A 113,519-nucleotide genomic window follows, 5' to 3' on the forward strand; every position below is an offset into this window, starting at 1 on the left:
GATCTGCGTGGCCCTCATTCCCGGCCTCGCCGCGCGCGAGGTGGCGGTGGGCGCGCTGGCCACGGTCTATTCGCTCGGCTCAGGGACCGATACCGACCAGGCGGCCCTCCAGCTTGGCGGCATGCTGCCCACGCACTGGAGCCTGCCCACGGCGCTGTCGCTGCTGGCATGGTATGTCTATGCGCCGCAATGCGTGGCAACGCTTGCCGTCATCCGGCGCGAGACCGGCTCATGGCGCGTGGTGGCGCTGACGGCGGGCTACCTGTTCGGCCTGGCCTACGCGGCGGCCTTCCTCACCTATCACATCGCGCGGATGCTCTGATGCACGCGCCGCAGTGGCTTCAGGTAGTGGTGGCGGCAACGCTGGTCGCGGCCTGCGCCGCCTACTGGCTGGGGCGGCTCTTCCCCCGGCTGGGACAGAAGGGCTGGCTGGCTACAGCCGGGCTCCTGCGCCGCCTGCATGCGCCCGAGGCGTTGGTAAACCATGCGCAGGCAAAAAGCCGCCCGCGCCCCAAGGGCGGATGTGGCGGCTGTTCGGGCTGCGCGGGCAAGGATTGCGGCCCCAAAACCTGACATATGTGGAATATGGCAATTTTGCGTGCGGGATGTGATGGATCAACCGCGCTGCGAATGCTATATGGACGCATCCATTCCAGACGGAAATTATTAAAGACGACCTTAATTCATATCAATGTGGTATAATGATTATCTTGAATAATATGTAATATGCTTATCATCATCCTATGATATTCCTGCGGCCGCCATGCACTGTCCCCGCCCGGGTGATGGCGCGCCCTGCATTTCCGGTCGCCTTATATACCCCTGCTGCAGCCGCCTGCCGGTGGCTGCCCCTTGTCCCTTTTGCGAGGTAACTCAATGTCAAAGCCTAACCTGAGCGCTGAAGTCCTGATTTCGGCACTGGAGCAGGCCATAGACGCAACCGTGATTATTGATGACAAGAACGAAGTCATCTTCTTCAATCAGGCGGCATCGAACCTGTGGGGCCTCGACAAGAAAGATGTGCTGGGCAAGAACGTGAACGTGCTGGTGCCCACGCTGCATCAGGCCGGGCACGACGCCTTTGTCGAGCGCAGCCGGGGCAGCTCGCATAACCGCATTGTCGGCACCTCGCGCGAGGTGGAGTTCACCCGCTCGGATGGGGAATATATCTGCGGCGAGCTGTCGCTGTCCAAGGTCGTGACCGATGACAAGCGCATCTTTTTCATGGGCGTGATGAAGAATGTCACCAACGAAAGCCAGCAGCGCAAGATCCTGATCCTGCAGAACGACGTGCTGCAGGCACTCGCCAGCGACATGATGATCCAGGACGTGGCCGACCTTCTGTGCCGCCGGGTGGAAAGCTTCGTGCCCGGCACGGTGGCCGTGCTCATGCTGATTACGCCAGACGGGCAGTTGCGCGTTCTGTCCAGCCCCACACTGCCCAAGCGCTACCGCGCCTCGCTCGAGAGCCTGTATGTCTCGTCATCCGAACTCGAGAAGCTGCGCGTCGATCCCAAGCACGCCACCCGCATGGTGTGGGACAGCTACCGCTCGCTCGGCATCTCGCTTGGCCTGCAGCAGTGCTTCTGCACGCCCGTCAGCACGCGTTCAGGGCAGGTGAAGGGCATTTTCGCCCTCTATTCGCGTGAAGACCAGGGCCGCAACACGTGGCCGCAGCGCATTGTTGATTCGTGCATTCCCTTCTGCGCGCTGGCCTTTGAACAGAATGCAACGCAGGAGCATATCTCCCACCTTGCCAATTTTGACAGCCTGACCGGGCTGCTCAACCGCTCCTCGGTGCACAAGGTGATCGAGGGCATGATCAGCAAGCAGGATGGCAACCGGCAGTTTGCCATCTTCATGCTCGATATCGACCGTTTCCGCGATATCAACGATGCGCTCGGCCATGTCTATGCCGACCAGTTCCTTATCGAGATCGCAGCCCGCATCCGTTCCATCGCCAAGGAGGATTACGTGCTCAGCCGCTCCGGCGGCGACGAATTCGTGGTGGTGGTGCCCGACTGCCCGCACAAGGAAGCCACAGACTTTGCCGAGCATCTGCTCGCTTCCATGACCATGCCCATGCAGATTGGCCAGAACACGCTGACCATTTCATGCTCCATTGGCATCAGCACCTACCCCGATAACGGGCCGGACAGCGAATCCCTGCTCAGCACCGCCGATGTGGCGCTGCGCCAGGCCAAGGAAGACGGGCGCGGCGTCTTCCGCTTCGCCAATCTCGAGAAAAACCAGGTGGCGCAAGACCGGCTGGTGCTCGGCTCGGCGCTGCGTGATTCGCTGGCCAAGGGCATGCTCAACCTGCACTACCAGCCGCAGGTGCGCACCCACACGCTCGAACTCAGCGGCGTCGAGGCGCTGTCGCGCTGGCATCATCCGCATCTTGGCAACATCTTCCCCTCGCGCTTCATCGCCGTGGCGGAAGAGACCGGCCAGATCGAGGCCATTGGCCGCTGGTCGCTGCTCGAGGCCTGCCGCCAGATCGTGAAGTGGGACCGCGACGGCATCCATGTGCCCACCGTGGCCGTGAACCTGTCTGCCGTGCATTTCCGCAACCGCGCGCTGCCCGAGCACATCGCGGCGCTGCTCAAGGACCATAACCTCAAGCCTTCGCGCCTGACGGTGGAAATTACCGAGAGCGTGATGATGGATAACAGCCGCGACACCGAGGAAGTGCTCCAGTCGATCCGCAATATCGGCTGTGGCCTGTCGATGGATGATTTCGGCACCGGGTATTCATCGCTCTCGCGGCTCACGCGCCTGCCGCTGACCGAGATCAAGATCGACCGCAGCTTCATCAACGATTTCGAGCATGACACCAATGCCCAGGCCGTGACCATGGCGGTGATCGGCATCGGCTCGCGGCTGGGCATGACGGTGGTGACCGAAGGCGTGGAAACCGAGCAGCAGCGCGACCTGCTGGAAAAACTCAACTGCGACGTGATGCAGGGCTACCTGTTCGCCAAGCCGCTCGCACCCGATGATTTCGAGAAGTGGATGCGCCACCACCAGACGATCCGGCAAATGCTGCCTGCCGCGCCGGCTGCCAAAAATGTTTCGTCAAAAAAGAAAACATCCTAAATTACCAATAGGTCAATTAAGGTTTTTCGATCCGTATCCGAGGTAACAGAATGTCCGCACCGCATGATAACAGGCTCCGCGCCCTTACACATGAAGATGCCGACTTCTGGGCGGACGTGGTGGATAATGTCCTTATTGTTGCGGTCACCGACCGCAAGGGCATCATTACCTACGTCAATGATAAATTCTGCGAGATCAGCCAGTATTCCCGTGAGGAACTGCTGGGCCATACCCATCGCATCCTGAACTCGGGCGAGCACGGGAAGGCCTTCTTCCGCGAGATGTACCAGACCCTGTTCTCGGGCCGCACCTGGTATGGCAATTTGTGCAACCGCGCCAAGGATGGCAGCCACTACTGGGTGGCCACCACCATCATGCCGCACCGCAATGCCAAGGGCGAGATTACCGGTTTCGTGGCCAGCCGGTTTGAAATCACGGAACTGATGAACACCAAGGTCCGGCTCAAGAAACAGGCCGCGACCGACGTGCTGACCGGGCTGCTCAACCGTGGCGGCTTCAATGCCAGCCTTGTCACCGCACTCGAGAACGCCAAGCGACCGCACCCCGAGCCGCAGGCGCTGGTCATGTTCGACCTTGACGGGTTCAAGCCGGTTAATGACATCCATGGCCACCATGCGGGCGATGAGGTGCTCAAGGTAATCGGGCAGCGCCTGATCGAGCTGATCGGCCCCGATGATGCGATCAGTCGGCTGGGTGGCGATGAGTTCGCCATCATCCTGCGCCGCAGCCTCAAGCTCATGCCGCTCGAGACCATCCTGACCAAGGTGCAGAACCTGCTTGAAGAGCCGATCATGCTGGACAGTGCCACGGTGCGCATATCGGGCAGCATCGGGGCCACGCCGATCACGGCGGCCGACACGCTTGAGGGCCTGCAGAAAAACGCGGATGTGGCGGTCTACGCCGCCAAGCAGTCGGGCGGCAAACAGGCGCGCATGTTCACGCCGAGCCTGCACAAGACCACGATGGAGCGGGCCAAGATCCTGACCGAGGCCCGCAAGGGCGTGGAGCTCAGGCAGTTCGAGGTTTACTACCAGCCCATACTCAACGCGCGCACGGGCCGCATCGAGCAGGCGGAAGCGCTGATGCGCTGGCACCACCCCGATCGGGGCCTGCTCTCCGCTGGCGCATTTACCGATGTCTTTGCCGACTCGGCTCTGGCCCAGATCATGGAGACGCATCTTGTGCAGTCCTTCCATGACGATATCCAGAAATGGAAGGAAGCGGGCCTGCCGAGCCTGCGGCTGGCGGTCAACCTGTCGCATCTGGACCTGCTAAACCTTGAGCAGCAGATCGACCTGTTCAGCGAGATCCGTGAACTCAACCTTGAACCCTCTACTTTCATGCTGGAAGTAACCGAGCAGATGCTGCAGGGGCGGCGGGCGGAAAAAAGCCGCCTGCGCCTGCGTGCGCTTGCGGAAGACGGGTTTGGCCTGGCCATGGACAATTTTGGTTACGGCACAGTGCGCCTGTCCACCCTGCGCGAACTGCCGCTCCAGTCGCTCAAGCTTGACCGCTGCCTCGTGCGCGACATCGCCACCAACGCGGAAGCCCGCAACCTGCTCGCCGCCCTCATCAAGCTCGGCCACGGCTATAACCTAGCAGTCACGGTTGAAGGCGTGGAAACGCAGGAGGAATTCGACACCGTGCGCGCGCTGGGCGTGGATTACGTGCAGGGCTTCTTCATCTCACGCGCGGTTTCCGCCACGGAACTGATCCGCATCACCCAGCGCGATGCGTGGAACCCGGCGAAAACGACAACGGCCTGAGAAATATCCCCTGCCCTGCCGTTTTTTAAGAGCCAGAAATCATAAGGACGTTTTTGGTGAAGCTTTTTTCAAAAAGCTTCGGAGTACGCCGCCTTCTTGAAAAAAGGCGGCACCCAAAAACTTCTTTTTGGCATTCATAAAAAAACCCACCCGGTAATCCTGTTACCGGGTGGTTTTTTTGTTGCGGCGGCCGGTCAGATATGGATGGCGCGCTTGTCCACATCGAGGGCTGCTTCCTTCACCGCCTCGCTCAGCGTGGGGTGGGCGTGGCAGGTGCGGGCAATATCTTCGGACGAGGCGCCGAACTCGATCGCCATGGTGCATTCGGCAATCAGTTCGCCCGCCATCGGGCCGATGATATGCACGCCAAGCACCTGGTCAGTGGTGGCCTCGGCCAGAACCTTCACGAACCCGCCGTCATGCCGATGGCGCGCGCGGCCATTGGCGGTGAAGGGGAATTTGCCAACCTTGTAGGCAACGCCCTCTTCCTTCAGGGTCTCCTCGGTCTTGCCCACGGTCGCCACTTCCGGCCACGTATAGACCACGGCGGGGATCGCGCCGTAATTCACATGGCCTGCCTGCCCTGCCAGCAACTCGGCTATGGCAACGCCTTCTTCCTCGGCCTTGTGGGCCAGCATGGGGCCTGCAATCACGTCGCCAATGGCGTAGATGCCGGGCACGCTGGTGGCGTAATGCGCATCGGTCACGATGCGGCCGCGCTTGTCCAGTTCAATGCCCGCTTCCTCCAGCCCGAAGCCCTTGCTCGCCGCCGTGCGGCCAATGGCCAGCAGCACCACGTCGGCTTCCAGCGTCTCGGCCGCGCCACCCTTGGCGGGTTCCACGGTAAGGGTCACGCCCTTGGGGCCTTTCTCGGCCTTGGTCACCTTGTGACCCAGCTTCATCTTCAGGCCCTGCTTGGTCAGGATGCGCTGGAAGGTCTTGGCCACCTCGTTATCGGTGCCGGGCACCAGACGGTCGAGATATTCGATCACGGTCACATCCGCGCCAAGGCGGTGCCACACGCTGCCCAGTTCAAGGCCGATCACGCCGCCGCCAATCACCACCATCTTCCTGGGCACGGCGGAAAGCTCAAGTGCGCCGGTGGAGGTGACGATCTGCTTTTCATCCACATCCACGCCCGGCAGGCCCGCGCTGTCGCTGCCGCTGGCAATGACAATGTGCTTGGCCGTAACCGGCTTGCCATCCACCGTGATGCGGCCCGTGCCCTCGATCTTGCCGGTGCCCTTGAGCCAGGTGACCTTGTTCTTCTTGAACAGGAACTCCACGCCCTTCACGTTGGCATCGACCACGGACTGCTTGCGCGCCATCATCTTCGCCAGATCCAGCTTCACGCTGTCGATGATGATGCCCATCTCGCCATATTCATCCTTGGCGGCATGGAAGTTCTCGGACTGCTGCAACAGCGCCTTGGACGGGATACAGCCCACATTGAGGCAGGTGCCGCCAAGGGTGGCGCGCTTTTCCACGCAGGCCACCTTGAAGCCAAGCTGGGCTGCGCGAATGGCGCACACATACCCGCCGGGGCCTGCGCCGATCACGATCACGTCGTAATCTGTCTCGGATGGTGCCTCGGCCGCAGGCTTGGGTGCAGGCGCCGCCGCGGCGGGGGCAGCAGCCTGCGCGGGCTTGGCGGGAGCAGGGGCCGGAGCCGCCTTGGCACCGCCTGCGCCCGGCGCAAGGGTGGTCAGCACGGTGCCGACCTCGACCTCATCGCCTTCCTTTACGGCATGCGCGCCGAGCACGCCCGCCTGCGGGGCGGGTACTTCCACGCTGACCTTGTCGGTTTCGAGTTCGGCGATCGGGTCATCGGCATTGACCGCATCACCGGGCTGCTTGAGCCATTTGGCGACCGTAGCCGTGGTCACGCTCTCGCCCAGCGTGGGCACCTTGATATCGATTGTCATGTCTTGTCAGTCCTGCTTGCTATGCGGTTGCGCGTAGGGGCCGCGACACAGGCGCGGCCCCGGCAGGCATCAGACCTGCAGCAGCAGACGGCGCGGATCTTCCACGTTCTGCTTGACGCGCACAAGGAAGCTGACCGCCTCCTTGCCATCCACAATCCGGTGGTCGTAGGTCAGCGCGATATACATCATCGGGCGGATCACCACCTGCCCGTTCACCGCCATCGGGCGCTCCTGGATGGCATGCATGCCAAGGATGGCCGACTGCGGCGCGTTGATGATGGGCGTGGACATGAGCGAGCCATAGATGCCGCCATTGGTAATCGAGAACGTGCCACCTGACAGTTCATCAATCTTGAGCGTGCCTTCGCGTGCCTTCTTGCCAAAGCCTGCAATCGCGCTTTCGATCTGGGCAAAGCCCATCTTGTCGGCATCACGGATCACGGGCACGACCAGCCCGTTGGGGCCGCCCACGGCAATGCCGAGGTTGACGAATTCGCGGTAGATCACGTCATCGCCGTCGATCTCGGCATTGATGGCCGGGAATTCCTGCAACGCCGCAATGACCGCGCGGCTGAAGATGGACATGAAGCCCAGCTTCACGCCGTTATGCTTCTTGATGAACAGGTCCTTGTATTCGGCGCGCATCTGCATCACTGCCGACATGTCCACCTCGTTGAAGGTGGTCAGCAGGGCGGCGGTGTTCTGCGCATCCTTGAGGCGGCGGGCGATGGTGCGGCGCAGGCGCGTCATCTTCACGCGCTCTTCACGCGGGTCATCCTGGCGCGGCGGACGCGGGGCAGCAGCGGGGGCTGCCGCGCGCGGCTGGGCGAGGAAGCTCTGCACGTCACCCTTGGTGATGCGCCCGTCCTTGCCCGTGCCGGTGCCGACCTGGGCGGGCGTTACGCCCTGCTCGGCCATGACCTTGCGCGCGGCGGGGAAGGCCACGCTGGCCGCGCCCTGCGCTGCCACATCAGACGGCGGGGTAGCGGGACGCGCCACCGGGCCGGGGGTTGCGGGCTGGGCCTGCACGCCAGCGGGGGCGGCTTCCTTCTTCGGCGCGGGAGCGGCGGCAGCCTTGGGGGCTGCGCCACTGCCGGCCTCGATGGTGGAAAGCACGGTGCCCACTTCCACTTCGGCCACTTCGGGCACCAGCAGCGGGCCAAGCACGCCAGCCTGCGGGGCAGGCACTTCCACGCTGACCTTGTCGGTTTCGAGTTCCACCAACGGGTCATCTTCGTTCACGGCATCCCCCGGCTGCTTGAGCCACTTGGCGATGGTTGCCGTGGTTACGCTTTCACCCAGTGTCGGTACCTTGATCTCGGCGGACATTTCCTGTTTCCCAATCCCTTGGCCGCCCCGGTCCCAACCGGGTTGCGGGGCGGCCCCATTCGTTACCTGGGGGTACGACCGGCAGGCCGCCCCCCTGTTATCGTTTCAGTCGATCCGTATCAGGCGCTGACGCCCAGCGCCTTGTTCACCAGCGCCGCCTGCTCGGCCACATGCACCTTGGCCAGGCCCGTGGCCGGGCTTGCCGCCGCAACCCGCCCCACAAAGGTCGGGCGCGTGCTCTTGTGGCCAATATCGGTCAGCACGCCCTCGATCAGGCGATCGACAAAGGTCCAGCCGCCCATGTTCTCGGGTTCTTCCTGGCACCAGATCACCTTGGCCTGCCTGTAGCGGGCCAGTTCCTCGCCCAGCATCTTGGCCGGGAAGGGATAGAACTGCTCAAGGCGCAGGATGGCAACGTTGTCCAGCTTGCGCTCGCGGCGCTCGGCCAGCAGGTCGTAATAGACCTTGCCCGAGCAGATCACCACGCGGTCCACCTTGTCAGGCGCTGCAATCGGGTCGATCTCGCCAATCACCGGCAAGAAGCGCGTGCCCGGCCCGAAATCCTTGAGGTCCGACACCGCCAGCTTGTGGCGCAGCAGGGACTTGGGCGTCATGATGATCAGCGGCTTGCGGTAGTCGAGGAAGAGCTGGCGGCGCAGCGCATGGAAGTAGTTGGCCGGCGTGGTGATGTTGCACACCCGCATGTTGTTCTCGGCGCAGAGCTGCAGGTAGCGCTCGAGGCGGGCGGAGGAATGCTCCGGCCCCTGCCCTTCATAGCCATGGGGCAGCAGCATCACGAGGCCCGACATGCGCAGCCACTTGGTCTCGCCCGAGGCGATGAACTGGTCGATGATGACCTGCGCGCCATTGGCGAAGTCACCGAACTGCGCCTCCCACAGCACCAGCGCGTTGGGGTCGGCCAGCGAGTAGCCGTATTCAAAGCCCAGCACGCCGAATTCGGACAGCAGCGAGTTGTAGATCTCGATGGCTGCCTGGTCCTTGGCAATGTTGTTGAGCGGCACGTAGGTGTTCTGGTTCACCTGGTCGATCAGCACCGCATGGCGCTGGCTGAAGGTGCCGCGCTGGCAGTCCTCGCCCGAGAGGCGGACATGGTGTTTGTCGAGCAGCAGCGTGCCGAAGCCCAGCGCCTCGCCCGTGGCCCAGTCGATGCCTGTGCCGGTCTCGAACATCTTCGCCTTGGCCTTGAGCTGGCGGATGATCTTGGGGTTGGCGTTGAAATCATCGGGCACATGGGCCAGCGACGCGCCCACTTCCTTCAGCCGGTCGATGGCGACACCGGTTTCAGGCGCAGGCAGGGTGGTGTCGACCGGCGGCGGCTTGAGGCCCTTCCACGCGCCTTCCAGCCAGTCGGCCTTGTTGGGCTTGTAGCCCTGGGCGGCCTGATAGGCTTCTTCCAGCTTGTTGTGGAAGCCATCCCACTCGGCGGTCACTTCGGCTTCGGTCAGCACGCCTTCGCGCACCAGGCGGTCGGAATACAGCGTGCGGATGGTCGGGCGCGCCGCGATGGCCTTGTACATGGTGGGCTGCGTGAATGACGGCTCATCAGACTCGTTATGGCCGTGACGGCGGTAGCCCACGATGTCGAGCACCACGTCGGATGCGAATTTCTGCCGGAACTCGGCGGCAAGGCGCGAACAGTAGATCACCGCCTCCGGCTCGTCGCCATTGACGTGCAGGATCGGCGCCTGCACCGCCTTGGCCACGTCCGTGCAGTACAGGCCCGAAAACGAATGGACCGAAACGGTGGTGAACCCGATCTGGTTGTTGACCACAACATGGATCGTGCCGCCGGTGCGGTAGCCGATCAACTGCGACATGGCCAGCGTTTCATACACGATGCCCTGGCCCGCAAACGCCGCGTCACCATGCAGCAGCACGCCCATGTGGCGGCCGCGCTGGTGGGGGTCGTCATCATCCTGTGTTGCACGCACCTTGCCGATCACGACCGGATCAACCGCCTCGAGATGCGAGGGGTTGGGCTGGAGCGAGATGTGCACGGGCGTGCCGCCAATCTCGACATCGGTGGAGGTGCCGAGATGGTATTTCACATCGCCCGAGCCCTGCACGTCGTCAGGCTTGAAGGATACGCCCGCGAACTCGCTGAAGATGGCGGTGTAGGGCTTGCGCACGATGTTGACGAGCGTGTTCAGGCGCCCGCGATGCGGCATGCCGATGGCCACCGAGCGCACGCCGCCCGAGGCCGCCTGGTCGATGATGGCGTGCAGTGCGGGGATGGTCACGTCCTCGCCCTCAAGGCCGAAGCGCTTGGTGCCGACATAGCGCTTCTGGCAGAAGGACTCGAAGCCCTCCGCCTCGGTCAACTGCTGCAGGATAACCTTTTTCTGCTCGGGTGTCGCGCCCTTGCGCCAGTTATCGCCCTCGAGCCGCGCCTGCACCCACATGCGCTGCTCGGGGTCCTGGATGTGCATGAACTCGGCGCCGATCGGCCCGCAATAGACCGCGCGCAGGGCATCGAGCACCTGGTTGATGGTGGCGGTGTCCGAGCCGATCAGGCTGGCGACGATATGGCCAAGATAGATCGGGCGGTCGAGATCCTTGGGGCCGAAGCCGTAGGTGGCGGGGTCAAGGTCCGCATGGGGCTTGGGCACCTGCAAGCCGAGCGGGTCGAGCCGCGCCTCGAGGTGGCCGCGCACGCGGAAAGCGCGGATGAGCTGCGTTGCGCGCAGGCTGTCATCGGCTGCCGCCTTCAGGCTTTCCGCCGTAACGCCCGCCGCCTTGCCATTTGGCAGGGGGGCCGGCTCATCGCCGGTGATGATATGCGGGCGCGGCGCCCAGGAGGCCCCTTCCGCATCATGAACAATTTCGGAGCCTTCCTCATGCAGCTCCTGGAACAGGGAGGCAAAGGAAGGATCAACGCTGTTGGGATCGGCCACCCAGCGCGCATACAACTCGGCCAGATAGGCCGTATTGGCGCCGCTGAATGCGGTCGAAAGAATATCTACGCCCGCCATATTGAAGACATCTCCTCGCTGGCGGCCTTTGTGGCCGCGCTATTTCCGGATCCGGCCTGAAACGGCAGCCGGTCCGATTTGTATCGCTACCCTAGCCGCACCCTTGCCGGGATGCCGCCATCATTCATCAGGATCAGGTCTGCTTGCCGCGCATACTGACATTTTCGTGCCTGACCCCACGGTGGCGGGGCGTGGCGCTGCAAAACATCGCTTTTCGCGGCACGGCTCCCGGCTGATGCGAACTTGCCCATACCCAAGCAAAGACCGCACGGCTTGCCTACCGCTCCGGCAGTCACACCACCGCCATAACCGTCACGATGGCGTGACCCTTCCGCCGTTTTCGCCCATCATGCGTTGAGGTGCGGCAACTGCATGTAGGCCGCACTCTGCATTTCCTCGAGCCGCGAGGCCGTGCGCTCGAACGCGGTCGCCCCCTGCCCCTTGGCATAGATGGCGTCGGGCCGGTCCTCGGCTGAGGCAAACAGCTTGACGTTCTGTTCGTACAGCGTGTCGATCAGCACGATGAAGCGCCGCGCCTCGTCAAAATTGTCCGGCCCCATGCGCGGCACGCCATCAAGCACGAGGTTGGGGAAGCACGTGGCCAGTGCCAGGTAGTCACCCGCGCCAAGCGGCGTGCCGCACAGTTCGGCAAAGCTGAACCGCGCCACGGGGCCTGCCGCGCGCGTAACCCTGAGCGGGCGGCCCATGATGTCGAGGGTAACGGGCACCACTGGCGCGCCATCGGCCAGGCGGTCAAAAATCGAGTCGAGTTCCTTCGTCGCCGCCGCATCGACGGGGATGATCCATGTCTGCATGCCCGGTGCGTTGCCCCTGCGGTAATCACGCGGGGAATCGAGGATGACGGTATCGACCTCCTTGAGGATCGCGGCGATGAACGGCTTGAACGCATCGGCGCCGGGGCGGTCTTGAAACAGGTCCTCGGGCTTCGTGTTGGATGTGGCGACCACCACCACGCCATCGGCGAACAGGCGGCCAAGGATCATGGCGTCCGCTATGTCATTGACCTGGAATTCATCAAAGCACAGCAGCCACGCTTCCTGCGCGATCTGGCGGGCAAGCGGCGGGATGGGATCGGACAGGTCGGGATCGGCTTCCTTCATGTCATGCAGGCGCTGGTGCACATCTTGCATGAAGCGGTGGAAATGCACCCGGCGCTTGTGCTCGACCGGGGCAAGGCTGAAGAACAGGTCCATCAGCATGGTCTTTCCACGCCCCACCTGCCCCACCATGTACACCCCGCGCGGCCGGGCCTGCTCATGGGGCGGGTGGCCCGCAAGGCCGAGCCGCGCCTTGAGTCCGCCCAGCCAGCCACCTGCGGGCGGGGCGGACTGGACCACCGGGTGGTAGTCGCGCAGTTCGCGCCAGAGCTGGTCGAGCCTGCGGGCGGCTTTTTCCTGCTCGGGGTCACGGTCAAGACGGCCTGAAGCCACACGGGCCTCATAGGCGGCGAAGGGGCCTGTGCCTGCGGGCGACGCCGCAGCGGACAGGCGGGCGGGGGCTAGATCCGTATTCATGATAATTTGGCGATAGTCCGTTAAAAAAGGCCCAGCAAGGCCCCGATCTCGCCAAACTGTGTCATGACAGGGGTTCTCTCCATCTGGTGAACTCAAACCCCATCAAATGGAGGTTTTGTGATGACTGACTGGAACGCCTACCGGGCCCATCTGGGCGAGTCCATCGGCGCGTTTGCCACCCTCTCGCCCGGCACGCTCAAGGGACTCCAGACCCTCGACCGCGCCGCCGCCGAAACCGGCCACCTCGATGCCAAGACCCGTGAACTCATCGCGCTGGCCGTGGCCGTGACCACCCGGTGCGACGGGTGCATTTCCGTCCATTCCACCGCGGCGGTAAAGGCCGGAGCCACAAAGGCGGAAATTGCCGAGGCGCTGGGCGTTGCCGTGGCGCTGAACGCGGGGGCCGCCGTGGTCTATTCCAGCCGCGTGCTCGATGCGGTGGATACGCTCAAGCCCTGATCAGCGCGATCACTTGCGGGTGAAGGCAACTGGCCCTAATCTGACGCGTATTGGCCTGCAGGCCCCGGTTGCCGGGGCCACTTTTACCCGCGTGCTTGCAGAGATGGCATGATCCGACCCGTCACCCCCGACTATGCCGCCCTTGAGGCGACGCCGGTTGCAAAAGCACCCTTCGCCCATGTGGTGGTGCCGCATTTCATTACGCCGCCCGATCTGAAGGCGCTGGCCACGAGCCTGCCCGCCATCCGCTCGGGCGGGTCGTTCCCGCCTGCGGCACTCAGCCTCTCGCCACTCATGGCGGGGCTGGTGGCGGAGCTTGAGGGGCCGCGCCTGCGCGCGCTCATCGCCGCCAAATTCAACCTCGACCTTGATGCCGCCCCCACCATGCTCACCCTGCGCGGGCGCACGCGGGCCAAGGACGGGCGCATCCACCGTGATTCCGACAGCAAGCGCGTAACCGTGCTGCTCTACCTCAACCCTGCCGATGAGGCCGCCTGGGCCCGGCATGAAGGCTGCCTGCGCCTTTTGCGCAACGGGCACGACCTTGAGGATTTCGCCGCCGAGATTCCGCCGGTCAATGGCACGCTGCTCGTCTTTCCCAACGGGCCGGACACATGGCACGGGCACCGGCAGTATGTCGGCCCGCGCCATACCATCCAGCTCAATTACATGACCAACGACACCCGCGCACGCAACGAACTGCGCCGCCACCGGTTATCCGCCCTGACCAAGCGGCTGCCCTGGGTGGCCTGAACACGGCCCGGGCCATTGTTTCGCCACGCAGGGCGCCTATCCTGCTCCTGTTTTTCGCCTTCACGTCATGTCGAGGTACTCAAAGCCCATGAAGCTGCGTAAACTCACTGCTTCCCTCCTGTCCGCCAGCTTCGCCCTTGGCCTGCTGGCCACCGCCATGCCTGCGGCCCATGCCCAGCCCTGGCACGGCGGCCCGCGCGGCCCCGGCCCCGGCTGGCATGGCGGCCCGCCCCGTGGCGGCTGGCATGGTGGTGGTGGCTACCGCCGTGGTGGCGGTGGCGCGGGGCTTGCCGTAGGCAGCGGCATTGCCGGCCTTGCAGTTGGCGCCATGCTGGGCAGCGCAATGGCCGAACGGGGCGCCGCCCCGCCGCCGCCCGCCTATTATCCGGCCCCCCCGCCGCCGCCCCCGCCACCAGCCTACTACCCGTATGGCGGCGGTTACTGACAGCCTGACATCCCACGCACCCGATCTCTCCCGCGAAGGAAAATACACAAAATGATGTTCCGCCGGTTCCTCCCCGCTGCCGCCCTCATGATGCTGCCCGCCATGGCGATGGCCGCCGACCCGCAGGCTGCAACCCCCGCCACGCAGGGCACGCCCACCACGACCGCATCGCTCGCCCACACGCCCCACGACCCCGCGCCCGATGAAGTCGAGACCCACATCAAGGCCCTGCATGACGAGCTGGGCATCACCAAAAAGCAGGAAGCGCTCTGGACGCCGTTCGCGCAGGACATGATGGACAATGCCCAGCGCCTGCATGACGCCATCGAGGCGCGCCGCGACAAGCTGCCCAAGATGAACGCGGTGGAAAACATGCAGTCCTATGCCGACCTCGTGGCCGAGCGCGCGCATGACATGCAGACGCTGAACACCGCGTTTGCACCGCTTTACGACAGCTTCTCCAAAAAGCAGCGCAAGCATGCCGATACCCTGTTCGTGCAGGGCGACAGCGAGCACGCCGAGAAGCAGCAGGAACGGGCCGCCGCAGCACAGGGCGCAACAGCCGCCCCCGCCGCGCAGTAAGATCGCCTGCACGCCCGCAAAAAGCCCGCGCCATGATGGTGCGGGCTTTTTTGTTCAGTGAAAAAGTTCCTGGTGAAGCTGTTTTCAAAAAGCTTCGAAAGAACGCCGCCTTTTTGAAAAAAGGCGGCACCCGGAAACTTCTGTTTTTTCAGGCTTTGTCCAGCGGGTACCACGCCCGCCCATCACGTGCCAGCAGCGCATCAGCGCCCTTGGGGCCGGTGGTGCCTGCCTCATACAGTTCGGGGCCGGTACTGTCCTGCGCCCAGGCCTGCAGGACCGGATCAACCGCCTTCCACGCCGCCTCGATATTGTCGGCGCGCTGGAACAGGGTCTCATCCCCCATCAGGCAGTCATAGAGCAGGGTCTCGTAACCCACATTGGGTGACTTGGTGAACACGTCCTCATAACGGAAGCGGGCCTGCACGTCGGTCAGGTCCATTTCCGGCCCCGGCTTCTTGGCGCCAAGCTCCACCGTCAGCCCCTGCGCGGGCTGGATATTGAGGATGATGCGGTTGGGCGGCAGGTTCTCGGTCTCGGTATTGCGGAACATCAGCATCGGCGGCTTGCGGAACTGCACCACAACCTCCGTGCGTCGCCCCCCCAGCCCCTTGCCGGTGCGCAGGTAGAACGGCACGCCCGCCCAGCGCCAGTTCTCGACATGCAGCTTGAGCGCCACATAGGTCTCGGTATTGCTATGGGGGGCCACGCCGGGGCTTTCGCGGTAGCCCACCATCGGTTTGCCCTCCACGGTGCCGGCTGCGTACTGGCCGCGCACGGCATCCTTCGGGTCGATGGGGGTTACGGCCTCGAACAGCTGCTCCTTGGCGTTGCGCACGCTCTCGGCATCAAAGGTGTTGGGCGGCTCCATCGCCACCATGGCGAAAAGCTGGAACAGGTGGTTGGGCACCATGTCGCGCAGCGCGCCGGTGGGCTCATAAAACGCGCCACGCTGTTCCACGCCAATGGTCTCGGCGGCGGTGATCTCGATATGATCGACATATTCGTTGCGCCATAGCGGTTCGAAAATCAGGTTGCCGAATCGCATGGCGAGAATGTTCTGCACCGTCTCCTTGCCAAGGAAATGGTCGATGCGGAACACCTGCGACTCGTCAAGCACCGACAGCACGCGGCGGTTGAGGGCCTGGGCGGAGGCAAGGTCCGAGCCAAACGGCTTTTCAATCACCACCCGGCGGAAGGCGCCGTCCTTCTGCGCCACGACTCCGGCAGCACCCAGCGTTTCCACCACGGTGGCGAAAAAGCGCGAGGGGATGGCCAGATAGAAGATGGCATTGGCGGGCAGTTTTTCACCAAGCGCGCGGATGGCCGCCACATCGCTGAAATCCGCCTTCACGTAGTCCATACGCTGAGCCAGCCAGTCCCACTGCGCGGCATTGATGCTGGCGGGGTGGAACTCGGCATTGGGGTCGTGGGTAAAGGACTGCATCATTGCATTCAGCCCGTCGCGCCATGCCGCCGTTGTGCTGTCCACCCGGTCCACCCCGATCACCCGGAAATCCGGGTGCAGCAGGCCGCTGCCCACCAGGTTGTACAGCGCGGGCACCAGCAGCCGCTTGGTCAGGTCGCCATGCGCGCCGAATATGACCAGCGTGCATGGCGGCGCGCGGCGCGCGCCTGCGGGAGTGACCGGGCGCGCCGCTGCGGGCGTTGCGGGAATATCAGTTGATGGGGCCATGATCTCTTTAACCGTCCTTGCCTGCGCGGCCGCAGTAGAGGCCACAGATGGCCCCACGCACGGGCGCGATGGGTCAAGCGTGCATCGGGCACGCGGTGCGCCACAAGACCTATCACCGCATGCAGGCCACCACCTTGACCTGCCCCCGATTCGATTCCCCTCCGTTTGCGGCGGCACAGGTTGCTTGCACGTTGGCGGCGCAGGCTCTAGGTGTCCCTACAGTGACGGAAAACGGCCCGTTCCGTGCGAATGGACCGGCATGACAGGACAGGAAAGACGATTATGGGTTACCGCGTTGCGGTGGTGGGCGCCACCGGTGCTGTGGGGCGCGAAATCCTCAAGACTCTGGCCGAGCGCCAGTTCCCTGTGGATGAGATCGTGGCCCTCGCTTCCGCCCGCTCGGCGGGCAAGGAAGTCTCGTTTGGCGATAAAAAGGTGCTCAAGGTGCAGAACCTCGAGACCTTCGACTTCACCGGCTGGGATGTGGCCCTCTTCTCGCCCGGCGGCGCGGTCTCGGCCGTGCATGCGCCGCGCGCGGCCAAGGCGGGCTGCATCGTGATCGACAACACATCCCACTTCCGCATGGAACCCGATGTGCCGCTCGTGGTGCCCGAGGTCAATCCCAACGATGTGAAGAAGGCAAAGCGCGGCATCATTGCCAACCCGAACTGCTCGACCATCCAGATGGTGGTGGCGCTCAAACCGCTGCACGACCTGTTCACAATCAGGCGCGTGGTGGTGGCCACCTACCAGGCGGTTGCGGGGGCTGGCAAGAGCGGCATGGACGAGCTGTTCAACCAGGCGCGTGGCAGCCTTGTGGGCGACCCGCTCAAGGCCGAGCAGTTCACCAAGCAGATCGCGTTCAACTGCATTCCCCACATCGACCGTTTCATGGATGACGGCGCGACGAAGGAAGAGTGGAAGATGACGGTCGAGACCCGCAAGATCCTCGACCCCGACATCGCGGTTTTCGCCACCTGCGTGCGGGTGCCGGTATTCATTGGCCATGCCGAGGCCATTACCGTGGAATTCGAGGAACCCGTTGATCTTGCACGCGCCCGCGAGGCCCTGCGCGAGGCGCCGGGCGTGGTGCTGCACGACAAGCGCGAGGATGGCGGCTACGCCACCCCGCTCGAGATCGTGGGCGAGGATGCGACCTATGTCTCGCGCCTGCGCATCGACCCCACCGTGCCCAACGGACTCGGCTTCTGGTGTGTTGCCGACAACCTGCGCAAGGGCGCTGCCCTGAACGCGGTACAGATTGCCGAGACCATGGTCGCCCTCGACCTGCTCGGGCACTGAAGAACGGGCCTGTGGTGGCGGTGCAGCGCGGCTGTACCGCCACCACAGCCGGGGCCGGGTCTCTCAACCTCGTGTTCCCCGCCTGCGTTGACCCCGCCCGCCGCGCGGCGTAGGACCGAATTCAGACAAGGCGACGGAACAAACCGAAGCCATAACAGGGAAATTGACGAGACGACCATGCAGGATGTCCGTGATGCGCTCTATGTAGGGCAGCGAAGCGACGGAACTCTGACCAGGCGGCCTATGTCCCCACACCTCCAGGTCTACCGCTTCCGTCTTTCCATGTTCCTTTCAATCGCGAACCGCGCCGCCGGTGTCGCCGCCGCAGGCGGTTCGGCACTTGGCCTGTGCTGGATCAGCGCGGCGGCAAAGGGACCCAAATCTTTCAAAAAGGTCCAGAAAGTGACCGGCAACCCGCTTGGCCAGATGCTGATGGCAGGCTGGGCGCTGGCTCTGGTCTACCACTTCGTGGCGGGGCTGCGCCATCTGGCGTGGGATAGCGGGTATCGATTCTCCAAAAAGGAAATCAACGAGGATGGTCCGGTTGCCGTGGGTGTCACGGTCGGCACCACGCTCGCACTCGTCTCCGGTATCGTTGGCGTTGCGATCTGTCGCTCCCGCAAGAAGGCATCCTGACCATGAGCAATCCAAAGAAGCCACATGTCACGGTCATGCGCTCGCAGCTTTCACGCGCGCGCGGCCTGGGTTCGGGGCAGGCTGGCGTGGGCCACTGGTGGGCCGAGCGCGCCTCGGCGGTGGCCCTCGTGCCGCTGTCGGGCTGGTTCGTGATCCAGGTGTTCCGCCTTGCTGGCGCATCACAGCCGGAAGTGGCAAAGTGGGGGGCACGCCCCTTCAACACCACCATGATGCTGTCGCTGGTGATCCTGACCTTCTATCACACCCAGCTCGGGCTGCAGGTCATCATTGATGACTACGTGCATGGCAAGGCGCACCTGCCTGCCGGCCTGCTGATGAAGGGGATCGTCTTCCTTCTGGGTCTGTTCGGCGCCGTTTCGGTCCTGAAGCTGGCACTGGCCGGCAGCAGCCGGAGCACGATTGCCGCGGGCTGAAGCCCCGCGCCATCGCCTGAGCAGATCATGACATTCGCGGACCGGCGGGCCGCACTTCCGGCTGGCCGTCCGAACGAGCATCGGGACACGTCCAAGACATGAACGCGACCACTTCACCACTCACCGGCTCCTACAGGATCGTTGACCACGCATATGACGTGGTTGTCGTAGGCGCTGGTGGCTCCGGCCTGAGGGCCACGCTGGGCATGGGGGCCGCTGGCCTCAAGACCGCCTGCGTGACCAAGGTTTTCCCCACACGCAGCCACACTGTTGCAGCCCAGGGCGGCATTGGCGCCTCGCTTGGCAACATGGCAGAGGATAACTGGCGCTGGCACATGTACGACACCGTAAAGGGGTCGGACTGGCTGGGCGACCAGGACGCCATCGAATACATGTGCCGCGAGGCCGTGCCTGCCGTGCAGGAACTCGAGCACATGGGCGTGCCGTTTTCACGCACGGAAGATGGCAAGATCTACCAGCGCCCCTTCGGTGGGCACATGCGCAACTATGGCGAGGCCCCCGTGCCCCGCGCCTGCGCCGCCGCCGACCGCACGGGCCATGCCATCCTGCACACGCTGTACCAGCAGTGCCTGAAGCATAACGTCGAATTCTTTGTCGAATACTTCGCCATCGACCTGATCATGGATGAGGAGGGCGCCTGCCGTGGTGTGATGGCCTGGTGCCTTGAAGATGGCACGCTGCACCGCTTCCGCGCGCAGAAGGTAGTTCTGGCCACCGGCGGCTATGGCCGCGCCTACCACTCATGCACCTCGGCCCATACCTGCACCGGTGATGGTGGCGGCATGGCGATCCGTGCTGGCATTCCCATGCAGGACATGGAGTTCGTGCAGTTCCACCCCACCGGCATCTTCCCCGCAGGCTGCCTGCTGACGGAAGGCTGCCGTGGCGAAGGTGGCTACCTCACCAACTCCAAGGGCGAGCGCTTCATGGAGCGGTACGCACCCACCGCGAAGGACCTTGCCTCGCGTGATGTCGTCTCGCGCGCCATGACCATCGAGATCAACGAAGGGCGTGGCTGCGGGCCGGAGAAGAACTACATCATGCTCCATCTCGAGCATCTTGGCCCCGAGATCCTGCATGAGCGCCTGCCCGGCATTTCCGAGACCGCGCGCATCTTCGCGGGCATCGACGTGACCAAGGAGCCGGTGCCGGTCCTGCCCACGGTGCATTACAACATGGGTGGCATCCCCACCAACTACCATGGCGAGGTCATCCGCCCCACGGCTGACGATGTCGATGCGGTGGTGCCCGGCCTGATGGCCGTGGGTGAAGCGGCCTGCGTGTCGGTGCATGGCGCCAACCGCCTTGGCACCAACTCGCTGCTCGACCTTGTGGTGTTTGGCCGCGCCGCCGCCCAGCGCGCCGCCGCCACCATCAAGAGCGAGGAAGTGATCCGCCCGCTGCCCGAGGGTGCCGGTGATGCCGCGATCGCGCGCTTTGACAGGCTGCGCTACGCCAAGGGCAAGACCCATGTGGCCGACATGCGCTCCAAGCTGCAGCGCACCATGCAAAAGCACGCCGCCGTGTTCCGCAACACCGAGAGCCTGGCGCAGGGTGTGGAGAAGATAAAGGAAATCTGGTCGGAACTGCCCGACATCTCGATCAACGACCGTTCGCTGATCTGGAACAGTGACCTGATGGAAGCGCTCGAGTTCGAGAACCTGCTCGCCAACGCCACCGTGACCATGGCTGGCGCCGATGCCCGCCACGAAAGCCGCGGCGCGCAGGCGCATGACGATTACCCCGATCGTGATGACAAGAACTGGATGAAGCACACCGTCGCCCACATGACCGACGCGGGCGATGTCACGCTGAGCTACCGCCCCGTGCACATGAAAACGCTGACCGACGATGTGCAGGTCTTCCCCCCCAAGAAGCGCGTCTACTGACGTAACGGCGGAAAAGGAACGAGACGATGGTCGAATTCAGACTGCCAAAGAACAGCACGGTGGGCAAAGGCCGCATTTTCACGGCCGCTCCCGGTGCCTCCAATGTCAAGAACTTCCGGATCTATCGCTGGAGCCCGGATGATGACAGCAACCCCGTGGTCGATACCTACGAGATCGACCTCGACAAGATCGGCCCGATGGTGCTCGATGCGCTGATCCACATCAAGAACGATGTGGACTCCACGCTCACCTTCCGCCGCTCGTGCCGCGAGGGCATCTGCGGGTCGTGCGCGATGAACATCGCGGGCGAGAACACGCTGGCCTGCCTCAAGCCCATCCGCGACATCGAGGGTGATGTTGCGATCTACCCGCTGCCGCACATGCCGGTCATCAAGGATCTGGTGCCCGACCTTGATGGCGCCTATGCCCAGCTGCGCTCGATCGACCCGTGGCTGAAATCCGACACCGCGCCGCCGCCCGATTCCGAGCGCCGCCAGAGCATCGAGGAACGCGCCGAGCTTGATGGCATGTGGGAGTGCATCCTGTGCTTCTGCTGCTCCACCTCGTGCCCGTCCTACTGGTGGAATGGCGATCGCTACCTCGGCCCGGCAACGCTGCTGGCAGCCTATCGCTGGATTGCCGACAGCCGCGACGAGCATGCGGGCGACCGGCTTGATGCGCTGGAAGATCCGCTCAAGCTCTATGCCTGCCGCACGATCATGAACTGCACCCAGACCTGCCCCAAGGGCCTGAACCCCGCCAAGGCGATTGGCCGGATCAAGGAACTGCAGCTCGAACGCAAGGCGTAAGCGGCCTTCTGTTTCATTCGTGATTGACGCGGAAAGCGCTGGATGTGAAAAATCCAGCGCTTTTTTCGTCTCCACCCGTTTGAAAGGACTAAGGCCGGTGTTTGAGGGAAACCTGTCCACCCCCGCTGGCCGGAGCCGCGCATGGATCGACAGCCTGTTTGTTGACCATGCCATCCTGCGCCAGACCTGGACCAACTTCCGCACGGTCATTCCCGGCCGGGTCTATCGCTGCAACCACCCGACCCCGTGGCGCCTGCGCCTGGCCACGCGCAGGCTGGGCCTGAAAACGCTGGTCAACCTGCGCGGCCACCGCAAATGCGGCTCCGATGCGCTATCACGCGAGGCGGCGCATGCCCTTGGGCTGCGCCATATCGACATGGCGTTTGAAAGCCGCAACGCCCCCCACCGCGACCGCATCGAACGCTTCGAGCGCATCTACCGCGATGATATCCGCTTTCCCATGCTCATGCACTGCAAGTCAGGCGCTGACCGCACCGGACTTGCAGCCGGGCTGGTCATCCTGTTCGAAGGTGGCACGGCGCAGCAGGCGCTGCGCCAGCTTTCATGGAAGAACGGGCATTTCAATTCATCACGCACCGGCGTGCTCGACGCCTTCTTCCTGCGCTATCAGGCGGAAGCGGAAGGGCGCATGCCCTTCATGGACTGGGTGCGCACGGAATATGACGAAGACCGCCTGCGCCATGACTTCCGCGCAGGCAAAATCGCCTCCTTCATGACCGATCAGGTATTGCGGCGGGAATAGGTGGCCCTTACGCGCCCATGGAGCGCACAAGGTCGAGCACGCGGCGGCGCGTGCCGCTATCCTCGATGCCGTAATAGGCGCGCACCAGGTCGATCGTCTCGCGGCGCGACAGCAGGGCGAGATCATCGACGGGCGTCTCCGCCCTGCCCTCTTCCTTCACGCCAGCAATCGGGGCCACGCAGGCTGTGGACTCGGCCATGCCTGCGGCTTCACCCACCACATCCGCGTCCTGCTCCATGCCACGATCGGGCAGGCCATCAAAAAAGAAGGCCACCGGCACATCGAGCACGCAGGCAAGGTCATATAGTCGCGATGCGCCAACACGGTTGCGACCGCGCTCGTATTTCTGCACCTGCTGGAATGTGAGGCCAAGGGCATTGCCCAACCGCTCCTGTGACATGCCAAGCAGGGTACGGCGCAGGCGGATACGGTTGCCAACATGCACATCCACCGGGTTGGACGCAGCAGACATTTTCCCGATCACAGTAATAGCCTTACCTTTCCTGTCTCACACGGTGCAAACCGCTGGAACGTGCAGATACCCACCATAGGATGGTCGGGCATTAATCTTTTTTAAAGCAAGCCCGACTACAATACATACGCTATTTCCTGCGCTGTCTGCGCCCAAACAGGGCAGGCATGCATAAAACTTCCCCACCGCGACAGGCGGCGGAAAATTAGGAAAATATTCATGCATTTTGAATGCATAAATAAAGAATGGGTTTATCCTAAAGAGGTATTCCAGAACCTTCTTTAAACCCTGACCGCCGCCACAACAACCCGGCAAGCCCCGTTGCCCCAACCAGAAACAGGGGCACCAGGCGGCCATAATGACCAAAAAACGTGCCGGGCAGCGCATCAGGCAACGCATGGACCAGCACGCCCTGCCGGTCCCATCCCAGCCGGGCCAGTTCGTGGCCGCGCCCGTCAAAAATGGCTGAAATGCCGGTATTGGCAGCGCGCGCCACCGGCAGGCCCTCCTCCACCGCGCGGATGCGCACGGCGGCAAGGTGCTGGCGGGGGCCGGCGCTGTTGCCATACCAGGCGTCATTGGTGCTGTTGAGCAGCCAAGTAGGGCGGTCATGCGGGTCAACTACCTGCCCCGAAAAAATCACCTCGTAGCAGATCAGCGGCCCCACCGGGGCAACACCCGGCAGGTGCCAGGTCTGCACGCCGGGGCCGGGGGTCAGCCCATCTCCCGGCACGACATGAAAAGGCAGGAACGCGGGCTGGTATTCGCCAAACGGCACCAGATGCGCCTTGTCATAGGGGGGGGCGGGCTGGCCATCAGGCAGCAGGGCCACCATGCTGTTGCGCCAGTGCCTGTCCGCCTCCAGCCAGCGCAGCGTGCCGATTACACCCGCTGCCGCCCCCTGCCCCGCCCGCATGATCATGGGGCGCGCGATATCATCTTCCAAAAGCAGGCCGGGAAAGGCCGATTCCGGCCACGCAAACACCACCGGCCTGCCATCCGCCTCGCGCAGGCCCGCCTGCACGCCCGCATGCGTCAGCTCCAGATAGCGCCGGAACACCGCCACATCGGAGTCGCGTGATATTTTCTCGGTCTCGGGCACGTTGCCCTGCACCAGCACCACCTCGGGATTATGGCCATAGGTGTCATGGATGCTGGCAATGCGCAGCGCGCCACTAGCCACCCATGCCACCAGCACACCCGCGCAGGCCAGGCGCCCCGTGCGGCCATAAAGCGGCGCAAGCGCGAGCAGGCAGGTCAGCAGTGTCAGCCCGTCCACCCCGATCCATGCGGCGGGCTGGAGCATGATGTCCCCTGCAAGACCCGGAAACGCCCACACGCTGCCGGGCGGATTCCACGGGAAGCCACTGAACACGTAAACCCGCGCCATGTCCGTCAGCGTCCACAACGCCGCCAGCACCACCAGCCGCCCGGTGCCGCGCGGCACAAGGCGGCTCACCCCGGCCGAGAACGCGCTGAGCGGTGCCAGAATGACCGCGCAGCCCGGCGAGGCCAGTGGCACCAGCCACCAGAAATCATCTGCCCGGATCAGGATGGCATACATGAGCCAGTACAGGCCCACGGTGTACAGCCCCATGGCGAACATGAAGCCCCGCCGCGCGGCCTCTTTCCAGCCAGCCGCCTGATCAATGGCCAGCGCCAGCAGGCAGAAGGCCACCGGCAGCACCACGACCGCATGCACGGGCGGAAAGCCCAGCGCGTACAGCCCGCCCGCCAGCACCATGACAAGGTCCGCGCGCCATCCATGCTGGCGCGACAGCCTCATATACAGATCAAGAAGGAAGTTCATGCAGCGCCGCGACCCGCGCCGTGGGGGCGGACGCGCCTAGTCCAGCGCGTCACGCAGGCGGCGCTCGTAATGGCGGTAATACTTGTCAGCGAGCAGTTCGCTCTTGACGAGCACGGCCACATCAATGGTGTTGAACTGTTCATCAATCACCGCGCCATCACCCACATAGCCCCCAAGCCGCAGGTAACCCTTGATCAGGGGCGGCAGGCGCGCGAGCGAGCGGCGATGGTCGAGGGTCTGCGGGTCGGAGCGCAGCATTTCCACCCGGCGCTCCGGCACGGCGCTGATGCGCAGCGCGGGCGGGGCAAGGTGGTTGTGATACAGGTAGGTCAGTTCATCGGACAGCGCATCGGGGTTGGTGCCCGGCAGGCTCGCGCAGCCGAACAGCACGTCAATGCGATGCAGGAAAATGTAAGAGGCAATGCCGCGCCACAGCAGTTGCATGGCCGCGCGACCGCGATAGTTCTGGTCCACGCACGACCGCCCCACCTCAAGCAGCCGACCGGGAAACTCGGTCAGGCGCGAGATGTCGTATTCGCCCGATGTATAGAATTTGCCCAGCTTCTTCGCGGCATCGCCCTGCATGAGCCGATAGGTGCCCACAACGCCCTTCGCACCCGATGAGATGGCATGGTCGATCACCAGAAGGTGATCGGCATATTCATCGAATTCGTCCACGTCCCGCTTCAGCCGGGCGGTACGGGAATCGGGGCGAGCACCCATTTCCTCATAGAACACACGGTAGCGCAGCGCCTGGGCGGCATCGCGCTCTTCATCCGTCGCGGCGATCCTGACGCCAAGGTTTCCCCCCCGCAATTCGGGGAAACCGTTGCGCTCGAGGTCCAGAGTGGAAAGGGACTGTATGGTTTTCTCGATACTCAAGGCCGTGACCCGCCCTTCTGCTCCGTTTGCACCGTATGGTCCGTCTGTTCTTGTGCCACGTCGGGCAGCCTGCGCGCAAACAGTTCCAGCCGATGGGACACCAGCTCGAACCCGAGGGAAGCCGTGATCTGACGCAGCAGTTCGGCATGGGCGGCATGGGTGAACTCAACAACCTGCCCGCTTTCCACGTCGATCAGGTGGTAGTGGTCACCTTCCTCCGTGGCCTCGTAGCGCGCGCGGCCACCGCCAAAGTCACGGCGTTCGAGAATGCCGTTTTCTTCCAGCAGGCGAACGGTGCGGTACACCGTGGCAACCGATATGCGCCCGTCAAGTGCGGAGGCACGGCGGTAGAGTTCCTCCACATCCGGGTGGTCATGGGCCTCGGACAGCACGCGCGCGATGACACGGCGCTGGCCCGTCATCTTCAGGCCGCGCTCCATGCACATGCGCTCGATGCGCGTCAGTAATCCGTTACGATCTGTTGCCATACCTATGGACGTAGCCGATCAGGCCGATACCTGTCCATATGACCACCCGGCACGGAGTCAGTCCTCGCGTTTCGTGCCGAGCCCGATCTGGCGGGCCAGGGTGGAGCGGTGGCTGGCGTAGCTTGGCGCCACCATGGGGTAGTCATGCGGCAGGCCCCAGCGCTCGCGATATTCATCGGGCGTCATGTTATAGGCGGTCTTGAGGTGCCGCTTGAGCATCTTGAGCTTCTTCCCGTCCTCGAGGCAGACGATGTAGTCGGGGAAGACGGACTTCTTGAGCGGCACCGCGGGCACCGGCTTCTCGGGCACGGGCTCGGCACGCCCGAGGGAGGCAACAGCCTCATAGACCTGATGAATCAGACCGGGAAGGGTCTCCGCGTCGATTTCATTGCGCGAGACATATGCCGAAACGATTTCGGCAGCGAGTTCGCGCACTTCAACTTCTGCCGCTGCATCAGCCATTAATCTGATCCTGTCACTCTGGAATAATGATGCATCCTATATAAATAATTCCAGAAGGATCGCAACCGGTCACAACAGAGGTTTCATGGTAATATGTCTGATATAGAAATGGTCAAACTGGATATCACCCATGAAGTGTGCCCCATGACTTTCGTGCACACGCGTCTGGCCCTTGACAGACTTCCAGCCGGGGAAAAACTGCTTGTCCGCCTGCGTGGAGCGGGTCCGCTGGACAATGTTTCGCGCAGTCTGAAGCTGCTTGGTCATGTCGTGGAAGAAATACAGACAGAAACAGATGGCATAACCCACCGGCTGACCGTGCTCAAATCTCCCGCTTCATGACACACGCATCGGTGCCATCGGGGTAATAGCGCCGCCGCACCCCCACCACAGCGAATCCCGCCGCATGGTACAGCCCCAGTGCGGCCACGTTGTCATCCGCCACCTCCAGGAACATATGGGCCGCCCCAGCCCGCACGGCCTCTTTGACGCACCGCGCCAGCAGGTCGCGCCCGATGCCCTGCCCCTGCCAGGCAGGGTCCACGGCAAAGGTCAGGATCTCGGCTTCATCAAACAGGGCGCGCGCCATGATGAAACCAGCCGTGGGGGGAACATTTTTACCCTGCGCAAACAGCACGAACACACCGGGCATGGCCAGCAGGGCCGCCATGGCCTGCGCGTCCCACCGGTGCACGGGGGTGAAAGCGGCCGCGTGAATGCGGGCCAGCAGCGCGGCCTGCCCTGTCAGCGCGGCGGCGTCCGTCATGGGGTAACGGGGGCTGGCCGCAGGCCCGCAGCCGGCAGCCGGGCTTCCGGCGCATCGACATAAAGCGGCTGGGCCGCGCGGGGGGGCAGACGCCCATGCAGGCGCAGCAGGGCGGCAACCGCAATGGCCTGCGGGTCGGGTGGCGCATCGGGCAGCAGGTGCATGTCACCTCGCGGACCTGCAGCCTCCATGATGGCCTGCGCCCCGTTGCCTGCCAGCAGCAGGGGGCCTGGCGGCAGGTCGAGCGCATCAAGCATGCAGGCGCGGACCTGCCCAAGCGCTGACGGCGCGCCTGGCGTTTCAATAAATACGCGGCCCCGACGGGCCATGGTGCAATGCAGGGCCGTAGCCCCCAGCGCGTCGGCGGCGGCATGCAGGGCCGGGGCCATGACCTCGCCCCCGGTCACGCCCACCACCGTGCAACCCGCACCCGCCGCCAGCCCGTGCGCAAATGCAAGCGAGGCCCGCAGCCCCGTAAACGACCCCGGCCCCACCACCACGCCTGCAAGGTCAGGCATGGCATGGCTCCAGCCACACTGTGCGAACAGTTCGGTGGCCAGCAGCGGAAACTGCTCGGCAGCGCCACGCCCGGTGGCGATACGGGTGGCAAGAAGTGCGGGCAGGCCCGCCGCATCGGCGCTCAGGCAGGCAATCAGAGCCTGTGCCTGCGCCCCGGTCGCGGCACCATCCATGACCAGAATGCGCATGGGTCAGACAATCACGCAGGCATCATCAAAGCCCAGGCGCGGCGCGCGCGGCGTGGGCGGCGGCCCGTCGCTATAGCCAAGGCAGAGCAGGAAATTGGCCTGCCAGCCCTGATTGGCCAGGAAGGCGTCTTCCACCATGGCGGCATCGAAGCCTGAAAGCGGCAACGCCGACAGGCCCAGCGCGCGGGCGGCCATGATCATGTAGCCGCCTTCCAGCGTGCCGTTGCGCTGGGCGGTTTCCTCGGCCAGGCCCACATCGGCGGCGAACCACTGGCGCACATGGGCCTGCGGGTTCAGCGTATCCATGCGCTCGAAGAACAGCGGGTCATGCGCCACGATCACCGTGACCGGCGCGGTCATCATGCGCTGCACGTTGCCCGCCGAGAGTGCCGGGCGCAGGCTCTCGCGCGCGCCCTCCGTGGTCAGGAACACGAAGCGGGCAGGACAGCAGTTGCCCGATGTCGGCCCAAGGCGCACCAGATCATAAAGCTGGCGCAGCGTATCGGTGCCGACGGGCCGGTCATTCCACGCCACCGGCGTGCGTGCATTACGGAACAGAAGATCAAGCCCAGCGTCATCAAGCGCCATGAAACATTCCCAAGCTTACGCGCAAGACCTGCCGATCAGGCCTCTACCTGCTCCACCGATACCACTTCCGGCACGTAATGGCGCAGCATGTTCTCGACCCCGTGCTTGAGGGTGGCGCGTGATGACGGGCAGCCCGAGCACGCACCCTGCATGGTCAAGCGCACCACGCCATCGCGGTAGCCACGGAAGACGATGTCACCGCCATCACCCGCCACGGCGGGGCGCACGCGGGTGTCGAGCAGTTCCTTGATCTGCTGCACGATTTCCTCATCCCCCGGCGCGATCAGGTCTTCAACCACCACGGCCTCGCTTTCCACCACGGGCTGTTCGGTGGCAAGGTAATCGGCCAGCACCGAGAGCACCTGCGGGCGCAGGGCCTCCCACTCGGTGGCATCGGCGCGGGTCACGGCCACGAAGTCATTGCCAAAGAAGACGCGGGCCACGCCATCAAGGTCGAACAGCAGCTCGGCCAGGCGCGAGCGGCCCGCCACGGAATCGGGGCTGATGAAGTCAGCCGTCGCCCCGCTGGCCATGATCTCGCGCCCGGGCAGGAACTTCAGGGTGGCGGGATTGGGTGTGTCTTCCGTTTCGATGAACATTGCTCGGTCTTCCAGACATGACGGGAAAGGGGGGACAGGCAAAAGTACTTCCCGGGTCCTGTTATATGATCGACCCGCGCGCAAATCCAACCCCACGCACACGCACGGCGTGCATTTATGCCCAGTGGCCTATCACGGCATGCGTGGCAGGACAATTTCCGCGCACAACCCGCCCTCCAGCCGGTTGAACAACCTGAACCGCCCGCCGCCACGCGCCACCTCGCGGCTGACAATGGCCAGCCCCAGCCCCAGCCCGCCCGTGCTGCGCGAGCGCGAGCCCTCAACGCGGTAGAATGGCGTGGTCACCCGGTCGAGTTCGGCCTCGGGCAGGCCGGGGCCGTTATCCTCCACGCGGATGCACAAAGCATCCTCCATCAGCGTCAGGCTGACATGGGCGTTGCCGCCATAGTTCACGGCATTGTCAATCAGGTTGCCCACCACGCGCTTGAGCGCCAGCGGGCGGACCATGGCCTGCGCCTGGTCCGGGCCATCATAGGTCACGTTCCGGCCCTGATCGGCCTCGTCATCCACGCGCGTGGCCAGAATGGAGGCCACATTGACCGAACGCGCGGGCTCGGGGTCCTTCTCGCCCGAAAGATAGGCCAGCACGCCGGTAATCATGGCCTCCATCTCGGTCACGTCGGCCTCGATCTCCTTCTGCGCGTTCGTATCCTCCAGAAAACCCGCGCGCAGGCGCAGGCGGGCGAGCGGGGTGCGCAGGTCGTGCGATACGGCGGCCAGCGCCTCGGTGCGGTCGGCGATCAGGCGGTTGATGCGCTCCTGCATGGCGTTGATGGCGCGGGCGAGATAGCGCACCTCACGCGGGCCCTTGTCGGCCAGAGGCACCCACCGGCCAGACCCCACCGTATCGGCCACATCGGCCAGGGCGCGCAGCGGCATACTCAGCGCGCGCACCAGCATGCCGGTCGCCCCGATGACGGCACCCGCAAGGATGGCCGCCGAGACGAGGCCGCGGCGCATATGGTGCGGCTCAAGAATATCGGGGGCGAGGAAGCCCATGTAGCTGCCATCGGGCAGGCGCAGCGTGCCGCGCACATCCGCCGTGCCCATGATGGTGCCTGCAAGGTTGAGCGCATCGCCCTGCAGCACCGGCAGCGTGCCCGCCAGCCGGTCATGCAGCTTGCGCAGCGAGGGCGGCTCGACCTTGAGCGCGCCCTGCTGGCCCTGGGTGCGCCAGTCCACCGTAAGATCACTGGTGGAGAGCATGGCGGCGAGCACCATGCGCTGCGAGGTGGGCGTTGCCGCCAGCACGCGCGCGTCGATCACCAGCCGCTCGCCCACCTGTTCAAGCTGGGCGTCATCTATGGTGTAGGTCTCGGCCTCCTCATAGAAAACCGAGCTGCCCACGAACACGAGCGCCACCGCAACCAGCAGCACGAACATGACGCGCCCGACCAGCCCGCGCGGCCATAGCGTGATGCGCCGTGCAACCTGTGGCGCGCGCGCGGCCTGTGCGCTTCCCTGCCCTGCCACGGCGCGCGGCCTCAGACCCGCTCCACTTCGGCAGTGAAGATATAGCCCATGCCGCGCACGGTGCGGATCAGCCCATCCGAATCCGGCCCAAGCTTGCGCCGCAGGCGGCTGACCAGCACATCCACGCTGCGGTCGGACACATCGCCCAGCCGCGTGCGTGACAGCTCCAGCAGCCGGTCACGCCCGATCACGCGCTGCGGGTTGTCAAGGAAGCTGGTGAGCAGGTCATGCTCCGCCCCCGAAATCTCGACCGCCATGCCCGAGGGATCGGTCAGTTCACGCCGCCGCAGGTCGAGCATCCAGCCGCCGAAGCGCACGGTTTCCTTGCGCTGCCGCCCGGCACTTGGTGTGGTCACGCCACCCCCACGCCTGCGCAGCACCGCGCGCACCCGGGCGAGCAGTTCCTTCTGGCCAAAGGGCTTGGGCACGTAGTCATCCGCACCGAGTTCGAGGCCCTGCACGCGGTCAAGCTCCTCGCCACGGGCGGAAACGATGATGACCGGTACCTCCGTCAACGGAGCCTCGCCCGGCACCGAGGGATCAGCCTGCACGCGCAGGCTGCGGCACAGGTCCAGCCCGTTGGTGCCGGGCAGCATCACGTCAAGGATGATGAGGTCGGCTGCCTGCGCCTTGAGCGCATCCCACATTTCAGGCCCATCCTGCACGCCGCGCACGCGGTAGCCATCGCCCTGCAGGGCGCGGACGATCAGGGTGCGCATGCCGGGATCGTCTTCCACCACGAGGATGCGGGCGGGCAGATCGGCTGTGGCGGGTATCTGTGTCATTCTCTTGGCCATGTTCCGGTTCAGGGGCAAGGCGGAATGCCCTTACATGCAACATTACCCAGCATAACCAACGTGCGGCATGCGGATAAGGCCATCGATCATATCATAAAATGTCTGCCACACATGCAAACGGGGCGCCGGATGACCCGGCGCCCCGTCTGGCAGACAAGCTGCAAAAGATAAGAAGTTTCCGGGTGCCGCCTTTTTTTAAAAAGGCGGCATCTTTCAAAGCTTTTTGAAAAAAAGCTTCACCAGAAACTTCTGTTTGTTATCAGTGCGCGGCAGGTGCGGCATTCAGCTTGAGCACCCAGAACTGCGCGATGTCACGCGCGCCATTGGTGCCTTCCACGCTGTTGAACGTGGTAATGGCAGCCGCCTTCTGGCCCGCTGCCGCCTGCGCCAGACCATAATGCAGCCGACCGATATTGATGTCCGTCGGCCCCTTGGCCAGGCCCTGCTGCATCAGCGCCAGGCCTTTGTCAGCCTGGCCATTGAGCACGTAGTTGTAGCCTGCCGTGAGCATGGCATTGCCGGTTGCGGCCTGGCTGGCTGCCGTATCGAGGTTGGCCTTGGTGCTCTCGGCATTCTGGGCCACCATCGCCTTCAGCTTTTCGCTGCGGGGAGCCGAGGCGTCATGCCCCACCACGCCGCTGGCATAGCCCTGGTTGATGATGTCGAGCGCAAGCTGGGGCAGGCCCGCCTGCATGGCCAGTTCGGTAATGTCCATATACTCGGCCGAGGTCTTGACCAGACCGGACTCAAGGCGCACGCGGTCGATGTCAAGCCGCAGGCCCGGCGCCATGTTGGGGTTGCTCAGCACGGAATGGACCACCTGCGCCCAGTAATCGGGCTTGGGGTAGTAGGTGGCGAGCATGACGTAGGTCTTGGTCAGCGCCGCGTTGTCCTTGAGCTGCGCCTGGCAGGCGGCAAGGAGCTGGAGCTGGTTCTCGGTGGGCTTGCCGCCCGCCTTGATGGTGGCATCGATCTGGCCCTGCTGCACGCGCGCCGCGTTGGCGAAGTCATGCTGCAGGTAATAGGCCTGGATCAGGATGGTCAGCATCTGCGGGTTCTTGCCACCCGCCTTGATGTATTTCTCGCTCACCGCAACGGCGGTGGGGTAATCCTTGGCGGTGAAGGCCATGCTGCCTTCGGCAAGCGCCATCTGCTCCTTGGTGGCGGCAGGCGTGCGGGGCGAGGCGATGAGCTTGTCATAGGCCGAGATGGCGGCAGGCACGTTGCCCGACTGGGCAGCCACGGCGGCGCGCATCTGGGCAATGGTGTAGGATTCGTAATCGGACTTGCCGCTTACGGCGTCCGCTTCGTCCACATCGGCCATGGCCTGCGGGTATTTCTTGGCGGCCAGGTCGGTCTGGGCCTTCTGCAGCGCCGTGCCCACCTTCTGGCCAAGCTGGTCAGCCGCATGCGCGCCGTGCATGGGCAGGACGCCCGCCACCGGCAGCGCCATCATGACCCCGGCCAGCAGGCGGCCACGCAGCCGGAACAGCGATTTGGATGTGATGTTTTTCAACTGTGATGTCCTTCCATGAACGGGTCATGGCCCGAATGATCGGCCAGGGCATCACGATGGACCCGTGCGGCCCATCATTCAATCCGCCCCCGACCGCTGGCGCGGCGGCTCGATGGAGCCGCCGCGCCGTGACGTTGAAATCAGGTTACGCGCGGATGGCAGTCTTATTCCGCCGGATCGTGCGTTTCATGGCGGTAACCGCCGATCAGGATGGACTGCACGTCGGCCGCGAAGTTGCGCACCTCGTCCAGCGCGCCCTTGTTGCGGCGGACGAGCATGTTGTAGCCGAGCACGGCCGGCACGGCGGTGCCGAGGCCGATGGCGGTCATAATCAGCGATTCACCAACCGGGCCTGCAACCTTGTCGATCGAGGCCTGCCCCGCGATGCCGATGGCGGTCAGCGCGTGATAGATGCCCCAGACGGTGCCGAACAGACCCACGAACGGCGAGGTGGACCCCACCGTGCCGAGGAAGGCAAGGCCGCCCTGCAGGCGGTTCTGGATGAAGTCCACCGAGCGCTGGATGGACATGGTGGTCCAGGAATACAGGTCGATCGTCTCCTGCATCGTGCCTTCATGGTGCTCGGCAGCGGTGATGCCGGTATCGGCGATGTAGCGGAAGGGCGATGCGGTATCGAGCAGGGCAGCACCCTCCTTGATGTCATGCGCGGGCCAGAACTTGGCCTTCACTTCCTTCGCCGCCTTCAGCATGCGGGCCTGCTCGAGGAATTTGGTGATCATGATGTACCATGTCCCGACAGACATCACGACCATGATGATCAGCACGGTGCGGGCGATGAAGTCACCATTCGACCACAGCGCGCCCAGCCCGTAGGGATTATCGGCGGCGGCGGCGGGCGTGGCGTAGGCCAGTGCCGAAAAGGCGGTCAGCAGCGCGGCCGCCATGACTGGTTTACGATGCTGTCGGGTCATTTACCTCAAATCCTCTGACGAATAGGGCCATGCTTCTGGCCCGCAACACATTTGATGACTGTTATCTGACCAGTCCGGACGCTGAAAATCAATCCACATGTATCGTTTTCAGAACAATTCCGGCTGACGGACCCGGTTATCACGCCCGATGACCGGGGCGGGAATGACCGGAACCACCGGCGCGACCATGGCCGGGCGCACGGGCGGCGGCGCGGGGGGCACGGGTGGTGGCGGCTCGGGGATGATCCGGATCGCGAGCGGCGGCAGGGGGCGATAGGGCTCGGGAAACATGGGCTTGGCCTTGGGCCGCAGCCCATAGGCCAGCGCCGACACGACAACGACATGGACCAGCAAGATCACCCCCGCCACGCGCCAGTACGGCGTGCGCTGTCGCTGCCTGGCGGCATAATCCTTTCCCATGACTTCGTCAGACCACATGCCGCTCCTGTCCAGCCCCCTGCGCAGCACCCCGCGCGGGCCTGCCGTTCAAATTGCCCTGAGCGGAATTGGGCGTGCTCAGGGGCGCTGTGTCAAGCTTCATATGACACAGATTCGAAACAATTTTTTCTTGGCAGAACAATGCCCAACGCCCATGGCATGAAAAAACCCCGTGGCCTGGGCCACGGGGTTGCCTGCCTGCACGCCCCGGTTGTGGCGTTACTGCGCCTGGGCGCTGGCTTCCGAGCGGGTGGCCCCCACGCGGGCGGCAAGGGCTGCTGCCATGAAGTCATCGATATCGCCATCCAGAATCGCGTCCGGGTTGGTTTTCTCGACGTTGGTGCGCAGGTCCTTGACCAGCTGGTAGGGGGCCAGCACGTAGGAGCGGATCTGGTGCCCCCAGCCGATATCGGTCTTGCTGGCCTCGGTCTGGGCGGCGGCGGCCTCGCGGCGCTGGAGTTCCTGCTCGTACATCCGCGCCTTGAGCATGGTCATGGCGGTGGCGCGGTTGCGGTGCTGCGAGCGGTCGGTCTGGCACGCCACCACGATGCCGGTGGGGATGTGCGTGATGCGGATGGCCGATTCCGTCTTGTTGACGTGCTGCCCACCCGCACCCGAGGCGCGGAAGGTATCGACACGCAGGTCGGCCTCGTTGATCTCGATCTCGATCGAGTCATCAACCACCGGGTACACCCACACGGAGGCAAACGAGGTCTGCCGCCTTGCCGCGGCATCAAACGGTGAGATGCGGACCAGCCGGTGCACGCCCGCCTCGGTCTTGAGCCAGCCATAGGCGTTGGGGCCGGTGACCTGGATGGTGGCGGACTTGATGCCTGCCTGCTCGCCCTCCGAGCTTTCCATCATGGTCACCTTGTAGCCATGCTGTTCGGCCCAGCGGGTGTACATGCGCAGCAGCATCTCGGCCCAATCCTGCGCCTCGGTGCCGCCTGCGCCAGCATTGACCTCAAGGTAGCAGTCATTGCTGTCCGCCTCGCCCGAGAGCAGGCTCTCGGTCTCGCGGCGCTTGGCTTCCTCGGCCAGGGCGCGCAGGGTGCCCAGCGCCTCGGCCACCACGGCCTCGTCGCCTTCCATCTCGGCCAGTTCAACGAGTTCGATCGTGTCGTTCACATCGGCTTCAAGCCGCTGCACGCCCTCGATCTGGCTGGCCAGCATGGTGCGCTCGCGCATGAGTTTCTGCGCTGCGTCCGAATCGTTCCACAGGTCAGGGTCTTCGGCCCGGTTGTTCAGTTCCGCGAGGCGGTCAATTGCGACATCCCAGTCAAAGATGCCTCCTCAGCAGCGCCACCGACTGCTTGATCTGGTCGTTCAGGGCCTCTGTCTCGGCAGACATGGGCTTGCTCCTTGCTCAACGGTCAACAGTACGGGCATGCGCCATGGCACGCCCGGCCATAAACGGCGTCAATACAGCCCGCCCATGCCAATGTCACCCCCGGAAGGCTGCGGAACGGGTGCTGCCGCCGGTGCCGCAGGGTGGCCAGCCGATGTGCTGCCATCAGGCAGGGCGCTGGGGCTGGCCGGCATCGTGGCCATGTCGTTCTCGGAATCGGGCATGTTCTCCGCCCCCGTATCCGCCGCCGTCAGGGCCATGCCGGAGCCTGCGCCAAGATCCACGCTCTCACCGGGCACCTGGCCGGGCTTGAAGGCGTCGATTGCGATTCCCATGCCGGTATCGTAACGGGCAAGCTGCACGCCATCAGGCACGCGGAAGTCGAGGCGCGGGCGGGTGGCGAGCGCCGCCTTCATCACCTGGTTCCAGATCGGGCCTGCAATCACGCCGCCGGTCTCGTTCTTGCCCAGCGACTGCGGCGTGTCGAACCCGATCCACACCACCGTAACCAGATCGGGCGAGAAACCCGCGAACCACGCATCATTGAAGTCCTGGCTGGTGCCGGTCTTGCCCGCGATGGGCCGGTCGATGCCAGCGCCCGCGCGCACGCCCGTGCCCCGGCGCACCACGTCCTGCATCATGGCCACGATCTGGGCCGCGCTGGTGGCGGAGACGACCTGCGGGCGCGTATCGGCCACCTGCGGGCCATCGGCTGGCGTGCTGCCGGGCTGCCACGCAACCCCTTCGGACCGCCACACCACGTTGCCGTTGCGGTCCTTGATGTCATCGATCAGGGAAGGTGTTACCAGCCTGCCGCCATTGGCGATGGTGGCGTAGGCGCCTGCCTCCTTCATCACGGTGGTCTCCACCGCGCCGAGGGCCGCGGGCAGCACCAGCGGCATGGAATGCACGAGGCCAAGCCCCTGCGCGAGGCTGGCCACCGGCTTCATGCCGATCTGGGCGGCAAGGCGGATGGTGACGAGGTTGCGCGATTCGCGCAGCGCGTCATGCAGGGTCGTGGGCCCCCAGAAATCCTTCTCGTAGTTGTTGGGGTGCCACTCGCCGTAGCTGACCGGGGAATCATCGAATTTCTGCGAAGGCGAGATCCCCTGCTCCATCGCCGCCAGATAGACGAACGGCTTGAACGAGGACCCCGGCTGGCGCGCGGCCTGAATGGCGCGGTTGAACTGCGATTCGCGGAACGACCACCCCCCCACCATCGCCAGCACGCGCCCGGTGCGCACGTCGATGGTGGCAAGCGCCCCCTCCACGCGCGGCACCTGACGGATGGCGACGCCGCTGCCATCGGCCTGGGGCTCGACCAGCACCACATCGCCCGTCTGCACGCCCTTGCCGGTGCGCATCCACGCCATGTCACGCGCCAGCACCGCGCCGGTATGGGGCATGACGGGGTCGCGCCCCTCAAGCCAGCCCACCCGGCCCGTAGCGGCCGACAGCACCACGGCCACCCGCCACTGCTCCAGCATGGCGGCAGGCGCCGTAACATGCGCGAGCGCATTGGCCCAGTCGCCCTGCGCATCGGCAGCATCAACATGCGCGAACGCGCCCCGCCAGCCGCCATGGGCGCGGTCATAGCGCAGCAGCCCCTCACGCAATGCGCCGGTAGCCACCTGCTGCAGGTGCGAATCCAGCGAGGTATGGACCGAAAGCCCGCCCTCCATGGTGGTGCCGATGCCGTAGCGCTCGATCAGTTCGCGGCGCACTTCCTCGGCAAACCATTCCGAGCCGGGCACGGGGCCGGGGCGGGTGAAGTTGGCGGGCACGAGGGGTTCAAGCTGGGCCGCGCGTGCCTCCTCGGGCGTAATCACCTTGAGGTCGGCCATACGGTCGAGCACCCAGTTGCGCCGGTTGGTCGCCGCCTGCACGTAACGGTGCGGGTTGTAGTTGGTGGGCGATTTGGGCAGCGCGCCAAGGAAAGCGGCCTCGGCATTGTCAAGCTGGTCGAGCGGCTTGTTGAAATAGGTCTGGGCGGCGGCGCCGATGCCGTACGCGCCCTCGCCCAGATAGATCTCGTTGAGGTAGATCTCGAGGATCTGCTCCTTGCTCAGCGTCTGCTCGAGGCGCATGGCCAGCAGCGCTTCCTTGATCTTGCGGTCGATGGACACCGCATTCGACCCCAGCAGCATGATGCGCGCGACCTGCTGCGTGATGGTCGAGGCGCCGATGGGGCGGTGCTTGGTGCCATGCATCATCATGTCGGTGATGCCGGCACGCAGGATGGCCAGCGGGTCCACGCCGCCATGGGTGAAGAATTTCTGGTCCTCGGCGGCCAGGAAGGCGCTGCGCACGCGCTCGGGTATGGCGCTGTAGGGCACGAAGATGCGCCGCTCGGCGGCGAGCTCGGCCATCACCTGGTCATCACCGGAATACAGGCGGCTCATGACGGGAGGCTGGTAGGTGCGCAGGCCATCAACCGTGGGCAGACCCTCGCTCAGGCGCTCATATTCGTACCAGCCCACAATGCCCGCGCCGCCGCTGCCCAGCAGCAGCACCGCCAGCGTGGTGCCCGCCAGCCAGCGCACCATGCGGTAGCGCGGGCGGCGCGGGCCACCCCCACCGGGGCGGGAGGGTCCATCCATCCGGCCATCGCGGCCTGATCCGTCAGCAAGCGTCATCCGGTGTCCAATAAGGAAAGAAAAGGGCTGTTATGTGTCGCAAGGCCCCTGTCTAGCATTGTCCCGCGCTGCCGTCGCCCCCGATCCGCCCGGCCGGGTTCAGCCCGCGTTGCGGCTGGCCCATTCGGCCCGGCCATCATTGTCAAGCTGGCGGAATTCCTCATCGCTGAGCTCAATCGCGGCGGCGGCGGCATTATCGGCCACATGCTCGGGGCTGGACGTGCCGGGAATGGGCAGCATGACCGGCGCGCGGCGCAACAGCCACGCCAGCGCGATCTGGCCGGGCTGCACGCCTTTCTCGCCCGCAAGCCGCGTGAGCACGGTATCGCCCTTGGTCAACCCGCCCGCCGCAAGCGGCGCCCATGGAATGAAGCCGATATTCTCGCGCGTGCAGTAGTCCAGCACATCCTCCGAATAGCGGTTGACGAGGTTGAAGCGGTTCTGCACCGTCGCGACCGGGAAATACAGCCGCGCGCGCTCGATCATTTCCACCGTGACCTCCGACAGCCCCACATGGCGGATCAGCCCCTGCGCGCGCATGGCGGCAATGGCCTCGAACTGCCGCTCGGGCGTGCAGTCGGCCCCCACGCGGTGCAACTGCCACAGGTCAATACGCTCCACCCCCAGCCTGCGCAGGCTCATCAGCACGCACTGGCGCAGGTAATCGGGGTTGCCGACGGGCTTCCAGATATCCGGCCCGTGGCGCGTATGGCCGCCCTTGGTGGCAATCAGCATACCCTCATAGGGGTGCAGCGCCTCGCGGATGAGGTTTTCGCTCACCTCCGGGCCATAGGCATCGGCGGTATCGACAAGATTGATGCCGAGTTCGGGCAGGCGCTTCAGCGTGGCGAGCGCCTTCGCCCGGTCGGCAGGCTCCCCCCATATGCCCGGCCCGGTAATACGCATGGCCCCGAAGCCGAGCCGTGTGACCTCGATATCGCCCCCGATCATGAAGGACCCGGACTGGCGTGCATCAGGCGTGAACATGGCTTTCTCCCTGCGTGACGGGCACGCCCGCGCCTGTGCGGCGGGCATGCGGTTGCGGTCTGCCCACCATAAGGGCGCGGGGTGGGCACGGTTGCATGAAGATGCCGCAGTTCAGCCCAGCAGGCGGCCAATCACGCGCGCGGTGTAGTCCACCACCGGGATGATGCGGCCATAATTGATGCGGGTGGGGCCGATCACGCCAATCGCGCCCACGATGCGGTTGCTGTCGGTGCGCGCGGGGGCGACCACCACCGACATGCCCGCCATGCCGAACAGCCCGCTTTCGGCCCCGATGAAGATGCGCACCCCTTCCGATTCCCGCGCAAGGTCGAGCAGGCGCAGCATGGTCTCCTGCGTTTCCAGCCGCTCGAACAGCATCTGGATAGTGGTCAGGCGCTCGATCTCAGTCACATCGGCCAGAAGCCGGCCCTGCCCGCGAATGAACAGCGTGCCGCCGCGCTCCTCGGCATCGCTCCATGTGGCAAGGCCACTGGCCACCACGCCTGCCGTGAGGTGGTCGAGTTCGTTGCGGTTGGCGGTCATGTCGGTGCTGACCGTCTCGCGCAGGCGGTCGAGCGTCTGGCCCGACAGGTGGGCGTTGAGGTAATTGCCTGCCTCCACCAGCGCCGAGGGCGGCAGGCCCGGCGGCGTTTCGATCACGCGGTTTTCAACCTGCCCATCCGCGCTGACCAGAATGACCAGCGCGCGCCCCGGGCCAAGGGCCACGAACTCGATATGCTTGATGGTGGAGGAATCGCTCTTGGGCGCCATGACCAGCCCCGCCGCCGAGGACAGGCCCGAGAGCATGGACGAGGCCTGCGCCAGCATGTCCTCCAGCGAGCGGCCCTTCACATCGAGCGTGCCCGCGATGCTTTCACGCTCCTCCTCGCTCAGGCTGCCAAACTGCAGTAGGCCATCGACAAACAGCCGCACGCCCTTCTCGGTGGGCAGGCGGCCTGCCGAGGCATGGGGCGAGAACAGCAGCCCCGCATCGGTCAGGTCGGCCATGACGTTGCGAATCGTGGCGGGCGAGAGCGAGAGCGGCAGGCGCTGCGACAGGGTGCGCGAGCCCATCGGCTCGCCCGTTTCCACATACTGTTCCACGATCTCGCGCAGGATCGCGGCGGAACGCGCATCAAGCCCGGACAGCAGGGCCGGCTGCGATACCGGTGATCGGGTTTCCATCGCCATGCCTCCTTTGCACGCAGTCATCCGCAAGCCCCCATCATAACAGATACCGCACGCCTGTGCCCACGCAGGACTGGAAATAGGGGCGGATTGCGCGCTATGCCGCCCCCTCACCTTGCGGAGTTGCCCCATGCGCCCATCCGGCCGCGCCCCCGACGCGCTGCGTCCCGTCTTCATCCAGACCGGCTTTGCCCGCCATGCGGAAGGCTCTGCCCTGATCCGCATGGGCGGCACCGAGGTGCTGTGCGCCGCCAGTGTCGAGCCGCGCGTGCCCTCCTTCCTGCGTGGCAAGGGGCAGGGCTGGGTCACGGCGGAATACGGCATGCTGCCCCGCGCCACCCATAACCGTGGCCCGCGCGAGGCGGCGCGCGGCAAGCAGAGCGGCCGCACGCTCGAAATCCAGCGCCTGATCGCCCGCGCGCTGCGCGCCGTGGTGGACCTCAAGGCGCTGGGCGAGATCTCGATCACGGTGGATTGCGACGTACTGAACGCCGATGGGGGCACGCGGTGTGCGGCCATTACCGGCGCGTGGATCGCGCTGCGCCTCGCACTGGAAAAGCTGGTGCGTGAGGGCAGGCTGCCTGCCGTGCCGCTCAAGGGGCAGGTCGCGGCCATATCCTGCGGGCTGACCGAGGCTGGCGCCGTGCTCGACCTTGACTATGATGAAGACAGCAATGCCAGCGCCGACGCCAACTTTGTCCTGACCGCCGATGGCGGCATTGTTGAGATTCAGGGCACGGCGGAAAAAGATCCCTTTACCGAGGCACAGTTCAACACGCTCATGCGCCTGGCCCGCACCGGCACCGCCGAACTGTTCCATATCCAGACCGTAACCGTGAATGAGGCGCTTGCATCATGACCCTCCCCCACCTCAACCGTGGCGATACGCTGGTGCTTGCCACGCATAACAGGGGCAAGATTGCCGAATTCGCGGCCCTGCTGGGCGGCTATGGCATCCGCGTCATTTCCGCGGGCGACCTGTCGCTGCCCGAACCGGACGAGACGGCGGACAGCTTTGCGGGCAATGCCGCCATCAAGGCCATCGCTGCGGCAAAAGCGGCCAACCTGCCCGCGCTGGCCGATGATTCCGGCTTCTGTGTCGCGGCCCTCGGTGGCGCGCCGGGCATTTTCTCGGCCCGCTGGGCTGGTCCTTCCAAGGACTACCCCGACGCCATGCGCCGCATCCATGAGCAGATGGGCGACAACCCCGATCGCAGCGCGTGGTTCATTTCCGTGCTGTGCCTGGCCTGGCCTGATGGCCGCACCGAAACCTTCGAGGGTCGGATTGATGGCCACGTCATCTGGCCACCACATGGCACCAACGGGCATGGCTACGACCCGCTTTTCGCCCCCGGCACCGGCACGCGCAGCTTTGCCGACATGACGGACGCCGAAAAGAACGCCATCAGCCATCGCGGCCTGGCCTTCGCGCTGTTCAGCGAGGCCTGCCTGCCCAAGACAGAAGGATAAAAGTTTCCGGGTGCCGCCTTTTTTCAAAAAGGCGGCGTTCTTTTCGAAGCTTTTTGGAAAAAGCTTCACCAAAAACGTCTTCATTGAAAAAGGCCGGTCCCTTTCGGGCACCGGCCTTTTTTCGTGATCCGATCAGGCTCAGCGCCCGGTCATGATCCGCTCGAGCAGTTGCGCCACGGTGGGCACAAAGCCGTTGGCATAGAACGGGTCGGTGGCGAACCGCCACGCATTGGTGCCGCCAAACATGAGGTTGTGGTCGATCACCTCGGCCTGGTCCGGCCCATGGGCGTGGGCTGCATCCTGAAGGGTTTTCTGGATGCAGTAGGAACGCGGGTCCGCCTTGTGCCCGTTGGAATAGGCAGGCGGCTTCTGCGACCAGTTGGAAAAGCGGCACTCCGACAGGCAGCCCATGCAGGCCCCCTGATCGGTCAGGATTTCACGCGCGCGTTCGGGCGAGACGAACACCAGCGTGTTGTCCGGCGTGCGCATGGCCTCGGTGTGGCCTTCTTCCATCCACAGATGGGCACGCTGCCCGTCAGCGGGGGTAACGAACACCTGCCGCCCGCGCGCGCCAATGGCCAGCGCCATGGTGTGCTCGCCAAGGGCTTCGGGCGAGAACGGGATCTGGCGCTCCGAGCGCCCGCGCAGCTCGCGCAGGAAGCTGTTATTGACGGCGGAGGAATAGAAACCCGTAGGCGAGAAGCGGTTGAGGAACACATCCCCCTTCTTCAGCGTCAGCAGGCGGTCTTTCCATGCCTGCGGAATCGGGCTTTCCTGCGTGAGCAGCGGGCGGGTGCCAAACTGGAACACGATCGGCCCGAGTTCGGGGTTGTCGATCCAGTCCTGCCATTCCTCCAGCCACCACACGCCACCGGCCATGATGATGGGGGTCTCATCCAGCCCGAAGGCCCGCATCTGCTTGCGCAGCGCCAGCACGCGGGGGAACGGGTCTTCCGGCGCCAGCGGGTTCTCGGTGTTGGACAGGCCATTATGGCCGCCTGCCCGCCACGGGTCTTCATACACCACCGCGCCAAGCAGTTCGCCGGTCTTGTGATATGACCGCCGCCACAGGGCGTTGAAGGCGCGGGCGGAGGAGACGATGGGATAGTAATGAATGCCGAATTTCGCCGCGATGTCCGACAGGCGGTACGGCATGCCCGCGCCACAGGTCAGGCCCTGGATGAGGCCCGGCGCCCCTTCGAGCACGCCATTGATGACCCGCTCCGCCCCGCCCATTTCCCACAGGATATTGGCGTGGATGCGGCCCTTGCCACCGGCAATCTCGTGCGCGATCCGGGCCTGGGCGATGCCGCCACGAATGGCGTAGTCGACCAGTTCCTCATGCCGCTCGCGCCGGGTCTTGCCGTGATAGATCTGCGGCACGATGTTGCCGTCCGCATCATAGGAATCGGCGTTCACGATCGAGACCGTGCCCGCCCCCCCGGCTGCCGCCCAGTGCCCGGCGGAAACGCCGGTCGAGATCGAGACGCCCTTCCCCCCCTCGACCAGGGGCAGAATATCCGTCCCGCCCATACGGATCGCATTGATCGGCTTCATCACCATTCCATCGTCATGTGTCTACCCGGCCACGAGGGCGCCCGGCAGGCGCGCCTTGATGGCCGGGGTGTTATAGGCCGGAACCGCGCGCTTAGCGTGCGGCGGGAGCACGGCCGGGCTTGGCGCCCACGGTCTCGGTGATGTCGGCACCGGTCTCCTGATCAACCACGCGCATGGACAGCTTCACCTTGCCGCGGTCATCAAAGCCCAGAACCTTCACCTTCACCTCGTCGCCCTGCTTGACCACGTCCGTCGTCTTGGAGACGCGGCCCTGTGCCAGCTCGGAGATGTGCACCAGGCCATCACGCGGGCCGAGGAAGTTGACGAACGCCCCGAAATCGGCGGTCTTGACCACCTTGCCGTTGTAGATGTGGCCCACTTCGGGTTCAGCCACGATGCCACGGATCCGCTCGATGGCTTTTTCGGCCTGATCGTCGGAGGATGCGGCGATCATGATCGTGCCGTCATCGTTGATATCGATCTTCGCACCCGAATATTCAACGATCTCACGAATGACTTTACCGCCCTGGCCGATCACATCACGGATCTTTTCCTTCGGCACGGAGATCGTGGTGATCTTCGGCGCGGAGGAGGAAACATCCGTGCGGCCTTCGGTCAGCGCCTTGGCCATCTCGCCCAGGATGTGCATGCGGCCATTGCGGGCCTGGCCCAGCGCGATCTTCATGATCTCGGGCGTGATGGACGTGATCTTGATGTCCATCTGCAGCGCGGTCACGCCCTGCTCGGTGCCCGCCACCTTGAAGTCCATGTCGCCAAGGTGATCTTCATCGCCCAGGATGTCGGACAGAACCGCGAAGTCGTCCTCTTCCTTGATCAGGCCCATGGCGATACCGGCCACCGGACGCTTGAGCGGCACGCCCGCATCCATCAGCGCAAGCGAGGTGCCGCACACCGTCGCCATGGAGGAGGAGCCATTGCTTTCCGTGATCTCGGACACCACGCGCATGGTGTACGGGAAGGTGTCCTTGCCCGGCAGCAGCGGGTGGATGGCACGCCATGCCAGCTTGCCATGGCCGATTTCACGGCGGCCCGGCGAGCCCATGCGCCCGCACTCACCCACCGAGAACGGGGGGAAGTTGTAGTGCAGCATGAAGTTGTTGCGGTACTCGCCTTCCAGCGCGTCCACGATCTGCTCGTCCTGACCGGTGCCAAGGGTCGCGACCACAAGGGCCTGCGTCTCGCCACGGGTGAACAGGGCGGAGCCATGCGCGCGCGGCAGGATGCCAACCTCGGACACGATCGGGCGGATCGTCTCAAGGTCGCGGCCATCGATGCGGTAGCCGGTGTCGAGCACCTCGGTGCGCACCACGTCGGCCTCGAGGTCCTTGATCATCGGCTTGGCGGCGTCGGCCTCGGCCTCGCCGATCTTGGCGAGGATCGCCTCACGGGCGGCGGCGACCTTCTTGTAGCGCACCTGCTTGGCGCGTTCCTTGTAGGCCTCGGCGATCAGGGCGCGACCGACCTTGTCCACCTTCTTGCGCAGCTTGATTTCCTCTGCCGTCGGCTCGGCGAGGTCCCACGGGGCCTTGGCCGCATCTTCGGCGAGGTCGATGATCAGGTCGATCACCGGCTGGAAGGCTTCGTGGCCAAACGTCACGGCGCCGAGCATCACGTCCTCGGACAGTTCGACCGCCTCGGACTCGACCATCAGCACGCCTTCGGCGGTGCCGGCCACGACCAGGTCAAGCGCGCTGTCCTTGAGCTGCGAGATGGTCGGGTTCAGCACGTATTTGCCATCGGAATAGCCAACGCGGGCCGCACCCACCGGGCCGAAGAACGGGATACCGGACAGCGTGAGTGCCGCCGAGCAGCCGATCAGCGCCACGACGGCGGGATCATTTTCCATGTCGTGGCTGAGCACGGTGGCCACGACCTGAACTTCATTGCGGAAGTTCTCGGGGAAGAGCGGGCGCAGCGGGCGGTCGATCAGGCGCGAGTTCAGCACCTCGGCCTCGCTCGGGCGGCCTTCACGCTTGAAGAAGCCACCGGGGATCTTGCCCGCTGCGTAGGCCTTTTCCTGGTAGTTGACCGTAAGCGGGAAGAAGTCCTGCCCCGGCTTGACGCTTTTGGCGCCAACGGCCGTGCACAGCACCACCGTGTCGCCATAGGTTACGACCACCGCGCCATCGGCCTGACGGGCAACCTTGCCCGTTTCCAGCACCAGCGGGCGACCGCCCCATTCCATTTCCTTGCGAAAATAATTGAACATCCAGACAAACCCTGTCCGTTGACTGCCGCAATGCAGGCGGGCCGGACATTGGAACGTATGATGGCAGCGCCTCGGACGGCATGGAGCGATGGCGGCACATACCGCCAGAACACCATGTGGCCTGAAACGCTGCGATCCGGTCCGGACATCTCCGCCGTGGCGTCGGCAGCGTGTTGGCGGCGCCCGTCAGGGGCGCCTGAAAAAATGCGGCCCGGCGGAGCATGGCCATGCCTGTGCACGCACCATGCCCGCATGGGCCACGCGGGGGGCGGCCATTATGCCCGCCCGCCCGCGCGGTCGCAAATCAGCGACGCAGGCCGAGGCGCTTGATCAGCGTTTCGTAACGGGCCACGTCCTTGCGCTTGACATAGTCAAGCAGGCGGCGGCGGCGGCCGACCAGCATCAGCAGGCCACGGCGGGAATGGAAATCCTTCGCGTGGGTCTTGAGGTGGTCGGTCAGGTTCACGATACGCTCGGTCAGCAGGGCAACCTGCACTTCCGGCGAGCCGGTATCGGTCGCAGCGTTGCGGTATTCACCAATAAGCGCCGTGCGGCGTTCGGCAGTAATCGACATCATTCTCTCCATTGATCATTCGGTTCAGAGCATACGCACTGATCGCAGCACGCCGCCTTCGGGGCGGCACAGTCCGACCACGCGCGCCCCATCCATCGCACGCACGACCCCGCTGCGGGGGTCGGTGTGCGCGGGCATCCGGCCTGCCAGCTGCGCCAGGTCGATCACCTGGCCAAATGACAGGGCATCCGCTTCCTCACGGGTCAGGGCCAGCGCCGGGATGTCGGCCAGCGCGGTCGCGACCGGAAGCAGCAGATCCGGTGGGGCAGGCGCGTTGTCGGCGCTTGCGACAATTTTGTCCAGCGGAATCGCATGGGATTCATCAAATGGCCCCACGTTCAGCCGCCGCAGCGCCGCCACATGCCCCACCGTGCCGCAGGCCAGCGCAATGTCACGCGCGAGTGCCCGCATGTACACCCCCTTGCCCGATTCCACCTCGAACACCGCCGTATCGGCATCAGGCCGGGCAATCAGCTCGAAGCGGTCGATGCGAGCGGGCCTTGGCGCAAGTTCGGGGGCATTGCCCGCGCGCGCCATATCATAGGAGCGCTGGCCGCCCACCTTGAGTGCAGAGAACACCGGCGGCACCTGCATGATCTCGCCACGGAAGGCGGCAAGGGCGGCCTCGAACGCCGCGTTGTCGGGCCGCACGTCAGAGGTTGCGGTGACCGCCCCTTCGGCATCATCACTATCGCGCGCCTCGCCGATGCGCAGGGTGAAGTGGTAGCGTTTGGTGCCATCCATGATGTAGGGCACCGTCTTGGTCGCCTTGCCGAAGGCGATGGGCAGCAGGCCGGTGGCCAGCGGGTCGAGCGTGCCGCCATGGCCCGCCTTGGCGGCATCGAACAGGTAGCGCGCACGGCCCACCACCTGGGTGGAGGTCATGCCCAGGGGCTTGTCGATGATCAGCCAGCCGTCAAGCGGGCGGCCACGTCTGCGTCGCATTGCACGGCACCTTGCATGGAATTGGGGAGTGCCGTGCGTTTAGACGAGGCACGCATGCACTTCAATGCCCCATTGAGCCACGGGGGCTGGCCGCCTGCGCCACACATGTTAAAAGGACAGGCGGGCACATGCCTGCCATCCCTTCAGGCTGCTTGGCCATCGGGGCATGGAGTGCCATCTTGCAGCAAAACGGATGCATGGATAACCGTGTGCCACAGTATTTTTCATTCTGCGTCTAGGGAGACCTGAACACCATGGCTGAACGGCAGACCACGGTCGGTGCATTTGTGTTGGGTGGAGCCCTGCTTGGTGTGACGGCCATAGCGCTGTTCGGACAGTTTCATCCCTTCTCCCCCACCAACCGCGCCGTGGTGGTTTTTGACAGCCCGATCAACGGGCTGGGCGTGGGCGCGCCGGTCACGTTCGATGGCGTGCAGGTCGGCCATGTGGAGCACATCGCCGTTCAGTTCGACCCCCAGACCCATCAGGCCTATATCCCGGTTACGGTGGAGCTTGAGGCCAATGGCGCGCGCATGGCGGGCTCGCACGGTCGCGCGCTTGATGCCAACGAACTGCCAAAGCTGATTGAAAACGGACTGCGCGCGGAACTGCACATGCAGAGCTTCGTGACCGGGCAGGAAGAGATTGATCTGACCTTCGACCCCGGAATCCCTGCCCACCTGCATCCCGGCCTGAGCCCGCTGATCGAGATCCCGATCCGCGAATCGGAAATGCAGAAGCTGACCGATGCCCTGACGGCCCTGCCGCTCAAGAACATTGCCAACAATGCCGACGCCATGCTGGTGAGCATCCGCACCCTGGCCGACAAGCTGGACAAGGACCTGCCGCCGCTCGTCGATAGCGTGCGCGACACATCCGACCATACGCGCGTGACTGTTGATACCGCGACCGACACCATTCGCGACCTCGACAAGCACCTCGACACCACGCTGGCCTCCATCGACCATCTGGCCGATACCGGCACCGCCCAGCTTGATGCGCGTGGCGGCGAACTGCACACGCTGCTGGTCAACTCCAACGATACGGTGACCGAGGCACGCGGTGCGCTGGCCGGGCTGCATGACATTACCGCCCCGAGTTCGGCTGACCGCTCCAATATCGATTCGTCACTACGCGACTTGGCCGCCGCCGCCGCCGCCCTGCGCGGGTTCGCGACCGACGTGGAGCGCAACCCCCAGCTCCTGCTCATGGGACGGCGCAACTGACCGGGCGTTTCACCCGCCAACGACATGAAAAAGGCCGGTCGAGCAATGCTCCGACCGACATTTTTCCTAAAAATGCTTTACCAAAAACCCTTATCATTCGGTGGAAAGGGAAAACACATTATCCAGGTCACGAGCGCCTTTATAGAATTCAAGGATAAACCGGACCATTCCTGAAACGATCTGGATACTCTCTTCCTTGTTCCACCCCTCAAGACCGATCTCATACAGGACGTAACTGTCCTTGACCTGCCAGGTCACAAACAGATTATGTCCTGGCTCCCGCCAGAACTGGACATTTTTCAGGCATCCGTTTTCAATATCACGGTAAAAATTGTCTATGCTGCCCTTATTGAGGCAAGTCAGATGTCGTGGGCGTTCATCCGACATTTTATTTTCCGGAACATTCCACTGCGCGACATCATGATCACCATCAAAAACAAGCGAAATAATAATGCCGTTATGATCAAATAGGGAAAATCCTATATCCTTCATCAGATTAACTATGTGGCAGAATGCTTCTTTTTCGTTTCCGGTAATTTTTATTTCGCAATCAAATTTCATATCAATGACCCATGCCCTTTCCGATCGGATTTTACCCCGAAACGGCCATGTTCAGTTTACAAGAGCCCAAGAGGCTGTTTGAAAAACAACTCATTGATAAAAGTTTTCAGATGTCTTTTTTTTCAAAAAGGCGGCGTTCTTCGAAGCTTTTTGAAAAAAGCTTCGCCAAGAACTTTCTTATGACTACTGGATATTTTCTGAGCTGACTTTTCAAACAGTCTCTAAAAAACGGCTCCCTGAAACATCAGGGAGCCGTCGGCACTGACAGGACACAGAACACAGCATGGTTCGCCGTGGCGTTCAGTCTTCATCCTTAAGGTCGCGCTGCACTTCAGGCTGGCGCAGCATGGTATCGACTTCCATGGCGTAATCGAGCGCCGTGTCCGGCTGAAAGTGCAGGTCCGGCACGCCACGCAGCCTGAGCGCATGCGACAGGCGGGTGCGCAGGAACGGCGTCACGCGCTTGAGCGCGGGCAGCAGTTCCGCCACATCGCTCCGGCCCAGACGGGCTACGAAAACCGTGGCATGCTTGAGGTCGGGCGAGATGCGCACTTCGGTGACCGTAATGCGCACATCTGCCAGATCCGGGTCACGGAATTCGGTGCGGGCAAATATTTCCGCCAGCACGCGACGGACTTCTTCCGCCACGCGCAACTGGCGCTGCGAGGGACCAGACGCGGAATGGCCGGCAAGTTTCCCTGCCGGCCCACTCTCGCTCATCCCTTTTCTGGATGAATTGCGGCTCATGCCGGGACGAGTTCCATTTCATAGCACTCGACCACGTCACCCTCGCGCAGGTCGTTATACCCGGCAAAGGACAGGCCGCATTCATAACCGCGTGCCACTTCCTTGACGTCATCCTTGAAGCGCTTGAGCTGGCTCAGTTCACCTTCATGGATCACGACGTTGTCACGCAGCAGGCGCACGCCACAGCCACGCTTGACCACACCTTCGGTCACGTAGCAACCGGCAACCTTGCCCACCTTGGTAATTTCGAAAACCTTGCGGATTTCGGCGTAGCCAAGGAACTTCTCGCGATGCTTGGGCGCGATCTTGCCACGGACCAGCTGCTCCACATCATCCGCAACCTGGTAGATGATCGAGTAGTAGCGGATATCCACGCCTTCGCGCTGCGCAAGTTCGCGGGCCTGTGCGGTCGCGCGGACATTGAACGCGATGATGATCGCGCCCGATGCCTTGGCAAGCTGCACATCGCTTTCCGTAATCTGGCCCACGGTGGCGTTGAGCACGCGGATCTTGACTTCCTCATGCTCAAGCTTCTGCACGGTGGCTTCAAGCGCCTCCGCCGAACCCTGCACATCGGCCTTGATCAGAACCGCGACTTCCTTCTGCGCGCCTGCCTGAATGCGGGCGAGCATCTGGTCGAGCGTGCCGCGTGCGGCAGTCTGGCCGGCAGCCATACGCTCCTTGATCACGCGCTGGCGGAACTCGGAGATTTCGCGGGCGCGATTCTCGTTTTCCACCACCACGAACGGCTCGCCTGCGCCCGGAACCCCGGTAATGCCCAGGATTTCCACCGGCATGGACGGACCCGCCTCGCCAAGCTGGCGATTGCGGTCGTCGATCATGGCGCGCACGCGGCCCCATTCGGCCCCGGCCACCACGATGTCGGTGCGGCGCAGCGTGCCCTTCTGGACCAGCACGGTCGCAACCGGACCACGCCCACGGTCAAGGCGGCTTTCAATCACCGAACCTTCGGCCACCCGGTCTGGGTTGGCCTTGAGGTCAAGGATTTCGGCCTGCAGCAGGATCGCTTCCTCAAGCTTGTCGAGACCCGTGCGCTTGAGCGCCGAAACCTCGACATCCTGCGTGTCGCCACCCATGCTTTCCACCACGATCTCGTGGTTCAGCAGTTCCTGGCGCACGCGGTCGGGGTTCGCACCCGGTTTGTCGCACTTGTTGATGGCCACGATGATCGGGGCATCAGCCGCCTTGGCGTGCTTGATGGCCTCGATCGTCTGCGGCATCACGCCATCATCGGCGGCCACCACCAGAATAACCACATCGGTCACCGAGGCGCCACGGGCACGCATGGCGGTAAACGCCTCATGGCCCGGCGTATCGATGAAGGTGATCTTGGCGCCCGAGGCCAGCGTGACCTGATACGCGCCGATATGCTGCGTAATGCCACCGGCTTCGCCATTGGCGACATCGGTCGTGCGCAGCGCATCGAGCAGCGAGGTCTTGCCGTGATCGACATGACCCATCACGGTCACGACCGGCGGGCGGGGCTTGAGGTCTTCTTCGCTGTCCTCGATGCCCTCGATGCCGATCTCGACATCGCTATCGGAAACACGGCGCACACGATGGCCGAATTCCTGCACGATCAGTTCCGCCGTGTCCGCGTCGAGCGACTGAGTCACAGTGGCCATCACGCCCATCTTCATCAGCGCCTTGATGACCTCGCCCTGACGGGCGGCCATGCGGTTGGCAAGTTCCTGCACCGTAATGCTCTCGGGCAGGACAACATCGCGCACCACACGCACCTGGTCGGAACGCAGGCGTTCAAGTTCGGCCTGACGGCGCTCGCGCTCACGCTGGCGGCGGACCGAGGCGAGCGAACGGGTCTTGTCGTCATCCCCTTCGATCGCAGCCTGCACGTCAATGCGGCCAGCGCGACGGCTGTCGCTGTTCTTCTTGGCGCCGCCCGAGGGGCGGCGGTTCGGCACGGCGCTACCGGGGCGACGGCTGGGGCGACGCTCTTCCTCACCACCATCCGCACGGCCCGTGCGCAGGCGCAGCGTCTCGCCAGCGCCGCCTGCGGGGCGTGCCGTGGTTGCGGCACCACCGCCACCGGCAGGGCGCGACGGCCGCAGCGGCTGGGCGGGCATGATCGCACGCTCGGCCAGCGGGCGCAGGCGCTGCATGGGGGGAGCGAGCGTCACTTCACCCGGAATGGGCACGGACGACACGACCGGACCTGCCGGATCTGTCGAGTCGGGCGCTGCGGGGGCCGGCGCGTTGCTGGCCTCCTGCTTGCGGGCTTCCTCGGCTGCCGCTGCGGCATCTGCCTTGGCGCGTGCCTCTTCTTCGGCACGGCGGGCATTTTCCTCTTCAGCGCGGCGGGCTTCTTCCGCGGCGGAGAGAATGGTGATCTTCTCCTGTTCGCGGGCCTCTTTCTCGCGCTGGATTGCGGCACGACGCTGCTCGTCGAGCACGCGCTGGCGTGTTGCCAGTTCCGCTGCCGTCAGCGCGCGACCGCCCCGACCACCGGCGCGACCGCCAGCCGGCCCCGATCCGTTACCTGCGGCCCCGGCCCCGCGCTTCTTGCGCACCTCGACCTGAACCACCTTTGAACGACCATGGCTGAAGCTCTGTCGCACGGAACCGGCATCCACCGTCCGTCCGACCTCCCTGCGGCCCGCCGGCCGCAGAGACAAGCGTCCCTTACCCTGATCCTGATCGTTGCCTTCGCTCATGTACCCGCCTGTTCACACCGTCCGGCGGAACGATCCGCCGAATTCGGGCCAATCCTGCCGGACAGACCCGCAAAACGTTCACTCTCGATACGGAAACGGCGCGCCAGTTCACCATGCAGAATCGCTGCATGAACAACATGGTCGCGGCCAAATGCCGCACCCAGACCCGATGCCGTAGGAACAGCCACAACCGGCAGTTCCCGTGCACCAGACAAAACTCTCTTCCTCTCGTCGGGGCTGCCATCGGCGGCCTGTATGACCAGACCGGCACGACCGCCCACAACCCACTCACGCACCTTGGCGAAACCACAGACAATCTGCCCGGCCCGCCGTGCCAGCCCTGCGACATCCATCATGCGCCGCAGCAGCCCATCCTGCACAAGATGGGTCAGGTCAGGGGGAATAACAACCCTTCCCCTCGCCGCGCGGGCAAATACGCCGCGTGTGCGTGCTGTTTCTAACACATCCGCGCGTGCGCTCAACCAAATTCCCCGTCCGGGCAGCCGTGCGGAAAGATCAGGGATCACGACTCCATCGGGAGAAATGACAAACCTGATCATTTCCTCCTTGGGCAGCCGGAGCCGGGTCACGGCGCAACGGCGCAGCGGCCCGCGCTCTTCAGGCTCCATGCCTTCCGGATCTTCCGCGTTCAGGTCGGTTTGCTCAGACGTCGGACGTCTCCTCTTGCGCGGGCTTTTCCTCACCCTCGAACCAGTGGGCGCGTGCCGCCATGATGATCTCGTTGGCCGCATCCTCGTCAATGGCATCGCTGCCCAGGATCTCGACGAGTTCGTCACCCGCCAGGTCAGCCAGATCATCAAGCGTCTTCACGCCCTTTTCACCCAGCGTCACCAGCATCTGGTTGGTGAACACGCCCAGCACGGCGATGTCATCGCTCACGCCCAGCGTGCGGCGCTTGGTGTCAAGCTCCTCTTCCTGGCCCGCCAGGTAGCCTTCGGCGCGGCGGACCAGTTCGCTGGCCACGTCCTCGTCAAAGCCTTCGATGTTGGCCAGTTCCTCGGGGTCGGCAAAAGCCAGTTCCTCGATGGAATGGAAGCCCTCGGTCACCAGCAGGCCCGCAATGACATCATCCACGTCCAGCGCTTCAACAAACAGGTTGCTGCGGCGGCGGAATTCTTCCTGGCGGCGCTCCGATTCCTCGGCCTCGGTCAGGATGTCGATGTCCCAGCGCGTGAGCTGGCTGGCAAGGCGCACGTTCTGGCCGCGGCGACCGATGGCCAGGCTGAGCTGGTCATCGGGCACGACAACCTCGACGCGGCCCGCTTCCTCGTCCATCACCACCTTGCTGACCTCAGCCGGGGCAAGGGCGTTGACCACGAAGGTCGCGGCCTGCGGGCTCCAGGGAATGATATCGATCTTCTCGCCCTGAAGTTCCTTGACCACTTCCTGCACGCGGCGGCCACGCACGCCCACGCAGGCGCCGACCGGATCGATCGAGGCGTCACGCGAGATGACGGCCATCTTGGCACGCGAGCCGGGGTCACGCGCCACGGCCTTGATCTCGATGATGCCATCATAGATCTCGGGCACTTCCTGCGCGAACAGCTTGGCGAGGAACGCCGGATGCGTGCGCGAAAGGAAGATCTGCGGGCCACGCGGCTCGTCGCGCACGTCATAGATATAGGCGCGCACGCGATCGGAATTGCGGAAGCTTTCACGCGGGATCAGCTCATCGCGGCGCAGCAGGGCCTCGGCATCGCCGATCTCGACGAGCAGGTTGCCATATTCCGTGCGCTTGACGGTGCCGTTGACGATCTCGCCCACGCGGTCCTTGAAGTCATTGAACTGGCGGCGGCGCTCATATTCACGCACGCGCTGGACAATGACCTGCTTGGCCGTCTGCGCCGCGATGCGCCCGAAATCGATGGGCGGCAGCGGGTCGATCAGGTATTCGCCAAGCTGGATCTCGGGCTTGAACTTGCGCGCGATGTAGAGCGGGATCTGGGTTTCCTCGTTCTCCACCGCCTCGACCGCCTCGGTCCAGCGCGACAGGCGCACATCGCCGGTGCGACGGTCGATGGTGGCGCGGATATCCTTTTCATGACCGTATTTCGCGCGGCCGGCCTTCTGGATGGCCTGCTCCATCGCTTCGAGCACTTCCTCGCGGTCAATCGACTTTTCCCGCGCTACGGCATCGGCCACCAGCAGCAGTTCGGGACGGGCAACGGACGTATCCATCAGTGTCTCCACAACATCGTTCAATTGGCCTTGCGGGCCGACTTGCGACCCGGCTTAGCAGCGGGCTTGCGGTCTTCGGCCGGGGAAGGGTCTTCCTCCAGGCCAGTCTCATCGGGGCTTGCGGCCGGCTTCATCATCCGGGCGCTCGCCGCGATCAGTTCATCGGTCAGGACAAGGCGGGCCTTGCGCATTTCAGCAAAAGGCAGCGCGACCTCGCTCCCGTCATCAAGCCGCATCAGGCCGCAGCCCTCGCGCGCGCCGAGCACGATCCCGGCAAAACGCTTGCGGCCTTCAATGGGCATGTTCATCTCGGCGCGGGCAAGATGGCCTGCAAACCGCTCCCAGTCCTTCGCACGGGTCAGGGGGCGGTCGATGCCGGGAGATGAGACCTCAAGCGTCCACGCGCCGGGCAGTGGGTCTTCCACGTCCAGTATCGCGCCAACCGCATGGCTGATCTGCTCGCAGTCCTCGATGGCGAGGAGCGCGCCATCCATGCGATCCGCCATGATCTGCACGGTAGGGGACTCGCGGCCCAGCACCGCCACGCGCACGAGGTCGAACCCCATGTCGGCCAGCGCGGGGGCGACCATTGCGGCGATGCGGGCATCGAGGCCCGACAGGAAAGGCAGATCAGCGTCCAATGCAAAAAAGGCAGCCCTGCGGCCACCCCCCAAAGAAAAAACCATAGATGAAGGAATAGTCGACAACATAGGTCACGCCATGCCTGACCGCAAGGACTATATGGGCACGCAGGGGTTACATTTCCTCTCTCTTAACGTCTTGCCATTCTCCCCGCCCCGCCCGCATTATGTACGCATGATACCCACGCCCTCCGCGCCGGAACCGACACGGGAACGCAGTGAACGCTCTTCTGGCCGCAAGCTGGTTGTGGTGGGGCTGATCGCGGCCGTGGTGGCGGGCGGCGGCCTCGGCGCAGGCGGCTTCCTGACCCCGCAGGAGAGCGGCAGCGGCAGCCAGACACCCCCCGTCGCAGCCGAGGCTGGCGGCGGCAGGGGCAATGGCGGCAATCACCTTACGCTCAACGCGCCGGTGCAGGGCAGGCCCGACATGATGGGCGAGATGCCCATGATCTCGCCCGAGCGCGCGGCGGAAATGCTGCGCCAGACAAATTTCACATTGCAGCAGCAGGCCGAGATCATGGCCGCGTTGCGCCGACGCGAGATCATACTGGCTGACATGCCGATGTATGACATGGCAGGCGGCGGCGCGGTCGTGAACGTGGAGTCCCTCGGGCTCGTGCAGACCGTGCATCTCGGCCCGCAGCCCCGCAGCGTGATCCTGCCCATCCGCATAGCAGGCAATGTGTCGATCACGCCCGTGGGCGATCCGGGGCCGATGGGCGTGCATGCCGGGGCGGTGTTCGTGCCGGGGCCAACGCCGCTGCCGGTGCTGATGCGCGGGAGCAATCTTGTCATCGGGGTTGTGGTACAATGAAGCCGCTTTATCCGATCCTGATGGAACGGGTCGTGCCGATCGCCATGGTCATTTTCCTGGTGCTCGGCAGTTTTCAGGCCGCCATGGCGTTGCATCTTTCGCTCGCCAGCATACGGCATTTCATGGAATGGTGCGCACCGGCCTATCCGGTCATAGCGGCGGCAAGCGCCCTGCTGGCGCTGAGCGGGCTGTGGTTCGAGGGCCGGGCCGAGAAACTCGCCCGCAAGGGAATCCGACGCAGACGGGGATGGATGATGGACGTACTGGCCAGGCTGACCAATCGTAGCGCGCTTGAAGAGATGCTGGCGCGCGAACAGAAAGAAACCGTGATCGACGCCGAGGAACTCGCCGCCAGCCTGCGCGCGCGCGTGATCGGCCAGGATCAGGTGTGCGAGGACGTGGCAACCCAGCTGCGCCGCCGCATGGCGCTGCAGGTGCGCGGCAAGCCGGTGGGCATCTTCCTGCTTGCCGGGCCGCCGGGCACGGGCAAGACCTATCTTGCCAAGCAGCTTGCCCGCCAGCTCGACCGCCCGCTGCTCAACTTCGACATGACGCAGATGAGTTCGCCGCATGCCGCAACGCAGCTGTTCGGCTCACCCAAGGGGTATGTCGGCTCGGACACCTACGGCAAGCTGACCGGCGGCCTGAAGGAAAAGCCCGACGCGGTGGTGCTGCTCGATGAAATCGAGAAGGCGCACCCCGATGTGTTCAAGAAATTCCTGACCGCATGGAATGACGGGCACGTGACCGAGGCCTCGACGGGGCAGCAGATCTCGACCGTGCGCTGCATCTTTATCCTGACATCAAACATCGCCACCGATGCGCTGTCCGAGATCGCGGACCGGCTGGCCGATGAGCCTGACAAGATGCGCGCCGAGTCGGTCGAGGCGCTGCGCCAGGCAGGCTTCGCGCCCGAAGTGCTCAACCGCCTGGACCGCATCTTCGTGTTCCGCCCGCTCGAGGGGCTGGACATCGCCCGCGTTTCCGCGCTGGAAATCGAGTCGATGATCGACAGCTATGGCCTCAAGGTCGAGACCGGGGGCATCGACCCTGCCCTGCTGTTCGAGGTCATGCGCCGCCAGGACCGCATGGGGCCTGCCGCCAGTGCGCGCGATCTGGCCCGCTCGATCGAGGACATGATCAGCGACTCGCTCATCACCGCCCGCCAGCAGGGCGCCAAGCTGGTGCGCGTGGTGCAGAACGAAGATGGCATCGTGGCCGAAATCGCGGACAAGAGCGACGCGCAGCAGGCCCGGATCAGTTCCTGACCCATGGCCGCGCTGTTCCGCCCTGCCCCCGTGGCCTCCCGCATGGCAAAAGGCATGGCCTGCTGAATGTCCGCTTTTTCGCGCCTCTGGCATCGTGCGCCGCTATGGCGGCTTTGCCTGTATCTTATTTTGCCCTTCGTGGTGCTGACGTTCATTTTCCCGCCAGCCTATCTTACGCGCAGGCTGCCCCGGCTGGCGCAGATCGCCACGGCCATCCATAACCGCCTGGGCATGCAGGACGCACCGGCCGATGGCGACCAGGCCGGTGGCGGCGGCCCGGGCGATGGGGTCGTGACCATGATGCCCATGACCGACCGGCTGACCAAGGCCATTCCGTTTGCCGGGCGCATCCTGCCGCTGCCCGCAGGCGTATGGCACCCGATCATCAACGTGATCGAAGGCCCGCATGGCGAATTGCTGGAAAATGTCCTGGTGCGGGTGCAGGGCCATGTCGTGACCGGCCTGATCGTGGCCAAGGGCACGACACAGCCGGTACCGGACGTGGCCAGCCCGCCGATGGACATAGAATGCCATGACGACCGCAACTACATGTCGCATATCGGGGCCAGTCACCCGCCCATGACGGAATGCTGGTTCACGCGTCTGGTTGATCCGGCCTCGATCAACCACATGAACGTCATTGCCGGGCGACTGCAGCAGGAAGGCTTCGTGCTGCCGCCGGTCATGCTCAGGGCGAACTGGGTCAACAGCACGCCCGCCACCGATGACAACATGAATGCGGAGACGGTGACGATCTATCTCAACCCCGTCAATGTCAACGACACCAAGATCCTGCGCTCGCCTGATTTCTGGACCAAGGACGCGCTGGCGCAGCAACCGGCAGCGGCCACCTTCGTCAAGCTCATGAATACATGGATGACAGGCTGGGCGCCGGTGCTGCATGATGGCTTCAACAGCGACATGCTGGCCTCGAGTGACGAGCAGCGCGCCCGGCTTTCGGCTGACCCGGCAGCGCCCCGCCCCGGCGAAGGCAACCCGCTGGACTGAACGAAGCCTGACACCCGGAAAGTTCCTGGGTACCGCCTTTTTTCAAAAAGGCGGCATTCTTCTGAAGCTTTTTGAAAAAAGCTTCACCAAAAACTTTTATTGTTTTTTATCAATATTCTATTTTTAGCCCTGACGCAGCACGTCCGATATCTCGATCAGGAAATCGAGCACCGTGCGCGTGCGCAGCGGCAGCGTGCGCGGGCCGGTATGCACGGCATAGAAGGGCAGCTCGGGAATGGTCCATTCCGGCAGCAGGTGCACCAGGCGGCCTGCGGCGATGTCCTCTTCCACCTGAAATGTCGGCAGCATGCCAATGCCAAGTCCCGCCCGCACGGCCTGCAGCACAGCCTCGCTGCTATTGGCGCGGAATGGCCCGTTGGCCGCCACCGTGGTCTCGCTCTCGCCCTTGCGGGTGAACTGCCAGTCATGCCGCGTGCCGCCATAGCTGTAGGCAATGCAGGGGTGATTGAGCAGGTCGCGCGGGTGGACGGGGGTGCCCCGGCGGGCAAGGTAATCGCTTGAGGCAATAACGCAGCGATGCACCGAGCCCAGACGGCGGGCAATCAATGAACCCTCGGCAATGGAGCCGATGCGGATGGCAAGATCCAGCCCCTCTTCCACCAGATCGCCAAACCCGTCGCGCATGACCAGTTCAACCGACAGGTCGGGATGTTCCTCCAGCAGGCTGCTCAGCCGGCTGGTCAGGTACAGCCCGAACGCCGTGGTCACGCCCAGCCGCACCAGCCCCGACACCGAGGCCCGCCTGCGCCCCAGCGCGGTTTCCGCCGTTTCAAGAATTTCCAGCACTTCATAGGCATGAGGCAGGAGGCTGCGCCCGTCTTCCGTCATCATCAGGCTGCGGGTGGTGCGGGCAAACAGGGTCGCGCCGTAATGGGCCTCAAGCAGGGCGATATGGCGGGAAATGGTCGGCTGGCTGGCGCCAGTCTCCCTTGATACGGCGGAGAACGATCCCGTCGCAGCCACACGGACAAAGCTGTGCAGGGCGGAAAGCAGATCCATGGGGCCTATTACATCCGGTATGTTATTACACAACTACGGCTTTAAACGGCATCGTATTTATACACAATATAGAGAAAAAACACCGCCGATATGTGTGAAACGCAGAGGTAACTTATACCACTCACGCATAGATGAACGGCCATAAAAAAACGGCGGCCCGCATGATACGGGCCGCCGCCTTCATCGTTCCATCCCGGTGCGAACCGGGGTGGTGCCGCCTGTTATCAGGCCGCCTTTGTCATGCCACGCAGCACGGTCTGGAGAATGCCGCCATTGCGGAAATACTCCACCTCATCCAGCGTATCGACACGGCACAGCAGGGGCACGTCCTGCTTGGAGCCATCGGCGCGGGTGATGGTCATGGTCATGGTCATGCGGGGCGTGATCTTGTCGAGACCACGGATCTCGAAGGTCTCGTCGCCCTTCAGGCCCAGCGTCTTGCGCGTCGTGCCTTCCTCGAACAGGAGCGGCAGCACGCCCATGCCCACGAGGTTGGAGCGGTGGATACGCTCGAAGCTCTCGGCCACGACCGCACGCACGCCCAGCAGCAGGGTGCCCTTGGCCGCCCAGTCGCGCGAGGAACCCATGCCGTATTCCTTGCCGCCAATCACGACCAGGGGCACGCCCTCTTTCTTGTATTCCATCGCCACATCGTAGATGGAGCCTTCCTTGCCATCGGGGAAGTGCTTGGAAACGCCCCCTTCGGTGCCGGGCAGCATCTCGTTCTTGATGCGGATGTTGGCGAACGTGCCGCGCACCATCACGCGGTCATTGCCACGACGCGAGCCGTAGGAGTTGAAGTCCTTCTTCGCCACGCCATGCTCTTCAAGGTATTTGCCCGCGGGCGAGCTTTCCTTGATCGCACCGGCAGGCGAGATGTGGTCGGTGGTGATGTTGTCACCAAGCAGCGCCAGCAGGCGCGCGCCGATGATATCGCCACGCGGCTTGGGCTCGGGCGTGATGTCCTGGAAATACGGCGGGTCCTGCACGTAGGTGGAAGACGCATCCCACTTGTAGGTCTCCGAACCGGTGGCGACCTTCAGCGCCTGCCATTCCTTCGTGCCCTGGCTTACATGCTTGTAGCGGTTGATGAACTCCTCACGCGTGATGGCGGAGCCCATGAGGGCCGCGATCTCGTGGTTGGTGGGCCAGATGTCCTTGAGGTACACCGGCTTGCCGTCCTTGGAGGTGCCCAGCGGCGTGGTGGTGATGTCCTCGCGCATCGTGCCCAGCAGCGAGTAGGCCACCACCAGCGGCGGGCTGGCCAGGTAGTTGGCGCGCACGTTGGGCGAAATGCGCCCCTCGAAGTTGCGGTTGCCCGACAGCACCGAAACCGCCACCAGCTTGTTGCCTTCAATCGCATCGACGATGTGATCTTCCAGCGGGCCGGAGTTGCCGATACAGGTCGTGCAGCCATAGCCCACGGTGTTGAAGCCCATCGCGTCCAGCTCAGCCTGCAGGCCGGCACGGTTGAGGTAGTCCGTCACCACCTGCGAGCCCGGCGCGAGCGAGGTCTTGACCCACGGCTTGGGCTTCAGCCCCAGCGCGCGCGCCTTCTTGGCCACCAGACCTGCCGCGATGAGCACGGCGGGGTTGGAGGTGTTGGTGCACGAGGTGATGGCCGCGATCACCACGTCGCCGTGGCCGATCTCGTAATTGGTGCCAGCCACCTTGGCCTTCTTGTCCTTGTCGGCCGCGGGCACGCCCAGGCTGCCGGTCAGTTCGGTCTCGAAGGCCTTGTCGGCACCCTTGAGCACCACGCGGTCCTGCGGGCGCTTGGGGCCTGCGATGGACGGCACGATGGTCTCGAGGTTGAGTTCCAGCGTGTCGGTAAACACGGGGTGGGCGGATTCGGCGTGGCGGAACATGCCCTGCGCCTTGAGGTATTCCGCCGTCAGCTTGATGCGGTGCTCTTCGCGACCGGTCTGGCGCAGGTAATCCAGCGTCAGGTCATCAACGGGGAAGAAGCCGCAGGTCGCGCCATATTCCGGCGCCATGTTGGCGATGGTCGCGCGGTCGGCCACCGGCAGGTGGTCAAGGGCGGGGCCGAAGAACTCGACGAACTTGCCCACCACGCCCTTCTTGCGCAGCATCTGGGTTACCGTCAGCACCAGGTCGGTGGCGGTCGCGCCCTCGGGCAGCTTGCCAACCAGCTTGAAGCCGATCACATCGGGGATCAGCATGGCGATGGGCTGGCCGAGCATGGCGGCTTCCGCCTCGATGCCGCCAACACCCCAGCCCAGCACGCCCATGCCATTGACCATGGTGGTGTGGCTGTCGGTGCCGAACAGGGTGTCGGGGTAGGCATAGTCCTTGCCATCCACATTGGCCGTCCACACCGCCTGGGCGATGTATTCGAGATTCACCTGATGGCAGATGCCCGTGCCCGGCGGCACGACCGAGAAGTTCTCGAACGCTTCCTGGCCCCAGCGCAGGAAGGCGTAACGCTCGCCATTGCGCTCGAACTCGATGGTCACGTTGTCCTGCAGCGCCTCAGGCGAGCCCGCCACGTCCACCATGACCGAGTGGTCGATGACGAGGTTGACGGGAACCAGCGGGTTCACCTTCTGCGGGTCGCCCTTGAGCTTGAGAATGCCGTCGCGCATCGCGGCCAGGTCAACCACGGCGGGAACGCCGGTGAAATCCTGCATGAGAATGCGCGCGGGCTTGAAGGGCACTTCCTTCGTGCTGCGCCCTTCCTTCAGCCATTCGGCGATGGCCTTGGCATCTTCCACGGAATAGGAATGCCCGTCCTCGAACCGCAGCACGTTCTCCAGCAGCACTTTCAGGCTGACTGGCAGGCGGCTGACGGAACCGATGGTCTTTTCCGCTTCCGGGATTGAGAAATAATGGTAGGTCTTGCCGTCCACGTTCAGTGTGCGGCCCGTTTTCAGTGAGTCGTGCCCAACCGTCTTCATTGGCTTTGTTTCCTCCGAGGCATCAGCAACGGATCGTCCCGTATGATCGTGTATCCTCCGCTGCCTTTTTTCCTGGCGCGGGGTTTGTGACCTTGTCGGGGACAACCTGCTTGATCTCCCAACGGTGGTAGAACATACCCGGACGCGGTTGCGACACAAGCTGGAGCCGGTAACAAGAAACCGGGAGCAGGCATTTTTTTGCCCGGCCCCCACTTTTTGCCCCTTGCCTGGAGGATTTCCGTCATTCCTGCCTTTACTCCCCCCGGCCACCCGCTGCTGGAAGTGGAAAATATCTCGGTTTTCCGCGGTGAACGGCTGGTTCTGGACCGTGTTGGCTTTACGCTCGAAGCGGGTGACGCCCTGCTCCTGACCGGCCCGAACGGGGCTGGCAAGTCCACCTTGCTGCGCGTGCTGGCGGGATTGCACAAACCGGAAGGCGGCCATGTGCTGTGGTCTGGCGTGGATGCGCTGGCCGATCGCAGCCAGCATGCGGGGCGGGTGGCCTATCTGGGCCATCAGGATGCGCTCAAGCTGGGGCTGACATTGCGCGAGAACCTGACGCTGGCGGCGCGCGCAAGCGGCGGAAATCCTGACCTGTGCATGGAATCACTCAACATTTCCGGCCTGGCCGACCTGCCCGCGCGCATGCTCTCGGCGGGGCAGAAACGCCGCGCGGCGCTGGCGCGCGTGCTGCTGGCGCAGGCGCCGCTCTGGCTGCTCGATGAGCCAAGCCTGGGGCTGGATATCAACACGATGGGGCTGCTTGGCACCCTGTTCGCCGCCCACCGGCAGGCTGGCGGAATTGTGATTGCAACCACCCATGTTCCCCTGCCCCTGCCCGATGCCCGCACGCATGCGCTGCCGGGGCTGAACGAATCCGACATCCCCCAGCCGCTGGAGGATTTCCCCGAGGACGACCTGCTGTGACACTCCGGATTCCCGCCCTCATCACCGCCATCCTCGAACGCGACCTGCGGCTCGCACTGCGCCACGGGGCCGACACGCTGGGGGCGGTGCTGTTCTTCATCCTCGCGGGCGCACTGTTCCCGCTCGCCCTTGGCCCTTCGCCCGAGCTGCTGCGGCGCATGGCGCCGGGCATCGTGTGGGTGTGCGCGCTGCTTGCGGCCCTGCTGCCGCTTGACCGGCTGTTCGGCTCTGAGCTGGAAGATGGCTCGCTGGACCAGTTGCTCATGACCGGCCTGCCGCCCTCGCTCATCGCGCTGGCCAAGATGATCGCCCACTGGCTGACCACCGGCCTGCCGCTGCTGCTGGCCGCAGGACCGCTGGCCATCATGCTCGGCATGCCCACCACCTCCATGGTGGTGCTGCTGACGGGGCTGCTGCTCGGCACGCTCATCCTCTCGCTCATTGGCGGCATGGCGGCATCGGTCGTGCTTGGCGCACGGCGTGGCGGCGTGCTGCTGCCGCTGCTGGTGCTGCCGCTGACCACGCCCGCGCTGATCTTTGGCGCAGCAGCCCTTGATGCGGCGCAGACCGGCCTGTCATGGGGGCCGGACCTTGAACTGCTTGGCGCGTTCCTTGCCGCGGCCCTGCCACTGTGCCCGCTCGCCGCGGGTGCCGGGCTGCGGGCAGCGGTGGAATAAGGCGACTATTTCCCGCCCGCAGGCGCCACGGCGTTTACCGGGCCTGCGGGGTCGACATCAAAGGGTACATTGCCTTCCGCAGGCGTGCCGCCGGGCGCGCGCATGCGCCAGTGCAGCACGTAATGCCCCGGCGTGAGCGCCACGGTGGTGGCCAGGCCCTGCTGTTCATCATCACTGGGAGAGGCCGCAAGCAGTTGCGGCACGCCGCTCGGGCCAAGCAGGAGCAGGCGCGCGCGGAACGGGTCGATCACGCTGTTATAGCCCAGCTTGATCGCCACATTGCCCGCAGGCACATGCTGCCCTGCCGCTGGCGTGGCGTGAACCAGCACGGGGGCTGCAAATGCCCGCGCTGCCACGACGCACCCGATGAAGGACAGGCCCAGCAAACGCAGCGTTGAAACACGGAACACGGGCAAGGAACACCTCCGGCATGGATGGAACTGCCCCGTGTATCCCCCCGATACACGCAGGGCGGCAAGACTTTCGTCCTGCCGCCCCGTTATTCAGACGTGTTCAGATGGTGCTGAACGCGATCAGATATAGTGTTCCTGAATGGGCTTGAGGCCATTGAACCCGGTCGAGCAATAGGTCGAAACATACGCCCCGGTGGAGAGCAGTTCGATCCGGTCGCCCGATTCCAGCCCCAGCGGCAGGGCATAGGGGGTCTTTTCATACATGATGTCCGCCCCGTCGCAGGTCGGGCCTGCAATGGCGACCGGGCCGGTTTCCATGCCATCATGCGGGGTGCGGATGCCATAGCGGATGGCCTCGCCCTCGGTCTCGGCCAGGCCGCCAAAACGCCCGATGTCGAGATAGACCCAGCGCACGCCATCATCCATGCCGCGACGGCTGACCAGCACCACTTCCGATGACACCACGCCTGCATCGCCCACCATGAAGCGGCCCGGCTCGATGATCATTTCCGGCAGGTCATTGCCGAAATGCTCGGTCATGGCGTGGCTGATGGCCACGGCAAAGCGGTCGATGCCCGGCACGTCGTCACGGTAACGGATGGGGAACCCGCCGCCAAGATTGACCATGCGCAGGTCAAGACCCGCCGCCTTGAGGTCGGTGAACAGCATGCCCACGCGGGCGATTGCCGCCTCGTACGCGCTGGTCTCGGTCTGCTGGCTGCCTACGTGGAAGGACAGGCCATAGGGGTCGAGGCCAAGGTCACGCGCGCGCAGCATCAGGTCGCGCGCATTGTCCAGCGTGGTGCCGAACTTGCGTGACAGCGGCCAGTCCGCGCCCTCATTCTCCACGATCAGGCGGCAATAGACGCGCGAACCGGGTGCGTGGCGGGCCAGCTTTTCCAGCTCTTCCGCGCAGTCAAAGGCAAACATGTCCACGCCTGCGGCAAAGGCGCGGGCGATGTTCGATGCTTTCTTGACCGTGTTGCCGAACGAGACATCCGCCGGGCGCGCGCCTGCTTCGAGGCACATGGAAATCTCTTCCCACGAGGCAGCATCGAACGACGAGCCAAGACCCACGAGGCGGGTCAGGATCTCACGGGCGGGATTGGCCTTTACGGCGTAGTAGATCCGGGCCAGTGGCAGCGCCTCGCGCAGGGCGCGGTAGCGTTCTTCCACCCGGTCGACATCAACGATAAGGCATGGCGTAGCAGGAGCCTGCTCAGCCAGATAACGAGCGATTTTGGGAGTCATCGCACCCAAATCCCTTCTGTACTGCCGCCCGGATGAACACAATTCTGGAATTGCACAAACGGACAGATGTTGCGAAACGGTCTAACGGACCAGCGACCAATAAGGACCCCCACCATGTGGCGGCCCGATTGCCAGAACGCTTGACGTCGTTGCGTAACCTCAGAGGGCCAGTGGCACGTGCGTTGTTGCGTAGGGAGCGCATATGCGCACAATACGCGCCTGACGCAATAGAAAAATCCGCACGGTCCGTAATTTTTCCTTTAAGATCACACGATCGTGGCACAATGCACACAGGCCGATCCATTCCGCGCCCGGCGTGCCACCGCACAACAGGACAAGACGCCCGCCTTGATTGGTTCCTCCTCTACTGAAATCGATATGACGGACATGCCCCCGCCCGCACATCACCTGCCGCATTTTTCCATGCAGCAGGTCAAAAAAGTGCTGCGTCAGGTCGCCCGCAACATCGTATCCGACCAGATCACGCTGGCTGCGGCAGGGTGTGCGTTCTACGCCACGCTGTCGCTGTTTCCGGCCATGAGCACGCTCATCTCGCTCTATGGCCTCCTGTTCGACCCGCAGACTGTGGAACCCCAGCTTGTGGTGCTGCGCAACGTGCTGCCCCCTTCGGCCTATGACATGATCGGCGCGCGCATCCACCTGCTGGTGGCCGAATCGCACTCATCGCTCACGCTGAACCTGATCATCTCCACCACCATCGCCACATGGTCGGCCTCGGCGGCCACGCGCTCGCTCATCCTGGCGATGAACGTGGCCTACAACACGCCCGAGACCCGCAGCTTCCTGCGTTTTCAGGCCATGGGCATGGCGCTGACCTTCTGCTCGATCTGTGGCGGCATCCTCACGCTTGCCCTCATGGTGGGGCTGCCGTTCCTGCTCGACTACCTGCCCCAGAAGCTCGAACTCGCCCCCCCGCCCGGCTCGGTCGAGCTGCTGGTGCGCACGGGCGGGCCGATGCTCATGCTCCTGTTCGTGCTGTCGCTGTGTTCGGCGCTGTACCGCTTTGGCCCGAACCGGCCCCATACCTACTGGCGGTGCATCCTGCCCGGCTCGATCGGGGCCACGCTGCTGTGGCTGCTCTCCTCGGTGGGGTTCTCGTATTATGTCAGCCATATCGCGGGCTACAGCGTCACCTATGGTCCGCTGGGCGCGTTCATCGCCATCATGATGTGGTTTTATGTCTCGGCCTATGTGGTGCTGCTCGGCGCGGAACTGAATGCGGGACTCGAGATCGAGATGAAACTGCGCTGCTCGCCCGACAAGACCATGGAAGGCTGGACCAAGCACCAGCGCCTTTAAAATAAAAACAGCCCACCCCTGTGCGCGTGATGTGTCCTTTAATAGAGGCGCCCCTGGCGCGTGGCGCTGGCCACCTGCGCATGCACGTCGCGCGCGGGTTCTATATCCACCATCGAGACCCCACGGCTTATGATACCGAGCTGCCGCGCGGCCGCGGCCGACAGGTCGATGATGCGGCGCCCATGATACGGCCCCCGGTCATTGATCCGGACCACGACCGAGCGCCCGGTGCTCACCGCATGCACCCTGACCCGCGTGCCCAGTGGCAACTGGCGGTGGGCGGCGGTCAGCGCATCGGGGTCAAACCGCTCGCCTGATGCCGTGGCATGCCCGTCCTGCATGTTCGTGCCATACCAGCTTGCCAGGCCGTGCTGGTTCCAGTGCGCGGGCACGGATGCCATGACGGATGGCCGCCTGACGCTGGCGCGCCCCCCATGCCGGGTGGTGCCCGCCGCATGCCGGACCGCCGCCTGCGTCGCGCTAAGCAGGCCGGATGTGGCCAGCATCAGGCATGCCACCGCCACGGAGGCGCCCAGGCGCGTCGTATTGCCGCCTTGCGCCGCGCAGGCAGGCCGATGGTCGGTGTTTCCTGTCATGCCGCGACCATAACATAATTTGGACCCACAGGGCATAATTCAGCCTGCCGGCACGGTGGAGTCGGCCCCTCAGGGAGGGCTGACACATGATCGGACTTGGAACCGGACGGCGGGCGTGCTAGGCGCGTGCATCATGGAGCGCCCTCTCATTGCCGTGTTGAACGGCCCAAACCTGAACATGCTCGGACTGCGGCAACCCGAAGTCTATGGCCGTGCCACGCTTGATGACGTGGAACAGGTCTGTGTCCAGGCGGCTGAACGGCTCGATGTCGCCATCGACTTCCGCCAGACCAATGGCGAGGGGGAGCTCGTTTCATGGATACAGGAATGCCGGGGCCGCGCACGCGGCATCATCATCAACCCGGCGGCCTATTCCCACACCTCGGTGGCCATACTCGACGCGCTGCTGGCCGTTGATCTGCCGGTCATCGAGGTGCACATCTCCAACATTCACCGCCGTGAAGCCTTTCGTCATCACTCCTACGTCTCCCGCGCCGCCATTGGCGTCATATGCGGGCTGGGCGTACGGGGGTATGCCCTGGCGCTTCAGGCCATGACAGACATGATTCTGGACGAGGACGATCAATGAGCCGACTGCTCGTGGATGCGGATGCCATACGGGCATTGGCTGAAATTCTCACCGATACCGGCCTGACCGAAATCGAGATCGCGGAAAAGGACAACCGCATCCGCGTGGTGCGCGCCGCCGCCCCCGTGGCGCATGCCGTGCCCGCCCCGGCTCCCGTGGCCGCGGCACCGGTTGCGCCCACGCCCGTGGCCCCGCCCGCAGCACACCCGGCCGACCTGTCCAAGCACCCCGGCGCCGTGACCAGCCCGATGGTGGGCGTGGCCTACCTGGCGCCCGACCCGTCCTCGCCCGCTTTCGTATCCGAAGGCCAGCAGGTGGCCGCGGGCCAGACGCTGCTGCTGATCGAGGCGATGAAGACCTTCAACCAGATCAAGGCTCCGCGCGCAGGCACGGTCAGCCGGATCCTGGTGCAGTCGGGCGACCCGGTCGAGTTTGGCGAAGCGCTGGTCATCATAGAGTAATGTTTTCCAAGATCCTCATTGCCAATCGTGGCGAGATTGCCCTGCGCATCCTGCGGGCCTGCCGCGAACTGGGCATCCGGACCGTTGCCGTGCATTCCACGGCCGATACGGATGCCATGTATGTCCGCCTTGCGGATGAAGCCGTGTGCATCGGGCCGCCCGCCAGCCGCGATTCGTACCTCAATGTCGCGGCCATCCTGTCGGCTGCCACCATCACCGGGGCGGACGCCATCCATCCCGGCTACGGCTTCCTGTCGGAAAACGCCGATTTTGCCGAGACGGTCGAGGCCCACGGCCTGACCTTCATCGGGCCGACGGCAGAACATATCCGCATGATGGGCGACAAGATCACCGCCAAGACCACCATGATGGCGCTGGGCGTGCCGCTGGTGCCCGGCTCGGATGGCGCGCTGGAAAGCCTGGAGCAGGCACGCGATGTTGCGGCGAAAGTCGGCTACCCCGTGCTGATCAAGGCGGCTGCCGGTGGCGGCGGGCGCGGCATGAAGGTCGCCCCCACCGAGGCCGACCTTGAGGAAGCCTGGAGCGTGGCCCGCACCGAGGCCCGCGCCGCCTTTGGCAATGACGAGGTCTACCTTGAAAAATACCTCGACAAGCCGCGCCATATCGAACTCCAGATCATGGCCGACACGCATGGCAACGTGGTGCATTATGGCGAGCGTGACTGCTCGCTGCAGCGCCGCCACCAGAAGCTGCTGGAAGAGGCAGGCTCCCCTGCCCTGACCGCCAAGCAGCGTGACGAGATCGGCGCAATCGCCACCGCCGCCCTGACCAAGCTCGGCTACCGCAACGCGGGCACGCTGGAGTTCCTGTACCAGGACGGGCAGTTCTGCTTCATCGAGATGAACACCCGCCTGCAGGTGGAACATCCGGTGACGGAAATGGTGTGCGACGTGGACCTCGTGCGCGAGCAGATCCGAATCGCGGCAGGCGAGCCGATCGGCTACAGCCAGTCGGACATCAAGTTCTCCGGCCACGCGATCGAATGCCGCATCAATGCCGAAGACCCGCAGACCTTCATGCCCACGCCGGGCACGATCACGGTCTACCATCCGCCGGGTGGCCTGGGCGTGCGAATCGATAGCGCACTGTATGCGGGCTACCGCGTGCCGCCGTATTACGACAGCATGATCGCCAAGCTGATCGTGCGCGCGCCGACCCGCCTCGAGGCGATCGAGCGCATGCGCCGTGCGCTGGATGAATTCGTGATCGAAGGCGTCAAGACGGTCATCCCGCTGCACCGCAAGATCCTCGAAGACCCCCAGTTCCGCAAGGGTGACTATACCATCCACTGGCTGGAAAACTTCGTGGCCCGCCAGCAGCAGGGCTGAACGGTCGGTCACGCTCCAAAACAGAAAAGCGATCCATGCTGAAAGGCACGGATCGCTTTTTTTATGACTGAAAAGTAAGGAAGTTTTTGGTGAAGCTTTTCCCAAAAAGCTTCAGATAACGTCCCTCATGCGCGTATCAGCGTAAAAATCATGCCGCGCGTCACGCCATGACCGGATCAAGATACGGGCTGGAGGCATCAAAGAATTTCTGGTTGTGGTCCAGTTCGAACGAAATCACGTACAGGCACCCCAGCGCACTGTCTATTTCCAGCCGCACGCCCAGATTGTCGGTCTGCCCCGCAAGCTGCTGCAAGTGCACGATGGCGAATTTGGCCGAGCGCGCCGTGCGCCCGTAATGCCCGCCATAACGGCCACTGAACTGTGCCATGCGGCCCATCATCTCGCCCAGCACCCGCTGCGCCTCGGGCGGCAACAGGTGCCGCTCAAGGATGGCGCGCAGGCGGATGATGTTCAGCCCGATGGTCATGGCGGACAGGATGCCCTGCAGGTAGGCGTCGATAATGGTATCGGGCGTATTTTCGGCATTGGTCAGCAGGCGCACGAAGCGGTCCACGTTGTGCTCGACCACATACAGCGTGGTGGGCAGCGTGCGGGCGCGGGCCACGTAGCGCAGCCCGCGCAGGATGCCGGTGCGCATCTGCCAGCGCATGTCGTTCGTATCGAACGGCAGCACCAGCCGGAACGCCCACATCGCGTACCACAGCCCCACCACCAGCGGCATGGCGGTGTTGAAGAACGCCACCTCGTCCAGCCGGCTCTGGTTGCCCGGCCCGAGCAGGATGGGCAGGAACAGGTTGTAAGACACGGCGCCAAGGATCAGGGCCGGATAGGCAAAGGCCAGCCCACCCGCCAGCATGGGCAGGAACAGGCACACCGCCATGATTTCATATGTGGTGGGCTCGGCCAGCCGCCACAGCACCAGTATGCCCCCCACGATCGAGGCGATAATGGCGCCACCGAGGAAGGCCCGGGTGGCCAAGGCCGGTTTTTCCAGCGTGGAGAACAGGCTGCACACGATGGAGACGAACATGATGAAGGTCAGCCCCGCCGACCATGCGGTCGTGATCCAGATCACCCCCGCCCCGAAGATGGTGACCGAGGCGCGCAGGCTGTTGGTAAAGGCCTGCTGCCAGTCACGGAAGGTCTTGAGCCGGTAGTGAAAATGGTCATGCGCCAGCGGGTTGCGGCTGGCGTCAAACTGGATCAGCGCCTGTTCCAGTTCATCAAGGATCTGGCCCAGCGCGTAATTGAGCATGCGCTGCTGCGAGAGCATCTGCACCAGTTGCGGGTCAACCGGCAGGCTGCCGGGGCTGCCCATTTCCTGGTCGAGGGAATCGGCCACGCTCTGCCGGCACGCCGCCTGCAGTTCCGCCAGCCGGGCCAGCACGGGGTGGATGTCGTCACTGGCCTCAAGCTCGCCTGCCATGTCCTTGAGGAAGGCCTGCACCTTGCTCGATGTCGCGTTGAAGGCGGCATCGGGGCGGCCCACCGGCCCCTGCATGAGGGCGGCAAGATCCAGCCCGCGCGAGAGCAGCATGGCCACCCGCGCAAGGGCCGCGCGGGCATGATCGCCCTCATGGCCGCGATGGGCGCCCATCTCGACCTCAGCAAACTCGATCTGGTCGCTCAGCGTGGTGATGTTGGAGAACACGCCCCGCGCCTGCTTGAGCACCTGCGTATTGCCCGACAGCAGGGAGGCCAGTGTCTGGGCCGCGCCGTTGATGGCGGTCATGAAATTGTCGGCCAGCCGGTCTTCCGCGCGCTTGGCCAGCTTGAACTGGAACAGCGAGGAAACCGTGCTCTCCAGCACGATGCCCAGCACGATATAGGTCGCGCGTGACATGGCGGTCATGAAGATGTGCTGCGGGTCGGCAATGCCATCAAGCGAGATGATGGCATAGGTGAACCCGCTCGCCCGCATGCCGTGAATGCGGTAATTGGTCATGGTGGCGGGGCCGGGCAGCAGCGTGCCGATAAAACAGAACGTGCCGATGCCGATGGCCAGCAGCAGGATGAACATGAGCGGCGCCTGCGGAAACGCCGCCACCAGCAGCACGGCGCAGATCGTGCCCACCACCATGCCGAACAGATGCCACCGCGCCTTGGCAACACTCTTGCCGCGCGTGCCCTGCGCCACCATCCACACCGTAAGCGCCGCCCATTGCGGGCTGCCAAGCTCCCACCACAGCGCAATGCCCAGCGCGATGAGCGAGGTGATGGTGGTGCGCAGCGCATAGCCGAAGGTGAAGATGCCCGGCGCGTACAGCCACCGCAGATGGTCCTGGCGCACGGTCATGCCCGGCGGCCACAGCCGCCGGAAAAATGCCCGTATCTGGTCCTGAAAACGGGTCAGGGAAAGCTCAAGACCTTTCATCCCGGCGCGTGGCTCCCCCTGTCCAGATACGATGCCTGCATATCGTACACCATACCGGTTGTACGAACAGGCTCACAGCCGAATGGCCGCATGGAAGAAAGCGTATGCCGCATGCCACCAGCGCCCGGACGGCAGGTTATTCGTCGTAAGAGACGAGCGTCTTGACCGGCACGTCCAGCCGGTCGCGGCCACCAAGGCCGGTCAGTTCGATCAGGGTGGCAGCCCCCACCACATTGGCACCCACCTTGTGCAGCAGGGCCACCGAGGCGACCAGCGTGCCGCCGGTGGCCAGCAGGTCATCCATCACCACCACGCGCTGGCCGGGCAGGATCGCATCGGCCTGGATGTGCAGCGAATCGGAGCCGTATTCCAGGTCATAGCTGTAGGACACCGTCTCACCCGGCAGCTTGCCGGGCTTGCGCAGCATGACCAGCCCGCAGCCCAGGCGGCTGGCCAGCGGCGCTGCCGTGAGGAACCCGCGCGATTCGATGGCGGCCAGCACATCGGGCGCCCACGGCGCCACGGCTGCGGCAAGGCGGCCCATGGCGATCTGCCAGGCATCGGCGTTCCGCATCAGCGTCGAGATATCGTAGAACAGGATGCCGGGCTTGGGAAAATCCGGGATATGGCGAATATACTGTTTCAGGTCGATCTGGGCGGTCGTCATGATCGGTGCACGGTCCCCGTTGCATGGTCATACAAATCCGGGACATACGCGCCCCGTTCACGAAACTGTCGCCCACTGGACGGCCCCCCGCTGTAGCCGCCACGCGCCAGCCCGACAACCCCATCCGCACCCCTTGCGCATGCTTTGGCATCCATCACGCGCCGGGGTGAAGGGAAGAAGATTTTATTCCTCAGCCGCCCCGGCAGGCAGCGAAGTCGGCACGCGGGCGGGGCGCAGCAGCACCATCACCATCATGATCGCGGCCCCCATCAGCATCACGCCCGCCATGGGCAGCGGCGAGTTGGCAGGCAGCATGCCCACGAACGCACCGGCCACGGCGCCAAGCACATATTGCAGCGTGCCGACAAAAGCCGAGGCGCTGCCCGCAAAACGCGGGTGGTCGGCCAGCGCGCCCACCGTGGCATTGGGGCCGATGATGCCGGTCGTGCCCAGCGAGACCATCATGGCCAGGATCAGGCAGCCCAGCATCCATAGCGGCGGATGGCCGCCATGCTGCATGGCAAAGGCAATGACAATGGCCATGACCGTCATGGCCATGGTGCCTGCCACCGCAACCCCCACCGACACGCCGAGGATACGGGCGGCGTCAATACGCCCCACCAGCACGCCATTGAGCTGCGACGCCCCGATCATGCACACCGCAAACACGCCAAACATCATGCCGAAATGCGCCGGCGTAAGCCCGAACTGGTGAATGAACACCGAAGGCGCGGCCGACAGGTAGGTAAAGGACATGAAGCACGCAAAGCCCGCGATCATGGCATGGGTAATGAACCCCCGGTCCCGCGCCAGCATGACATAGCGGCTGAACAGGGTTACGGGCGAGAACTCGCTGCGGTTGGCAGGCTGCAGGGTCTCGGGCAGGACGCGCCAGATCAGCCCGATGCAGATCACGCCATAGACTGCCGCCGCCCAGAAGATCGACCGCCACGACGCGATCGACAGCACCAGCCCGCCCAGCGTGGGCGCCAGGATGGGCACGACCCCCATCACCAGCACCAGCCGCGACATCAGCCGCGCGGATTCATTGCCATGCGACATGTCGCGCACGCAGGCGCTCGGAATGATCAGGCTGGCCGAAGCCCCGAGCGAGGCCACGAAGCGGAAGAACGAAAAGGTGGGAATGTCGCGCGCCATGGCGCAGCCAACCGAGGCCAGCGTATAGACCAGCGTACCCACCAGCATGGGCCTGCGGCGACCGAATCGGTCCGATAGCGGGCCCATGGTGATCTGGCCGATGGCCAGCCCCACGAACCACACCGCCAGCGTCATCTGCGCCGAGCCCGCGCGGCCATGCAGCGTGGTTTCAAGCTCGGGGAAGGCAGGCAGGTAAATATCGGTCGAGACCGGGCCGACCGCGGTCAGGAACCCCAGCAGGATCGCGATCCAGCCCATGGGGCGGCCGGTCGTTTCAGGCACGGGGGTTTCTGCCGGACGGCCCGCCGTTGCGGATGAGCCCATGAGGCGCTCCAATATTAAAAGACTGTGGGGACTAGTAGACCAGCGTGGTCCATTTTTTCACCCTCTAATTACAACATCACTGCAATTCATTCCTGCCATGGCCGCAGGCCGCGCATGCGGCGCATGAGCCACACCCCCACCAGCGCGGAGAGGCCAAAAAGCCCGATGGCAACCCCGATGCGCGCCCCGCCACCGAGCCGCATACCCGTGCCCACCAGCACGAACACCACGGTCTGCGGCAGGCTGCCCAGCAGGGTAGCCAGCACGAACGGCACGACCCTGACCCCCAGCATGCCTGCGGCCAGGTTGAGCAGCAGCGCCGAGCCGACCGGCATGAGCCGCAGCGCCAGCACCGAGGCGAAGGGGGCCGCGCGTACGCAACCTTCCACCCGCGCCAGGGTTGCACCAAGGCGGGCGGGCATGCGCATGCGCCCCGCCCACCGGCCCCAGCCATAGCCCCACAGGCACCCGGTTACGGTAGCCAGCGTGGCCAGCGCGCATCCGGCCCCGATTCCGTAAGCAGCACCCGCGGCGAAGCACACCGCCTGCCGGGGCAGGCCCAGCCCGCAGAACACGCTGCCCACCAGCACGAACACGGCCACGCCGCCTGCGCCCGCATGCAGGCCATGCCCCGCACTCAGCATCTCGCGCACGCCGGGCAGGCGGCCGAGCGCCACCGTCAGCGCGACAAAGGCCGCCAGCAGAAGCAGAGGCCGGACCAGCACGCGCAGACTGCCCTGTGCCACGGGCGCGGGCGGTGCGGCGTGCGGTGCTGTCATGCGTGCGTCCCGGTTGTGGAAGAATATATGTTCCTCCGCGCCTAGCATCGCCTTGCGGCTGACTGCAAGGGCGGTCTAAATCCGGTTATGTCCGCATATCCTTCCACTGGCTCCCTGATGGGCCGCACGCCCCCTTCCGCGCAGGATCTGCGCAACAGGCAGCGTATCTCCACCTGGCTGTTCGCCATCTGCTTCATGCTCGTGGGCATGATCGCCCTTGGCGGCTACACGCGCCTGACCGGCTCGGGCCTGTCCATCATGGACTGGCGGCCGATCACCGGCATGATCCCGCCGCTGAGCCATGCGGAATGGGAGCGGCAGTTCGAACTGTACAAGACCATCCCGCAATACAAGATCCTGCATGATGGCTTCGGGCTTGCGGGCTTCCAGCAGATCTTCTGGGCGGAATGGACGCACCGCTTCTGGGGGCGGCTGATGGGCTTCGTGCTGCTGGTGCCGCTGGTGTGGTTTTCCATCACCGGGGCGCTAAGCCGGGGGCTGGCGCTGCGGCTGGTGCTGTTTTTCGTGCTGGGCGGGCTGCAGGGCGCCATCGGGTGGTTCATGGTGGCATCGGGCTTCAACCCGGACAGCACGGCCGTGGCCCCGGTGCGGCTGGTGCTGCACCTGTGCTGCGCCTTTGCGCTCTACATCGCCATTTTATGGACGGCGCTGTCCGTGCGCACGCCACGCCCCGTCTTCATTCCCGCAACGCCTGAAGTGCGGCGCATTCATGCACTGGTCTGGGCCATCTGCCTGCTGGTGGGCATAACCGTGATCGCGGGCGGCTTTACAGCGGGCACGCATGCGGGCTTTGCCTACAATACCTTCCCCCTCATGGATGGGCACCTGATCCCGCAGGGTTATGCCAGGCTGCACCCCTTCTGGCTGAACTGGTTCCAGAACATTCCCGCCATCCAGTTCGACCACCGGCTGCTGGCCACCACCACGGCGGTGCTGATTGGCGTGACGATCGTGCTGGGGCTGCGCACCCCGCAACTGGGCAAGGACGTGCATGCGGCCCTGGCCGTGCTGGGCTGGCTGGTGCTTTTGCAATACGCACTGGGTGTTACCACGCTGCTGCTGGTCGTGCCGGTTTGGGCGGGCACGGTGCACCAGACCTGTGCCGCGATCGTACTGACGGCGGCCATCATCACGCTGCACCGGCTGCGGGGGGTTGGCCGACCCTGAGCGTATTGGAATACGCGATGGATCAAAAGAACGCCGCCTTTTTGAAAAAAGGCGGCACCCAGAAACTTTTGTTATTTTTTATCAATGAATTGTTTTCAAACAGTCTCTTAGCTTCTGTCTGTTTCGATAACGGTTTGCTGGCCATGCACACCTGATCCGGCGCTGAGGCCGGTTTATGCTACGGAGTGTTACGGCGCTGCACCCCACGCTTGCGCATCGGCCCAAACCGGGCAGAAATGCCATTCATGAATAAAGAGGCGCGCACCCGTCTCGCTGCCCCACAAGGGCATCCGGCGCGGCAATCCCTGCGTTATGCAATGCGGCGTCAGGAAAGCGGCCGCGCCGCGTCTTTTCCCGATCGGTGATTTTCTGCGATAAACCCCATCAAGACATGCAGGAATGGAACATGCACAAGCTCAAACAGGCACTGACAGGCGTGACGCTGGCCCTGATTGCGTGCGGCTCACTGAGCCTGCCCGCCCATGCTGCCCCCCATGGCGGCGGCGGCTTTGGCGGGGGCGGTCGCGGCGGGGGTGGCTGGCATGGCGGCGGAGGTTGGCATGGTGGCGGTGGCTGGGGCGGCTGGCACGGTGGATGGGGCTGGGGCGGCTGGGGTGCGGGCTACTACCCCGGCTATGTCGGCTGGGGTTACCCCATGGGCGGCTGGGGCTGGGGTTGGGGCGGCGGCTGGGGTGGCTGGGGCTGGGGTTGGCCCGGTTATTATGGCGCGGGGGCCGCGATGGGGGCTGCCGCGGCAAGTGCCAGCTACCGGGCCGCACCCGAAGTCTATAACGCCACGGGCAACAACGCGCCTGAAGACGATTCCGTCTATGACAAGGATCTGTCCACCCTGCTGGCCCCAGCTCCGGCACAGCCGCAGCCCGGCACGCAGGGCCAGCCTGCGCCACAGCGCCCTCCGGCTTCATGTCCTAAAGGGCAGGTCTATAATGACCTGACCGAAAGCTGCGACCGGCCCTGACAGGGAGCACATCATCAATGCTTTCGGGTGCCGCCTTTTTGCCGGAGGCGGCACTTCCTGAAGCTTTTTGAAAAAAGCTTCACCAAAAAACTCTTTTCCGTTAGCGGGCAGGAAAGACCTCAGCCAACCGAGGCTGCCGCCTTACGTGGCAACCAGCCTGCCAGTTCCTCGCGCACCAGGGTCTCGAGCAGGTCGATGGCATCGGGTGAGTTGTTCAGGCATGGGATCAGGGCCAGTTCCTTGCCGCCCGCCTTGATGAAGTCTTCCGCCGCCTCGTTGCCGATTTCATCAAGCGTTTCGATGCAGTCGGAAATGAAGCCCGGCGTAATCACCGCAATACGCTCGATGCCCTGCCCGGGCAGCGACTCGATAAACGGCGCGGTATAGGGCTCCAGCCATTTTGCCGGGCCAAAGCGGGACTGGAAGGTAAGCGGCATCATGCGCTCGTCATACCCCATGGCCTGACGCAGCGCGATGATGGTGCGCGCGCATTCATCGGCATAGCTGTCACCCTTTTCCACATACACCTTGGGCAGGCCATGGAAGGAGGCGACAATCATCTGCGGCTTGAAATCAAGCGTTTCGAGCCGGGCCGTGATCGAGCGCCCAAGGGCCGCGATATAGGCCGGATGGTCGGGGAAAGCCGGCAGGGTGCGGATGGCGGGCTGGTTGCGCAACCGCATGAGGGCACGAAACGCCTGGTCATTGGCCGTGGCCGTGGTGGTGGCGCTGTATTGCGGGTAAAGCGGGGCAAGCAGGATGCGGTCGCACCCCTGGGCCACCAGCTCATGCAGCGCCTGGCTGATGGAGGGCTGGCCATAGCGCATGCCCCAGGCCACCGGCACATTGTCAGCTTCCAGCCTTTTGGCCAGCATTTCCGCCTGGTCGCGCGTATAGGTGCGCAGCGGGCTTTCATTACGGTCATGATGCCAGATGCGGTGATACGCCTCGCCCGACTTGCGCGGGCGGAAGGTCAGCACCGGGCCATACAGGATCGGTTTCCAGATCAGGGGACTGGCTTCGATAATGCGCCGATCTGACAGGAATTCAGCCAGATAGCGGCGCACAGGGCCATAGCCGGTGCCATCGGGGGTGCCGAGATTGCTCAGCAGTACCCCGGTGCGCGGCGGTGCATCTTCATGCCCCGCCGCGCGCTTTATGGTAATAAATGTCATGCTCCGGCTGCTACAGGAAGCCGGAGGAGGATGCAAAACAGGAGCGGACCCACACCCTGCACGGGCTGCATCCTAGCGGCGCGCGCGCACCCGGACCGGCTGCATGGCACGCGCGGGGGCTGAACAGTAACGGGCGGCGGCAACAAGGCCCAGCAGGGCCACAACGGGGGAAAGCATCTGGACAAAAGCGAACATTACGGTCCCTTTCCTGATCGGACACCCATCACTCAACCGCGCGGATCATATCGGCGTCAATCAAAAAATACCGGCCTTGCGTGCAACCTTGACGCATTTGCCCATGAGCGAGGGCAGCGCCACAGCGCCATCAGCGGGGTAATGCACGTATCCCTGTGCCGCCAAACTGTTGGGAAAGGCCGCAATCGTGGCTGCGTACACATCCACAAGCAGTGTAAAATGGGTGAATACATGCTTCACCTGCCCCACCATGCGCCAGTGCGGTTGCAGGTGGGGGGTAGCAGGCGCCTGCGCCAGCGCTTCCGCCTGGGGCCACGGGTCATCGCGCCAGTGCGGCCCCGGCAGGCCCATCATGCCGCCAAGCAGCCCCTTTTCAGGGCGGCGGACCAGCAGCAGGCCACCGGCTTCATCCACCAGGCAGAAATGCACGCCATGCCGCACGGGCCGCACGGGCTTGGGCGCGCGGCGCGGCAGGGTGGCGGCAATGCCCTGCGCATGGCCCGCGCAGGCCTCGCGCCACGGACACAGCACGCAGGCGGGATTGCGCGGCGTGCAGATGCCTGCGCCAAGGTCAAACAGGGCCTGCGCGAAATCAGACGGGCGGGCTTTTGCCTGCGCATCCGCGTTCAGGGTCACGGCGTGGGCGGCAATGGCCTTGCGGGCACCGGGCAATGGGTCGGTCAGGGCGAACAGGCGGCTGGTCACGCGCTCCACATTGCCATCCACCGGCACCACGGGGCGGCCAAAGGCGATGGCGGCAATGGCCGCTGCGGTATAGGCCCCGATTCCCGGCAGTTCCAGCAGCCCTTCCACCGTATCGGGAAAGGTGCCGCCCCGCGCTGCCACGGCCTTGGCGCAGGCATGCAGGTTGCGTGCGCGGGCGTAGTAGCCAAGCCCCGCCCACAGCGCCATGACCCGGTCCTGGGGCGCGCGGGCCAGCGCCGTGACATCGGGGAAGGCGGCAAGGAAGCGCTCGAAATAGGGGATGACCGCCGTAACCGTGGTCTGCTGGAGCATGATCTCGCTCAGCCAGACCCGATAGGGATCAACACTCTGGCCGGGCAGCGCGCGCCATGGCAGAATGCGACGGTGCCGGTCATACCAGCGTAACAGATCGGTAGCACAAGATAACACGGACCCGTTTATGACGAACCCGCCACCACGCAGCAAGAAAAAGAACGAAGCCGCCGCTGCCCCCGAGCCGCCGCGCCGGGCCTTTCGCGCGCGCAGCATGGCGGCCCTGCTGCCACAGATCAGCCAGCCGGTCTTTCGCAAACAGTCAGCCGCCGCCGTGCAGGTGATGACGGACTGGGCGGATATTGTAGGCCCGCATCTGGCAGCACTGACCGTGCCGCGCAAGCTCTCGGCCGGCACGCTGACGGTGGGCTGCCAGGGGCCGGTGGCAATGGAACTGCAACATCTCGCGCCCACCGTCATTGCCCGCATCAACACCACCTGCGGCCACGGCGTGGTCAAGCGGCTGAAAATGGTACAGGACCTGCTCGCACTGCCCCAGCAGGCCCCATCCCCTGCCCCGCCGCGCACGCCACCGCCACCCGTGGAGATTGACGACATGCCCGACGGCCCGCTGAAAGAGGCGCTGGCATCACTCGGCGGATGGCTTCGCGCCCGACAGGGTCAGTGAAAAGACAAAAGTTTCTGTTGAAGCTTTTTTCAAAAAGCTTCGTTTGATCAGCGAGATGCGCACTGTCATGAAAATGCCCGGTTCCCCGGGTTTCCTGACCCGTAACATCACGGAACGGTGAGGCATGAGGGCTGGATATCTGGCCGATCCATGCCAATATCGCGTTTGCAATGGTACAAAAAAGGAACCCGTCAGATGCGTAAGTTGGCCCTGCTGCTGGCTGTATCCATGGGATTGGTTGGCGTTCTGCCCGCTCCTGCGGCCCATGCATGGGGTGGCGGCTGGCGCGGTGGCCCCGGTTGGGGCGGCGGCTGGCACCGTGGCTGGGGCTGGGGCGGCTTTGGCATGGGCATGGCCGCTGGCACCGCGCTGGGGGTTGCCATGTCGCCCTATCGCTACCGGCCCTATGGCTACGGGTATGGCTATCCGGTCTATGGTTATCCGCCGCCCTACCCGGTCTATGCCTATCCGCCGCCACCACCCCCGCCGCCCCCGGCCTATTACGGTTATTACCGCTAGGTTCTGGGACGGCAGCAAGGCTGCTGGTAAAGCGTTTTGAAAAAAGGCGGCGCTTTTGCCTCAGTTGCGCCCTGGCGGAACTGGCAGCGCGGGCAGGCCCCAGATCACCTGCCAGGAATGGAACGGCGACCACGCATCCCCTAACGCACGGTGCTGCATGCGTGGCCGGCATGCTTTTGCCTATCCATGCCGTGCCACACGCTCAAGCGCCAGCCGCACCTGCATGCCACGCGATGCTGACGGGTCGAGGCAGGATTTTACCATCCCGGCATACACCAACCGACAGCAGCGACGGGTCTGTCACTCTGGCGACCTGGCAGGGCACCATCAGCCATGCCGGATCAAATGCCCCTGCATCACGGGCAACCCGCCGCGCCTGCAGGATGGCGTGCGTCAGGCCATGGGGCCGTGCAGCCTCGGAGGGCCAATCAGTCCATCCTGGTGCGGGTCTACATCATGGCTGGAATGGTGCCGGAAAGGTTGAAATCAGGGCGGCAGGACCGTATGGTCATGCCTCATGCCCCGACCGCGACAGGGCAGGAAAGGATCGCATGCACTCTCTCCTCCGCGCCGATACGCTTGATACGTGCGTCCTGACACGCAGCCAGTACAGCATCATCATGGACCTGAAGGAAATTGACGGCCTGCGCGGCATATGGGAGCGCATGGGCCGCGTACGCGCCAACCCCGCCGCGAACCTGCCCGATCTGTGGCTTGAAGTTGAAACCATGGAGTACATGGCCGAGGGCCTGCTGTTATACTGCCCCATGGCAACCGACCCGGACGGCACCACCACATTCGACCTTGATAACGTGCTGATGATCCTTGGGCGCTATGAGGATGTCACCACCATTCCCGGCTGGCTTGCGCCCGAACGCACGCTGTACCGCATTGACGCCAGCAGGTTGCTGCCAGATGAAGTCGAGCTTGACCCGGTTGAATACGACTGAATACTTCAGAACGGATCAAAGTTTCTGGTAAAGCCTTTTGCCCAAAAGCGTCTACAGGCTGCGGGCCGCCTGCACGAACGCTTCAATCAATGCAGGCGACTTGATGCCGGGGGCGGTTTCCACCCCGGATGAGACATCCACCGCCCGCGCCCCGCTGCGCATCACGGCCGCGCGCACGTTATCGGGCCGTAGGCCACCGGCCAGCATCCACGGCACCGGTGCCTGCCAGCCCTCGGTCAGGCTCCAGTCAAAGGCCTGTGCATTGCCGCCGGGGCGCTGTGCGCCTGCGGGCGGGCGGGATTCAATCACCAGCCCATCTACAGTACAGTTTTGCGGCAGGTCGGCGCGTGCGGCAATACCGGCGGCCAGCCACACCTTCACGCCAAAGCGCGCGCGGATGGCGGCGGCACGGGCGGGGGTGTCATAGATCTGCAACCCATCCAGCGTGACAGTGTCCAGCACGTGACGGATCTCGTCATCCGTCGGGCGGACGAACAGGCCGATGGCGCGCGGGCCATCAGGCGGCAGGTGGCGCACCAGCGGGGCGGCCTGCGCGGCCGTGACATGACGGGGCGAACGGCTGAAAAACACGAACCCCACCCAGTCGGCCCCGGCAGCACTGGTGGCCTCCAGCCCTGCCCCGTCACGGATGCCGCATATCTTGACCCTGACTGTCATGATGTTTCCGCCGCTACTTTAAGGTTCAAAAGTTTCTGGGTGCCGCCTTTTTTCAAAAAGGCGGCGTTCTTTCAAAGCTTTTTGAAAAAAGCTTCATCAAAAACCTTTTTCAGGAAAGCGCCGTTTTCAGTTCGGCAGCAATCGCAGCAGCCGCAGCGGCGGGGTCAGCAGCACGAGTAATGGGGCGGCCCACCACGATCCAGTCAGCCCCGGCAGCACTGGCCTGTGCGGGGGTCATGACCCGCTTCTGGTCACCCAAAGCGCTGCCTGCCGGGCGGATGCCAGGCACCACCAGCACCGGTTTATCACCAAGCGCTGCCCGCAGCGGCGCGATCTCGTGCGAGGAACAGACCAGCCCATCCGCCCCGGAGTCCATGGCCAGCGCGCCAAGGCGCAGCACCTGCGCCACCACGCTGCCTTCCACCCCGGTCTCGTGCAGGGCGGCTTCATCCATGCTGGTCAGCACGGTCACAGCCAGCAGCAGCGGGCGGGCATCTGCGGGAAAGGTCTCGTCAATCGCCTTGCGGGCGGCAGCAATCATGGCGCGGCCACCGCTGGCATGGATGGTCAGCATGGCAGGCCGGAGTGCAGCAAGGCTACCAATGGCCGAGGCCACGGTGTTGGGAATGTCGTGCAGTTTCAGGTCAAGAAAAAGCGGGCTGTCGCCTGCCGCCTCGCGCACCGCATCGAGCCCGCAGGCATAGGTGAACTCAAGCCCCAGCTTGACCATGCAGGCAGGCCCCGCCACCTGTTCGCGCCAGCTTACGGCCTGCGCGGTGTCCTTGGTGTCGAGGGCAACGATAAGGCGGGTGGACCGTCCATGGCTCATTGGCGGCGCTCCAGTGGCAGAAATGGCGGGTTGGTCAGGATCAGGAATGCTCGGGCGGCTTGGGCAGTTGCGGGGCCGCCTCAGCGGTTGGGGCCACCTCGGGCGCAGGCGGCGTCTCGACCGGCTGGGGCGCGGCATAGGCCTTGAGCATGGGGGAATTGGCCGGGGCCGATGTCAGGCCCGGCGGGCGGGTCGGCGCATCGGTATCAGGCAGGCTGGCGCGCAGGGTGCGCAGTTCCTGTTCGGCGCGGCGCGCGCGGCGGATCTGGCGCAGCACCACGATCCAGACACTGGCCGAGCCGGTGGCATAGAACAGGGCGGCCACCAGCAATGCCAGCACGCCGGGCGATGACGTCCATTTCCACTGCAGCCATGACAGTTCCACCGGCGCCTGGTTGCAGGCCGCGAAAATGATGAGTGCCACGGTCACGGGCAGGGTAATGAAAAGACGTATCATGATCATGTTTCCCTACCCCCAACAACCAGTGCCTGCAAGAAAATCAATTCATGCGGCGCTGCCTTGATCGGGCGGCACGGGCATGGTTGCCTGTAGCACACAGGGCGCAGGGAGCGAGGCAATGGGCAAGGTTGTCGTTTTTCGCAACGCGGCGCGGCGTGATGAATCCTGGGCGGTTGAAGCCCGCACCGGGCGCAAGACGTGCATCGCCAGCATCTATGCCACGCGCGCCGCGGCCGAGGCCGATTGCGCGTGGCGCAACAGCCAGGTTGCGGCCTATCGTACCTTCCTTGAGCGCAACGCGGTGGCGGTGCCGCAATACAGCATCCGCCCCTATCGCCGTGCCGACCTGCCGCGTGCGTGGCGGCCCCTGCCCGCGCTGGGCTTCCTGCATGGGCAATTCCACTAATTAATTGATTAAAAATAGTAAAAGTTTTTGGGTGTCCCCTTTTTTCAAGAAGGCGACGTTCTTTTGAAGCTTTTTGAAAAAAGCTTCACCAAAAACTTCTTCAGGTTTTTTCCCTGCCCCCGGCCTTCGCTCACCCACCGTGGGGTATGGTATAAAGCACGGTCAGGCCCAGACCCGGCCACAAGCCGATTGCAGCAAACGGAGATTTCATGACCGCGACCGCCTCCCCCCTTTCTCCCGTTCTGGAACAGGCGGACCGCACGCTCGATGCGGCCCTTGAGCGGCTTTTTGCCTTCCTGCGCATTCCCAGCATTTCCACCCAGCCCGAACATGCCGATGACTGCCGCCGTGCGGCGCAATGGCTGCGTGATGAACTCGATGGCCTCGGCTTTGACGTGACCCTGCACGAAACGCCCGGCCACCCCATCCTTGTCGCCCATGACCGCACGCCGCCCGCAGGCCCGCATGTGCTGTTCTATGGCCATTACGACGTGCAGCCCGTCGACCCGCTGGAACTGTGGGAAAGCGGACCGTTCGAACCCAAGCTGGTCACGGCGAAAGACGGCACGAAGCGCATCGTCGCCCGGGGGGCTTCGGATGACAAAGGCCAGGTCATGACCTTTATCGAGGCCATCCGCGCCATTCGCGCAACAGGCGGGCAGATGCCGGTGCGCATCTCGCTGCTGATCGAGGGCGAGGAAGAATGTGGCGGCCCCAGCCTGCTGCCCTTCATGGAAACGCACCGCGAGGAACTGCGCGCCGATATTGGCCTGATCTGCGATACCGCAATGCTGCCCGGCGTGCCCGCCATCACCACCACGCTGCGCGGCATGCTTGGCGAGGAGGTGCATCTGCGCTGCGCCTCGCGCGACCTGCATTCCGGCATTTACGGCAATGCCGCGCGCAACCCCGCCGAGGTACTGTGCCAGGTCCTGTCCTCCATCCGTGATGAGGCGACGGGCCGGGTCACGCTGCCCGGCTTTTATGCGGGCGTGCAGGACCCCACGCCCGAACTGCGCGCGCGCTGGCGCGAGATTGCGCCCGATGACGCAACCTTTCTGGGCGAGGTCGGGCTTTCATGCCCGGCGGGGGAAAAAGGCTACACCGCCATCGAGCAGACATGGTGCAGGCCGAGCTTCGAGATCAATGGCATTTCCAGCGGTTATGCTGGCGCAGGCTTCAAGACCGTGCTGCCCGGCGAGGCCGTGGCCAAGGTGTCGTTCCGGCTCGTCGCCGGGCAGGACCCGGTGCATATCCGCCAGGCTTTCTGCAGTCATGTGCGCAACATGGTGCCCGAGGACTGCACGGTCACGTTTACGCCCTGCGGGGGATCGGTAGCCAGCGCCCTGCCCGATGATGCCTTTGGCCTGCAACCCGCCCTCGACGCGCTGGGTGCTGAGTGGAACACCCCTGCGGTGACCATCGGCTGTGGCGGCTCGATCCCGGTGGCTGCTGACATGCAGCGCGTGCTGGGCATGCCCGCCCTGCTGGTGGGCTTTGCGCTTGATGATGACCGCGCCCATTCCCCCAACGAGAAATACGACCTGACCTCCTTCCACAAGGGCATGCGCTCATGGATCCGCATCCTGCACGCCATGCCCGCGACCGATGCCTGAGCCCATGCCCCCCCTTGCCCTGACCATGGGCGACCCCGCCGGGATCGGGCCGGAAATCACCGCAGGCGCCTGGCGGGCCATGCGGGCCGGCGCCACGACCTTTGCCGTGATTGGCGATGCGGCCCTGATCGCCCGCTCCGGTGTGACAGTGCGCGAGATTGGCAGCATTGGCGAGGCTGCGGGCGTGTTTGCCGATGCCGTGCCGGTGCTGCCGGTCACGCTGGCCGCCCCTGCCGTGGCGGGCCAGCCGGACAGCCGCAACGCTGATGCCATCACCACCTCCATCGCGCGCGCGGTGGAACTCGCCCGCCACGGGCACGCGGCGGGTGTGGTGACAAACCCCATCAGCAAGATCGTGCTGAAAAAGGCGGGGTTCGCCTATCCCGGCCATACCGAATACCTTGCCGCCCTGTGCAACGTGCCGGGGCGCGAGGTGATGATGCTCGCCTGCCCGGAACTGCGCGTGGTGCCCATTACCATCCATGTCAGCCTGCGCTGCGCGCTTGATGAACTCACCACCGAAGGCATCATCGCCGCCACCCGCACCACCCATGCGGCATTGATGCGTGATTTTGGCATTGCCCGCCCACGCATCGCCATGGCCGGGCTGAACCCGCATGCGGGCGAAGGCGGCACCATGGGCACGGAAGAACAGACCATCATCATCCCCGCCATGGAGGCGCTGCGCGCGCACGGCATGGATGTAAGCGGCCCGTGGCCACCGGATACGATGTTCACGCCCCCCGCCCGCGCGCGCTATGACGTGGCGATGTGCATGTATCACGATCAGGCGCTGATCCCGCTCAAGACCATCGACATGACGCAGGGGGTCAACACCACGCTGGGGCTGCCGATCATCCGCACATCGCCCGATCACGGCACCGCCTTCGATATTGCAGGCCAGGGCACGGCTGACCCCTCCAGCCTTGTCGCGGCATTGCGCATGGCCATGCAGATGGCTGAATACAGGAACAGGTCATGAGCGCATCTTCTCCCGCCGCCATCCGGCTGGGCGTGAACATCGATCACGTCGCCACCGTGCGCAACGCGCGCGGCGGCACGCATCCCGACCCGGTCAAGGCCGCCCTGCTGGCCCAGAAATCAGGCGCTGATGGCATTACCGCCCACCTGCGCGAGGACCGCCGCCACATCCGCGATGCCGACCTCGAGCGCCTGCGCGCGGAACTGGCCATTCCCCTGAACATGGAAATGGCCGCGACCGAAGAAATGACTGCCATCGCCACCCGCCTGCGCCCGCATGCCTGCTGCCTCGTGCCCGAGCGGCGGCAGGAAGTCACGACCGAGGGCGGGCTGGACGTAATGGGGCAGGCCGAGACGCTGGCCCCGCGCATTTCACGGCTCAATGACGCAGGCATCCGCGTCTCGCTGTTCATCGACCCTGATGCCGCGCAGATTGAAACCGCGGCAAAGCTGGGTGCTGCCGTGGTGGAACTGCATACCGGCGCCTATGCCGATGCGCCCGATACGGCTGCCCGCGCGGTGGAACTCGGCCGCCTGACCATAGGCGCCGCCCATGCCGCGCGTTGCGGGCTGGAAGTGCATGCGGGCCACGGTCTGACTTACGATAACGTGCCCCCCATCGCGGCCCTGCCGCAGGTGATGGAACTCAATATCGGGCATTTCCTGATCGGGCAGGCCATTTTTGACGGGCTGCCCGCGGTCATCGGGCACATGAAGGCCGTGATTGCTGCGGCGCGGGCGTGAGAAGCCACGGCAAGGCAGATAAAAGTTTTTGGGTGCTGCCTTTTTTCAAAAAGGCGGCGTTCTTCGAAGCTTTTTGCAAAAAGCTTCACCAAAAACTTTTATGATTCCAGTGTTTTATTGGGGCTGCCTTTTCAGGTAGTCTCCAAAGGCACGGCCACCGGACCGAAGGGACACGCCTGCCGCATGCCCCTCCGCCCGGTTCATCATCAGCCGCCCGTGCCACCCACGGTCAGGCCGGTCATTTTAAGGGTGGGCTGGCCCACGCCCACCGGCACGCCCTGACCTGCCTTGCCGCAGGTGCCGATGCCGGGGTCAAGGGCAGGTTCGCCGCCAATCATGGTCACCTTGGTCATGGCATCCGCGCCATTGCCAATCAGGGTGGCGCCACGCACGGGGGATGTGATTTTGCCATCCTCGATCATGTAGGCTTCCGATGCGGCAAACACGAATTTGCCCGAGGTGATATCCACCTGCCCGCCGCCAAAGTTGACGGCATACAGGCCGCGCTTCGTGCTGCGGATCATATCCTCGGTCGTGGCGTCGCCGCCGAGCATGATGGTGTTGGTCATGCGCGGCATAGGCGCATGGGCATAAGACTGGCGGCGGCCATTGCCGGTGGGGGCAACGCCCATCAGGCGGGCGTTGAGGCGGTCCTGCAGGTAGCCGGTCAGGATGCCATCCTCGATCATGACCGTGCGGCCCGTCGGCGTGCCTTCATCATCAATGGTCAGGCTGCCGCGCCGCTCGGGGAGCGTGCCATCATCGACCACGGTCACGCCGGGGGCGGCCACGCGCTGGCCCATCAGCCCGGCGAAGGCAGACGTGCCCTTGCGGTTGAAATCGCCCTCAAGCCCGTGGCCCACGGCCTCATGCAACAGGATGCCGGGCCAGCCCGCGCCAAGCACCACCTCCATCTCGCCCGCGGGTGCGGGGCGGGCATCAAGGTTGACCAGCGCCATGCGCAGGGCCTCGTCCACCGCGTTCTTCCACACTTCGGGGGCCAGCAGGCGGCTGTAGGCATAACGCCCGCCCAGCCCGTGGCCACCGCTCTCGCGCCGTCCGTCGTGCTCCACCACCACCGACACGTTGAGTCGCACCAGCGGGCGGATATCGGCCATACGCTGCCCGTCAGGCCGCAGGATCTGGATGGCCTGCCACTCCGCCGAGATCGACGCCATCACCTGCACCACGCGCGGATCACGCGCGCGGGCATAGGCATCAAGCTCCGACAGCATGGCTGCGCGCGACGCGAATTCACCCTCCGCCAGCGGGTTGATGTCGGGGTAGAGGCGGTGATTGGTTGAACGGGGGCCTGCGGCCAGCGTGCCCGACCGGCCCGCGCGCACCTGGCTTACGGTCTCGGCGGCGCGGCGGATCGCGCTTTCGCTGATTTCATCGGAGTGGGCGAAGCCGGTTTCCGTCTCCAGCACGGCACGCAGGCCGAAGCCTGATGACGTATCGAAAGTGGCGGAGCGGATGACGCCTTCATCGAGCGAAATACCTTCGCTTTCACGATATTCCAGGAAAAGCTCGCCATCATCCATCCCTTCAAGCGCCTGCTGCACGAGGCGCTCGGCATCGGGGCGGCCAAGGCGGGCACCGGCGCGTTCAAAGAACAGGGCATCAGTTGCGGCCAGCGGGGTAAGACCCTGAAGGGATGAGGGCATGAAAGGACAACTCCGGTTTGGCGGAACAGGAAAAACACGAACGCTCAGGCCGCGCAGGCCGGGAGGACAGATAGCATAGCCGGTTTCACACCCTATGGAAAAGCGGGGACATGTTCATGACAGCCACCATGCCTGAAAATGAACTTCCCTCCATCTGCATGGTTTCCCTTTGTGGTAGGCAGGCAAGGCAGGGCATGGTGCGGGGATCATATTTATCTTTTTATTATCTGGAGAATTGGCGTCTCGTGAAAGTTTTACTCCTGTGCGGTTCAAACCTGTCCCGGTCCGCGCCCCGTCAGGCCGGGCTCGTGCTGGCCAGCCTTCTTTACGCGGGTGCGCCCGCTTTGGCCCAGACAGCGCCTGAGTCCACGCAGGCCACGCCCGTTGCCCAGACGCCCGCTGCCCAGACGCCTCCAGTCCAGACTCCCGCTGCCATCCCGTCCGCGCCCACCGGCACGGAACGGACAGCAGCGGCACCGTCAGCCCCTGCTCCCGCCGCAAGCCCGGACACGGCGGGGGAGCAGCTCTATTCGGTGCCAACGCCCGAACCGCTTTCGGGGAGCGGAAGCATGCCACCTGCGCCTACCACCACGTCACCCGCAAGCCCCACGCCGCCGCAGGCCCCGCAGGGCATCGCAACACCCGCCATGCAAGCGGGTGGTAGCGCGCCCGTGGCACCGCAGGAAGGCAGCATCCCGGCCAGCCCGCCCGCGGCCACGCCAGGCGGCCCGGCCAGCGCCAGCCATGCCGATGCCACTCCGCCGGGCACCGAGCCTGCCCAGACCATGCACAAGGATGGCCCGGCATCGAGCGGCAGCAGCCCGGTCCCGCCAGCCGATGCCCTGCTGTCCGACGCGGCAGCGCCCGCGGCCCTGGCCCAGGACCTGCGCCCGCCCTCGATCGCACTCGACGGCCTGTTCCAGGCCATTGGCGAGGCGCATATCTATACGGATGCCAAGACCGCAGCCGACGCCATACCCGATGAAGCGCCCGCCGACCTGATGGCGCAGTACAACCTTGCCCGCCAGCGCCCCGATTTCTCGCTCAAGGATTTCGTGGCCCAGCACTTCACCCTGCCCGAACGCAAGACCGTCTCCTACCAGCGCACGCCCGATGAAAACGTGCGCGACTACATCGTGGGCATGTGGGAAGTGCTCAGCCGCCCGCCCGACACGCAGGTGGCCTATTCCTCGCAACTGCCGCTCCCCTTCACCTACGTGGTGCCCGGTGGCCGTTTCAGTGAGCTGTATTACTGGGACAGCTACTTCACCATGATCGGCCTGTACGAAAACCAGAAGATCGACCTCATGCGCGACATGGTGCGCGACATGGCCTCGATGATCGACCGGTACGGCCATATCCCCAACGGCAGCCGCACCTATTACCTCAGCCGCTCGCAGGCGCCGTTCTTCTCGCTGATGGTCGACCTGCTGGCCATGCATGACGGCCAGGTGGCCTACACCACCTTCCTGCCCGAACTGCAGGCGGAATACGACTACTGGATGGACGGGCAGGATTCGGTCGCCCCCGGTGGCGCCTACCGCCATGTGGTGCGCCTGCCCGATGGCACGATCATGAACCGCCACTGGGATGACCGCGACACCCCGCGTGATGAAAGCTACCCGCAGGACATCGCCACGGCCGCCGAATCCGGCCGCCCCAAGAACGAGGTGTACCGCGACCTGCGCGCAGGCTCCGAGACGGGGTGGGACTTCAGCTCGCGCTGGCTGGCGGACGGGCATACCCTCTCCACCATCCACACCACGGAACTGCTGACCGTGGAACTCAACTTCCTCATCCCGCACCTGCAGCAGACTTTGGCCCATGCCTATGACCTCAAGGGCAACAAGGAAGAGGCCGCCCGCTACGCGCACCTGGCCGAAGAGCGCATCAGCGCCGCACAGCGCATCCTGTGGGATGAGCGCCGCGCGGCCTATATCGATTATGACTGGAAAAAGGGCGAATCGACCTCCATCCTGTCAGGCGCAACCGTCGTGCCGCTGTTCCTGCAGATGGCAACGCCCGAGCAGGCCAAGGCCGTATCGGAAACCGTGCGCAAGAACCTGCTCAAGGTCGGCGGCCTGATCGCCACCGAGCGCACCAATAGCGGCCAGCAATGGGATTCACCCAATGGCTGGGCCCCGCTGCAGTGGATGGCGGTCAAGGGCTTCAACCAGTACGGCTATGACCAGCTTGCCAGCGACATCGCGGCGCGCTGGATGGGCCGCGTAATCGGCACCTACGAAAAATCGGGCGTGCTGCTGGAAAAATATGACGTGGTCAATCCCTATATCAGCCCCAAGGGCGGCAAGGGTGGCGGCGAATACCCGATGCAGATCGGCTTTGGCTGGACCAACGGCACGCTGCTTGGCCTGATGAACCGCTACCCGCAGAACACCCGCGTGGTGCTTGACCGCAACCCGGCAGCGGATCAGCCCTCGCCCCTGCCCCTGCCGCCCATGAACGCCTATGGCGTGCAGAGCGATGCCGATGCGCTGAACCGCTACACCCAGCCCACCGTGACCCTGACCCCGCGCCCGGTGGCGCCCACCCCCACGCTGCCGCAGGTTTCGAGCGTGGGCGCCAGCGCGCCGACCGCAACCACCGAAGTGCCGCCCGCCCCAGCGCCCGCGCAGGCGACGGCCCCAGCCACGCCGCCTACCGAAGCACCCGCGCCAAGCGCCACCCCGGCGGAAATCGCGACACCCACCGCTCCGGCTGCACAGCCTGCTGCAAACGCACCTTCCACGCCTGCGGCACAGGACGCGACCAGTGCTGCGCCCGCTTCCGCGCCTGCGGCCAGCCAGCCCGCGCCATCAACGGCGCCTGAAGCCGCCACGCCGCCCACGGCCCAACCGGCACCGGCCGCGCCATCCAGCGATGCGACAGCACCTGCCAACCAGCAGGCCGCCCCCGCAAGCCCGGCCACGCCGCCACAACCGGCCCAGCCGTAAAAAACACAGGGGGGAAGACCGGCAGGTCCTCCCCCCTTTTTTAAGGAAAGCCACAAAGACGTTTGTGGTGAAGCCTGTTTTCAAAAAGCGTCGAAGAGCGCCGCCTTCTTGAAAAAAGGCGGCACCCCCCAAATTTCTGTCATTCAGGCAAATACGAAAACAGGCCGACCACCCAAGGGCGATCGGCCTGCAAATCTGGTCGGAGTGAGAGGATTCGAACCTCCGGCCCCTGCGTCCCGAACACAGTGCTCTACCAGGCTGAGCTACACTCCGTTGCACGCGGCTATACTAGCCTGCTCCCTTTTGCGCAAGGGGATAGATGAAAAGTTTTACAGCGTCGTGACCGCGTCACGCACGCCTGATGGCGCGGGGAGTGCGGCAAGGGCGACCATGAGGGTTGCCACATCCGGCACCACCACAAACAGGTCGCGCGCGCTTGGTGAGGCAAACCCGTCCTCGATACAGGCATCGATCATGGCCAGCAGCGGGTCGGCCCAGCCTGCGATGTTGACGATATAGATCGGCTTGTCATGCTGGCGCAGTTGCCGCCATGTCATGATCTCGATCGTCTCGTCAAACGTGCCCAGGCCGCCGGGCATGACCACAAAGGCATCCGAGCACGCAAACATGCGCGCCTTGCGGTCATGCATGCTGTCGGTCACGGTCAGGTCGGTCACGCCTTCATGCATGATCTCGCGTGAATGCAGGAAGCGCGGGATCACACCCGTTACCTCGCCCCCTGCCGCCAGCGTGGCATCGGCCACCGTGCCCATGAGGCCGACATGTCCACCCCCATAGACCAGCCGCACCCCCGCCTGCCCCAGCGCCGTACCCAGCGCACGCGACTGGGCGGCATATTCCGGCCTTGAGCCGAAACGTGATCCACAAAAAACCGCTACAGATGAAATCTGCATCTATCCAGCTCAGCTCCCGCAAGGTTGGTCACGCGCCGCGCACCTTTCAGCGCGACAGGAATTTCAATGCCATGGTGACACCCACGCCCGCCAGCGTAAACAGCCCCGAGACCAGAAACAGCGCTCCGTAGCCCATTGTCTGGATCACCAGCCCCAGCAGCGGGCCGGACAGCCCCACGGCAATATCAAGAAACACGGAAAATGCCCCCAGCGCCGCGCCCCGGTTCTCCGCCCCCACGCGGCCCACGGCCAGCACCCCCATGGCCGGGAATACCAGCGAGAACCCCGCTCCGGTCAGCGCGGCCCCAAGGGCTGCGCCCTCCACGCTCGAGCACTGCCACAGCACGCCCAAGCCCAGCGTTTCCACCAGCAGGGAAATGAGGGTGACCTGCAATCCGCCCCGGCGGTCGATCTGGCGGGCGAACAAAAAGCGCATCATCACGAAGGTCAGGCCAAAACCGGCCAGCGCCACGGCGGCGCCATTCCAGTTGTTATGGGCATAGAACAGTGCAAGGCAGGCGGAAATGGTGCCAAACCCCACCGACCCGCAGGCCAGCACCACGCCATGGGGCAGCACGCGCATGAAGACCTGCCCGAATGGCATGGGCGGCGCCTTGGCAGGCACGGGCGGCACCGGCGCATACTGCCGTGCCAGCACGAAACCGAACAGTGCCAGCCCCGCCGAGAGCGCGCCCACCAGCGTCAGCCCGCCATAAGGCATGGGCAGGCCGGACAGGATCTGCCCGATTGGCGCGCCAAGGGCGATGCCACCATAGGAGGTCACGCCATTCCACGAGATGACCTGGGCAGTGCGCCCTGCCCCCACGCGGCCGATATTCCACATGATGGCGCCTGTCGCCGTCCAGCTTTCGCCTATGCCCAGCAGCACGCGGCTCAGGATCAGCAGCCCGACCGACAGCATGGCAAAATGCAGCAGCAGGCCCGAGGCCAGCAGCATCAGCCCCGAGAGCGTGCACATGGCCAGCCCCACGATGACCGTGGGCTTGGCACCGCGCCGGTCGGTCTGTCGCCCCGCGCCTGCGCGCGAGGCGAAGGTGGCAAGATACTGCACCGAGACCGCCATGCCCGCGAGCACGGTATTGTAGCCCAGCACCTGATGCACAAAAACCGGAATAACCGCCATTGGCAGGCCGATATCGATGTAACATAGCAGATTGAACAGCACGACGGGCAGTATCCGCCGTGTCGGTGACGCCGATGATGCCTGCGGCCCGGTCATGATATGCCTGCACTCCCCCTGAAAAACCAACGCACCGCACCGGCGCGCATGACAACCCTGATTTCCGGCACCACAAAAAGGCTTGGGCACAACGCCGGATACGGCTTATGGAAAAAACTGAAAAAACCAACCCGCAACCATTCGTTCCCGCACCACAGCCCCGTGCCGGATGCATGGACACGCATCAACCGGCCACGAAGGAGACAGGTTTCATGACGCAACGCCCCACCCCCGATGCAGGCGGCTACACCACGCTTTCAACCCGCACGGCCTATGAAAACCCCTGGACCCGCGTGCGCGAGGATATCATCCTGCGCCCCAATGGCCGCGAAGGGCTGTACGGCGTGGTGGAGCGCGGTGATTTTGTCGTGATCCTGCCCTTGTGGGAAAGCCCCGAAGGCCCCCGCGTCACCCTGATCCGCCAATACCGCTATCCCATACAAAAGCGGATGTGGGAACTGCCCATGGGCATGTGGGAAAACCGCCCCGATGCCACACCTGATGAAGTGGCACGGGGGGAACTGCGCGAGGAAACCGGCATCGTGGCCACCGAGATGCGCGATGCAGGGCTGATGTACCAGGGGTCCGGCTACACCACCCAGAAGGGCCGCGCCTTCCTGGCCACGGGGTTGACGCAGGGCAGCCACCAGCGCGAGGAGACGGAGGAGGACATTACCTGCCACACCGTAACCCTGGCCGAGATGGAGGCGATGATCCTGGACGGGCGGATCACCTGCATGGTCACGATCGCGGCATTTGGCCTGATCCGGGCGCGTGGCTGGATCTGAACACCTGGGTAGCGTGAACCCTGAAAAAGTTTTTGGGTGCCGCCTTTTTTAAAAAAGGCGGCATTCTTCGAAGCTTTTTGAAAAAAGCTTCACCAAAAACTTTTCCTTTTATCAATATTTCAGTTTGAAACGCCCTGATCACGCCGCAGTGGCGTCAGGTAACGCTCAAGGTTGACGCGCAGCGGCATGAGATAGGTATTGCCGCCCGCGCGGGCCACGACATCCATCATCCGCCGGGCGAAGGTGATGTTGGCCTCGAGCGTGGGCTCGAACCCGTGGGGGAAGATGACGTGGTTTGTTGTCTCCCAATACGAGCGCGACTTTGGCCCAACCACGGGCGAGATACCCCAAAACACGTTTTCCCCATCCAGCCAGTTCATGCACAGGTCGAGCATGGGCAGGTCGAATATGGGCTGGGTGAAGAAGCCGATGGCACCGGCTTCCTTCTTGCGCGCAATGGCTTCCATTTCCTGATACGGCGCGCGGCGATACGGATCGAACGCGGCATAGACATCAAGATGCGGCGCCTCGCGGCGATAACGCGCAATCACGCTCTCGCTGCTGTTGGGGTAGGTGCGGTGGCGCAGGTCCGATGGCGGGTCGCCCTTGACCACCAGCACTTCGCGCAGGTCAGGATCATCCACGCCCGGCAGGGGGGCGTCGGGCGCAATATCGATGGCGCGGATATGCGGCACCACGCGCGCAAAAACCGGGCGCACCAGACGCGCCGCCTCCCAACTGCGCAGCGGAAAGCGCAGCAGGTCGGGGATATTGATCATCCCGGCATCAGGGAACAGCCGGGCGACTTCATTGGCATCACGCAGCAGGGTTTCCGCATCCCGCGGGATCAGTTCAACGGAGGTCAGGGTCATGAACGTGCCTGCCCCGTTACGATCAGGCGGGCGGCATCAAGGGTGTTGCGCAGCAGGCAGGCAATGGTCATCGGCCCCACGCCACCGGGCACGGGCGTAATCAGGCCCGCGCGTTCAACAGCCTCGTCAAACTTTACATCGCCCACAAGCCGCGTCTTGCCCGAAGGCAGCGTGATGCGTGAAATGCCAACATCGATCACCGTAGCACCGGGCTTGATCCAGTCGCCGCGCACCAGTTCGCGCACGCCGGTCGCCACCACCACGATATCGGCCTGCCGGGCCAGGGCCGCCGTATCGCGCGTGTTGATATGCGCCACGGTAACGGTGCAGCCCTCCTGCAGCAGCAGTTCGGCCATGGGGCGGCCCACGAGGTTCGAGGCCCCGATCACCAGCGCGTCCTTGCCGCGCATGTCGCCCACGTAATGACGCAGCAGCAGCAGGCAGCCCAGCGGCGTGCACGGCACGATGCCCGGCAGCCCCAGCGCCAGCCGGCCCGCATTGACCACGCCCAGCCCGTCCACGTCCTTTTCAGGCGCAATGGCGTTGGTCACGGCCACGGGGTCAAGCCCCGCAGGCAGGGGCAACTGCACGAGGATGCCGTGGATCTCGGGATCGACATTGAGCCGCGCGATCAGGCTGAGCAGTTCCTCCTGCGCGGTGGTGGCGGGCAGCATGTGCATGAACGAGCGCATGCCCGCGCGATGGGTCTGGAGCGCCTTGTTGCGCACATAGACCTCGCTTGCGGGGTCATTGCCCACCAGCACCACGGCAAGGCCGGGGGTGACGTGATGCTTTTCATAAAAAGCGCTGACATCGGCCGCGATATCCTGTGTAAGGCGGGCGGCGAAACCCTTGCCATCAATCAGGCGCGCGCGAGACGACCCCTGGGCATCGGATAGTGCTGGACCGGTCATCATCCCCTCCGGAAACGAACATGTATGCGTGCAGATACGGCAAGAAGCCCTGCCACGACAATCAGGGTGAGCCGTTTTTTTAAGGAAACGGGGGGAAAGCCGCCCCTTTTCCGTGCCACAACCGCCTGCCTGCCCGGGAGCAGGCAGGCACACTCCGGCTGCGTCCGGCGTTAACGTGGTGGCATCCGTTCATTATGGCCTGACACGTCCTTTCCTTTGGATCAAACCATGTCGAAGCCCGTCCTTGTTAGCGGTGCGGGGCCTGTCGGCCTGATCATGGCCGCCGAACTGGCCCGCTACGGCACGCCTGTCAGGGTTATTGACAGGCTGTCGGCCCGCACCACCCAGTCCCGCGCCCTGGCCATCTGGCCCCGGACACTGGAACTGCTTGATGCAGCCGGCTGTGCCGATGCGTTTATGGCCACCGGGCTGCGTGCGGATGCCGTGAGCATTCATGCTGGCAACACGACATTGGCCCGGATTCCGTTCGGCACGATCGCATCTTCCTTCAATTACCTGCTGATGATTCCGCAATCGGAAACCGAGCGGCTGCTGGAAGACCATCTCGGGACTTTTGGCCATACTGTCGAACGCGGGACCGAACTGACCGACTTCGTTGAGAGGGATGACGGTGTGTCCTGCACGCTCAGGCATGCGGGCGGCAGGATCGAGACCGTGGAAGCAGCATGGCTCATCGGGTGCGATGGGGCGCATTCCCTTGTGCGCAGCAGGCTGGGTCTGGCATTTGCGGGGGACACGCTGCCCATGGGTTTTGTCATTGCTGACGTGCACGTGGCGGGCCTTGCGATCCCGCCTGACGAACCGGCAATTTTCTGGCACCCGGACGGCGCTGTCATGTTCTTTCCAATATCGCGGGGCCATTACCGTATCATCGCCGATCTGGGGCCGGTTGCATTGCATAGGCCTGACCTTGGGGAAATGCAGGCAATTGTTGACCGGCGGGGACCGGGTGGGGTCATCCTGTCCGATCCGGTGTGGCTGTCGGATTTCGGGGTTAATGAACGCAGGGTCAGGGATTACCGCAGGGGCCATGTGTTTCTGGCTGGTGATGCGGCCCATATCCATAGCCCTGCCGGTGGTCAGGGTATGAACATGGGCATGCAGGATGCCTTCAATCTTGCGTGGAAGCTGGCCCTTGTCGAGCGGCAGGACGCCAGCCCGCGCCTGCTGGACAGCTACAGTAGCGAACGCAGCGGCGTTGCGCGGCAGATCCTGTCGGATTCCAGCCGCATGACCAGAATTGTCCTGCTCAGAAGCCATCTGGCGCAGAGGGTGCGCAACTTCATTGTAAAGCAGGGCTTTCGCATTCCCGTGGTCCGCCGTGCCATTGCCAATCGGCTTTCCGGAATTCTGATCGGCTACCCGGACAGCCCCCTCAACATGGGTTCAGCCCGGGGGCTGCGTGGCCCCGGGCCGGGGCAGCGACTGGTTTCGCGATGCAGTTCCAAACAAGGCAATAGGCCGCCCCGCTTTGTGCTTGCGGCCAGGGACAGCGCCGAAGCGCGGGCCATGATCGCACGCCATCCAGCCCTGCTGATGCCCGAACCATGCCTGCCACCGAATGAAAACGGTATCTGGCTGATACGACCTGATGGCTATGTCGCTGCTGCTGCAAAATGTGGGAACTGGACGGTCATCGACATGGCCCTGAAGAATATGGCAGGCAGTCAAAACATCAGGACTTATGATGAGATTGAAAGACATTGATGGTGCCCGGTTATGAAACCGGACGGACGGTATTCGCCTCTTATTGGTCGTTTTCGTCATTCAATAAGCGTCTACGAAGCGGACATGACGAGGATTGGCCTCGCCCATGGTTGGTCGTAGTTGTCTATGCTGCGATAGGCTCGTGCCCGTTTTGCAACGAAAATCAACAAAATCAGATTATAATCACATATGGACAAGTTCATATAATTGGTAACGTGACGATAGATAGTGCTGTGCCTGTCTCTGTTATCAGTCTGAAGAACCATAACCACACATCTGGGAAGGAAGGAGCGCCAACATCTGTTCCTCAATGCTCGTGTTTGGTGTTATGTATCAGGTATCTTTAACGCTAAGAGACTGATTTATAATGCCACTTTATGATTTATTCGAGCATACACAATACATCCCTGTATATCTACCACCCGCTCCAGAAGGTAATTTATGGTCAGTTGTGAAAACATTTGGCCCAAGTATTATTGCGGGCTCAATTGCAATTATGGCATATCGTTTATCACGAGAACAAAAAGGCATTGCGGAGACTCAAAAAGAAATTGCCGCCAATAAATACAATTTGGATTTATTTGATAAGCGATATGACATTTTTGAGAGTCTATCTGATGTAAATGATATTATTTGTACAATACATATACAAGATTACAGCAATGAATCATTTTTAAATTATGATAGCGGTCACAAATCAGAAGAAGAATTAGTTTCGGAACAAATTGATCTTATTTCATCTATAATTCGTTTGTCAGCCTTAAAAGAAAAAAAAGTCATTAAAAACCTTAAAAAAGCATTAAAAATATATAACAGCATAGATGAAGAAAAAATGAAATTATTATTCGAAGAAATAGATATGATAGTAAAATATTTAAATGAAATATATAATAAATACAAATGCGACAAAAATACAATAATGAATAATTTACAGCATAATCTTAATTATGAGTTAAGACACCTTACTATGTATGGTAACGAAATTGATGAAATTCTTGTTAAAGCAGTCGTGTCAGCAAAAAACATTAAAGAATATTTTTTAATTATTTACAATGGGATGGATATAGATTTATGTATTGCGAAAAATGCTTACATCGAGAACAAATAGAGAGTTTATAATCAATGATCTTGCCAGATCGAGGAACTATTGATTGAAGAGCCTCCCTCGTGATTTTGGGGATTGGGTGTTTTGATTGATGGCTCCTGAGCCGTTTTTTTTGCACTGCGTTTTGAGCAGATTGAGAGTTATCATTCGCTAGATTGCTACGCTGCGGCGTTAATTCCCTCCAGAACGAAGAAGCGGCGTCGAACGGATGCCTGTTTTCCTATGGTATAATTTGAAACCGGACCTTCTGTTTACCCCCCCAAACAGTCATAACCCCATCCGTCCCCGCCCTCAAAAAAAAGGCCGGGACAGAACTGCCCCGGCCCCATATCAATCCGTTCAGTTCACCCGATCTTACTGATCGTCATCATCCCCCGTCGATGCATCGTTATCATCAGCATTGGGGCTGACCGCCACGAACACGCTCTGCCCGTTGCGCACCACGCGCAGCAGCACCGAGTGGTTGGCCTGGAACGCCTGCCTTATGGCCGAGACAGTGGCGCGCGGGTTTTCAACCGGCACTTCACCCACTGCCTGAATGACGTCACCGGCATGGATACCGGCCTGCTCGGCGGGCGAGCCGGGCTGCACGTCACTCACCACCACGCCGCGCACGCTTTCCTCCAGCCCGAGCTGCTGCCGCAGGTCAGGCGTAAGAGGCGCAAGGGTTACGCCGAGTTTCGGGCCTTTGTCAGCATCATGCGTGCTGTCGCCCACCGTGCCATCGGCCGTGCTGCCCTTGCCCAGGCTTGAAATCAGCACGGTTGCCGTCTGCGGCTTGTTGTTACGCAGGTAGGCAATCGACGCCTTGGTGCCGGGCGTGATGGAAGCCACATTGACCGCCAGCGTATGCGGCGTATCGATATTCTGCCCGTTGAGCTGGGTCACCACGTCGCCTGCCTTGAGGCCCGCCTTCTCGGCCGGGCTGCCCACGCTCACACTGGCCACCAGCGCCCCGGTGGCAGGCGCTCCCGTGGCCGAGGGTTTCATGCCCAGCGCACTGGCCATGGACGGCGTGATTTCCTGCGCCGTTACCCCCAGATAGCCGCGCGTGACGTGGCCGGTCTTTTCAAGCTGCTCGACAATGTTCTTCACGGTATCGGACGGAATGGCGAAGCCAATGCCGATCGACCCGCCCGAAGGCGAGAGGATGGCGGTATTCACCCCCACCACCTTGCCATCCTGCGTGAACAGCGGGCCGCCGGAATTGCCGCGATTGATGGGCGCATCGACCTGAATGAAGGAATCATACGGCCCATCGCCAATGTCACGTCCGCGCGCGGAGACGATGCCGGCCGTCACCGTGCCGCCAAGGCCGTACGGGTTGCCCACGGCCACCACCCATTCACCCGGCTCGACCTTGTCGGAATCACCAAGTTCGATAAAGCGCAGCTTGCCCGAGGGCGAGACCTTGAGCAGGGCGATATCGGTCTTTGAATCACGGCCCACGATCTTGGCGGGCAGCGCCGTGCCATCATCAAGCGTGACCGTGACCTTGGTCGCACCCTTGACCACATGGTTGTTGGTCACGACGTAGCCATCGGGCGAGATGACGAAGCCCGAGCCACGCGCCTCAACCGTGCGATGCGCCTGCTGCGGCATCATCTGGAAAGGGAACGGGAACGGAAAGCCACCCGGCATGCCGCCACCGCCGCCCATTTCCTCGCCCGTGTCAGCATCCTTGATGCGGGCCGTGATCGAGACCACCGCCGGTTTGACCTGCTTGACCAGATTGACGAAGTTGGGCAGCTGCTGGATCTGGGTATCGGGGTGGATGACCCCGGTTTCATCGGCCCGCGCCACAGGCGCGCAGACCAGACCCGCCCCGGCAACCGTGCTGGCCACCAGCGAGGCCAGCAACCGCGTGCGAAACCGGCGGGAGGAAAGGGTGTTCGACCTTACTACGTCTGACATGGCATCCCTGAGCATGGAGGTCCTGCTGAAATCTCGAAACAACGGGGCGGGACTGGCCGCCTGAGCTTTACAGTCCCATTCCCTGCATTGTGCCGCAAGAGAGCCGACCCGTGTTATACCGTTGCATGACAAATAGGTTAGGCGCGCCTGCGGGCAAAAAAATCTCGTAGCAACGCCCCGGCCTCACGCTCGCGCACGCCGCCCACCGTCTCGGGCCGGTGCAGGCAGCGGGCTTGCGCAAACACCCGCGGGCCATGCTCCACGCCCCCGCCCTTGGGGTCATAGGCTCCGAACACAATCCGGCCGATACGGAAATGCACCGCCGCCGCAGCACACATGGGGCATGGCTCGAGCGTGACATAAAGCGTGCAGTCAGCCAGGCGCTGGCCGCCACGCAGGCGGGTTGCAGCGCGCATGACCTGCATTTCGGCATGGGCAGAGGGATCATGCCATTCCTCCACCCGGTTGCCCGCGCGCGCAATCACCTGCCCCTGTGGCCCGGCAAGGGCGGCCCCCACCGGCACCTCGCCACGCAGCGACGCGGCCCGCGCCTCTGCCATCGCAATATCCATGAAATAAGCCGGAAGCGGACGTGTCATGCCCGCATGATAGCCAGCCCTCCCGCTACGGGCCAGCACGCCGCACACGCACGCAGCTTTTTACTGGAGCGGGGCAACCCCGCACGCCCATGATGGTTAACCGGTCAGGGGACGGGCATGGCACCGACTCCTGACCCATGAAAACAGGCCGGGCGCCTTCAGGCCTCCGCAACCAGACCGGAGGACAGGTCGCCCCACCAGCGGAGGGAATGGTCATGCACACGCTTACGCTCATTCTGGCAACCGCCGCGATCGTGGCGGGCCTGGCCGCATCGAATGACCTGCACCCCGCCGCACGCCCTGCCGAGACCTGCCTGCTGACCTGTGCTCTGCGCTAAGAGTTGTGCTTAACTAATTGCAAAAAAATAAAATTTTTTGGTGAAGCTTTTTCAAAAAGCTTCAGGGAACACCGCCTTTTTGAAAAAAGGCGGCACCCAAAAACTTTGATTCCATATGCCTGTCCTTCAGGGCAGCGGCAGGTCGTTCACGGTCACGATCCGCCACCCCTCCGGCAGGCGCTCGATCACGCTCAATGCCAGATTCTGGATGGAGAAATGTAGCGCCGTTTCGGGGTGAACCCGCAGGGCATGGGCCAGGGCGGCACGAATGGCCCCCCCGTGGCTGACCACCACCATGTCCTGCCCCTCGTGCTCGGCGGCAAGGCGGTCAAGGCAGGCCCCCACGCGCGAGCACACCTGCACCATGCTTTCGCCCTGCGGCGGCAGTTCCGTTGCCCCCACCGACCAGAACGGATGCGCGGGCAGGCTCAGCTTATCGGGCAGCGTATCATGCGTAATGCCGTGCCACTCGCCCATCGACTGTTCGGTCAGGTCGGGCTCCACGCACCAGTCATGCGGGCCGTAACCGGCCTTCTGGATGGCGCGCGCGGTATGCTGGGTACGTGACAGCGGCGAGGTAAACCACAAGGCGGGTTTTGGCAGGCGGCGGGCCAGCGTTTCATACATCTCGCGCTGCGCCACGAGGCTGTCGGGGCACAGCGGCACATCCATCGCGCCATACAGCCGCATGCGGGCATTGTGCTCCACCAGGGCATGGCGGATCAGCCAGAAGCGGGTCACGCCCTTCTCCAGTTGCGGGGTATCAAGAAAATTGCCGTGGTTGGTCTGTATCGTCACGCCGGAAATCCATCATGGAAAAACAGGAAAAAGTCAGGCAGGCAGGATCGCACGCGCGCGCCAGCCATGCGGCAGGTAGGTCTGCACGGGCGCCATGGCGGCAAGGCGGGGCCAGTGCCGCAGGATCAGGCCAATCTTGTCAAGGATGCGCCCGACATTGCGTGCCTCGCGGCGCAGGCGTTCGGTCGGGTCCATGCCCTCATGCGAGGGCTCGCCCGAAACCAGCCGCGCGCCAGCCGAAATACGCAGCGCGCCCGCCAGTTCATCCGGCAGGTCGGGATGGGCCAGCGGCACCGGCTGGCCCACATGGCACAGCACCGCGGCAAGGGCCGCATCAGCATCATCAGCAGGGATGCAGCCAGAAAGATCGGTATTGAGCCACGCATATAACTGCCGCGCCTCGGCTACCGCCAACGGGCGAAAGCCACCTTCGGGGCTATCGGGCGCGCGGACAAAAAAGCTCATGATGGTTGGCAGGCAGTCCCATGCATCATCAGGCCCGGGCCGGGCGGGGGCGACAGGCGGCAGCAGTTCCAGCACCGGGCGGGCCGCGATCTGCGCCGTCACGGCCGCAAGGAAAGTACGCAGCCGGTCGCGCACCACGGCGCGGGGTATGGCGCCAAACGCCGTCATTTCGGCCAGGGCTGCCTGCCAGCGCAGGATAAGGCCGATATTATGCCCTGCAGGCAGGCTATTGCGCGCGGGGCCTGCGGGCCAGGCAGCACGATAGCTGTAATCTGCCAGCCCAACGGGCAGGCCGCGCGGGCCATCAAGCCTGCGGCGCACGCAGGCCGGCAGCAGCAGCGCCCCGCAGAAGGGCGGGCCGGTAAAGAATTTGGAGCCGGTCACCATCACCATCCAGCCCATGTCCAGATAGGCGCGCACCCGTGCCGGATCGAGCCGCGCCTGACAGGCATCGACCACCACATCGGGCCGGTCATCCGCGCCAGCGCCGAGCGGGGCGGTGGCCTGTTCCAGCGCCGCAAGCCCCGGCGCGAGCAGGCCCGTCTTGGACAGGTCAAGCCGATGCAGCAGCACATGGCGGCCAGTAGCCCTGAGTTCATGCGTCAGGCGGCAGGTCTGCGCATCGACCTCTGACAGGGCGCGCACATGACCCGCCTCGTCGCGCATGGGCACGTTGACCACATCCGTATCATCCGGAAAGCCCGCAATACGCGCGCCCCGTGTCACGCCGTGGCCAAGGGCGGTGTCATTGGCAAAATGGCGGCCCTGTGCCGCCAGCGGCACGCCGCTACCCGTCTCCTCCGGGGCAAGGAGGATATTGCTGACAGGGCGGCCACCGGGTGCCAGCGCCGCAAGGGCCAGCGCATAGAGTTCGCAATCCGTGCCCGAGGGGGCCAGCACCACGCCTTCCTGCCCGGTCAGCCCAAACGCGCTGGCGATACGGGCCTGTATATCGGCATCCTGAATCTGTGCCGCCTCATCCGCCCGGCCCTGCAATGCCCCCGCCACCAGGGCAAGACGGGCCGTTTCGGCACCTGCAAAGCCACGTTCGGACAGTGATGAAGCCGTGGACGAAGCAAAGGTGATGGCCCAGGGCCGGGGCCGGTGCGAACAGCCATAATGGTTCAGTCCCGTTGCCGGGTCCACCGCCAGCCGGGCGTCGCCGCCCGTGGCCATCAGGGTCTCGATCGGCCCGAGTTGCTGCCACAGGTGGGCCAGCACGCCCTGCAACGCCATGAAATCGGCCGCCACCGGCGGGGTTGCAGGCGCGGGCTGCAGGGGAGCAAGCGCGGGCCACGTTGCGCGCAGGGTGGCGCTGTCCGGCACGTCGGGTCTGGCCATCAGCGGCACCCATGCGGCAGGCGCATCCGTATCGGCGCGGCCCGTATCAAGGTACCAGAACAGGGCTGCCGTGCGGGCGGCACAGAAGGCGGCCTGAAAAGCCTGCCGGGGCGCGCGTTCCAGCAGGGCAGCGAGTTCCAGCGCATGGCGCAGGAAGAAGGCTGTCTGCTCAAGGTCGCCCTGAAGCGGCAGGCCCAGCACGATCGCGCCATCTGGCAGGATGCGGAAAGGCGCTTCGAGCACCGGGTCCAGCACGATGCGCCGCGCGCCCGCAATCACCCGCAGGTCTGGCCGTTCCAGAACACGCAGCAGTTCCTGCGTCAGAGTATGGGCGAACACCGTGCTGTTTCCTTTTCCACGTTGGCAGGTGGCACGACCCAGCCTGCCTGCGCCATGATGCGGCGCATATGCTCAGGTGGGGGCGCCATGGCCCGCACGGGCGGGTCAAGCGGCAGAATGATGCCGCGACTCATGAGGTGTAGCGCCCCTGCCATGGGGGCGCCATAGCGCACATCCCCCCGTATGGGGCAGCCAAGCAGGGCGCAATGCGCACGGGCCTGATGGGTGCGCCCGGTTTCCAGCACCAGTTCCAGCCAGCTTATGGGCTCGCCCGCCGCATCCAGCCCCTGCCCCAGCACCCGCCACCGCGTGCGCGCGGGCTGCGCGCCCTGCACGTTCGCCTGCATGCGCCACTGCCCGGCCTCTTCCACGCGGCCAAGCGGGGCCGCGACCACGCCGGACTGGCCCGCGGGCGTGCCCTGCACGATGGCCCAGTAGGTCTTGCGGGCCTGGCCTGATGCAAAACAGCCCTGTGCCGCCACCAGCGCCTGCTTACGCAGCGCCACGACCAGGCAGCCCGCCGTATCCTGATCCAGCCTGTGCGCCAGCCATGGCCCGTTGCGGTGACGTGACAGGAGGGGAAACCAGTCCTCGACACTCGCCCCGCCCCTGCGACCGGGATGGACCGGCAACCCCGGCGGCTTATCGAGCACCACGAAGCAGCTGTCGCGGTACAGAACCGTAAACGGCAGGGGGCCCGTGGGCTGCACGGATGCGGGCCGGGGCGAAAATGGCCTCATTCGTCTTCCGTCGAACGGCGCATCAGCACTTCACGGCGGCCCACATGATTGGCCTCGCTGACCAGCCCTTCCTTTTCCATCTGCTCGATGATCTTGGCCGCGCGGTTATAGCCAATGGAGAGATGGCGCTGGATGAAGGAGGTGGATGCCTTGCCCTCGCGCGCCACCACCTCGACCGCCTGGGCAAACAGGCCATCTTCCTCGGCACCACCAGAGGGGGCGGCAAACGGCTTGTCCGCGCTGTCTTCTTCCTGCGGCGAGATGACATCATCATCATAGATCGGCTCGCCCTGCGTGCGCAGGAAGGCCACGACAGCCTCCACCTCCGCATCCGCCACGAAGGGGCCATGCACGCGCGTGATCCGTCCGCCCGCCTGCATGAACAGCATGTCGCCGCGGCCCAGAAGCTGCTCGGCCCCCTGCTCGCCCAGAATGGTGCGGCTGTCGAACTTGCTGATGACCTGAAAGGAAATACGCGTGGGGAAGTTGGCCTTGATGGTGCCGGTAATCACATCGACCGAGGGGCGCTGGGTGGCAAGGATGAGGTGGATGCCCGCCGCGCGCGCCTTCTGTGCCAGGCGTTGCAGCAGGGACTCGATTTCCTTGCCCGCCACGATCATGAGATCGGCCATCTCGTCCACCACGATGACAAGATAGGGCAGCGAATCAAGGGCAAGCTGCTGCTCTTCAAATGTCGGCTTGCCGGTTTCAGGGTCGTAGCCGGTCTGCACGCGGCGGGTCACGATCTCGCCGCGCTCGCGGGCTTCGGTCACGCGCTCGTTGTAGCTGGCGATGTTACGCACCTGCAGGTGCGCCATGGCGCGGTAGCGGCGATCCATTTCACGCACCGCCCATTTCATGGCCGCGACCGCCTTGGCCGGTTCCGTCACCACCGGGGTCATGAGGTGGGGAATGCCTTCATAAATCGACAGTTCGAGGATCTTGGGATCAATAAGGATCAGGCGGCACTGCTCGGGCGAGAGGCGGTAGAGCAGCGAGAGGATCATGGAGTTCACCCCCACCGACTTGCCCGACCCCGTGGTGCCCGCGATCAGCAGGTGGGGCATGGCGGCAAGGTCGCTGTAAACCGATTCACCCGCAATATCCTTGCCAAGCGCAAGGTTGAGCCGCGCGGGGGAATGCGCCCATCGGGGGTCCATGAGCAGTTCGGAGAAATAGACTGTCTCGCGCCGTGAATTCGGCACCTCGATGCCAATCACGTTGCGCCCCGGCACGGTGGCGATACGCACGCTCAGCACCGACAGGGAGCGCGCCACGTCATCCGCCAGGCCAATCACGCGGGCAGCGCGAATGCCTGCGGCGGGCTGGAGTTCATACAGCGTGACCACCGGGCCTGCATGATAGGCCACGATCGTGCCCTGCACCCCATATTCAGACAGCACGGTCACAAGCTGGGCAGCATTGGCCTTGAGCAGTTCCTCGGTTGGCTTGTTCGTCGAGGCGGGCGGCGGCGGGGTCAGCAGTGACAGCGAGGGAAACTGCCACTGCGGCGGCTGCGGCGGCGTATAGGCGGGCGTGGCGGACGCTGCGGGGGCAGGCGCATCATACGCATCCGGGCGGGCGGGGGCCTCATCGCCACGCGGGGCACCGGAGAAAAGGCGCGAGAAGATATTCGGGCGCGCAGGTTCCTCAACAGCGGGTGGCGTGCCCGGATGGCCGGTGACGGGCCTGTTTTCAGGCGGGGCGGGCTCATCATGCCATGGTGCGCGATCAGATGCCGTATCGTCCCCCCCCATCAGCAACGGCTGCGGAATGTCCTCGTCCATGCCGGGCGGGTGCATCCAGTTGCTCTGCAACGACACCTGCGCCGGTCGCCCGCCTTCCACCTTGCGGCTGCCGGGCAGCGCCGGGCGCGCCGCATCCTCCGGCTTTGTGGTGGTGGCGGGCATGTTCGCGGCATCCGGCGCGCGCAGGCTGGCCGTGGGGGCCGCATCGTTCACCGGCATCAGACCCGTGCCGGGGGCAGCGCCCGCCTGCGCGGGGGGCGCTGCCCCGGCATGGGGCGCAGGTGCGGTCAGGGTGGTATTGAAAAGCGGTTCGTCCTCTTCCTCGATCAGGGCCGCCAGCGAGGAAGGGGGAGCTGCGGCAGGAGCGGCCTGAGAGGCAGCGGGACGGGCTGGTGCCTGCGCCCTGCCCTGCCCCGCTTCGGGCCGGGCCGCCATGCGGCGCAGCCAGGCCACCAGCACCATGGGCTGACGCACGCCGAACACGAGGCCCCGCCCCATGCCCTGCCATTCCGACAGGGACAGGGCGAGTGCGAGCAGCACCAGCAGAACGCCCAGCACAAGCCCCAGCACCCAGACGAGAAGCGGCCCGCCACGCCCCATGAACACGGTGGCGGCCTGAATCGACATATGCGCGACCGAGAGGCCAACCGCACCGCCCAGCCCCGCCTGCGTGGGCCATTGCGGCGCATGCAGCCCCGCCAGCAATGGCAGGGCCGCAACCTCGGCTGCAATGACCGGCAGGCCGCATACAAGGGCGATGAAACGCAGCAGCGCCGATGCCAGCCCATGGTGGCGGATCAGGCGCCAGCCCCATGCCATGAGGCACAAAATGGCCAGCGTGCCCACGATCCCGAAATCCTGGAGCATGAAGTCGGCCATATAGGCGCCGGGCCGCCCGAGCAGGTTGCCCGGTGGCTGCGCGCTCGACGTATTGGCGGAGGGATCGCGCGGGTCATAACTCCATAACGCGATGGCGAGACACAGCGCCAGAATCCATAACCCCACGCCACCGGCTTCAGCCAACCGTTCGCGCAGGCGCGAACGGGCCGGGTCAGAGGAGAGTGATTCAGGAAAAAAACGGCTGAAGATCGCCAAAAATCCACATCCCGATCATAAGGCCCGCCTGCGGGGACCAAAAGCACGAGGGAGATGACCTTGCATGCCGCGCCTGCCATTCCCGCCAAACGAAACAACTATAACCCTGTCCACACGACAGAAAGAAGGCCGACAGGATAAAATACGGCGATGAATCACCCGTTATCATCCGTCCCATGCCGCCATGCATACAGGCACGCCGCCCCGTGCCGCCGCTCAAGCAGCAGGCGGGGGGCTGGCACGGGGGCCGCTTCCGCCGCTGCCGTCTCGACCACGATGAGGGTATCGGCATGCAGCCAGCCGCCACGTTCCAGCACACTCAGCGCCCTTGTGGGCAGGTCTTGGTTATAGGGCGGATCAAGAAAAACCAGATCGGCGGGCGCGGCTGCACCGCGCGGTGGCAGGCGCAGCATGTCGCAGGCCCGGATCATGGCACGGTCCTGCAGGCCACAGCCGCGCACATTATCGCGCAGGCAGCGCAGGGCAGCGCGGTCGCGCTCGACAAACAGCGCCGATGCTGCCCCGCGTGACAGGGCCTCAAGGCCCAGAGCGCCGGTTCCGGCAAACCCGTCAAGCACATGCGCGCCACGCAGCCGGTCCGCCCCGGCCCATGACGCATGGGCCAGCGTATCGAACAGGGCCTGACGCACCCGGTCTGCCGTAGGCCGCGTGACCTGCCCCGGCGGGGCCAGCAGGGTGCGGCCCCGGCATTCGCCCGCGATAATCCGCATCAGGCCCCGCGCGGGGTCTTGCCGCCCGCAAGGCCCGCGATCTGCTCGCGGATCACCTTGCCGGTCACTTCCTCGAGTTCGCCGCGCTTGAGCGTGCCAAGCTGGAACGGCCCGTAGGAGGTGCGGATCAGGCGGCTGACATGCAGGTTCAGCCCCTGCATCACCTTGCGGATCTCGCGGTTCTTGCCTTCGCGCAGCGATACGGTCAGCCAGGCATTATCACCCTTGACGGAATCAAGCTGCGCCTCGATCGGGCCATAGCGCACGCCCTCGAACTCGCTCCCCTTGATCAGGGAGGCCAGCGCGCGCTCGTCAACCACGCCAAACACGCGCACGCGGTAGCGCCTGATCCAGCCATTGCTGGGCAGTTCCAGCCTGCGTGCGAGCGCGCCATCGTTGGTGAGCAGCAAAAGCCCCTCGCTGTTCAGGTCAAGGCGGCCCACGCTGATGACGCGCGGCATACCCGGCGGCAGGGAATCGAATACGGTGGGGCGATCCTCGGGGTCACGGTGGGTCGTGACCAGCCCGTCGGGCTTGTGGTAGCGCCACAGCCGCGTGCGGTCGGGCGCGCCGACGACCTTCTGCTCGACCTGAACGATATCGCCTTCATCGACAAAAGTGGCCGGATGGGTGACCGGCGCACCGTTGAGCTGCACCTTGCCCTCGGCAATCAGGCGTTCGGCATCACGCCTGCTGCACACGCCCGAACGCGCCAGCCATTTGGCAATACGGTCGCCACGCGCGGCGGGGGCTTCGGTGGAATGGTCCTGTGTCATGTTCCTGTCTGCCTCGCAGCGTCGATCAACCCTTCGAACAGAAGACGGTCTCCTGCCGATATGCCAAATTCGGGGTGCCACTGCACCCCCATACAGAACGGATGGCCGGGAAGCTCAATGGCCTCGACCACGCCATCGGGCGCCGTGGCGCAGACTACGCCGCGCCCGGCATCCGCCACCGCCTGGTGGTGCGATGAATTGACGGCCAGCGTATCGCACCCCACCAGGCGCGCAAGCTGCGTGCCGGGCGTTACATGCACCACATGCCCTGCCTCATCACGCGGGTTGGGCTGTTCATGCGCCAGGGCCGCGGGATAGGTGTCGGGAATATGCTGCACCAGCCGCCCGCCAAGCAGCACGGCCAGCAACTGCATGCCACCGCAGATGCCCAGAACGGGGCGCTGCAGAGCCAGCCCTTCCCCGAGCAGCGCCATCTCCGCTGCCGTGCGGCGCGGCTTGGTCTGCACGGTGGCATGCGGCGGTTCATCGCCATACAGGTCAGGCGGCACGTCAAAGGCCCCGCCGGTGATCACCAGCCCGTCAAGCCGCGCCACCATCTGCCCCGCCTGCGCCACGTCGTGCCCCACAGCCACCGGCAGGCCGCCACAGGCAGTAATCATGTCCATGTAGTTCTGGCGCAGCGCATACCACGCAAAGCGCGAATAACCACCCGTGGTGGAGGGTGGTTCACTATCGAGCGTGATACCGATCAGGGGGGCGCGTGAGGCGATCATGGCCCTGCGGAACCGGTGGACGGGCGGAACGGAGTCATCATGCTGTTCCCCCTTCTGTGCTGCTGCAAGAGTGCCGCGTGGCGTGCATGATACAAAAAATCCCCACCGGCAAAGCCTTGATGGGGACCTCTGTAATCTTATTAAACCCTATGGTGGGCGCACAAGGGCTCGAACCTTGGACCCGCTGATTAAGAGTCAGCTGCTCTACCAACTGAGCTATGCGCCCACAGGGTTACCCTCTCGGGTGAGAGGGCTTTTAGCAGCCCCCCCCTTGGCTTGCAAGAGGTTTTTGAATTTTTTTTATAAGCGACTGTTTGAAAACAACTCATTGATAAAAAATAACAAAAGTTTCTGAATGCCGCCTTTTTGAAAAAAGCTTCACCAAAAACTTTCTTCTCCAACCGCTAGCGCTGGAGCAGCCGCAGCAGCCCATCGAACTGCTCAAGCGAACGGTAATCGATCTTCACGCTGCCGCCCTTGCCATCAAAGCTGATCTGCACCTTCAGGCCCAGCCTTGCGGCCAGATCGCGCTCAAGGGCGGCGATCTCGGGGTTACGGGCCGCTTTCTCCCCCTTCTCACGCGCGGTTGCGGCCTTGCGCTCATGCTGCTTGGCCAGGGCCTCGGTCTGGCGCACGTTCAACCCCTGCGCCAGCACCACCTTCAGTGCTGCCACCGGATCGGCATGCGCCAGCAGGGCACGGGCATGACCTGCAGAAAGGCCGCGATGGCGCACCGCATCACGCACGGGCGGAGGCAGTTGCAGCAGGCGGACCATGTTGGCCACATGCGGGCGCGACTTACCGATGGCGCTGGCCAGTTCATCCTGCGTCAGGGCATAGTCATCAAGCAGGCGCTGCAGGCCCTCGGCTTCCTCGATGGCGTTGAGATCGGCACGCTGAAGGTTTTCCACCAGCGCCGCGGCCATGGCATCGCCATCATCAAGCGGGCGGATATGCACCGGCACGTCATGCAGCCCCGCAATCTGCGATGCGCGCCACCGGCGCTCGCCTGCGATGATCTGGTAGGTGCCCGGACGCTGTGGGTGGGGCCGGACCAGAACGGGCTGCAAAATGCCACGCACGCGGATGGAACTGGCCAGTTCATCCAGTGCGCCCGGTTCCATCTGCTGACGCGGCTGGAAAGGGCCTGGCTCCAGCACATCGACCGGCAGGCTGGAAATGGCTTCCGTGCCCTTGCGGCCCTCGACTGCGGGGGCTGCGGGCAGTGCATTGACCTGCTCGCCCAGCAGTGCCGCAAGCCCACGGCCCAGGCGGGGGCGACCCGCTTCCTTCTTGGTTTTCACGCGCGTGCCTTCCCTTTCTGGCCAGCCGACAGGCTAAGGCGCCCGGCCAGTTCGGTCGCCAGCGCCTGATAGGCCTGGCTGCCCGATGAGCGCTGGTCGTAATTCATGACCGGCTGCCCGTGGCTCTGTGCCTCGGAGATGCGGATATTGCGGGGAATGAGGGTTTCCATCACCTTGTCGCCAAAGAAGCTGCGGGCATCATCGGCCACGAGTTCCGACAGGTTGTTGCGCCGGTCATACATGGTGAGCACGATGCCATCGAGTTTGAGCGCTGGATTGAGCCCCTTGCTCACGCTGTTGACGGTGCGCACCAACTGGCTGATGCCCTCAAGCGCAAAGAACTCGCATTGCAGCGGCACGAGCACCGACTGGGCTGCGACCAGCGCATTGAGCGTGAGCAGGCCAAGGCTGGGCGGGCAGTCGATCAGCACCACGTCATAATCGCCCCCAATCTGGGCCAGGGCTTCACGCAGGCGGTATTCACGCCCTTCCGCCATGACCAGTTCAAGCTCGGCACCGGCCAGTTCGGTATCGGCCGCAATCAGCGACAGGCCGGGAACAGTGCTGGCCTGCACCACGCCTGCGGCGCGCGCGCCATCTTCAAGCATGGCATAGGTGCCGCTGCTGCGGGCATCATACCCCACGCCCAGCCCGGTCGAGGCATTGCCCTGCGGGTCGAGATCGACCAGCAGCACTTTTAGCCCCGAAG

Annotated in this window: 105 protein-coding genes, 2 tRNA genes and 1 pseudogene (2 of these 108 cut by a window edge); 42 read left to right on the forward strand and 66 right to left on the reverse strand. The window is 64.2% G+C overall.

Features of this window, described 5'->3' with window-relative positions:
• From feoB to QEG70_RS04850, 4 genes are all read left to right on the forward strand, one after another.
• Window positions 1–322 carry the 3' portion of a ferrous iron transport protein B gene (feoB, locus tag QEG70_RS04835; protein ID WP_308719634.1) on the forward strand. The gene continues 1,514 nt to the left of window position 1, outside the view, so 322 of the gene's 1,836 nt are visible here — the last part of the coding sequence; the start codon falls outside the window, past its left edge; it ends in the stop codon at window positions 320–322.
• Entirely contained in the window at window positions 322–573 is a 252-nt protein-coding gene (locus QEG70_RS04840; RefSeq protein WP_308719635.1) for a DUF6587 family protein, read from the forward strand. Before feoB ends, QEG70_RS04840 begins: the two co-directional genes overlap by 1 nt.
• A 303-nt stretch (window positions 574–876) precedes the next feature.
• Window positions 877–3,099: an EAL domain-containing protein gene (locus QEG70_RS04845; protein ID WP_308719636.1), complete on the forward strand. Its 2,223-nt coding sequence runs from the start codon at window positions 877–879 to the stop codon at window positions 3,097–3,099.
• Window positions 3,100–3,149: 50 nt separating this feature from the next.
• The gene (locus QEG70_RS04850) at window positions 3,150–4,886 is read left to right on the forward strand and encodes a putative bifunctional diguanylate cyclase/phosphodiesterase (protein ID WP_308719637.1); all 1,737 of its coding nucleotides are present in this window, start codon (window positions 3,150–3,152) and stop codon (window positions 4,884–4,886) included.
• A gap of 194 nt (window positions 4,887–5,080) precedes the next feature.
• Here QEG70_RS04850 and lpdA read toward each other — a convergent pair whose 3' ends face one another.
• From lpdA to zapE, 4 genes are all read right to left on the reverse strand, one after another.
• Entirely contained in the window at window positions 5,081–6,811 is a 1,731-nt protein-coding gene (gene lpdA / locus QEG70_RS04855) for a dihydrolipoyl dehydrogenase (protein ID WP_308719638.1), read from the reverse strand.
• Window positions 6,812–6,880: 69 nt separating this feature from the next.
• Window positions 6,881–8,140, reverse strand: coding sequence for a 2-oxoglutarate dehydrogenase complex dihydrolipoyllysine-residue succinyltransferase (odhB, locus tag QEG70_RS04860; RefSeq protein ID WP_308719639.1), 1,260 nt, complete (start codon window positions 8,138–8,140; stop codon window positions 6,881–6,883).
• A 119-nt stretch (window positions 8,141–8,259) separates the two neighbouring features.
• Window positions 8,260–11,133 (reverse strand): 2-oxoglutarate dehydrogenase E1 component, encoded by a 2,874-nt coding sequence (locus tag QEG70_RS04865; RefSeq protein WP_308719640.1) that lies wholly within the window; start codon window positions 11,131–11,133, stop codon window positions 8,260–8,262.
• 347 nt (window positions 11,134–11,480) lie between these two features.
• A complete protein-coding gene (gene zapE / locus QEG70_RS04870) occupies window positions 11,481–12,668 on the reverse strand; it encodes a cell division protein ZapE (RefSeq protein ID WP_308719641.1) in 1,188 nt (395 codons plus the stop codon).
• 120 nt (window positions 12,669–12,788) lie between these two features.
• On the opposite strand from zapE, the gene QEG70_RS04875 reads away from it, so the two are divergent.
• The 4 genes from QEG70_RS04875 (at window position 12,789) to QEG70_RS04890 (ending at window position 14,907) form a co-directional block, all read left to right on the forward strand.
• The gene (locus QEG70_RS04875; RefSeq protein ID WP_308719642.1) at window positions 12,789–13,127 is read left to right on the forward strand and encodes a carboxymuconolactone decarboxylase family protein; all 339 of its coding nucleotides are present in this window, start codon (window positions 12,789–12,791) and stop codon (window positions 13,125–13,127) included.
• A gap of 108 nt (window positions 13,128–13,235) precedes the next feature.
• Entirely contained in the window at window positions 13,236–13,880 is a 645-nt protein-coding gene (locus QEG70_RS04880; RefSeq protein WP_308719643.1) for a 2OG-Fe(II) oxygenase, read from the forward strand.
• An 88-nt stretch (window positions 13,881–13,968) separates the two neighbouring features.
• Window positions 13,969–14,325 (forward strand): hypothetical protein, encoded by a 357-nt coding sequence (locus QEG70_RS04885; RefSeq protein ID WP_308719644.1) that lies wholly within the window; start codon window positions 13,969–13,971, stop codon window positions 14,323–14,325.
• 51 nt (window positions 14,326–14,376) lie between these two features.
• Complete coding sequence (locus QEG70_RS04890) at window positions 14,377–14,907, forward strand: Spy/CpxP family protein refolding chaperone (RefSeq protein ID WP_308719645.1); 531 nt, start codon at window positions 14,377–14,379, stop codon at window positions 14,905–14,907.
• A 148-nt stretch (window positions 14,908–15,055) separates the two neighbouring features.
• On the opposite strand, the gene zwf is transcribed toward QEG70_RS04890, so the two are convergent.
• The gene (zwf, locus tag QEG70_RS04895; protein WP_308719646.1) at window positions 15,056–16,600 is read right to left on the reverse strand and encodes a glucose-6-phosphate dehydrogenase; all 1,545 of its coding nucleotides are present in this window, start codon (window positions 16,598–16,600) and stop codon (window positions 15,056–15,058) included.
• Window positions 16,601–16,882: 282 nt separating this feature from the next.
• On the opposite strand from zwf, the gene QEG70_RS04900 reads away from it, so the two are divergent.
• The 6 genes from QEG70_RS04900 to QEG70_RS04925 all read left to right on the forward strand — a co-directional run bounded on the left by QEG70_RS04900 (window position 16,883) and on the right by QEG70_RS04925 (window position 22,454).
• Window positions 16,883–17,902 (forward strand): aspartate-semialdehyde dehydrogenase, encoded by a 1,020-nt coding sequence (locus tag QEG70_RS04900; RefSeq protein ID WP_078525753.1) that lies wholly within the window; start codon window positions 16,883–16,885, stop codon window positions 17,900–17,902.
• Window positions 17,903–18,145: 243 nt separating this feature from the next.
• Complete coding sequence (gene sdhC, locus QEG70_RS04905; protein ID WP_308719647.1) at window positions 18,146–18,538, forward strand: succinate dehydrogenase, cytochrome b556 subunit; 393 nt, start codon at window positions 18,146–18,148, stop codon at window positions 18,536–18,538.
• A 2-nt stretch (window positions 18,539–18,540) separates the two neighbouring features.
• Window positions 18,541–18,972, forward strand: coding sequence for a succinate dehydrogenase, hydrophobic membrane anchor protein (sdhD, locus tag QEG70_RS04910; protein ID WP_061274364.1), 432 nt, complete (start codon window positions 18,541–18,543; stop codon window positions 18,970–18,972).
• A 98-nt stretch (window positions 18,973–19,070) separates the two neighbouring features.
• Window positions 19,071–20,882, forward strand: a complete 1,812-nt coding sequence (gene sdhA / locus QEG70_RS04915; RefSeq protein ID WP_078525750.1) for a succinate dehydrogenase flavoprotein subunit — start codon at window positions 19,071–19,073, stop codon at window positions 20,880–20,882.
• Between the two features lie 26 nt (window positions 20,883–20,908).
• Window positions 20,909–21,691 (forward strand): succinate dehydrogenase iron-sulfur subunit, encoded by a 783-nt coding sequence (locus tag QEG70_RS04920; RefSeq protein ID WP_130731862.1) that lies wholly within the window; start codon window positions 20,909–20,911, stop codon window positions 21,689–21,691.
• 97 nt (window positions 21,692–21,788) lie between these two features.
• Complete coding sequence (locus QEG70_RS04925) at window positions 21,789–22,454, forward strand: fused DSP-PTPase phosphatase/NAD kinase-like protein (protein ID WP_308719648.1); 666 nt, start codon at window positions 21,789–21,791, stop codon at window positions 22,452–22,454.
• A 7-nt stretch (window positions 22,455–22,461) separates the two neighbouring features.
• Here QEG70_RS04925 and QEG70_RS04930 read toward each other — a convergent pair whose 3' ends face one another.
• The 5 genes from QEG70_RS04930 to QEG70_RS04950 all read right to left on the reverse strand — a co-directional run bounded on the left by QEG70_RS04930 (window position 22,462) and on the right by QEG70_RS04950 (window position 26,568).
• Window positions 22,462–22,926: a helix-turn-helix domain-containing protein gene (locus QEG70_RS04930; RefSeq protein ID WP_308719649.1), complete on the reverse strand. Its 465-nt coding sequence runs from the start codon at window positions 22,924–22,926 to the stop codon at window positions 22,462–22,464.
• A 256-nt stretch (window positions 22,927–23,182) separates the two neighbouring features.
• Complete coding sequence (lnt, locus tag QEG70_RS04935; RefSeq protein ID WP_308719650.1) at window positions 23,183–24,736, reverse strand: apolipoprotein N-acyltransferase; 1,554 nt, start codon at window positions 24,734–24,736, stop codon at window positions 23,183–23,185.
• Window positions 24,737–24,772: 36 nt separating this feature from the next.
• Window positions 24,773–25,618: a GNAT family N-acetyltransferase gene (locus tag QEG70_RS04940; protein ID WP_130732130.1), complete on the reverse strand. Its 846-nt coding sequence runs from the start codon at window positions 25,616–25,618 to the stop codon at window positions 24,773–24,775.
• Window positions 25,615–26,106 carry a Fur family transcriptional regulator gene (locus QEG70_RS04945; RefSeq protein WP_308719651.1) on the reverse strand — a complete coding sequence of 164 codons (492 nt, stop codon included), beginning with the start codon at window positions 26,104–26,106 and terminating at the stop codon, window positions 25,615–25,617. The genes QEG70_RS04940 and QEG70_RS04945 overlap by 4 nt, the downstream gene beginning before the upstream one ends.
• A gap of 57 nt (window positions 26,107–26,163) precedes the next feature.
• The gene (locus tag QEG70_RS04950; protein ID WP_308719652.1) at window positions 26,164–26,568 is read right to left on the reverse strand and encodes a Ros/MucR family transcriptional regulator; all 405 of its coding nucleotides are present in this window, start codon (window positions 26,566–26,568) and stop codon (window positions 26,164–26,166) included.
• A 93-nt stretch (window positions 26,569–26,661) separates the two neighbouring features.
• On the opposite strand from QEG70_RS04950, the gene QEG70_RS04955 reads away from it, so the two are divergent.
• A complete protein-coding gene (locus tag QEG70_RS04955; protein WP_061274383.1) occupies window positions 26,662–26,910 on the forward strand; it encodes a sulfurtransferase TusA family protein in 249 nt (82 codons plus the stop codon).
• Here QEG70_RS04955 and rimI read toward each other — a convergent pair.
• From rimI to hrcA, 13 genes and pseudogenes are all read right to left on the reverse strand, one after another.
• Window positions 26,891–27,334, reverse strand: a complete 444-nt coding sequence (gene rimI / locus QEG70_RS04960) for a ribosomal protein S18-alanine N-acetyltransferase (RefSeq protein ID WP_308719653.1) — start codon at window positions 27,332–27,334, stop codon at window positions 26,891–26,893. The genes QEG70_RS04955 and rimI overlap by 20 nt on opposite strands.
• Window positions 27,331–28,041 carry a tRNA (adenosine(37)-N6)-threonylcarbamoyltransferase complex dimerization subunit type 1 TsaB gene (gene tsaB, locus QEG70_RS04965; RefSeq protein ID WP_308719654.1) on the reverse strand — a complete coding sequence of 237 codons (711 nt, stop codon included), beginning with the start codon at window positions 28,039–28,041 and terminating at the stop codon, window positions 27,331–27,333. Before tsaB ends, rimI begins: the two co-directional genes overlap by 4 nt.
• A gap of 3 nt (window positions 28,042–28,044) precedes the next feature.
• Window positions 28,045–28,629: a malonic semialdehyde reductase gene (locus QEG70_RS04970; RefSeq protein WP_308719655.1), complete on the reverse strand. Its 585-nt coding sequence runs from the start codon at window positions 28,627–28,629 to the stop codon at window positions 28,045–28,047.
• A 35-nt stretch (window positions 28,630–28,664) separates the two neighbouring features.
• Window positions 28,665–29,228: a NifU family protein gene (locus QEG70_RS04975; protein WP_308719656.1), complete on the reverse strand. Its 564-nt coding sequence runs from the start codon at window positions 29,226–29,228 to the stop codon at window positions 28,665–28,667.
• A 132-nt stretch (window positions 29,229–29,360) separates the two neighbouring features.
• A complete protein-coding gene (locus QEG70_RS04980) occupies window positions 29,361–30,632 on the reverse strand; it encodes an ATP-binding protein (RefSeq protein WP_308719860.1) in 1,272 nt (423 codons plus the stop codon).
• Window positions 30,633–30,733: 101 nt separating this feature from the next.
• A complete protein-coding gene (locus tag QEG70_RS04985; RefSeq protein WP_308719657.1) occupies window positions 30,734–31,507 on the reverse strand; it encodes a response regulator in 774 nt (257 codons plus the stop codon).
• A 271-nt stretch (window positions 31,508–31,778) separates the two neighbouring features.
• Window positions 31,779–33,087, reverse strand: a pseudogene (locus QEG70_RS04990) (tetratricopeptide repeat protein).
• A 112-nt stretch (window positions 33,088–33,199) separates the two neighbouring features.
• Entirely contained in the window at window positions 33,200–33,967 is a 768-nt protein-coding gene (locus QEG70_RS04995; RefSeq protein ID WP_308719658.1) for a MotA/TolQ/ExbB proton channel family protein, read from the reverse strand.
• 108 nt (window positions 33,968–34,075) lie between these two features.
• Entirely contained in the window at window positions 34,076–34,405 is a 330-nt protein-coding gene (locus QEG70_RS05000; RefSeq protein WP_308719659.1) for a hypothetical protein, read from the reverse strand.
• 219 nt (window positions 34,406–34,624) lie between these two features.
• Window positions 34,625–35,756, reverse strand: a protein-coding gene (gene prfB / locus QEG70_RS05005; protein WP_159261277.1) for a peptide chain release factor 2 whose coding sequence is annotated in 2 segments (ribosomal slippage) — window positions 34,625–35,686 and window positions 35,688–35,756 — 1,131 coding nt in all. Because the reading frame shifts where the segments join, the coding sequence is not laid out codon by codon here.
• A 68-nt stretch (window positions 35,757–35,824) separates the two neighbouring features.
• The gene (locus tag QEG70_RS05010; protein ID WP_374762545.1) at window positions 35,825–38,389 is read right to left on the reverse strand and encodes a penicillin-binding protein 1A; all 2,565 of its coding nucleotides are present in this window, start codon (window positions 38,387–38,389) and stop codon (window positions 35,825–35,827) included.
• Between the two features lie 99 nt (window positions 38,390–38,488).
• Entirely contained in the window at window positions 38,489–39,376 is an 888-nt protein-coding gene (locus QEG70_RS05015) for an aldo/keto reductase (protein WP_308719661.1), read from the reverse strand.
• A 111-nt stretch (window positions 39,377–39,487) separates the two neighbouring features.
• Window positions 39,488–40,567 carry a heat-inducible transcriptional repressor HrcA gene (gene hrcA / locus QEG70_RS05020; protein WP_110569668.1) on the reverse strand — a complete coding sequence of 360 codons (1,080 nt, stop codon included), beginning with the start codon at window positions 40,565–40,567 and terminating at the stop codon, window positions 39,488–39,490.
• A 127-nt stretch (window positions 40,568–40,694) separates the two neighbouring features.
• Between hrcA and rph the strand changes: the two genes are divergently transcribed.
• Window positions 40,695–41,423, forward strand: coding sequence for a ribonuclease PH (rph, locus tag QEG70_RS05025; RefSeq protein WP_308719662.1), 729 nt, complete (start codon window positions 40,695–40,697; stop codon window positions 41,421–41,423).
• Window positions 41,420–42,034, forward strand: coding sequence for an RdgB/HAM1 family non-canonical purine NTP pyrophosphatase (gene rdgB / locus QEG70_RS05030; protein ID WP_308719663.1), 615 nt, complete (start codon window positions 41,420–41,422; stop codon window positions 42,032–42,034). The genes rph and rdgB overlap by 4 nt, the downstream gene beginning before the upstream one ends.
• Window positions 42,035–42,172: 138 nt before the next feature.
• Here the strand turns inward: rdgB and QEG70_RS05035 are convergent, their stop codons facing one another.
• From QEG70_RS05035 to truB, 4 genes are all read right to left on the reverse strand, one after another.
• On the reverse strand, window positions 42,173–43,591 hold the full coding sequence (locus QEG70_RS05035; RefSeq protein WP_308719664.1) for an NAD(P)H-dependent flavin oxidoreductase: 1,419 nt from the start codon (window positions 43,589–43,591) through the stop codon (window positions 42,173–42,175).
• Between the two features lie 91 nt (window positions 43,592–43,682).
• The gene (gene pnp / locus QEG70_RS05040) at window positions 43,683–45,821 is read right to left on the reverse strand and encodes a polyribonucleotide nucleotidyltransferase (protein WP_308719665.1); all 2,139 of its coding nucleotides are present in this window, start codon (window positions 45,819–45,821) and stop codon (window positions 43,683–43,685) included.
• 304 nt (window positions 45,822–46,125) lie between these two features.
• Complete coding sequence (gene rpsO, locus QEG70_RS05045; protein WP_061274462.1) at window positions 46,126–46,395, reverse strand: 30S ribosomal protein S15; 270 nt, start codon at window positions 46,393–46,395, stop codon at window positions 46,126–46,128.
• Between the two features lie 24 nt (window positions 46,396–46,419).
• Entirely contained in the window at window positions 46,420–47,340 is a 921-nt protein-coding gene (gene truB / locus QEG70_RS05050; protein ID WP_308719666.1) for a tRNA pseudouridine(55) synthase TruB, read from the reverse strand.
• Between the two features lie 254 nt (window positions 47,341–47,594).
• On the opposite strand from truB, the gene QEG70_RS05055 reads away from it, so the two are divergent.
• Window positions 47,595–48,566, forward strand: coding sequence for an MlaD family protein (locus tag QEG70_RS05055; RefSeq protein WP_308719667.1), 972 nt, complete (start codon window positions 47,595–47,597; stop codon window positions 48,564–48,566).
• A 93-nt stretch (window positions 48,567–48,659) separates the two neighbouring features.
• Here the strand turns inward: QEG70_RS05055 and QEG70_RS05060 are convergent, their stop codons facing one another.
• The 6 genes from QEG70_RS05060 to rimP all read right to left on the reverse strand — a co-directional run bounded on the left by QEG70_RS05060 (window position 48,660) and on the right by rimP (window position 55,407).
• The gene (locus tag QEG70_RS05060) at window positions 48,660–49,127 is read right to left on the reverse strand and encodes a hypothetical protein (RefSeq protein ID WP_308719668.1); all 468 of its coding nucleotides are present in this window, start codon (window positions 49,125–49,127) and stop codon (window positions 48,660–48,662) included.
• Between the two features lie 300 nt (window positions 49,128–49,427).
• Entirely contained in the window at window positions 49,428–49,847 is a 420-nt protein-coding gene (rbfA, locus tag QEG70_RS05065) for a 30S ribosome-binding factor RbfA (protein ID WP_082770804.1), read from the reverse strand.
• Between the two features lie 23 nt (window positions 49,848–49,870).
• Window positions 49,871–52,567, reverse strand: a complete 2,697-nt coding sequence (infB, locus tag QEG70_RS05070; RefSeq protein WP_308719669.1) for a translation initiation factor IF-2 — start codon at window positions 52,565–52,567, stop codon at window positions 49,871–49,873.
• Entirely contained in the window at window positions 52,564–53,271 is a 708-nt protein-coding gene (locus tag QEG70_RS05075) for an RNA-binding protein (RefSeq protein ID WP_308719670.1), read from the reverse strand. The genes infB and QEG70_RS05075 overlap by 4 nt, the downstream gene beginning before the upstream one ends.
• Complete coding sequence (gene nusA / locus QEG70_RS05080; RefSeq protein WP_308719671.1) at window positions 53,231–54,766, reverse strand: transcription termination factor NusA; 1,536 nt, start codon at window positions 54,764–54,766, stop codon at window positions 53,231–53,233. Before nusA ends, QEG70_RS05075 begins: the two co-directional genes overlap by 41 nt.
• 20 nt (window positions 54,767–54,786) lie before the next feature.
• The gene (gene rimP / locus QEG70_RS05085; protein WP_374762546.1) at window positions 54,787–55,407 is read right to left on the reverse strand and encodes a ribosome maturation factor RimP; all 621 of its coding nucleotides are present in this window, start codon (window positions 55,405–55,407) and stop codon (window positions 54,787–54,789) included.
• 175 nt (window positions 55,408–55,582) lie between these two features.
• Here rimP and QEG70_RS05090 point away from each other — a divergent pair, with 175 nt between their 5' ends.
• The 3 genes from QEG70_RS05090 (at window position 55,583) to QEG70_RS05100 (ending at window position 58,497) form a co-directional block, all read left to right on the forward strand.
• A complete protein-coding gene (locus tag QEG70_RS05090) occupies window positions 55,583–56,221 on the forward strand; it encodes a hypothetical protein (protein ID WP_308719673.1) in 639 nt (212 codons plus the stop codon).
• Window positions 56,218–57,489 carry an AAA family ATPase gene (locus tag QEG70_RS05095; protein WP_308719674.1) on the forward strand — a complete coding sequence of 424 codons (1,272 nt, stop codon included), beginning with the start codon at window positions 56,218–56,220 and terminating at the stop codon, window positions 57,487–57,489. The genes QEG70_RS05090 and QEG70_RS05095 overlap by 4 nt, the downstream gene beginning before the upstream one ends.
• Window positions 57,490–57,555: 66 nt before the next feature.
• Entirely contained in the window at window positions 57,556–58,497 is a 942-nt protein-coding gene (locus QEG70_RS05100; protein ID WP_308719675.1) for a hypothetical protein, read from the forward strand.
• Window positions 58,498–58,620: 123 nt separating this feature from the next.
• Here QEG70_RS05100 and QEG70_RS05105 read toward each other — a convergent pair whose 3' ends face one another.
• Together QEG70_RS05105 and acnA are read right to left on the reverse strand one after the other, a co-directional pair.
• Window positions 58,621–59,517, reverse strand: coding sequence for a LysR family transcriptional regulator (locus tag QEG70_RS05105; RefSeq protein WP_308719676.1), 897 nt, complete (start codon window positions 59,515–59,517; stop codon window positions 58,621–58,623).
• Between the two features lie 224 nt (window positions 59,518–59,741).
• Window positions 59,742–62,435 (reverse strand): aconitate hydratase AcnA, encoded by a 2,694-nt coding sequence (acnA, locus tag QEG70_RS05110; RefSeq protein ID WP_308719677.1) that lies wholly within the window; start codon window positions 62,433–62,435, stop codon window positions 59,742–59,744.
• A 282-nt stretch (window positions 62,436–62,717) separates the two neighbouring features.
• Here acnA and ccmA point away from each other — a divergent pair, with 282 nt between their 5' ends.
• Complete coding sequence (gene ccmA, locus QEG70_RS05115) at window positions 62,718–63,362, forward strand: heme ABC exporter ATP-binding protein CcmA (RefSeq protein ID WP_174520941.1); 645 nt, start codon at window positions 62,718–62,720, stop codon at window positions 63,360–63,362.
• Window positions 63,359–64,039, forward strand: a complete 681-nt coding sequence (ccmB, locus tag QEG70_RS05120) for a heme exporter protein CcmB (RefSeq protein ID WP_159261309.1) — start codon at window positions 63,359–63,361, stop codon at window positions 64,037–64,039. The genes ccmA and ccmB overlap by 4 nt, the downstream gene beginning before the upstream one ends.
• Window positions 64,040–64,044: 5 nt before the next feature.
• Here ccmB and QEG70_RS05125 read toward each other — a convergent pair whose 3' ends face one another.
• Both QEG70_RS05125 and QEG70_RS05130 read right to left on the reverse strand, forming a co-directional pair.
• Entirely contained in the window at window positions 64,045–64,449 is a 405-nt protein-coding gene (locus tag QEG70_RS05125) for a copper resistance CopC family protein (RefSeq protein WP_308719678.1), read from the reverse strand.
• A gap of 123 nt (window positions 64,450–64,572) precedes the next feature.
• Window positions 64,573–65,703, reverse strand: coding sequence for a type III PLP-dependent enzyme (locus QEG70_RS05130; RefSeq protein ID WP_308719679.1), 1,131 nt, complete (start codon window positions 65,701–65,703; stop codon window positions 64,573–64,575).
• A 378-nt stretch (window positions 65,704–66,081) separates the two neighbouring features.
• Between QEG70_RS05130 and QEG70_RS05135 the strand changes: the two genes are divergently transcribed.
• Complete coding sequence (locus tag QEG70_RS05135) at window positions 66,082–67,023, forward strand: YihY/virulence factor BrkB family protein (RefSeq protein ID WP_308719680.1); 942 nt, start codon at window positions 66,082–66,084, stop codon at window positions 67,021–67,023.
• A gap of 38 nt (window positions 67,024–67,061) precedes the next feature.
• Here the strand turns inward: QEG70_RS05135 and QEG70_RS05140 are convergent, their stop codons facing one another.
• On the reverse strand, window positions 67,062–67,619 hold the full coding sequence (locus QEG70_RS05140) for a septal ring lytic transglycosylase RlpA family protein (protein ID WP_308719681.1): 558 nt from the start codon (window positions 67,617–67,619) through the stop codon (window positions 67,062–67,064).
• Between the two features lie 133 nt (window positions 67,620–67,752).
• Here QEG70_RS05140 and aroQ point away from each other — a divergent pair, with 133 nt between their 5' ends.
• Genes aroQ through accC form a run of 3 tightly spaced genes read left to right on the forward strand, consistent with a single transcriptional unit; the run spans window position 67,753 to window position 70,018 of the window.
• Window positions 67,753–68,208, forward strand: a complete 456-nt coding sequence (aroQ, locus tag QEG70_RS05145) for a type II 3-dehydroquinate dehydratase (RefSeq protein WP_129551555.1) — start codon at window positions 67,753–67,755, stop codon at window positions 68,206–68,208.
• Window positions 68,205–68,669 (forward strand): acetyl-CoA carboxylase biotin carboxyl carrier protein, encoded by a 465-nt coding sequence (locus QEG70_RS05150; RefSeq protein ID WP_308719682.1) that lies wholly within the window; start codon window positions 68,205–68,207, stop codon window positions 68,667–68,669. The genes aroQ and QEG70_RS05150 overlap by 4 nt, the downstream gene beginning before the upstream one ends.
• Window positions 68,669–70,018, forward strand: a complete 1,350-nt coding sequence (gene accC, locus QEG70_RS05155; RefSeq protein WP_308719683.1) for an acetyl-CoA carboxylase biotin carboxylase subunit — start codon at window positions 68,669–68,671, stop codon at window positions 70,016–70,018. Before QEG70_RS05150 ends, accC begins: the two co-directional genes overlap by 1 nt.
• 160 nt (window positions 70,019–70,178) lie before the next feature.
• Here accC and QEG70_RS05160 read toward each other — a convergent pair whose 3' ends face one another.
• The 4 genes from QEG70_RS05160 to QEG70_RS05175 form a co-directional block, all read right to left on the reverse strand.
• A complete protein-coding gene (locus tag QEG70_RS05160) occupies window positions 70,179–72,413 on the reverse strand; it encodes an FUSC family protein (protein WP_308719684.1) in 2,235 nt (744 codons plus the stop codon).
• Between the two features lie 136 nt (window positions 72,414–72,549).
• Entirely contained in the window at window positions 72,550–73,080 is a 531-nt protein-coding gene (locus tag QEG70_RS05165; protein ID WP_129551551.1) for an adenine phosphoribosyltransferase, read from the reverse strand.
• A gap of 183 nt (window positions 73,081–73,263) precedes the next feature.
• Window positions 73,264–74,562, reverse strand: coding sequence for a multidrug effflux MFS transporter (locus QEG70_RS05170; RefSeq protein WP_308719685.1), 1,299 nt, complete (start codon window positions 74,560–74,562; stop codon window positions 73,264–73,266).
• An 86-nt stretch (window positions 74,563–74,648) separates the two neighbouring features.
• On the reverse strand, window positions 74,649–75,341 hold the full coding sequence (locus QEG70_RS05175) for a TVP38/TMEM64 family protein (RefSeq protein ID WP_308719686.1): 693 nt from the start codon (window positions 75,339–75,341) through the stop codon (window positions 74,649–74,651).
• A 117-nt stretch (window positions 75,342–75,458) separates the two neighbouring features.
• On the opposite strand from QEG70_RS05175, the gene QEG70_RS05180 reads away from it, so the two are divergent.
• Together QEG70_RS05180 and QEG70_RS05185 are read left to right on the forward strand one after the other, a co-directional pair.
• On the forward strand, window positions 75,459–76,529 hold the full coding sequence (locus QEG70_RS05180) for a COX15/CtaA family protein (RefSeq protein ID WP_308719687.1): 1,071 nt from the start codon (window positions 75,459–75,461) through the stop codon (window positions 76,527–76,529).
• Window positions 76,530–76,935: 406 nt separating this feature from the next.
• On the forward strand, window positions 76,936–77,508 hold the full coding sequence (locus tag QEG70_RS05185) for a hypothetical protein (protein WP_374762547.1): 573 nt from the start codon (window positions 76,936–76,938) through the stop codon (window positions 77,506–77,508).
• A gap of 119 nt (window positions 77,509–77,627) precedes the next feature.
• On the opposite strand, the gene hemH is transcribed toward QEG70_RS05185, so the two are convergent.
• The 3 genes from hemH to mutY all read right to left on the reverse strand — a co-directional run bounded on the left by hemH (window position 77,628) and on the right by mutY (window position 80,111).
• Window positions 77,628–78,683 carry a ferrochelatase gene (gene hemH / locus QEG70_RS05190; RefSeq protein WP_308719689.1) on the reverse strand — a complete coding sequence of 352 codons (1,056 nt, stop codon included), beginning with the start codon at window positions 78,681–78,683 and terminating at the stop codon, window positions 77,628–77,630.
• A 72-nt stretch (window positions 78,684–78,755) separates the two neighbouring features.
• The gene (locus QEG70_RS05195) at window positions 78,756–78,878 is read right to left on the reverse strand and encodes a hypothetical protein (protein ID WP_255210478.1); all 123 of its coding nucleotides are present in this window, start codon (window positions 78,876–78,878) and stop codon (window positions 78,756–78,758) included.
• A gap of 60 nt (window positions 78,879–78,938) precedes the next feature.
• Window positions 78,939–80,111 (reverse strand): A/G-specific adenine glycosylase, encoded by a 1,173-nt coding sequence (gene mutY / locus QEG70_RS05200; protein WP_374762548.1) that lies wholly within the window; start codon window positions 80,109–80,111, stop codon window positions 78,939–78,941.
• On the opposite strand from mutY, the gene QEG70_RS05205 reads away from it, so the two are divergent.
• The 3 genes from QEG70_RS05205 to QEG70_RS05215 all read left to right on the forward strand — a co-directional run bounded on the left by QEG70_RS05205 (window position 80,023) and on the right by QEG70_RS05215 (window position 81,992).
• Entirely contained in the window at window positions 80,023–80,523 is a 501-nt protein-coding gene (locus QEG70_RS05205; RefSeq protein ID WP_374762549.1) for a DciA family protein, read from the forward strand. The two genes, mutY and QEG70_RS05205, sit on opposite strands and share 89 nt — an antisense overlap.
• Before the next feature lie 195 nt (window positions 80,524–80,718).
• Window positions 80,719–81,042 (forward strand): hypothetical protein, encoded by a 324-nt coding sequence (locus tag QEG70_RS05210; protein ID WP_308719691.1) that lies wholly within the window; start codon window positions 80,719–80,721, stop codon window positions 81,040–81,042.
• Between the two features lie 551 nt (window positions 81,043–81,593).
• Entirely contained in the window at window positions 81,594–81,992 is a 399-nt protein-coding gene (locus QEG70_RS05215) for a hypothetical protein (protein WP_308719692.1), read from the forward strand.
• Window positions 81,993–82,043: 51 nt separating this feature from the next.
• Here QEG70_RS05215 and QEG70_RS05220 read toward each other — a convergent pair whose 3' ends face one another.
• From QEG70_RS05220 to QEG70_RS05230, 3 genes are all read right to left on the reverse strand, one after another.
• Entirely contained in the window at window positions 82,044–82,670 is a 627-nt protein-coding gene (locus tag QEG70_RS05220) for a phosphoribosylanthranilate isomerase (RefSeq protein ID WP_308719693.1), read from the reverse strand.
• Window positions 82,671–82,779: 109 nt separating this feature from the next.
• Window positions 82,780–83,499 (reverse strand): orotidine-5'-phosphate decarboxylase, encoded by a 720-nt coding sequence (gene pyrF, locus QEG70_RS05225; RefSeq protein WP_308719694.1) that lies wholly within the window; start codon window positions 83,497–83,499, stop codon window positions 82,780–82,782.
• Window positions 83,500–83,539: 40 nt separating this feature from the next.
• Entirely contained in the window at window positions 83,540–83,956 is a 417-nt protein-coding gene (locus tag QEG70_RS05230; protein WP_308719695.1) for a LapA family protein, read from the reverse strand.
• Window positions 83,957–84,077: 121 nt separating this feature from the next.
• Between QEG70_RS05230 and QEG70_RS05235 the strand changes: the two genes are divergently transcribed.
• The 4 genes from QEG70_RS05235 (at window position 84,078) to QEG70_RS05250 (ending at window position 87,706) form a co-directional block, all read left to right on the forward strand.
• Window positions 84,078–84,365 carry a hypothetical protein gene (locus QEG70_RS05235; RefSeq protein WP_308719862.1) on the forward strand — a complete coding sequence of 96 codons (288 nt, stop codon included), beginning with the start codon at window positions 84,078–84,080 and terminating at the stop codon, window positions 84,363–84,365.
• Between the two features lie 209 nt (window positions 84,366–84,574).
• Window positions 84,575–85,981, forward strand: a complete 1,407-nt coding sequence (locus QEG70_RS05240; protein ID WP_308719696.1) for a dipeptidase — start codon at window positions 84,575–84,577, stop codon at window positions 85,979–85,981.
• On the forward strand, window positions 85,974–86,963 hold the full coding sequence (gene pdxA / locus QEG70_RS05245; protein WP_308719697.1) for a 4-hydroxythreonine-4-phosphate dehydrogenase PdxA: 990 nt from the start codon (window positions 85,974–85,976) through the stop codon (window positions 86,961–86,963). Before QEG70_RS05240 ends, pdxA begins: the two co-directional genes overlap by 8 nt.
• Complete coding sequence (locus tag QEG70_RS05250; RefSeq protein WP_308719698.1) at window positions 86,960–87,706, forward strand: pyridoxine 5'-phosphate synthase; 747 nt, start codon at window positions 86,960–86,962, stop codon at window positions 87,704–87,706. Before pdxA ends, QEG70_RS05250 begins: the two co-directional genes overlap by 4 nt.
• 206 nt (window positions 87,707–87,912) lie before the next feature.
• Here the strand turns inward: QEG70_RS05250 and tldD are convergent, their stop codons facing one another.
• A complete protein-coding gene (gene tldD, locus QEG70_RS05255) occupies window positions 87,913–89,373 on the reverse strand; it encodes a metalloprotease TldD (RefSeq protein WP_308719699.1) in 1,461 nt (486 codons plus the stop codon).
• A gap of 785 nt (window positions 89,374–90,158) precedes the next feature.
• Here tldD and treF point away from each other — a divergent pair.
• Window positions 90,159–92,327, forward strand: a complete 2,169-nt coding sequence (gene treF / locus QEG70_RS05260) for an alpha,alpha-trehalase TreF (protein ID WP_308719863.1) — start codon at window positions 90,159–90,161, stop codon at window positions 92,325–92,327.
• Window positions 92,328–92,523: 196 nt separating this feature from the next.
• On the opposite strand, the gene QEG70_RS05265 is transcribed toward treF, so the two are convergent.
• The 3 genes from QEG70_RS05265 to QEG70_RS05275 all read right to left on the reverse strand — a co-directional run bounded on the left by QEG70_RS05265 (window position 92,524) and on the right by QEG70_RS05275 (window position 94,481).
• Window positions 92,524–92,600 (reverse strand) — tRNA-Pro (locus QEG70_RS05265).
• A 56-nt stretch (window positions 92,601–92,656) separates the two neighbouring features.
• Complete coding sequence (locus tag QEG70_RS05270) at window positions 92,657–93,241, reverse strand: LOG family protein (RefSeq protein WP_308719700.1); 585 nt, start codon at window positions 93,239–93,241, stop codon at window positions 92,657–92,659.
• Between the two features lie 46 nt (window positions 93,242–93,287).
• Window positions 93,288–94,481, reverse strand: coding sequence for an MFS transporter (locus QEG70_RS05275; RefSeq protein ID WP_308719701.1), 1,194 nt, complete (start codon window positions 94,479–94,481; stop codon window positions 93,288–93,290).
• Between the two features lie 48 nt (window positions 94,482–94,529).
• Here QEG70_RS05275 and QEG70_RS05280 point away from each other — a divergent pair, with 48 nt between their 5' ends.
• Window positions 94,530–94,697: a hypothetical protein gene (locus QEG70_RS05280; RefSeq protein ID WP_308719702.1), complete on the forward strand. Its 168-nt coding sequence runs from the start codon at window positions 94,530–94,532 to the stop codon at window positions 94,695–94,697.
• Complete coding sequence (locus tag QEG70_RS05285; RefSeq protein WP_308719703.1) at window positions 94,694–95,269, forward strand: NUDIX domain-containing protein; 576 nt, start codon at window positions 94,694–94,696, stop codon at window positions 95,267–95,269. Before QEG70_RS05280 ends, QEG70_RS05285 begins: the two co-directional genes overlap by 4 nt.
• Before the next feature lie 119 nt (window positions 95,270–95,388).
• Here the strand turns inward: QEG70_RS05285 and QEG70_RS05290 are convergent, their stop codons facing one another.
• Window positions 95,389–96,141 (reverse strand): methylenetetrahydrofolate reductase, encoded by a 753-nt coding sequence (locus QEG70_RS05290; protein WP_308719704.1) that lies wholly within the window; start codon window positions 96,139–96,141, stop codon window positions 95,389–95,391.
• On the reverse strand, window positions 96,138–97,055 hold the full coding sequence (gene folD, locus QEG70_RS05295; protein ID WP_308719864.1) for a bifunctional methylenetetrahydrofolate dehydrogenase/methenyltetrahydrofolate cyclohydrolase FolD: 918 nt from the start codon (window positions 97,053–97,055) through the stop codon (window positions 96,138–96,140). Before folD ends, QEG70_RS05290 begins: the two co-directional genes overlap by 4 nt.
• 228 nt (window positions 97,056–97,283) lie before the next feature.
• Between folD and QEG70_RS05300 the strand changes: the two genes are divergently transcribed.
• Both QEG70_RS05300 and QEG70_RS05305 read left to right on the forward strand, forming a co-directional pair.
• The gene (locus tag QEG70_RS05300) at window positions 97,284–98,783 is read left to right on the forward strand and encodes an FAD-dependent monooxygenase (RefSeq protein WP_308719705.1); all 1,500 of its coding nucleotides are present in this window, start codon (window positions 97,284–97,286) and stop codon (window positions 98,781–98,783) included.
• 367 nt (window positions 98,784–99,150) lie between these two features.
• Window positions 99,151–99,891, forward strand: a complete 741-nt coding sequence (locus QEG70_RS05305) for a hypothetical protein (protein WP_308719706.1) — start codon at window positions 99,151–99,153, stop codon at window positions 99,889–99,891.
• A gap of 351 nt (window positions 99,892–100,242) precedes the next feature.
• Here QEG70_RS05305 and QEG70_RS05310 read toward each other — a convergent pair whose 3' ends face one another.
• Both QEG70_RS05310 and QEG70_RS05315 read right to left on the reverse strand, forming a co-directional pair.
• Window positions 100,243–101,817 (reverse strand): Do family serine endopeptidase, encoded by a 1,575-nt coding sequence (locus QEG70_RS05310; RefSeq protein WP_308719707.1) that lies wholly within the window; start codon window positions 101,815–101,817, stop codon window positions 100,243–100,245.
• Between the two features lie 122 nt (window positions 101,818–101,939).
• Window positions 101,940–102,401: a nucleoside deaminase gene (locus tag QEG70_RS05315; protein WP_308719708.1), complete on the reverse strand. Its 462-nt coding sequence runs from the start codon at window positions 102,399–102,401 to the stop codon at window positions 101,940–101,942.
• A 215-nt stretch (window positions 102,402–102,616) separates the two neighbouring features.
• On the opposite strand from QEG70_RS05315, the gene QEG70_RS05320 reads away from it, so the two are divergent.
• Entirely contained in the window at window positions 102,617–102,739 is a 123-nt protein-coding gene (locus QEG70_RS05320; RefSeq protein WP_308719709.1) for a hypothetical protein, read from the forward strand.
• Window positions 102,740–102,865: 126 nt separating this feature from the next.
• Here the strand turns inward: QEG70_RS05320 and QEG70_RS05325 are convergent, their stop codons facing one another.
• From QEG70_RS05325 to QEG70_RS05370, 10 genes are all read right to left on the reverse strand, one after another.
• Window positions 102,866–103,537, reverse strand: a complete 672-nt coding sequence (locus QEG70_RS05325) for a histidine phosphatase family protein (protein ID WP_308719710.1) — start codon at window positions 103,535–103,537, stop codon at window positions 102,866–102,868.
• A 33-nt stretch (window positions 103,538–103,570) separates the two neighbouring features.
• The gene (locus QEG70_RS05330) at window positions 103,571–105,682 is read right to left on the reverse strand and encodes a hypothetical protein (RefSeq protein WP_308719711.1); all 2,112 of its coding nucleotides are present in this window, start codon (window positions 105,680–105,682) and stop codon (window positions 103,571–103,573) included.
• A complete protein-coding gene (locus QEG70_RS05335) occupies window positions 105,664–106,422 on the reverse strand; it encodes an RluA family pseudouridine synthase (RefSeq protein ID WP_308719712.1) in 759 nt (252 codons plus the stop codon). Before QEG70_RS05335 ends, QEG70_RS05330 begins: the two co-directional genes overlap by 19 nt.
• Complete coding sequence (locus QEG70_RS05340; RefSeq protein ID WP_308719713.1) at window positions 106,419–109,265, reverse strand: DNA translocase FtsK; 2,847 nt, start codon at window positions 109,263–109,265, stop codon at window positions 106,419–106,421. Before QEG70_RS05340 ends, QEG70_RS05335 begins: the two co-directional genes overlap by 4 nt.
• 155 nt (window positions 109,266–109,420) lie before the next feature.
• Window positions 109,421–109,996 carry a 16S rRNA (guanine(966)-N(2))-methyltransferase RsmD gene (gene rsmD, locus QEG70_RS05345; RefSeq protein ID WP_308719714.1) on the reverse strand — a complete coding sequence of 192 codons (576 nt, stop codon included), beginning with the start codon at window positions 109,994–109,996 and terminating at the stop codon, window positions 109,421–109,423.
• Window positions 109,996–110,772, reverse strand: a complete 777-nt coding sequence (locus tag QEG70_RS05350; RefSeq protein ID WP_061275166.1) for a pseudouridine synthase — start codon at window positions 110,770–110,772, stop codon at window positions 109,996–109,998. Before QEG70_RS05350 ends, rsmD begins: the two co-directional genes overlap by 1 nt.
• Window positions 110,769–111,503 carry a gamma-glutamyl-gamma-aminobutyrate hydrolase family protein gene (locus QEG70_RS05355; protein WP_308719865.1) on the reverse strand — a complete coding sequence of 245 codons (735 nt, stop codon included), beginning with the start codon at window positions 111,501–111,503 and terminating at the stop codon, window positions 110,769–110,771. Before QEG70_RS05355 ends, QEG70_RS05350 begins: the two co-directional genes overlap by 4 nt.
• Before the next feature lie 153 nt (window positions 111,504–111,656).
• A tRNA-Lys gene (locus tag QEG70_RS05360) sits at window positions 111,657–111,732 on the reverse strand.
• Between the two features lie 178 nt (window positions 111,733–111,910).
• On the reverse strand, window positions 111,911–112,810 hold the full coding sequence (locus tag QEG70_RS05365) for a ParB/RepB/Spo0J family partition protein (protein ID WP_308719715.1): 900 nt from the start codon (window positions 112,808–112,810) through the stop codon (window positions 111,911–111,913).
• A protein-coding gene (locus tag QEG70_RS05370) for a ParA family protein (protein ID WP_308719716.1) crosses the window boundary here: on the reverse strand, window positions 112,807–113,519 show its 3' portion. It continues 115 nt past the right edge of the window; 713 of the gene's 828 nt are visible here — the last part of the coding sequence; its start codon lies beyond the right edge, outside the window; its stop codon occupies window positions 112,807–112,809. The genes QEG70_RS05365 and QEG70_RS05370 overlap by 4 nt, the downstream gene beginning before the upstream one ends.

It is taken from the genome of Komagataeibacter xylinus (assembly GCF_031081985.1).
GTDB lineage: Bacteria > Pseudomonadota > Alphaproteobacteria > Acetobacterales > Acetobacteraceae > Komagataeibacter > Komagataeibacter xylinus_E.

Excerpts from the sequence above, each read along its gene's own strand:
- hrcA (WP_110569668.1), bottom strand. The coding sequence starts at position 40,567 with ATGGCGATGGAAACCCGATCACCGGTATCGCAGCCGGCCCTGCTGTCC.
- pdxA (WP_308719697.1), top strand. The coding sequence starts at position 85,974 with ATGCCTGAGCCCATGCCCCCCCTTGCCCTGACCATGGGCGACCCCGCC.
- QEG70_RS05180 (WP_308719687.1), top strand. The coding sequence starts at position 75,459 with ATGGGCCGCACGCCCCCTTCCGCGCAGGATCTGCGCAACAGGCAGCGT.
- QEG70_RS04985 (WP_308719657.1), bottom strand. The coding sequence starts at position 31,507 with ATGACACAGATACCCGCCACAGCCGATCTGCCCGCCCGCATCCTCGTG.
- accC (WP_308719683.1), top strand. The coding sequence starts at position 68,669 with ATGTTTTCCAAGATCCTCATTGCCAATCGTGGCGAGATTGCCCTGCGC.
- QEG70_RS05335 (WP_308719712.1), bottom strand. The coding sequence starts at position 106,422 with ATGAGGCCATTTTCGCCCCGGCCCGCATCCGTGCAGCCCACGGGCCCC.
- QEG70_RS05235 (WP_308719862.1), top strand. The coding sequence starts at position 84,078 with ATGGGCAAGGTTGTCGTTTTTCGCAACGCGGCGCGGCGTGATGAATCC.
- QEG70_RS04890 (WP_308719645.1), top strand. The coding sequence starts at position 14,377 with ATGATGTTCCGCCGGTTCCTCCCCGCTGCCGCCCTCATGATGCTGCCC.
- QEG70_RS04950 (WP_308719652.1), bottom strand. The coding sequence starts at position 26,568 with ATGGCTGATGCAGCGGCAGAAGTTGAAGTGCGCGAACTCGCTGCCGAA.
- QEG70_RS04845 (WP_308719636.1), top strand. The coding sequence starts at position 877 with ATGTCAAAGCCTAACCTGAGCGCTGAAGTCCTGATTTCGGCACTGGAG.
- QEG70_RS05000 (WP_308719659.1), bottom strand. The coding sequence starts at position 34,405 with ATGTGGTCTGACGAAGTCATGGGAAAGGATTATGCCGCCAGGCAGCGA.
- QEG70_RS05290 (WP_308719704.1), bottom strand. The coding sequence starts at position 96,141 with ATGACCCTGACCTCCGTTGAACTGATCCCGCGGGATGCGGAAACCCTG.
- nusA (WP_308719671.1), bottom strand. The coding sequence starts at position 54,766 with ATGGATACGTCCGTTGCCCGTCCCGAACTGCTGCTGGTGGCCGATGCC.
- QEG70_RS05220 (WP_308719693.1), bottom strand. The coding sequence starts at position 82,670 with ATGACAGTCAGGGTCAAGATATGCGGCATCCGTGACGGGGCAGGGCTG.
- QEG70_RS05230 (WP_308719695.1), bottom strand. The coding sequence starts at position 83,956 with ATGATACGTCTTTTCATTACCCTGCCCGTGACCGTGGCACTCATCATT.
- QEG70_RS05270 (WP_308719700.1), bottom strand. The coding sequence starts at position 93,241 with ATGCAGATTTCATCTGTAGCGGTTTTTTGTGGATCACGTTTCGGCTCA.
- pnp (WP_308719665.1), bottom strand. The coding sequence starts at position 45,821 with ATGTTCAATTATTTTCGCAAGGAAATGGAATGGGGCGGTCGCCCGCTG.
- QEG70_RS04880 (WP_308719643.1), top strand. The coding sequence starts at position 13,236 with ATGATCCGACCCGTCACCCCCGACTATGCCGCCCTTGAGGCGACGCCG.
- QEG70_RS05010 (WP_374762545.1), bottom strand. The coding sequence starts at position 38,389 with ATGACGCTTGCTGACGGATCAGGCCGCGATGGCCGGATGGATGGACCC.
- QEG70_RS04975 (WP_308719656.1), bottom strand. The coding sequence starts at position 29,228 with ATGTTCATCGAAACGGAAGACACACCCAATCCCGCCACCCTGAAGTTC.
- rsmD (WP_308719714.1), bottom strand. The coding sequence starts at position 109,996 with ATGCGGATTATCGCGGGCGAATGCCGGGGCCGCACCCTGCTGGCCCCG.
- lnt (WP_308719650.1), bottom strand. The coding sequence starts at position 24,736 with ATGAACTTCCTTCTTGATCTGTATATGAGGCTGTCGCGCCAGCATGGA.
- QEG70_RS05060 (WP_308719668.1), bottom strand. The coding sequence starts at position 49,127 with ATGAAATTTGATTGCGAAATAAAAATTACCGGAAACGAAAAAGAAGCA.
- QEG70_RS05275 (WP_308719701.1), bottom strand. The coding sequence starts at position 94,481 with ATGACCGGGCCGCAGGCATCATCGGCGTCACCGACACGGCGGATACTG.
- rdgB (WP_308719663.1), top strand. The coding sequence starts at position 41,420 with ATGACCCTCCCCCACCTCAACCGTGGCGATACGCTGGTGCTTGCCACG.
- QEG70_RS05280 (WP_308719702.1), top strand. The coding sequence starts at position 94,530 with ATGACAACCCTGATTTCCGGCACCACAAAAAGGCTTGGGCACAACGCC.
- odhB (WP_308719639.1), bottom strand. The coding sequence starts at position 8,140 with ATGTCCGCCGAGATCAAGGTACCGACACTGGGTGAAAGCGTAACCACG.
- QEG70_RS04980 (WP_308719860.1), bottom strand. The coding sequence starts at position 30,632 with ATGTTCGTGCTGCTGGTTGCGGTGGCGCTCGTGTTCGTGGGCAGCTCG.
- QEG70_RS05090 (WP_308719673.1), top strand. The coding sequence starts at position 55,583 with ATGATACCCACGCCCTCCGCGCCGGAACCGACACGGGAACGCAGTGAA.
- QEG70_RS04885 (WP_308719644.1), top strand. The coding sequence starts at position 13,969 with ATGAAGCTGCGTAAACTCACTGCTTCCCTCCTGTCCGCCAGCTTCGCC.
- QEG70_RS04850 (WP_308719637.1), top strand. The coding sequence starts at position 3,150 with ATGTCCGCACCGCATGATAACAGGCTCCGCGCCCTTACACATGAAGAT.
- QEG70_RS05135 (WP_308719680.1), top strand. The coding sequence starts at position 66,082 with ATGACGGACATGCCCCCGCCCGCACATCACCTGCCGCATTTTTCCATG.
- sdhD (WP_061274364.1), top strand. The coding sequence starts at position 18,541 with ATGAGCAATCCAAAGAAGCCACATGTCACGGTCATGCGCTCGCAGCTT.
- QEG70_RS05055 (WP_308719667.1), top strand. The coding sequence starts at position 47,595 with ATGGCTGAACGGCAGACCACGGTCGGTGCATTTGTGTTGGGTGGAGCC.
- QEG70_RS05305 (WP_308719706.1), top strand. The coding sequence starts at position 99,151 with ATGCCACTTTATGATTTATTCGAGCATACACAATACATCCCTGTATAT.
- QEG70_RS05015 (WP_308719661.1), bottom strand. The coding sequence starts at position 39,376 with ATGTTCACGCCTGATGCACGCCAGTCCGGGTCCTTCATGATCGGGGGC.
- QEG70_RS05035 (WP_308719664.1), bottom strand. The coding sequence starts at position 43,591 with ATGAAGCCGATCAATGCGATCCGTATGGGCGGGACGGATATTCTGCCC.
- QEG70_RS05240 (WP_308719696.1), top strand. The coding sequence starts at position 84,575 with ATGACCGCGACCGCCTCCCCCCTTTCTCCCGTTCTGGAACAGGCGGAC.
- truB (WP_308719666.1), bottom strand. The coding sequence starts at position 47,340 with ATGCGACGCAGACGTGGCCGCCCGCTTGACGGCTGGCTGATCATCGAC.
- aroQ (WP_129551555.1), top strand. The coding sequence starts at position 67,753 with ATGGAGCGCCCTCTCATTGCCGTGTTGAACGGCCCAAACCTGAACATG.
- rimI (WP_308719653.1), bottom strand. The coding sequence starts at position 27,334 with ATGACGGACGCCGCCGCGCTGACAGGGCAGGCCGCGCTGCTGGCCCGC.
- QEG70_RS05105 (WP_308719676.1), bottom strand. The coding sequence starts at position 59,517 with ATGGATCTGCTTTCCGCCCTGCACAGCTTTGTCCGTGTGGCTGCGACG.
- QEG70_RS04995 (WP_308719658.1), bottom strand. The coding sequence starts at position 33,967 with ATGACCCGACAGCATCGTAAACCAGTCATGGCGGCCGCGCTGCTGACC.
- acnA (WP_308719677.1), bottom strand. The coding sequence starts at position 62,435 with ATGAAGACGGTTGGGCACGACTCACTGAAAACGGGCCGCACACTGAAC.
- QEG70_RS04875 (WP_308719642.1), top strand. The coding sequence starts at position 12,789 with ATGACTGACTGGAACGCCTACCGGGCCCATCTGGGCGAGTCCATCGGC.
- QEG70_RS04955 (WP_061274383.1), top strand. The coding sequence starts at position 26,662 with ATGTCTGATATAGAAATGGTCAAACTGGATATCACCCATGAAGTGTGC.
- QEG70_RS04930 (WP_308719649.1), bottom strand. The coding sequence starts at position 22,926 with ATGTCTGCTGCGTCCAACCCGGTGGATGTGCATGTTGGCAACCGTATC.
- QEG70_RS05150 (WP_308719682.1), top strand. The coding sequence starts at position 68,205 with ATGAGCCGACTGCTCGTGGATGCGGATGCCATACGGGCATTGGCTGAA.
- rbfA (WP_082770804.1), bottom strand. The coding sequence starts at position 49,847 with ATGAGCGAGAGTGGGCCGGCAGGGAAACTTGCCGGCCATTCCGCGTCT.
- QEG70_RS05175 (WP_308719686.1), bottom strand. The coding sequence starts at position 75,341 with ATGACAGCACCGCACGCCGCACCGCCCGCGCCCGTGGCACAGGGCAGT.
- QEG70_RS05250 (WP_308719698.1), top strand. The coding sequence starts at position 86,960 with ATGAGCGCATCTTCTCCCGCCGCCATCCGGCTGGGCGTGAACATCGAT.
- QEG70_RS05315 (WP_308719708.1), bottom strand. The coding sequence starts at position 102,401 with ATGACACGTCCGCTTCCGGCTTATTTCATGGATATTGCGATGGCAGAG.
- tldD (WP_308719699.1), bottom strand. The coding sequence starts at position 89,373 with ATGCCCTCATCCCTTCAGGGTCTTACCCCGCTGGCCGCAACTGATGCC.
- pyrF (WP_308719694.1), bottom strand. The coding sequence starts at position 83,499 with ATGAGCCATGGACGGTCCACCCGCCTTATCGTTGCCCTCGACACCAAG.
- QEG70_RS05205 (WP_374762549.1), top strand. The coding sequence starts at position 80,023 with ATGACGAACCCGCCACCACGCAGCAAGAAAAAGAACGAAGCCGCCGCT.
- sdhA (WP_078525750.1), top strand. The coding sequence starts at position 19,071 with ATGAACGCGACCACTTCACCACTCACCGGCTCCTACAGGATCGTTGAC.
- QEG70_RS05195 (WP_255210478.1), bottom strand. The coding sequence starts at position 78,878 with ATGTTCGCTTTTGTCCAGATGCTTTCCCCCGTTGTGGCCCTGCTGGGC.
- QEG70_RS04970 (WP_308719655.1), bottom strand. The coding sequence starts at position 28,629 with ATGGCGCTTGATGACGCTGGGCTTGATCTTCTGTTCCGTAATGCACGC.
- zapE (WP_308719641.1), bottom strand. The coding sequence starts at position 12,668 with ATGAATACGGATCTAGCCCCCGCCCGCCTGTCCGCTGCGGCGTCGCCC.
- hemH (WP_308719689.1), bottom strand. The coding sequence starts at position 78,683 with ATGACATTTATTACCATAAAGCGCGCGGCGGGGCATGAAGATGCACCG.
- sdhC (WP_308719647.1), top strand. The coding sequence starts at position 18,146 with ATGTCCCCACACCTCCAGGTCTACCGCTTCCGTCTTTCCATGTTCCTT.
- zwf (WP_308719646.1), bottom strand. The coding sequence starts at position 16,600 with ATGGCCCCATCAACTGATATTCCCGCAACGCCCGCAGCGGCGCGCCCG.
- QEG70_RS04920 (WP_130731862.1), top strand. The coding sequence starts at position 20,909 with ATGGTCGAATTCAGACTGCCAAAGAACAGCACGGTGGGCAAAGGCCGC.
- QEG70_RS04900 (WP_078525753.1), top strand. The coding sequence starts at position 16,883 with ATGGGTTACCGCGTTGCGGTGGTGGGCGCCACCGGTGCTGTGGGGCGC.
- infB (WP_308719669.1), bottom strand. The coding sequence starts at position 52,567 with ATGAGCGAAGGCAACGATCAGGATCAGGGTAAGGGACGCTTGTCTCTG.
- QEG70_RS05165 (WP_129551551.1), bottom strand. The coding sequence starts at position 73,080 with ATGACGACCGCCCAGATCGACCTGAAACAGTATATTCGCCATATCCCG.
- QEG70_RS05320 (WP_308719709.1), top strand. The coding sequence starts at position 102,617 with ATGCACACGCTTACGCTCATTCTGGCAACCGCCGCGATCGTGGCGGGC.
- QEG70_RS04865 (WP_308719640.1), bottom strand. The coding sequence starts at position 11,133 with ATGGCGGGCGTAGATATTCTTTCGACCGCATTCAGCGGCGCCAATACG.
- QEG70_RS05300 (WP_308719705.1), top strand. The coding sequence starts at position 97,284 with ATGTCGAAGCCCGTCCTTGTTAGCGGTGCGGGGCCTGTCGGCCTGATC.
- QEG70_RS05170 (WP_308719685.1), bottom strand. The coding sequence starts at position 74,562 with ATGGGCTCATCCGCAACGGCGGGCCGTCCGGCAGAAACCCCCGTGCCT.
- QEG70_RS05095 (WP_308719674.1), top strand. The coding sequence starts at position 56,218 with ATGAAGCCGCTTTATCCGATCCTGATGGAACGGGTCGTGCCGATCGCC.
- tsaB (WP_308719654.1), bottom strand. The coding sequence starts at position 28,041 with ATGCGCATTCTGGTCATGGATGGTGCCGCGACCGGGGCGCAGGCACAG.
- QEG70_RS04945 (WP_308719651.1), bottom strand. The coding sequence starts at position 26,106 with ATGGCAACAGATCGTAACGGATTACTGACGCGCATCGAGCGCATGTGC.
- QEG70_RS05310 (WP_308719707.1), bottom strand. The coding sequence starts at position 101,817 with ATGCTCAGGGATGCCATGTCAGACGTAGTAAGGTCGAACACCCTTTCC.
- QEG70_RS05100 (WP_308719675.1), top strand. The coding sequence starts at position 57,556 with ATGTCCGCTTTTTCGCGCCTCTGGCATCGTGCGCCGCTATGGCGGCTT.
- QEG70_RS05210 (WP_308719691.1), top strand. The coding sequence starts at position 80,719 with ATGCGTAAGTTGGCCCTGCTGCTGGCTGTATCCATGGGATTGGTTGGC.
- QEG70_RS05185 (WP_374762547.1), top strand. The coding sequence starts at position 76,936 with ATGCACAAGCTCAAACAGGCACTGACAGGCGTGACGCTGGCCCTGATT.
- QEG70_RS05160 (WP_308719684.1), bottom strand. The coding sequence starts at position 72,413 with ATGAAAGGTCTTGAGCTTTCCCTGACCCGTTTTCAGGACCAGATACGG.
- QEG70_RS05130 (WP_308719679.1), bottom strand. The coding sequence starts at position 65,703 with ATGACTCCCAAAATCGCTCGTTATCTGGCTGAGCAGGCTCCTGCTACG.
- folD (WP_308719864.1), bottom strand. The coding sequence starts at position 97,055 with ATGACCGGTCCAGCACTATCCGATGCCCAGGGGTCGTCTCGCGCGCGC.
- QEG70_RS04840 (WP_308719635.1), top strand. The coding sequence starts at position 322 with ATGCACGCGCCGCAGTGGCTTCAGGTAGTGGTGGCGGCAACGCTGGTC.
- QEG70_RS05350 (WP_061275166.1), bottom strand. The coding sequence starts at position 110,772 with ATGACACAGGACCATTCCACCGAAGCCCCCGCCGCGCGTGGCGACCGT.
- QEG70_RS05140 (WP_308719681.1), bottom strand. The coding sequence starts at position 67,619 with ATGACAGGAAACACCGACCATCGGCCTGCCTGCGCGGCGCAAGGCGGC.
- treF (WP_308719863.1), top strand. The coding sequence starts at position 90,159 with ATGCACAAGGATGGCCCGGCATCGAGCGGCAGCAGCCCGGTCCCGCCA.
- QEG70_RS05285 (WP_308719703.1), top strand. The coding sequence starts at position 94,694 with ATGACGCAACGCCCCACCCCCGATGCAGGCGGCTACACCACGCTTTCA.
- rph (WP_308719662.1), top strand. The coding sequence starts at position 40,695 with ATGCGCCCATCCGGCCGCGCCCCCGACGCGCTGCGTCCCGTCTTCATC.
- rpsO (WP_061274462.1), bottom strand. The coding sequence starts at position 46,395 with ATGTCGATTACTGCCGAACGCCGCACGGCGCTTATTGGTGAATACCGC.
- mutY (WP_374762548.1), bottom strand. The coding sequence starts at position 80,111 with ATGCTGCGCGCGCGAAAGGCCCGGCGCGGCGGCTCGGGGGCAGCGGCG.
- lpdA (WP_308719638.1), bottom strand. The coding sequence starts at position 6,811 with ATGACAATCGATATCAAGGTGCCCACGCTGGGCGAGAGCGTGACCACG.
- QEG70_RS05215 (WP_308719692.1), top strand. The coding sequence starts at position 81,594 with ATGCACTCTCTCCTCCGCGCCGATACGCTTGATACGTGCGTCCTGACA.